The 110784-nt window shown below is 68.4% G+C and carries 110 protein-coding genes and 1 other RNA gene (1 of these 111 only partly in view); 59 read left to right on the top strand and 52 right to left on the bottom strand.

The window, feature by feature from the left end:
- Positions 1-188, top strand: the end of a protein-coding gene (locus tag P8934_RS00555) for an HAD family hydrolase (RefSeq protein WP_278032445.1). It extends 556 nt beyond the left edge of the window; 188 of the gene's 744 nt are visible here — the last part of the coding sequence; the start codon falls outside the window, past its left edge; it ends in the stop codon at positions 186-188.
- Positions 189-200: 12 nt separating this feature from the next.
- On the opposite strand, the gene yihA is transcribed toward P8934_RS00555, so the two are convergent.
- Positions 201-818, bottom strand: a complete 618-nt coding sequence (yihA, locus tag P8934_RS00550) for a ribosome biogenesis GTP-binding protein YihA/YsxC (protein ID WP_278032444.1) — start codon at positions 816-818, stop codon at positions 201-203.
- A 243-nt stretch (positions 819-1061) separates the two neighbouring features.
- Between yihA and P8934_RS00545 the strand changes: the two genes are divergently transcribed.
- The 6 genes from P8934_RS00545 to P8934_RS00520 all read left to right on the top strand — a co-directional run bounded on the left by P8934_RS00545 (position 1062) and on the right by P8934_RS00520 (position 6669).
- Positions 1062-1682 (top strand): c-type cytochrome, encoded by a 621-nt coding sequence (locus tag P8934_RS00545; protein ID WP_278032443.1) that lies wholly within the window; start codon positions 1062-1064, stop codon positions 1680-1682.
- A gap of 151 nt (positions 1683-1833) precedes the next feature.
- A complete protein-coding gene (locus tag P8934_RS00540) occupies positions 1834-2466 on the top strand; it encodes a thiol:disulfide interchange protein DsbA/DsbL (protein WP_278032442.1) in 633 nt (210 codons plus the stop codon).
- Between the two features lies 1 nt (position 2467).
- Positions 2468-3310 carry an endonuclease/exonuclease/phosphatase family protein gene (locus P8934_RS00535; protein WP_278032441.1) on the top strand — a complete coding sequence of 281 codons (843 nt, stop codon included), beginning with the start codon at positions 2468-2470 and terminating at the stop codon, positions 3308-3310.
- A gap of 118 nt (positions 3311-3428) precedes the next feature.
- A complete protein-coding gene (locus P8934_RS00530; RefSeq protein WP_278032440.1) occupies positions 3429-3989 on the top strand; it encodes a TRAP transporter small permease subunit in 561 nt (186 codons plus the stop codon).
- Positions 3989-5392, top strand: coding sequence for a TRAP transporter large permease subunit (locus P8934_RS00525; RefSeq protein WP_278032439.1), 1404 nt, complete (start codon positions 3989-3991; stop codon positions 5390-5392). Before P8934_RS00530 ends, P8934_RS00525 begins: the two co-directional genes overlap by 1 nt.
- Before the next feature lie 170 nt (positions 5393-5562).
- The gene (locus P8934_RS00520; RefSeq protein WP_278032438.1) at positions 5563-6669 is read left to right on the top strand and encodes a TRAP transporter substrate-binding protein; all 1107 of its coding nucleotides are present in this window, start codon (positions 5563-5565) and stop codon (positions 6667-6669) included.
- 82 nt (positions 6670-6751) lie between these two features.
- Here the strand turns inward: P8934_RS00520 and P8934_RS00515 are convergent, their stop codons facing one another.
- Positions 6752-7183 carry a YqaA family protein gene (locus P8934_RS00515; RefSeq protein ID WP_133636771.1) on the bottom strand — a complete coding sequence of 144 codons (432 nt, stop codon included), beginning with the start codon at positions 7181-7183 and terminating at the stop codon, positions 6752-6754.
- 63 nt (positions 7184-7246) lie between these two features.
- Here P8934_RS00515 and thiD point away from each other — a divergent pair, with 63 nt between their 5' ends.
- From thiD to dtd, 4 genes are all read left to right on the top strand, one after another.
- Positions 7247-8059: a bifunctional hydroxymethylpyrimidine kinase/phosphomethylpyrimidine kinase gene (gene thiD / locus P8934_RS00510; protein WP_278033976.1), complete on the top strand. Its 813-nt coding sequence runs from the start codon at positions 7247-7249 to the stop codon at positions 8057-8059.
- Between the two features lie 83 nt (positions 8060-8142).
- Positions 8143-8988, top strand: coding sequence for a universal stress protein (locus P8934_RS00505; protein ID WP_278032437.1), 846 nt, complete (start codon positions 8143-8145; stop codon positions 8986-8988).
- A gap of 80 nt (positions 8989-9068) precedes the next feature.
- Entirely contained in the window at positions 9069-9632 is a 564-nt protein-coding gene (locus P8934_RS00500; protein WP_278032436.1) for a chalcone isomerase family protein, read from the top strand.
- A 56-nt stretch (positions 9633-9688) separates the two neighbouring features.
- Positions 9689-10126 (top strand): D-aminoacyl-tRNA deacylase, encoded by a 438-nt coding sequence (gene dtd / locus P8934_RS00495; RefSeq protein WP_278032435.1) that lies wholly within the window; start codon positions 9689-9691, stop codon positions 10124-10126.
- Here the strand turns inward: dtd and P8934_RS00490 are convergent.
- Positions 10123-12066, bottom strand: coding sequence for an ATP-binding cassette domain-containing protein (locus tag P8934_RS00490; RefSeq protein WP_278032434.1), 1944 nt, complete (start codon positions 12064-12066; stop codon positions 10123-10125). The two genes, dtd and P8934_RS00490, sit on opposite strands and share 4 nt — an antisense overlap.
- Before the next feature lie 56 nt (positions 12067-12122).
- Here P8934_RS00490 and P8934_RS00485 point away from each other — a divergent pair, with 56 nt between their 5' ends.
- The 7 genes from P8934_RS00485 (at position 12123) to P8934_RS00455 (ending at position 18241) form a co-directional block, all read left to right on the top strand.
- Positions 12123-12638, top strand: a complete 516-nt coding sequence (locus P8934_RS00485) for a TIGR02444 family protein (protein ID WP_278032433.1) — start codon at positions 12123-12125, stop codon at positions 12636-12638.
- A gap of 104 nt (positions 12639-12742) precedes the next feature.
- Positions 12743-13765: a TRAP transporter substrate-binding protein DctP gene (gene dctP / locus P8934_RS00480; RefSeq protein ID WP_278032432.1), complete on the top strand. Its 1023-nt coding sequence runs from the start codon at positions 12743-12745 to the stop codon at positions 13763-13765.
- Positions 13766-13991: 226 nt separating this feature from the next.
- Positions 13992-14570 carry a TRAP transporter small permease gene (locus P8934_RS00475; protein WP_278032431.1) on the top strand — a complete coding sequence of 193 codons (579 nt, stop codon included), beginning with the start codon at positions 13992-13994 and terminating at the stop codon, positions 14568-14570.
- Between the two features lie 30 nt (positions 14571-14600).
- The gene (locus P8934_RS00470) at positions 14601-15884 is read left to right on the top strand and encodes a TRAP transporter large permease (protein ID WP_278032430.1); all 1284 of its coding nucleotides are present in this window, start codon (positions 14601-14603) and stop codon (positions 15882-15884) included.
- A gap of 17 nt (positions 15885-15901) precedes the next feature.
- Positions 15902-16345, top strand: coding sequence for a universal stress protein (locus P8934_RS00465; RefSeq protein WP_133636749.1), 444 nt, complete (start codon positions 15902-15904; stop codon positions 16343-16345).
- 146 nt (positions 16346-16491) lie between these two features.
- Entirely contained in the window at positions 16492-17181 is a 690-nt protein-coding gene (locus P8934_RS00460) for an FKBP-type peptidyl-prolyl cis-trans isomerase (RefSeq protein ID WP_133636747.1), read from the top strand.
- A gap of 10 nt (positions 17182-17191) precedes the next feature.
- On the top strand, positions 17192-18241 hold the full coding sequence (locus P8934_RS00455; RefSeq protein WP_278032429.1) for a prolyl oligopeptidase family serine peptidase: 1050 nt from the start codon (positions 17192-17194) through the stop codon (positions 18239-18241).
- Between the two features lie 13 nt (positions 18242-18254).
- Here the strand turns inward: P8934_RS00455 and P8934_RS00450 are convergent, their stop codons facing one another.
- Positions 18255-18851 carry an SCO family protein gene (locus tag P8934_RS00450; RefSeq protein ID WP_278032428.1) on the bottom strand — a complete coding sequence of 199 codons (597 nt, stop codon included), beginning with the start codon at positions 18849-18851 and terminating at the stop codon, positions 18255-18257.
- A 2-nt stretch (positions 18852-18853) separates the two neighbouring features.
- A complete protein-coding gene (locus P8934_RS00445) occupies positions 18854-19363 on the bottom strand; it encodes a hypothetical protein (protein WP_278032427.1) in 510 nt (169 codons plus the stop codon).
- 110 nt (positions 19364-19473) lie between these two features.
- Between P8934_RS00445 and P8934_RS00440 the strand changes: the two genes are divergently transcribed.
- Positions 19474-20388 (top strand): AEC family transporter, encoded by a 915-nt coding sequence (locus P8934_RS00440; RefSeq protein WP_278032426.1) that lies wholly within the window; start codon positions 19474-19476, stop codon positions 20386-20388.
- A 286-nt stretch (positions 20389-20674) separates the two neighbouring features.
- Here the strand turns inward: P8934_RS00440 and trmB are convergent, their stop codons facing one another.
- Positions 20675-21415 (bottom strand): tRNA (guanosine(46)-N7)-methyltransferase TrmB, encoded by a 741-nt coding sequence (trmB, locus tag P8934_RS00435; protein ID WP_278032425.1) that lies wholly within the window; start codon positions 21413-21415, stop codon positions 20675-20677.
- 111 nt (positions 21416-21526) lie between these two features.
- Here trmB and P8934_RS00430 point away from each other — a divergent pair, with 111 nt between their 5' ends.
- Complete coding sequence (locus tag P8934_RS00430; RefSeq protein WP_278032424.1) at positions 21527-21931, top strand: DUF423 domain-containing protein; 405 nt, start codon at positions 21527-21529, stop codon at positions 21929-21931.
- Here P8934_RS00430 and P8934_RS00425 read toward each other — a convergent pair.
- Together P8934_RS00425 and P8934_RS00420 are read right to left on the bottom strand one after the other, a co-directional pair.
- Complete coding sequence (locus P8934_RS00425; protein WP_040183775.1) at positions 21907-22320, bottom strand: PaaI family thioesterase; 414 nt, start codon at positions 22318-22320, stop codon at positions 21907-21909. The genes P8934_RS00430 and P8934_RS00425 overlap by 25 nt on opposite strands.
- Positions 22321-22509: 189 nt before the next feature.
- Entirely contained in the window at positions 22510-24684 is a 2175-nt protein-coding gene (locus tag P8934_RS00420) for a malate synthase G (RefSeq protein WP_278032423.1), read from the bottom strand.
- Positions 24685-24916: 232 nt separating this feature from the next.
- Between P8934_RS00420 and P8934_RS00415 the strand changes: the two genes are divergently transcribed.
- Both P8934_RS00415 and P8934_RS00410 read left to right on the top strand, forming a co-directional pair.
- Entirely contained in the window at positions 24917-25891 is a 975-nt protein-coding gene (locus P8934_RS00415; RefSeq protein WP_278032422.1) for an alpha/beta hydrolase, read from the top strand.
- Positions 25888-26370 carry a hypothetical protein gene (locus P8934_RS00410; RefSeq protein WP_278032421.1) on the top strand — a complete coding sequence of 161 codons (483 nt, stop codon included), beginning with the start codon at positions 25888-25890 and terminating at the stop codon, positions 26368-26370. The genes P8934_RS00415 and P8934_RS00410 overlap by 4 nt, the downstream gene beginning before the upstream one ends.
- Positions 26371-26382: 12 nt before the next feature.
- Here the strand turns inward: P8934_RS00410 and P8934_RS00405 are convergent, their stop codons facing one another.
- A complete protein-coding gene (locus P8934_RS00405) occupies positions 26383-27885 on the bottom strand; it encodes a YifB family Mg chelatase-like AAA ATPase (RefSeq protein ID WP_278032420.1) in 1503 nt (500 codons plus the stop codon).
- A gap of 74 nt (positions 27886-27959) precedes the next feature.
- Positions 27960-28301, bottom strand: coding sequence for an accessory factor UbiK family protein (locus tag P8934_RS00400; RefSeq protein ID WP_133636727.1), 342 nt, complete (start codon positions 28299-28301; stop codon positions 27960-27962).
- A gap of 291 nt (positions 28302-28592) precedes the next feature.
- Here P8934_RS00400 and P8934_RS00395 point away from each other — a divergent pair, with 291 nt between their 5' ends.
- The 3 genes from P8934_RS00395 (at position 28593) to glnK (ending at position 30714) form a co-directional block, all read left to right on the top strand.
- Positions 28593-28931 (top strand): P-II family nitrogen regulator, encoded by a 339-nt coding sequence (locus P8934_RS00395; RefSeq protein WP_106231078.1) that lies wholly within the window; start codon positions 28593-28595, stop codon positions 28929-28931.
- Positions 28932-28971: 40 nt separating this feature from the next.
- On the top strand, positions 28972-30222 hold the full coding sequence (locus tag P8934_RS00390) for an ammonium transporter (protein WP_133636725.1): 1251 nt from the start codon (positions 28972-28974) through the stop codon (positions 30220-30222).
- A 153-nt stretch (positions 30223-30375) separates the two neighbouring features.
- Complete coding sequence (gene glnK / locus P8934_RS00385) at positions 30376-30714, top strand: P-II family nitrogen regulator (protein ID WP_106231080.1); 339 nt, start codon at positions 30376-30378, stop codon at positions 30712-30714.
- A gap of 106 nt (positions 30715-30820) precedes the next feature.
- Here the strand turns inward: glnK and P8934_RS00380 are convergent, their stop codons facing one another.
- Complete coding sequence (locus P8934_RS00380) at positions 30821-31597, bottom strand: ferredoxin--NADP reductase (RefSeq protein WP_278032419.1); 777 nt, start codon at positions 31595-31597, stop codon at positions 30821-30823.
- A 157-nt stretch (positions 31598-31754) separates the two neighbouring features.
- Between P8934_RS00380 and P8934_RS00375 the strand changes: the two genes are divergently transcribed.
- On the top strand, positions 31755-32681 hold the full coding sequence (locus P8934_RS00375) for a LysR family transcriptional regulator (protein ID WP_106231082.1): 927 nt from the start codon (positions 31755-31757) through the stop codon (positions 32679-32681).
- 53 nt (positions 32682-32734) lie between these two features.
- On the opposite strand, the gene P8934_RS00370 is transcribed toward P8934_RS00375, so the two are convergent.
- Entirely contained in the window at positions 32735-33328 is a 594-nt protein-coding gene (locus tag P8934_RS00370) for a host attachment family protein (protein ID WP_278032418.1), read from the bottom strand.
- Positions 33329-33379: 51 nt separating this feature from the next.
- Between P8934_RS00370 and P8934_RS00365 the strand changes: the two genes are divergently transcribed.
- A complete protein-coding gene (locus P8934_RS00365; protein WP_278032417.1) occupies positions 33380-33883 on the top strand; it encodes a hypothetical protein in 504 nt (167 codons plus the stop codon).
- On the opposite strand, the gene P8934_RS00360 is transcribed toward P8934_RS00365, so the two are convergent.
- Both P8934_RS00360 and hemE read right to left on the bottom strand, forming a co-directional pair.
- Positions 33880-34287 carry a VanZ family protein gene (locus P8934_RS00360; RefSeq protein WP_278032416.1) on the bottom strand — a complete coding sequence of 136 codons (408 nt, stop codon included), beginning with the start codon at positions 34285-34287 and terminating at the stop codon, positions 33880-33882. The genes P8934_RS00365 and P8934_RS00360 overlap by 4 nt on opposite strands.
- Complete coding sequence (hemE, locus tag P8934_RS00355; protein WP_278032415.1) at positions 34280-35356, bottom strand: uroporphyrinogen decarboxylase; 1077 nt, start codon at positions 35354-35356, stop codon at positions 34280-34282. The genes P8934_RS00360 and hemE overlap by 8 nt, the downstream gene beginning before the upstream one ends.
- A 154-nt stretch (positions 35357-35510) precedes the next feature.
- Between hemE and ribA the strand changes: the two genes are divergently transcribed.
- Positions 35511-36146 carry a GTP cyclohydrolase II gene (ribA, locus tag P8934_RS00350; protein WP_278032414.1) on the top strand — a complete coding sequence of 212 codons (636 nt, stop codon included), beginning with the start codon at positions 35511-35513 and terminating at the stop codon, positions 36144-36146.
- A 48-nt stretch (positions 36147-36194) separates the two neighbouring features.
- The gene (locus tag P8934_RS00345) at positions 36195-36866 is read left to right on the top strand and encodes a hemolysin III family protein (protein WP_278032413.1); all 672 of its coding nucleotides are present in this window, start codon (positions 36195-36197) and stop codon (positions 36864-36866) included.
- 7 nt (positions 36867-36873) lie between these two features.
- Here P8934_RS00345 and P8934_RS00340 read toward each other — a convergent pair whose 3' ends face one another.
- The 5 genes from P8934_RS00340 to P8934_RS00320 all read right to left on the bottom strand — a co-directional run bounded on the left by P8934_RS00340 (position 36874) and on the right by P8934_RS00320 (position 41501).
- The gene (locus tag P8934_RS00340) at positions 36874-37503 is read right to left on the bottom strand and encodes a glutathione S-transferase family protein (RefSeq protein WP_278032412.1); all 630 of its coding nucleotides are present in this window, start codon (positions 37501-37503) and stop codon (positions 36874-36876) included.
- A 124-nt stretch (positions 37504-37627) separates the two neighbouring features.
- On the bottom strand, positions 37628-38386 hold the full coding sequence (gene djlA / locus P8934_RS00335; protein WP_278032411.1) for a co-chaperone DjlA: 759 nt from the start codon (positions 38384-38386) through the stop codon (positions 37628-37630).
- 30 nt (positions 38387-38416) lie between these two features.
- Positions 38417-40327 (bottom strand): 1-deoxy-D-xylulose-5-phosphate synthase, encoded by a 1911-nt coding sequence (gene dxs, locus P8934_RS00330; RefSeq protein ID WP_278032410.1) that lies wholly within the window; start codon positions 40325-40327, stop codon positions 38417-38419.
- A 15-nt stretch (positions 40328-40342) separates the two neighbouring features.
- Positions 40343-41233: a farnesyl diphosphate synthase gene (locus P8934_RS00325; protein ID WP_278032409.1), complete on the bottom strand. Its 891-nt coding sequence runs from the start codon at positions 41231-41233 to the stop codon at positions 40343-40345.
- A complete protein-coding gene (locus tag P8934_RS00320) occupies positions 41217-41501 on the bottom strand; it encodes an exodeoxyribonuclease VII small subunit (protein WP_278032408.1) in 285 nt (94 codons plus the stop codon). The genes P8934_RS00325 and P8934_RS00320 overlap by 17 nt, the downstream gene beginning before the upstream one ends.
- A 249-nt stretch (positions 41502-41750) precedes the next feature.
- Between P8934_RS00320 and serA the strand changes: the two genes are divergently transcribed.
- The 3 genes from serA to P8934_RS00305 all read left to right on the top strand — a co-directional run bounded on the left by serA (position 41751) and on the right by P8934_RS00305 (position 46115).
- The gene (gene serA, locus P8934_RS00315; protein WP_133636699.1) at positions 41751-43001 is read left to right on the top strand and encodes a phosphoglycerate dehydrogenase; all 1251 of its coding nucleotides are present in this window, start codon (positions 41751-41753) and stop codon (positions 42999-43001) included.
- Positions 43002-43356: 355 nt separating this feature from the next.
- A complete protein-coding gene (locus P8934_RS00310) occupies positions 43357-44712 on the top strand; it encodes an 8-oxoguanine deaminase (protein WP_278032407.1) in 1356 nt (451 codons plus the stop codon).
- Positions 44713-44771: 59 nt separating this feature from the next.
- Positions 44772-46115, top strand: coding sequence for a nucleobase:cation symporter-2 family protein (locus P8934_RS00305; RefSeq protein ID WP_278032406.1), 1344 nt, complete (start codon positions 44772-44774; stop codon positions 46113-46115).
- A 51-nt stretch (positions 46116-46166) separates the two neighbouring features.
- Here P8934_RS00305 and P8934_RS00300 read toward each other — a convergent pair whose 3' ends face one another.
- Positions 46167-47432 carry an amino acid deaminase gene (locus P8934_RS00300; protein WP_278032405.1) on the bottom strand — a complete coding sequence of 422 codons (1266 nt, stop codon included), beginning with the start codon at positions 47430-47432 and terminating at the stop codon, positions 46167-46169.
- 99 nt (positions 47433-47531) lie between these two features.
- Between P8934_RS00300 and P8934_RS00295 the strand changes: the two genes are divergently transcribed.
- Both P8934_RS00295 and bhcR read left to right on the top strand, forming a co-directional pair.
- On the top strand, positions 47532-48317 hold the full coding sequence (locus tag P8934_RS00295) for an enoyl-CoA hydratase (RefSeq protein ID WP_278032404.1): 786 nt from the start codon (positions 47532-47534) through the stop codon (positions 48315-48317).
- Between the two features lie 126 nt (positions 48318-48443).
- Positions 48444-49268 carry an HTH-type transcriptional regulator BhcR gene (gene bhcR, locus P8934_RS00290; RefSeq protein ID WP_278032403.1) on the top strand — a complete coding sequence of 275 codons (825 nt, stop codon included), beginning with the start codon at positions 48444-48446 and terminating at the stop codon, positions 49266-49268.
- Positions 49269-49356: 88 nt separating this feature from the next.
- Here bhcR and P8934_RS00285 read toward each other — a convergent pair whose 3' ends face one another.
- Genes P8934_RS00285 through P8934_RS00270 form a run of 4 tightly spaced genes read right to left on the bottom strand, consistent with a single transcriptional unit; the run spans position 49357 to position 52783 of the window.
- Complete coding sequence (locus tag P8934_RS00285; protein ID WP_278032402.1) at positions 49357-49851, bottom strand: MarR family winged helix-turn-helix transcriptional regulator; 495 nt, start codon at positions 49849-49851, stop codon at positions 49357-49359.
- Between the two features lie 30 nt (positions 49852-49881).
- Positions 49882-51177 (bottom strand): TRAP transporter large permease, encoded by a 1296-nt coding sequence (locus P8934_RS00280; RefSeq protein WP_278032401.1) that lies wholly within the window; start codon positions 51175-51177, stop codon positions 49882-49884.
- Complete coding sequence (locus tag P8934_RS00275; protein ID WP_278032400.1) at positions 51174-51713, bottom strand: TRAP transporter small permease; 540 nt, start codon at positions 51711-51713, stop codon at positions 51174-51176. The genes P8934_RS00280 and P8934_RS00275 overlap by 4 nt, the downstream gene beginning before the upstream one ends.
- Before the next feature lie 20 nt (positions 51714-51733).
- Positions 51734-52783, bottom strand: coding sequence for a TRAP transporter substrate-binding protein (locus tag P8934_RS00270; protein WP_278032399.1), 1050 nt, complete (start codon positions 52781-52783; stop codon positions 51734-51736).
- Positions 52784-53156: 373 nt separating this feature from the next.
- Here P8934_RS00270 and P8934_RS00265 point away from each other — a divergent pair, with 373 nt between their 5' ends.
- The 7 genes from P8934_RS00265 (at position 53157) to P8934_RS00235 (ending at position 60555) form a co-directional block, all read left to right on the top strand.
- Entirely contained in the window at positions 53157-54125 is a 969-nt protein-coding gene (locus tag P8934_RS00265; RefSeq protein WP_278032398.1) for an MBL fold metallo-hydrolase, read from the top strand.
- Between the two features lie 76 nt (positions 54126-54201).
- Positions 54202-55926 (top strand): FAD-dependent oxidoreductase, encoded by a 1725-nt coding sequence (locus P8934_RS00260; protein ID WP_278032397.1) that lies wholly within the window; start codon positions 54202-54204, stop codon positions 55924-55926.
- Complete coding sequence (locus P8934_RS00255) at positions 55913-56152, top strand: DUF2783 domain-containing protein (RefSeq protein WP_278032396.1); 240 nt, start codon at positions 55913-55915, stop codon at positions 56150-56152. The genes P8934_RS00260 and P8934_RS00255 overlap by 14 nt, the downstream gene beginning before the upstream one ends.
- 14 nt (positions 56153-56166) lie before the next feature.
- Positions 56167-57477 (top strand): homogentisate 1,2-dioxygenase, encoded by a 1311-nt coding sequence (gene hmgA / locus P8934_RS00250; RefSeq protein WP_278032395.1) that lies wholly within the window; start codon positions 56167-56169, stop codon positions 57475-57477.
- A gap of 73 nt (positions 57478-57550) precedes the next feature.
- Positions 57551-58570 (top strand): fumarylacetoacetate hydrolase family protein, encoded by a 1020-nt coding sequence (locus P8934_RS00245; protein WP_278032394.1) that lies wholly within the window; start codon positions 57551-57553, stop codon positions 58568-58570.
- 18 nt (positions 58571-58588) lie between these two features.
- On the top strand, positions 58589-59233 hold the full coding sequence (gene maiA, locus P8934_RS00240; RefSeq protein ID WP_278032393.1) for a maleylacetoacetate isomerase: 645 nt from the start codon (positions 58589-58591) through the stop codon (positions 59231-59233).
- 98 nt (positions 59234-59331) lie between these two features.
- Positions 59332-60555: a multidrug effflux MFS transporter gene (locus P8934_RS00235; RefSeq protein ID WP_278032392.1), complete on the top strand. Its 1224-nt coding sequence runs from the start codon at positions 59332-59334 to the stop codon at positions 60553-60555.
- Positions 60556-60706: 151 nt separating this feature from the next.
- Here P8934_RS00235 and P8934_RS00230 read toward each other — a convergent pair whose 3' ends face one another.
- Together P8934_RS00230 and P8934_RS00225 are read right to left on the bottom strand one after the other, a co-directional pair.
- A complete protein-coding gene (locus P8934_RS00230) occupies positions 60707-60916 on the bottom strand; it encodes a hypothetical protein (protein WP_278032391.1) in 210 nt (69 codons plus the stop codon).
- A gap of 2 nt (positions 60917-60918) precedes the next feature.
- Positions 60919-62610, bottom strand: a complete 1692-nt coding sequence (locus tag P8934_RS00225; RefSeq protein ID WP_278032390.1) for an FAD-dependent monooxygenase — start codon at positions 62608-62610, stop codon at positions 60919-60921.
- 127 nt (positions 62611-62737) lie between these two features.
- Here P8934_RS00225 and P8934_RS00220 point away from each other — a divergent pair, with 127 nt between their 5' ends.
- On the top strand, positions 62738-63520 hold the full coding sequence (locus P8934_RS00220; protein ID WP_278032389.1) for a LuxR C-terminal-related transcriptional regulator: 783 nt from the start codon (positions 62738-62740) through the stop codon (positions 63518-63520).
- A 62-nt stretch (positions 63521-63582) separates the two neighbouring features.
- On the opposite strand, the gene P8934_RS00215 is transcribed toward P8934_RS00220, so the two are convergent.
- The 3 genes from P8934_RS00215 to P8934_RS00205 all read right to left on the bottom strand — a co-directional run bounded on the left by P8934_RS00215 (position 63583) and on the right by P8934_RS00205 (position 67658).
- A complete protein-coding gene (locus P8934_RS00215; protein WP_278032388.1) occupies positions 63583-64014 on the bottom strand; it encodes a hypothetical protein in 432 nt (143 codons plus the stop codon).
- A gap of 175 nt (positions 64015-64189) precedes the next feature.
- Positions 64190-65245, bottom strand: coding sequence for a TRAP transporter substrate-binding protein (locus tag P8934_RS00210; protein WP_278032387.1), 1056 nt, complete (start codon positions 65243-65245; stop codon positions 64190-64192).
- A gap of 67 nt (positions 65246-65312) precedes the next feature.
- Positions 65313-67658 carry a cytochrome P450/oxidoreductase gene (locus P8934_RS00205; RefSeq protein ID WP_278032386.1) on the bottom strand — a complete coding sequence of 782 codons (2346 nt, stop codon included), beginning with the start codon at positions 67656-67658 and terminating at the stop codon, positions 65313-65315.
- Between the two features lie 184 nt (positions 67659-67842).
- On the opposite strand from P8934_RS00205, the gene P8934_RS00200 reads away from it, so the two are divergent.
- The 3 genes from P8934_RS00200 to P8934_RS00190 all read left to right on the top strand — a co-directional run bounded on the left by P8934_RS00200 (position 67843) and on the right by P8934_RS00190 (position 70371).
- A complete protein-coding gene (locus P8934_RS00200) occupies positions 67843-68520 on the top strand; it encodes a helix-turn-helix domain-containing protein (RefSeq protein WP_278032385.1) in 678 nt (225 codons plus the stop codon).
- A gap of 81 nt (positions 68521-68601) precedes the next feature.
- Positions 68602-69630, top strand: a complete 1029-nt coding sequence (pyrB, locus tag P8934_RS00195; RefSeq protein WP_278032384.1) for an aspartate carbamoyltransferase — start codon at positions 68602-68604, stop codon at positions 69628-69630.
- Between the two features lie 93 nt (positions 69631-69723).
- On the top strand, positions 69724-70371 hold the full coding sequence (locus tag P8934_RS00190; protein ID WP_278032383.1) for a hypothetical protein: 648 nt from the start codon (positions 69724-69726) through the stop codon (positions 70369-70371).
- Here the strand turns inward: P8934_RS00190 and ruvX are convergent, their stop codons facing one another.
- The 8 genes from ruvX to P8934_RS00150 all read right to left on the bottom strand — a co-directional run bounded on the left by ruvX (position 70372) and on the right by P8934_RS00150 (position 75970).
- Positions 70372-70815, bottom strand: a complete 444-nt coding sequence (ruvX, locus tag P8934_RS00185; protein WP_278032382.1) for a Holliday junction resolvase RuvX — start codon at positions 70813-70815, stop codon at positions 70372-70374.
- 34 nt (positions 70816-70849) lie between these two features.
- Complete coding sequence (locus P8934_RS00180; RefSeq protein WP_106231117.1) at positions 70850-71422, bottom strand: YqgE/AlgH family protein; 573 nt, start codon at positions 71420-71422, stop codon at positions 70850-70852.
- 17 nt (positions 71423-71439) lie between these two features.
- On the bottom strand, positions 71440-72366 hold the full coding sequence (locus P8934_RS00175) for a TonB family protein (RefSeq protein ID WP_278032381.1): 927 nt from the start codon (positions 72364-72366) through the stop codon (positions 71440-71442).
- A 19-nt stretch (positions 72367-72385) separates the two neighbouring features.
- Positions 72386-73351 carry a glutathione synthase gene (gene gshB, locus P8934_RS00170; RefSeq protein WP_278032380.1) on the bottom strand — a complete coding sequence of 322 codons (966 nt, stop codon included), beginning with the start codon at positions 73349-73351 and terminating at the stop codon, positions 72386-72388.
- Positions 73352-73440: 89 nt separating this feature from the next.
- Entirely contained in the window at positions 73441-74154 is a 714-nt protein-coding gene (locus tag P8934_RS00165) for a S1-like domain-containing RNA-binding protein (protein WP_278032379.1), read from the bottom strand.
- Positions 74155-74204: 50 nt separating this feature from the next.
- Positions 74205-74951 (bottom strand): 16S rRNA (uracil(1498)-N(3))-methyltransferase, encoded by a 747-nt coding sequence (locus tag P8934_RS00160; RefSeq protein ID WP_278032378.1) that lies wholly within the window; start codon positions 74949-74951, stop codon positions 74205-74207.
- A gap of 13 nt (positions 74952-74964) precedes the next feature.
- Positions 74965-75489, bottom strand: coding sequence for a protein-export chaperone SecB (secB, locus tag P8934_RS00155; protein ID WP_278032377.1), 525 nt, complete (start codon positions 75487-75489; stop codon positions 74965-74967).
- A 58-nt stretch (positions 75490-75547) separates the two neighbouring features.
- Entirely contained in the window at positions 75548-75970 is a 423-nt protein-coding gene (locus P8934_RS00150) for a rhodanese-like domain-containing protein (RefSeq protein ID WP_106231122.1), read from the bottom strand.
- A gap of 218 nt (positions 75971-76188) precedes the next feature.
- Here P8934_RS00150 and gpmI point away from each other — a divergent pair, with 218 nt between their 5' ends.
- The 3 genes from gpmI (at position 76189) to P8934_RS00135 (ending at position 80319) form a co-directional block, all read left to right on the top strand.
- Complete coding sequence (gpmI, locus tag P8934_RS00145) at positions 76189-77763, top strand: 2,3-bisphosphoglycerate-independent phosphoglycerate mutase (protein ID WP_278032376.1); 1575 nt, start codon at positions 76189-76191, stop codon at positions 77761-77763.
- A 21-nt stretch (positions 77764-77784) separates the two neighbouring features.
- Positions 77785-78942: a peptidoglycan DD-metalloendopeptidase family protein gene (locus P8934_RS00140; protein ID WP_278032375.1), complete on the top strand. Its 1158-nt coding sequence runs from the start codon at positions 77785-77787 to the stop codon at positions 78940-78942.
- A gap of 72 nt (positions 78943-79014) precedes the next feature.
- Entirely contained in the window at positions 79015-80319 is a 1305-nt protein-coding gene (locus P8934_RS00135; protein WP_133636661.1) for a S41 family peptidase, read from the top strand.
- Here P8934_RS00135 and P8934_RS00130 read toward each other — a convergent pair.
- The 4 genes from P8934_RS00130 to P8934_RS00115 all read right to left on the bottom strand — a co-directional run bounded on the left by P8934_RS00130 (position 80297) and on the right by P8934_RS00115 (position 84928).
- Complete coding sequence (locus tag P8934_RS00130; RefSeq protein WP_278032374.1) at positions 80297-81568, bottom strand: UbiH/UbiF/VisC/COQ6 family ubiquinone biosynthesis hydroxylase; 1272 nt, start codon at positions 81566-81568, stop codon at positions 80297-80299. The two genes, P8934_RS00135 and P8934_RS00130, sit on opposite strands and share 23 nt — an antisense overlap.
- A 130-nt stretch (positions 81569-81698) precedes the next feature.
- The gene (gene ubiH / locus P8934_RS00125) at positions 81699-82910 is read right to left on the bottom strand and encodes a 2-octaprenyl-6-methoxyphenyl hydroxylase (RefSeq protein WP_278032373.1); all 1212 of its coding nucleotides are present in this window, start codon (positions 82908-82910) and stop codon (positions 81699-81701) included.
- A gap of 64 nt (positions 82911-82974) precedes the next feature.
- Positions 82975-84312: a Xaa-Pro aminopeptidase gene (gene pepP / locus P8934_RS00120; RefSeq protein ID WP_278032372.1), complete on the bottom strand. Its 1338-nt coding sequence runs from the start codon at positions 84310-84312 to the stop codon at positions 82975-82977.
- Positions 84313-84349: 37 nt separating this feature from the next.
- On the bottom strand, positions 84350-84928 hold the full coding sequence (locus P8934_RS00115; protein ID WP_133636654.1) for a YecA family protein: 579 nt from the start codon (positions 84926-84928) through the stop codon (positions 84350-84352).
- A gap of 161 nt (positions 84929-85089) precedes the next feature.
- On the opposite strand from P8934_RS00115, the gene P8934_RS00110 reads away from it, so the two are divergent.
- The 3 genes from P8934_RS00110 to P8934_RS00100 all read left to right on the top strand — a co-directional run bounded on the left by P8934_RS00110 (position 85090) and on the right by P8934_RS00100 (position 86267).
- Positions 85090-85389 (top strand): cell division protein ZapA, encoded by a 300-nt coding sequence (locus P8934_RS00110; RefSeq protein ID WP_133636653.1) that lies wholly within the window; start codon positions 85090-85092, stop codon positions 85387-85389.
- Positions 85390-85440: 51 nt separating this feature from the next.
- A non-coding RNA gene (gene ssrS, locus P8934_RS00105) (6S RNA) lies at positions 85441-85625 on the top strand.
- A gap of 9 nt (positions 85626-85634) precedes the next feature.
- Positions 85635-86267, top strand: a complete 633-nt coding sequence (locus P8934_RS00100) for a 5-formyltetrahydrofolate cyclo-ligase (protein WP_278032371.1) — start codon at positions 85635-85637, stop codon at positions 86265-86267.
- Positions 86268-86670: 403 nt separating this feature from the next.
- Here the strand turns inward: P8934_RS00100 and ilvA are convergent, their stop codons facing one another.
- Positions 86671-88185: a threonine ammonia-lyase, biosynthetic gene (gene ilvA / locus P8934_RS00095; RefSeq protein WP_278032370.1), complete on the bottom strand. Its 1515-nt coding sequence runs from the start codon at positions 88183-88185 to the stop codon at positions 86671-86673.
- A gap of 153 nt (positions 88186-88338) precedes the next feature.
- Here ilvA and rpiA point away from each other — a divergent pair, with 153 nt between their 5' ends.
- Entirely contained in the window at positions 88339-89013 is a 675-nt protein-coding gene (gene rpiA / locus P8934_RS00090) for a ribose-5-phosphate isomerase RpiA (RefSeq protein ID WP_278032369.1), read from the top strand.
- A gap of 22 nt (positions 89014-89035) precedes the next feature.
- Here the strand turns inward: rpiA and waaA are convergent, their stop codons facing one another.
- Genes waaA through P8934_RS00075 form a run of 3 tightly spaced genes read right to left on the bottom strand, consistent with a single transcriptional unit; the run spans position 89036 to position 92854 of the window.
- A complete protein-coding gene (gene waaA, locus P8934_RS00085; protein ID WP_278032368.1) occupies positions 89036-90337 on the bottom strand; it encodes a lipid IV(A) 3-deoxy-D-manno-octulosonic acid transferase in 1302 nt (433 codons plus the stop codon).
- Positions 90337-91767, bottom strand: a complete 1431-nt coding sequence (gene hldE, locus P8934_RS00080; RefSeq protein ID WP_278032367.1) for a bifunctional D-glycero-beta-D-manno-heptose-7-phosphate kinase/D-glycero-beta-D-manno-heptose 1-phosphate adenylyltransferase HldE — start codon at positions 91765-91767, stop codon at positions 90337-90339. Before hldE ends, waaA begins: the two co-directional genes overlap by 1 nt.
- Positions 91757-92854, bottom strand: a complete 1098-nt coding sequence (locus P8934_RS00075) for a glycosyltransferase family 9 protein (protein WP_278032366.1) — start codon at positions 92852-92854, stop codon at positions 91757-91759. The genes hldE and P8934_RS00075 overlap by 11 nt, the downstream gene beginning before the upstream one ends.
- Here P8934_RS00075 and P8934_RS00070 point away from each other — a divergent pair.
- Positions 92853-93599 (top strand): 3-deoxy-D-manno-octulosonic acid kinase, encoded by a 747-nt coding sequence (locus P8934_RS00070; protein WP_278032365.1) that lies wholly within the window; start codon positions 92853-92855, stop codon positions 93597-93599. The two genes, P8934_RS00075 and P8934_RS00070, sit on opposite strands and share 2 nt — an antisense overlap.
- On the opposite strand, the gene P8934_RS00065 is transcribed toward P8934_RS00070, so the two are convergent.
- Positions 93569-94693 (bottom strand): glycosyltransferase family 4 protein, encoded by a 1125-nt coding sequence (locus P8934_RS00065; RefSeq protein ID WP_278034065.1) that lies wholly within the window; start codon positions 94691-94693, stop codon positions 93569-93571. The genes P8934_RS00070 and P8934_RS00065 overlap by 31 nt on opposite strands.
- A gap of 56 nt (positions 94694-94749) precedes the next feature.
- Between P8934_RS00065 and P8934_RS00060 the strand changes: the two genes are divergently transcribed.
- From P8934_RS00060 to P8934_RS00050, 3 genes are all read left to right on the top strand, one after another.
- Positions 94750-95850 (top strand): glycosyltransferase family 9 protein, encoded by a 1101-nt coding sequence (locus P8934_RS00060; protein WP_278032364.1) that lies wholly within the window; start codon positions 94750-94752, stop codon positions 95848-95850.
- Positions 95847-96617: a glycosyltransferase family 2 protein gene (locus P8934_RS00055; RefSeq protein ID WP_278032363.1), complete on the top strand. Its 771-nt coding sequence runs from the start codon at positions 95847-95849 to the stop codon at positions 96615-96617. The genes P8934_RS00060 and P8934_RS00055 overlap by 4 nt, the downstream gene beginning before the upstream one ends.
- Positions 96618-96916: 299 nt before the next feature.
- Entirely contained in the window at positions 96917-98593 is a 1677-nt protein-coding gene (locus P8934_RS00050; protein WP_278032362.1) for a sulfatase-like hydrolase/transferase, read from the top strand.
- On the opposite strand, the gene waaF is transcribed toward P8934_RS00050, so the two are convergent.
- The gene (gene waaF / locus P8934_RS00045; RefSeq protein WP_278032361.1) at positions 98590-99624 is read right to left on the bottom strand and encodes a lipopolysaccharide heptosyltransferase II; all 1035 of its coding nucleotides are present in this window, start codon (positions 99622-99624) and stop codon (positions 98590-98592) included. The genes P8934_RS00050 and waaF overlap by 4 nt on opposite strands.
- Positions 99617-100573, bottom strand: coding sequence for an ADP-glyceromanno-heptose 6-epimerase (rfaD, locus tag P8934_RS00040; protein WP_278032360.1), 957 nt, complete (start codon positions 100571-100573; stop codon positions 99617-99619). Before rfaD ends, waaF begins: the two co-directional genes overlap by 8 nt.
- A 94-nt stretch (positions 100574-100667) precedes the next feature.
- Between rfaD and glyQ the strand changes: the two genes are divergently transcribed.
- The 3 genes from glyQ (at position 100668) to gmhB (ending at position 104436) form a co-directional block, all read left to right on the top strand.
- Complete coding sequence (glyQ, locus tag P8934_RS00035) at positions 100668-101615, top strand: glycine--tRNA ligase subunit alpha (RefSeq protein ID WP_278032359.1); 948 nt, start codon at positions 100668-100670, stop codon at positions 101613-101615.
- Entirely contained in the window at positions 101615-103681 is a 2067-nt protein-coding gene (gene glyS, locus P8934_RS00030) for a glycine--tRNA ligase subunit beta (protein ID WP_278032358.1), read from the top strand. The genes glyQ and glyS overlap by 1 nt, the downstream gene beginning before the upstream one ends.
- 179 nt (positions 103682-103860) lie before the next feature.
- On the top strand, positions 103861-104436 hold the full coding sequence (gene gmhB / locus P8934_RS00025; RefSeq protein WP_278032357.1) for a D-glycero-beta-D-manno-heptose 1,7-bisphosphate 7-phosphatase: 576 nt from the start codon (positions 103861-103863) through the stop codon (positions 104434-104436).
- A 113-nt stretch (positions 104437-104549) separates the two neighbouring features.
- On the opposite strand, the gene gyrB is transcribed toward gmhB, so the two are convergent.
- The 4 genes from gyrB to dnaA all read right to left on the bottom strand — a co-directional run bounded on the left by gyrB (position 104550) and on the right by dnaA (position 110784).
- Entirely contained in the window at positions 104550-106970 is a 2421-nt protein-coding gene (gene gyrB, locus P8934_RS00020; RefSeq protein WP_133637129.1) for a DNA topoisomerase (ATP-hydrolyzing) subunit B, read from the bottom strand.
- A gap of 11 nt (positions 106971-106981) precedes the next feature.
- Positions 106982-108097, bottom strand: coding sequence for a DNA replication/repair protein RecF (gene recF / locus P8934_RS00015; RefSeq protein WP_278032356.1), 1116 nt, complete (start codon positions 108095-108097; stop codon positions 106982-106984).
- Positions 108098-108155: 58 nt separating this feature from the next.
- Positions 108156-109259: a DNA polymerase III subunit beta gene (gene dnaN / locus P8934_RS00010; RefSeq protein ID WP_133637131.1), complete on the bottom strand. Its 1104-nt coding sequence runs from the start codon at positions 109257-109259 to the stop codon at positions 108156-108158.
- Between the two features lie 61 nt (positions 109260-109320).
- Positions 109321-110784 carry a chromosomal replication initiator protein DnaA gene (dnaA, locus tag P8934_RS00005; protein ID WP_106231148.1) on the bottom strand — a complete coding sequence of 488 codons (1464 nt, stop codon included), beginning with the start codon at positions 110782-110784 and terminating at the stop codon, positions 109321-109323.

Genomic DNA, 110784 nt, shown 5'->3' with positions numbered 1-110784 from the left:
CCTCCCGGGCGCTGCATGTGGGGGATTCCTGGCAGGAGGATGTGCTCCCGGCCCTGCGCCTTGGCATGCGTGCGGCCTGGATCGCCCCCGACACGCCCCATGCCGGCGAGCTCCCCGCGGGGGCATACCGCCTTGGCCACGTGCGAGAGCTGCCGGCGTTGATCGAACGCCTGGAGCGCAAGGGCTAGCGCCCTACGGGGTCAACCCTGCTCGGGCTCCAGCAGCCAGGCGTCGAGGCGCTCGTGCACCTCCTCGATGCCCTGCTTCTTGAGAGCGGAGAAGAGCTGGATGCTCACCAGGTCCTCCCACTCGCGCAGCCGCGAGCGCACCTGCTGCAGGGCGCTCTTGGCCGCGCCGCTCTTGAGCTTGTCGGCCTTGGTCAGCAGGATGTGCACCGGCATGTTCGCCTCGTCGGCCCAGCCGAGCAGGGTCTGGTCGAACTCCGTCAGCGGGTGGCGCACGTCCATCACCAGCACCAGCCCGCGCAGCGAGCCGCGGCGGCGCAGGTAGTCGGAGAGGTGGCGCTGCCACTCCAGCTTGACCTGCTCGGGCACCTTGGCGTAGCCGTAGCCGGGCAGGTCGACCAGCCGGTGGCCGCTGTCCTCGCCCAGCGTGAAGAAGTTGATCAGCTGGGTGCGCCCCGGGGTCTTGGAGGTACGGGCCAGCGCCTTCTGCCGCGTCAAGGCATTGATGGCGCTGGACTTTCCGGCGTTGGAGCGACCGGCGAAGGCCACCTCGGCCCCGTCGTCGGGCGGGCACTTGGCCAGGGTCGGGGCACTGGTGAGGAAACGGGAGGCCTGGTAGTTGAGTCGCGACATGGCGGGAAAATCCTGACGTTGATCAAGGGCACCACGGCTTGCATTCCCGCGGCTCGGGTGTTCCGTTATAATGCAGTGTCTTTGTCTGCGACCCGGGGCGCGCCAGTATACCACCGTGCTCCGGCCGTCAGCGACCGACCTCAGGGCGTCGGCGACGACCGGCCAGAGGGCACCCGGCCTCGAGGATCGGGCGGCACCCGGGGTACGTACCGGCCAACAACGTAACGGGATAGTGGAACAGCGATGAGAAAGCTACTGGCAAGCCTGGCAATCACCGTGGGCGCCGTCGGCGTGGCCCATGCAGACCTTCAAGCGGATGCCGATGCCGCGGCGGGCAAGGAGAAGGCACAGGCCTGTGCCGCCTGCCATGGCCAGCAGGGCATCAGCCCGTCCGGCGCCTTTCCCAACCTGGCCGGCCAGCAGGCTTCCTACCTGGCCAAGCAGATCATGGACATCCGTGACGGCAACCGCGAGGTCGCCCAGATGGCCGGCCAGGTGGACAACTTCTCCGACCAGGATGCCTGGGACGTCGCCGTCTACTTCGCCGACATGGAGCCCGCGCTGGGCCAGGTTGAGGCCGACGAGGCGCTGATCGAACGTGGCCGCGAGCTCTATCGCGCCGGCGACATGGCCAAGGGTGTTCCCGCCTGTGCCGCCTGCCACACGCCCACCGGCGAAGGCATCGGCAGCGCCGTCTATCCGGCACTCTCCGGCCAGCACCCCGATTACACCCTGAGCACCCTGCAGGACTTCGCCTCCGGCGCGCGGAACAACGACCCGGCCAACATCATGGGCGACATCGCCTCCAAGATGAGCGATCGCGATATGGAAGCCGTGGCCAACTACGTGCTCGGCCTGCACTGAGGCCGACCCGGCGCACGTTGCGCTGACTCCCCGAGGGCGGCCATTGGCCGCCCTCGGCGTCTGCGAGGGAACCCCACTCCCGCTCGGGACTCAAAGCCAGCGTCATGCCACCCCTCGGCACCTGGATCACGACTCACTCAAGGAGACCCCCATGCTCAAGCCCCTGATGCTCGTCCTTGCCGGCCTCGCCCTGCCGGGCCTGGCCACCGCCCAGTCCCTCGTCGAGGGGGAGCACTATGAGGTGCTCGACAACCCGGTGGAGACCCAGGTCGAGGACGGGCGCATCGAGGTGACCGAGGCCTTCTGGTACGGCTGCCCGCACTGCTACAACCTGGAGGAGCCGCTCAACGCCTGGGTGGCCGAGCAGCCCGAGGATGTCGCCTTCCAGCGCATGCCGGCCACCATGGGCGGCGACTGGAACACCCATGCCTTCGCCTTCTATGCGGCCCAGGAGCTGGAGATCCTCGACGACCTGCATGACGACTTCTTCCACGCCATCCACGAGGAAGGGCGCAGCCTGACCGATCCCGATGCCATCGCCGAGTTCTTCAGCGACTACGGCGTCAGCGAGGAGGAGGCCAAGAAGGCGCTGGGCTCCTTTGCCGTCAAGGGCAAGGTGAACCAGGCCCATGCCCGCATGCGCCAGATGCAGCTGATGGGCGTGCCGGCGCTGATCGTCGATGGCCGCTACCTGGTCTCGCCGAGCTCGGCCGGCAGCCTCGACAACATGCCGCAGGTCGCTGGCGCGCTGGTCGAGCGGGTCCGCGAGGAACAGGCAGACTGAGATGTCCCACCTGGCCGAGGCAAGGACGCCGCTCCTCGAGGGCGGCCACCTCAAGTTGCTCACCTTCAACCTGCAGGTGGGCATCCAGACGTCGGCCTACCACCACTACCTGACGCGCAGCTGGCAGCACCTGCTGCCGCACCCGAACCGGCTGCGGCGCCTCGACATGATCGGCGAGGTGCTCGGCCGCTTCGACATCGTCGGCCTCCAGGAGGCCGACGGGGGAAGCTTCCGCTCGAGCCAGGTCAACCAGGTGGAGTACCTGGCCAGCCACGCCGGCTTTCCCCACCACTTCCAGCAGCTCAACCGCAACCTGGGCCGCATAGCCCAGCACAGCAACGGGCTGCTCTCGCGACTGCCCCCGGCCCGCATCGAGGAGTACCGCCTGCCCGGCACCCTGCCCGGGCGCGGCGCCATCCATGCCCGCTATGGCGAGGGGCCCGATGCCCTGCACCTGTTCGTCGCCCACCTGGCGCTGAGCCACCGTGGCCGGGTACGCCAGCTCGACTACCTCAGCGAGATCATCAAGCCGCTGCGTCACGTGGTGGTGATGGGGGATCTCAACTGCACCCCCGAACAGCTCCACGGTCACGCGCGCTTCTGTGCCTCGCTGCCGCTGCACCCGGTGCGCCCGCCGCTGAGCTATCCCTCCTGGCAGCCCCGCCGGGCGCTGGACCACATCCTGCTGTCGGAGTCCCTTCAGGCCGACGAGGTGCGGGTCCTCGACCACCTCTTCTCGGACCACCTGCCCATCGCCGTGGACGTGCGGCTGCCCGAGGCCTGCCTGGAAGCCTGCCTGGCCACCACCCGAGGCGAGGCCCGGCGGCGGCGGCGGCGGCGCTGACGGCCGCCGCGCGGGCACCGTATAGTCAACGTTGGACCGAATGGCTGCTGCCGGGGCGCCGGTGTGCGACCATGGTGGCCTGACCCGACGCGACGACCGAACAGCGAGACCCACACCCATGGCCCAATCCCGTGAGCTGCCAGGCGTCCTTGCCTGGCTCGACCGTGCCTCGGAATGGCTCGGCAGGAGCCTCTCCTGGCTTGTCCTGGCGATGATGCTCATCCAGTTCCTGATCGTGGTGCTGCGCTACGCCTTCAGCTTCAACAGCATTCCCATGCAGGAATCGGTGATGTACATGCACGCCGTGGTGTTCATGCTGGCCGCGGCCTGGACCCTCAAGCACGACGGCCATGTCCGCGTGGACATCTTCTATCGCGCCATGACGCCCAAGCGCAAGGCGCTGGTCGACCTCTGCGGCACCCTCTTCCTGCTGCTGCCGGTGATGGTCTTCGTGATCCTGTCGAGCACGGGCTATGTGAGCAAGTCGTGGCGCATCCTCGAGGGCTCGCCCGATTCCGGCGGCATCCCCGGGGTCTTCCTGCTCAAGACGCTGATCCCGCTCTTCGCCGGGCTGATGATCCTCCAGGCGCTGGTCGAGGCGAGCCGCCACTTCCTGGTCCTCACCGGGCGCATGGATCCCCCCGCCGATGACCCCGACCACGCCGAGGAGCGCCTGTGATGCTGGAGTTCATGCCCCTGGTGCTCTTCCTCGTCATCTGCCTGGTGCTGATGGCCGGCTATCCCGTCGCCCTGTCGCTGGCCGGCACCGCGCTGGCCTTCGCCGGCCTCGGCCTGGGCCTCGAGTCGCTGGGCATCGATGCCCACTTCGATGCCGGCTACCTGGGCGCCTTCCCCAACCGCCTCTACGGCATCATGACCAACCAGACGCTGCTGGCGGTGCCACTGTTCGTGCTGATGGGCGTGCTGCTGGAGAAATCGAAGGTCGCCGAGACCCTGCTCGAGGCCATGGCGCTGCTGTTCGGTTCCCTGCGCGGGGGCCTGGGCATCTCGGTGACCCTGGTGGGCATGCTGCTGGCGGCGTCCACCGGCATCGTCGGTGCCACTGTGGTCACCATGGGCCTGATGTCGCTGCCGACCATGCTCAAGCGCGGCTACAGCATGCCGCTGGCCACCGGCACCATCTGCGCCACGGGAACCCTGGGCCAGATCATCCCGCCCTCCATCGCCCTGGTGCTGCTGGGCGACGTGCTCTCCTCGGCCTACCAGCAGGCCCAGCTCTCCATGGGCATCTTCAGCCCCAAGACGGTCTCGGTGGGCGACCTGTTCATGGGCGCGCTGATCCCCGGCCTGGTGCTGGTGGTGTTCTACATCGTCTATGTCGCCCTGATCGCCTGGTGGAAGCCCAGCGCCGCGCCGGCCGTCGACCGCCGCGAGCTGATGGAGGAACTCGGCCACGAGGGCGGCCTCGGCCTGCTGCTGCTCAAGGGGCTGGTGCCACCCATCGTGCTGATCGTGGTGGTGCTGGGCTCGATCCTCGGCGGCTTCGCGACCCCCACCGAGGCCTCGGCCGTGGGCGCCTTCGGGGCGCTGATGCTGGCCCTGGCCTATCGCCGACTGGACCTGCAGACCCTCAAGGAGGTGCTGCGCTCGACGACCCATGTCACCACCATGGTGTTCATGATCCTGATCGGTGCCGCGCTCTTCTCGCTGGTATTCCGCGCCTATGGCGGCGAGGAGCTGGTCACCGACCTGTTCGAGAACATGCCCGGCGGCGTGGTGGGCGCGACGCTCATCGTGATGCTGGTGATCTTTCTGCTCGGCTTCATCCTCGACTTCATCGAGATCACCTTCGTGGTGGTGCCGATCGTCGGGCCGATCCTGCTGGCGATGGGGCTCGACCCCATCTGGCTGGGCATCATGATCGCCATCAACCTGCAGACCTCCTTCCTGACGCCGCCCTTCGGCTTCGCGCTCTTCTACCTGCGTGGCGTGGCCCCGGACTCGGTGCCCACTTCGGCGATCTACAAGGGGGTGATCCCGTTCATCGGGCTGCAGCTCTGCATGCTGCTGGCCCTGGCCTGGTTCCCGGAGCTGGCCACCTGGCTACCGGATCAGTTCTGACCAGCCGACAGAACAAGCGGAGGCACGGCCCGCCAGCAGGCGCCTCGGCACATAGCGATTCGCGGCACCGCTCGCGGTGCCGCCCGGGTGGCCCAGGTGGCCGCCGGACACACGCCAGCCCTCGCGAGGGCTTTCCACGACAATATCCACAATACCCAGAGGGAAAGCACATGAAACTCAGATCACTCGCCGTCGCCGTGGCCATGAGCGGTGCCGTCTCCGGCCTGATGCTGGTCTCCAGCGTCGACAACACCGCCCAGGCCCAGGAAACCTTCGAATGGAAGATGGTCACCTCCTGGCCGAAGAACTTCCCGGGGGTCGGCCAGGGGCCAGAGCGTCTGGCAGAAATCGTCGAGGAGATGTCCGACGGCCGCCTGACCATCGAGGTCTTCGGCGCCGGCCAGCTGGTGCCGGGCTTCGAAGTGTTCGATGCCGTCTCCGAGGGCACCGCGGAGCTCGGCCATTCCGCCTCCTACTACTGGAAGGGCAAGGCCCCGGCCGCCCAGTTCTTCGCCGCCGTGCCCTTCGGCATGAATGCCCAGGAGATGAACGCCTGGCTGCACTACGGCGGCGGCCTCGAGCTGTGGAACGAGCTCTATGACGACTTCGGCGTCGATGTGCTGGTCGCCGGCGCCTCCGGCGTGCAGATGGGCGGCTGGTACAACAAGGAGATCAACTCCGTCGACGACCTGGACGGCCTGAAGATGCGCATGCCGGGCCTGGGCGGCGAGGTCATGGAGCGCATGGGCGTGGCCATCGTCAACATGCCCGGCGGCGAGATCTTCACCTCGCTGCAGTCCGGCGCCATCGACGCCACCGAGTGGATCGGCCCCTATAACGACCTGGCATTCGGCCTGCACCAGGCAGCCGACTACTACTACTACCCGGGCTGGCACGAGCCGACCGTGATGTTCGAGGCGATCATCAACGAGGAGGCCTATGCCTCGCTGCCCGCCGACCTGCAGGCGATCCTGCGCACCGCGGTGCGCGACATCAATGCCGATGTGCTGGACGAGTACACCGCCCGCAACAACGACGCCCTGGAGACCCTGGTCAACGAGCACGGGGTGGAGCTGCGCCGCCTGCCGGACGACGTCCTCGCCCAGGCCAAGGAGCACTCCGCCGACGTGGTCGCCGAGCTCGCCGAGGACAGCGAGATGGCCCAGAAGATCCACGACTCCTACCGAGCCTTCCAGGACAAGGTGGTCAACTACCACACCATCTCCGAGCAGGCCTACTACAACGCCCGCAACCCGGACGAGAGCACCGGCAACTGAGGCCGTTGCCTGACCGGCACAAGGGGCCGCCTTCGGGCGGCCCCGTTGCGTTGTGCGGGCGCGGATATCGAGGACCTGGCGATCAGCGGCACAGCGGCGCCAGCCAGGCCTCGGCGAGCCACAGCACCAGGGCATAGCGCGCCGCCTTGGCCAGGGTGATCAGCAGGATGGCGCGCCACCACGGCAGGCGCAGGACGCCGGCCAGCACGGTGAGCGGGTCGCCGACCACCGGCGCCCAGGAGGCCAGCAGGCTCCACTCCCCGAAGCGCAGGTACCAGCGCTCGGCCCGCGCCAGCCCCTGCCGGGACACCGGGAACCAGCGGCGGTCCTGGAAGTGCCGCGCGTAGCGCCCCAGCCCGACATTGACCAGGCTGCCCAGGGTATTGCCGGCGCTGGCCACTGCCCACAGCAGCAGGGCCGGCTCGCCGCTGCACCATAGCCGGGCCAGCCACACCTCGGAGCCACCGGGGAGCAGGGTGGCGCTGGCCAGCGCCACCAGGAACAGGGTCAGCATGGCACCGCCCCCTCTCCCTGCAGTAGGCTGATGCTCCCCTTCGATCGCAATGACGTGACGCCGATGGCCGCCTCCCGCTCCCTACCCAACACCTTGACCATTGCCGGCTCCGACCCTAGTGGCGGTGCCGGCATCCAGGCCGACCTCAAGACCCTCTCGGCCCTGGGCACCTATGCTACCAGCGTGATCACCGCCCTGACCGCGCAGAACACCCGCGGCGTCACCGGGGTTCACCCGGTGCCGGCGGCGTTCATCGCCGCCCAGCTCGAGACGCTGCTCGATGACATCGCCATCGACGCCGTGAAGATCGGGATGGTGGCCAGCCGCGAGGTGGCCGAGGTGATCCGCGAGGCACTGGCCCTCCGGCGGCCGGGCTGGATCGTCCTCGACCCGGTGATGGTGGCCAAGAGCGGCGACATCCTGGTCGACGATGCCGGCATCGCGGCGGTGCGCGAGTGCCTGGTGCCCCTGGCCGACCTGATCACCCCCAACCTGCCGGAGGCCGCCGTGCTGCTGGACTGCCCGGTACCGCAGGACCGCGCCGGCATGGAGGCGCTGGCCCCCGGCCTGCGCGCCCTGGGCGCCGGCGCCGTGCTGCTCAAGGGCGGCCATCTGCGAGGCGAGGGCTGCCCCGACCTGCTGATCGAGGGCGACGCCCTGCACTGGCTGGAAGGGACACGCATCGCCACCGGCAACCTGCATGGCACCGGCTGTACCCTCTCCTCGGCGATCACCGCCCGCCTGGCCCTCGGCGACGCGCCTCGCGAGGCGGTGGCCGCCGCCAAGGCGTGGCTGTCGCGGGCGCTCGAGGAGAGCCACCGGCTTAACGTGGGCCAGGGCCACGGGCCGGTGCACCACTTCCACGCTGCGTGGTAGCCCGCCAGGCTTGCGCGCTCCCCCCCTGCCGCCCATGCTGAAGGCTGTGCCGTGGGGATCAACCTTCCCGGGAGGGAGCCATCATGAGCCAGACCCTGCTGTTCGCCAGCGACCTCTCCGCCGAGAACCGCGCCGCCTTCGCCCGCGCCATACGCCTGGCGGTGGAGAGCGGTGCCCGGCTCGATGTCATCCATGTGCTCGACCCCTACCTGCCGCGGCGGGTCCTGCATGACCTGGAAGAGGCCGTGGTGGAGGACATCCGCGCCACCCTCGTCGACATCCGCGAGGACTATGCCCTGCCCGAGCCCCAGTGCCTGATCCAGACCATGGCCGGCGCCCCCTATGCCGAGATCATCCGCGAGGCCCATGAGCGCGAGGCGGACATGATCATCCTCGGTGCCCATCGCAAGCGCGGCCAGCCCGACCTGGTCGCCGGCACCACCCTCGCCCGGGTGCTGCGCAGCGCCCCCTGCCCGGTGCTCTCGGTCAGCCACCTGGCCACCCAGGAGTGGCAGGATATCCTGGTGCCGGTGGACTTCTCGCTGACCTCGCGCCACACCCTGCGCGAGACCCTCAAGCGCTTCCCCGGCGCCCGGCTGACCCTGCTCCATGCCTGGGACATCCCCGGCGAGCGGGAACTGGGCTCCGACAGCGACTACGCCCGCTGGCGCGACCGCGAGGTGGAGCGCCTGCGTACCCAGCTCGAACGCGAGACCGAGCAGTTGATGAGCGAGCTCGACGACGTCCCGGAGCTCGAGCTGGTACTGGAGCAGGGTGAGCCCCTCGAGGTCCTAATGACCCGCCTGCGCCGCCAGCCGCCGGACCTGCTCGCCCTGGGCAGCCGCGGCCAGCTGGGCCGCCACAGCCAGATCACCGAGCGACTGCTCTCCGAGCCCCACTGCGACATCATGCTCTGCCGCGCCTGGTAGGGAACGCTCGATAGCTATACAGAACCTTTACGAATGGATATTGTCCGTACAGGATAATCCCCCGTCATGAGAGGTTCACCATGTCCCTGCCCTGCACCCGAAGCGCGCTCCTGCTGGCGACCCTGGCCCTTGCCACCACGGCAACGGCCGAGACGGTGGAGATCAAGGGCGCTCGCTTCCCGGCCGCCCTGGAGACCGAGGAGCGCCGCTACGAACGGATCGGCCACGGCCTCTTCCGCTATATGATCTGGGACGCCTATGCCGGGGCCTACTACCAGGCCCAGGGCTTCCCGCGCCCGGCCCCGCAGTCCGACGTGCCACGCCGCCTCGAGCTCGAGTACTTCCACGCCATCGAGGCCGAGGAGTTCGCCGAGGCGACGCTGAAGAGCGTGCGCAAGGCCCTCGACGAGGCCCGCTATGCCGAGCTGGCGTCGCCGCTGGAGGCCTTCAGCGAGCGTTACCGTGACGTCACGCCCGGCGACCGCTACGCACTGGGCTGGGACGGCGACCGGCTGACCCTGGCCCTCAACGGCGAGACCCTCTTCGAGGGCGACGACCCGGCGCTGGCCAACGCCCTGTTCGGCATCTGGCTGGGGGAGGAGCCCTTGGGCGAGGCGTTCCGCGACGACCTGCTGGGGCGCTGAGGTGGCACCATGCTAGGCTTGGCGGTCCGTGACGACAGCCAAGGAGACCCCGCCCGATGAAGGCCCTGATCCAGCGCGTGAAGCGCGCAAGCGTGGAGGTAGACACTCGCGAGGTGGGCGCCATCGGCACGGGCCTGCTGGCCCTGGTGGGCGTCGAGAAGGGCGATGACGAGGCGGCGGCCGACCGGCTGCTGCACAAGCTGCTGCACTATCGGGTCTTTCCCGACGCGGCGGGCAGGATGAACCGCAACCTGCAGCAGGCCGAGGGCGGCCTGCTGCTGGTCTCCCAGTTCACCCTGGCCGCCGACACCCGCAAGGGGCTGAGGCCCAGCTTCTCCAGCGCCGCGCCGCCCGCCGAGGGGGACCGCCTCTTCCACTACCTGCTGGAGCGCGCCCATGACGCCTGGCCGAGAGTCGCCAGCGGCGAGTTCGCCGCCGACATGCAGGTCTCGCTGGTCAACGACGGGCCAGTGACCTTCCTGCTGGAGAGCTAGCCGCTGAGCTCGGCCTCCATGGCCTCCAGCGCTTCCTCGGCCTCCAGCCAGGCCTGCTCCAGCTCCTCCAGGTGCGACTTGAGCTCGCCCTGGCGACCGAGGCGTTCGGTGAGCTCCGTCTTGCGCGAGGGGTCGGTGTAGAGCTCGGCGTCGCCCAGTGTCTCCTCCACCGCGGCGAGTTCCGCCTGGACCCTCTCCATGGCCTGCTCGGCGCGGTCGCGCTGCTTCTTCAGCGGCCGCAGCTTCTCGCGCAATTCGGCGGCGGCACGACGGGCGGACTTGCGATCCTCCCTGGGCACGTCAGCCTCGGCCTGGCGGTCGGCCTTGTCGGCCCGGGCCTCGCGGCGCTCGCCCTCCAGGCGCGCCTTGAGCCAGGCCCGGTAGTCCTCCAGGTCGCCGTCGAACGGCTCGACGCGATGGTCGGCCACCCGCCAGAACTCGTCCACGGTGGCGCGCAGCAGGTGGCGGTCGTGGGAGACGATGATTACCGTGCCCTCGAAGCTCGCCAGCGCCTCGGTGAGCGCCTCGCGCATCTCCAGGTCCAGGTGGTTGGTGGGCTCGTCGAGCAGCAACAGGTTGGGCTTCTGCCAGGCGACCAGCGCCAGGGCCAGGCGCGCCTTCTCGCCGCCGGAGAAGCGCCCCACCTCGGCGAAGACATCATCGCCGTGGAAACCGAAGCCGCCCAGGAACTTGCGGATGTCCAGGTCGGCGGCCGTGGGCGAGAGGCGCTGGACGTGCATGAAGGGGGTGGCGGCCAGGTCCAGCCCCTCCAGCTGGTGCTGGGCGAAGTAGCCGATCGCCAGGTGCTCGCCGGCCACCCGCCGGCCGGACAGCAGCGGCAGGTCGCCGGTCAGCGACTTGATCAGCGTCGACTTGCCGGCCCCGTTGGGGCCCAGCAGGCCGATGCGCTGGCCGGGCAGCAGGGTCAGCTTGACGCCGTCGAGCTGCACCGTCTCCCGGCCGGCATCGTCGCGGTAGCCCAGGCGTGCCTCGTCGAGCACCAGCAGCGGATGCGAGACCTTGTCGGCGGCGGGAATCGTGAAGTGGAAGGGCGAGTCGGCATGGGCCACGGCGATGTCTCCCATGCGCTCGAGGGTCTTGAGTCGGCTCTGGGCGGCGCGGGCCTTGGTCGCCTTGTAGCGGAAACGCGCCACGAAGCGCTCGATCTCCTCGCGGCGTGCCTGCTGCTTGGCGGCCTCGGCCTGCTGCAGGGCCAGCTTCTCGGCGCGGGTCCGCTCGAAGGTGGAGTAGTTGCCGCGATAGAGCACCAGGCTGCGGCGATCGAAGTGCACGATGTGGTCGCACACCGCGTCGAGGAAGTCACGGTCGTGGGAGATCAGCAGCAGGGTGCCGGGGTAGCGGGTGAGCCACTGCTCGAGCCACAGCAGGGCATCCAGGTCCAGGTGGTTGGTGGGCTCGTCCAGCAGCAGCAGGTCGGAGGGCTTGAACAGCGTGCGCGCCAGGTTGACGCGCATCCGCCAGCCACCGGAGAACGCGGCCAGGGGCCGGTCCAGGTCGGCCTGGACGAAGCCCAGCCCCACCAGCAGCTGTGCCGCCCGGGCCGGGGCGCTGTAGCCGTCCAGCGCCTCGATGGCGCCATGCAGCTCCGCCTCGCGATGGGCGTCGCCCCGGTCGCGGGCGGCCTCGAGGGCCGCCTCGGTCTGGCGCAGTTCGCGGTCGCCGTCCAGTACGTAGTCGACGATGGAGCGCTCCAGCGCTTCCACCTCCTGGTCCATGTGGGCGATACGCTGCCCACCGCTCATCTCCACCTCCCCCCTGTCCGGGGAGAGCTCGCCGAGCAGCAGCTTGAACAGGCTCGACTTGCCCGCCCCGTTGGGCCCGACGATGCCCGCCTTGTGGCCGGCGTGCAGGGTCAGGTCGGCCCCCTCGAGCAGGGTCTGGGTGCCGCGTTGCAGGGAAACTTGGCGCAGTGCGATCATGCAGGCTCCACTCGGCAGTCCGTGAGGCTGCCGCCCATCGGGACGACAGCCGTGTCATGACTCGCGATTCTACCCAATTGCCGTCCGCTCTGCGGGCTCGGCTGCGCGATGCCCCGCTGTGGGAGTTCGCCCTCACCCTCTACGGGCGCGAGGGCGTCGAGGCGGCCTGCCTGATGCTCCAGGACGAGGCCGGCATCGATGTCTGCGAGCTGCTCTGGTACTGCTGGCTGCATCATCACGGCCTGGCGTGCGATGCGAGCCTCGAGCCGGCCCACCGCTGGCAGCGCCGTGTCACGGTCCCCCTTCGCCGGCTGCGCCGGGACCTGAAGCCGGAGGCCCAGGAGAGCGAGTCCGTGGCCGCGCTGCGCCGGACGCTCCAGCAGGCCGAGCTCCAGGCGGAGCGCGAGACACTGTCGTGCCTGGAGCGGCTGGCACTGGAGAGCGACCGGCTCACTGTCCTGCCGAGCCCAGCTCCCTGCCTGGCAGAACACCTCGCCACGCGCCTGCAAGTGCAGAAAAAACCTCATCTTAGCGCCCTTCGAACCCTGGAAAGCCAGCTTGACCCCCCATGACGGCCACGCTAGCCTGAAATCAGCCGAGTGAATGTCACGTTCACCTGAACCTGCTGATGGCCGCATCCTCCATCACGGGACAAACCTGCAGAGGGACCACAAGAATGAAGTCACACAAGCTGTTGACCGGTGCCGGTATCGGCGCGCTGATGTTCGGCATGTCCACCGCTGCGTTCGCCGACAACTGGCGCTATGCCCACGAGGAGTACGAAGGTGACGTCCAGGACGTCTTCGCCCAGGAGTTCAAGCGCTACGTCGAGGAAAACTCCGACCACAGCGTCCAGGTCTACCGCTTCGGTGAGCTCGGCGAGTCCGACGACATCATGGAGCAGACCCGCAGCGGCATCCTGCAGTTCGTCAACCAGTCTCCCGGCTTCACCGGCTCCCTGATCCCGTCGGCGCAGATCTTCTTCATCCCCTACCTGCTGCCCACCGACATGGAACATGTGCTCGAGTTCTTCGACGAGAGCAAGGCCATCAACGAGATGTTCCCGGAGATCTATGCGCAGCACGGGCTCGAGCTGCTCAAGATGTATCCGGAAGGCGAGATGGTGGTCACCGCCGACGAGCCGATCACCTCGCCGGAGGACTTCAACAACAAGAAGATCCGCACCATGACCAACCCGCTGCTGGCGGAGACCTACAACGCCTTCGGCGCGACCCCCACGCCGCTGCCCTGGGGCGAGGTCTATGGTGGCCTGCAGACCGGCATCATCGACGGCCAGGAGAACCCGATCTTCTGGATCGAGTCCGGCGGCCTCTACGAGGTCTCCCCGCACCTGACCTTCACCAGCCATGGCTGGTTCACCACCGCCATGATGGCCAACCAGGACTTCTTCGAGGGCCTCTCCGACGAGGACAAGGAGCTGGTGCGTGAGGCGTCGAATGCGGCCTACGATCACACCATCGAGCACATCCAGGGGCTGGCCGGCGAATCCCTCGACAAGATCCAGGAAGCCTGCGACGAGTGCACCGTGACGCGCCTGAACGACGAACAGATCCAGGCCTTCAAGGAGCGCGCACCCCAGGTCGAGGAGGAGTTCCTCGAGATGACCGGCGAGACCGGCGAGGAACTGCTGAACCAGTTCAAGGCCGACCTTGAGGCCGTCACCGAAGACGCGGAGTAACCCCCGCCGGCTTCGACCTTGAAGGGGGGTGGCCTGCCCGGGCCACCCCCCCGTTGTTTCTGGACACGAGGTTTCCGGACACGGGATTTCCGGGCATCGGGCTTCCGGTCATGGCAGCGTGCACCCAGCGTTGATGTCGGCGGCCACGGGGCCAGGCATCCATGGGTATGCTTACCATAAGGGAATCCTGATTTTTCCCGCATCGCAGCCGAAGGGGAGTACGGACATGAGCGACGAAGAGTCCGAAAAGCACTATCGCTCGGGCCTGCCCGGTCCGCTGGGGGTCATCGACACCCTGTTAAGCAAGCTGGAAGCGGTATTGCTGGCCATGGGCGTGCTGCTGATGGCCTTCAACACCATCGCCAACGTCATCGCCCGCTTCGTGTTCGGCAATAGCATCTTCTTCTCCGGCGAGATCAACCGCATCCTGATCATCATGATCACCTTCGCCGGCATCGGCTATGCCGCCCGCCACGGTCGCCATATCCGCATGTCGGCGATCTATGACGCCCTGCCGGTGGGAGGGCGCCGGGCGCTGATGATCATCATCTCACTGTTCACCTCGCTGGTGATGTTCTTCCTCTGCTACTACGCGGTCATCTACATCCTGGAGCAGCAGGCCAGCGGACGAGTCCTGCCGGCCCTGGGCTTCGAGATCTGGTGGATCTATGTCTGGGCACCGCTGGGTTTCCTGATCACCGGCATCCAGTACCTGCTCACCGCGATCAAGAACCTGACGTCGAAAGACGTCTACCTGTCGACCGGCGTGCTCGACGGCTACAAGGACACGGAAACGGAAGTCTGACGCAGGGCAGAACGCCCGGGGGAACGCACGATGACGACAATAATGGTTACCACCATGATCGCCCTGCTGCTGCTGGGCTTTCCCATGATGATCCCGCTGCTGACTGCCGCGGTGATCGGTTTTTTCATGATGTTCAACGGGCTGGGGCAGATGGACACCCTGATCCAGCAGATGTTCGCCGGCATCCGGCCTGCCTCGCTGATCGCGGTGCCGATGTTCATCCTCGCCGCCGACATCATGACGCGAGGCCAGTCGGCGGACCGCCTGATTGCCATGGTGATGTCCTTCATCGGCCACATGAAGGGGGGCCTGGCGGTCTCCACCGCCGCCTCCTGCACCCTGTTCGGGGCCGTCTCGGGCTCCACCCAGGCCACGGTGGTGGCCGTCGGCTCCCCGCTGCGCCCCAAGATGCTCAAGGCCGGCTACTCGGACTCCTTCACCCTGGCGCTGATCATCAACGCCAGCGACATCGCCTTCCTGATCCCGCCCAGCATCGGCATGATCATCTACGGGGTCATCTCCGAGACCTCCATCGCCGAGCTGTTCATCGCCGGCATCGGGCCGGGCCTGATGATCCTGCTGATGTTCTCCGTCTACTGCATCGCCTATGCCGTGATACGCGACGTGCCCACCGAGGCCAGGGCGAACTGGCGTGAACGCTTGATCGCGGTACGCCAGGCACTGTGGCCGCTGGGCTTCCCGGTGATCATCGTCGGCGGCATCTATGGGGGGGTGTTCAGCCCTACCGAGGCGGCGGCGGCCTGCGTGCTCTACGCCATCTTCCTGGAATTCATGGTCTTCCGCTCGCTGAAGCTGGCGGACATCTACGCCATCGCCAAGTCCACCGGTCTGATCACCGCCGTGGTGTTCATCCTGGTGGCGGCCGGCAACGGCTTCTCCTGGATCATCTCCTTCGCCCAGATCCCCCAGGCCATCCTGGAGGCCGTGGGCATCAACGAGGCCGGCCCCACCGGCGTGCTGATCGCCATCTGCATCGCCTTCTTCGTGGCCTGCATGTTCGTCGACCCCATCGTGGTAATCCTGGTGCTGACGCCGATCTTCGCCCCTGCCGTGGCGTCCACCGGGCTCGACCCGGTGCTGGTGGGCATCCTGATCACCCTGCAGGTGGCCATCGGCTCGGCGACGCCACCCTTCGGGTGTGACATCTTCACCGCCATCGCCATCTTCAAGCGCCCCTACTGGGACGTGATCAAGGGCACGCCGCCCTTCGTCTTCATGCTGATCCTGGCCGCGGCCCTGCTGATCATGTTCCCGCAGATCGCCCTGTTCCTGCGTGACCTGGCGTTCCGTTGACCCAAGGAGTAACGACCATGTTCAATCGGATACTGGTCCCGGTGGATGGCTCCAAGGGCGCCCTCAAGGCGCTCGAGAAAGGCGCCGGCCTGCAGCTGCTGACCGGGGCCGAGCTCTACATCCTGTGCGTCTTCAAGCACCACAGCCTGCTCGAGGCCTCGCTCTCCATGGTGCGGCCCGACCGTCTCGACCTGCCCGATGACGCCCTCAAGGAGTACGCCACCGAGATCGCGGTCCACGCCAAGTCCCATGCCGTGGAGCTCGGGGTGCCGGCCGAGCGGGTACGCGCCTTCGTCAAGGGGGGCCGGCCGTCGCGCACCATCGTGCGCTTCGCCCGCAAGCGCGAGTGCGACCTGATCGTGATCGGCTCCCAGGGCACCAACGGCGACAAGAGCCTGCTGCTGGGCAGCGTTGCCCAGCGGGTGGCCGGCTCCGCTCACTGTCCGACCCTGATCGTCTGAGCCTCGTGAACGCCCCTCGCCGGGCCGGTTTCCCCCGCATGCCATGCGGGTGCGGAACCGGCCCGGCCCTGTTAGAGTCCCATGCATTCCATGCATTTCGTGACACCCACCCGAGGCGCCTGCGCGCCAACGTACAAGGTTCCTTCATGAAGACACTGCTGACCTCCGCTTCCCTGGCGGCCCTGCTGGCCGCCGCCCCCCTGGCACTGGCTGCGGCCCCTGAGACCGACGACGAGAAGCTGGGCTACAGCCTCGGCGTGACCCTGGGTCAGAGCATCCAGCAGGACGTCGAGGACCTGGACATCGATGCCTTCACCCAGGCCATCCGTGACGTATTCGACGGCGGCGAGCTGGAGATGAGCGACGAGGAGATGGCCGAGGCCCTGACGACATTCCAGCAGGAGGCCATGGCCGCCCGCGAGGCCGAGGCCGAACAACGGTCCGCGGCCAACCGCGCCGAGGGCGAGGCCTACCTGGAAGAGAACGCCGAACAGGACGGGGTGACGGTCACCGACTCCGGCCTGCAGTATCGCGAGCTGGAGTCCGGTGACGGCGCGACCCCCGGCGCCGATGACACCGTCGAGGTTCACTACGAGGGCACCCTGATCGACGGCACCGTCTTCGACAGCTCCTACGAGCGTGGCGAGCCGGTGAGCTTCCAGGTCGGCCAGGTGATCGAGGGCTGGCAGGAAGCCCTCCAGCTGATGAGCGTGGGCGACACCTGGGAGGTGGTGATTCCCTCCGACCTCGCCTACGGCGCCCAGGGACAGGGTCCGATCGGCCCTCACGAGACGCTGATCTTCAAGGTCGAGCTGCTCGACGTGGCCGGTGAATGATCCGGCCCCGATGAACGCCCTCCGCCGCCTGGCCGTCGCCGGCCTCTGCCTGGGGCTGGCCGCTCCGCTGGCCGCCCAGGAGCCGCCGGCAGAGCTGCCAAGCCTGGGGGCTGATCGGGACGAGGTCAGCGTGCTCGGCGTCTCCTCGGGAGGCTACATGGCCACCCAGCTGGCGGTGGCCTGGCCCGAGCGGTTCGCCGGGCTGGGGGTCGCGGCCGCCGGCCCCTGGGCCTGCGCCCGGGGCTCCCTGGGCCTGGCCCTGGGCCAGTGCATGACGACCCGGCGGGGCATGCCGGAACCGGCGGAGCTTGAGGACCGCTACCAGGGATACCGACGGCGCGAACTGGTCGGCGACCCCGCGGCCCTGGCCGAGCTGCGGGTCTTCGTCTGGCATGGCGCCAGTGACGAGACCGTGGTCCCGGCACTGGGCCGTGCCCTGGCAGAGCAGTTTCGCGACTGGCTGGCGTCTCCCGATGACCAGCTGAGGTTCATGGAGAGCGAGGAGGCCGGCCACGGCTGGCCGGTGGCAGCGGGCCCGGGTACGCCCGTGGATGCCCTGGCGGACTGCCGCGGCGGGGGCGGCACCCACCTGCTGGCCTGCGACTTGGATATCGCCGGGGAGATGCTGGAGTGGGTGCACGGCGACCTGGTGTCCCCCGAGCCGGGCGAGCCCCGAGGTGAGCTGGTGCGCTTCGACCAGTCGGATTTCGACGCTCGCGGACTGGGTGACACCGGCTACCTGTTCATTCCGGCGGACTGCGAGAAGGGCGGCTGTGAGCTGACCGTGGCGCTGCATGGCTGTGCCATGGATGTCGAGCAGATCGATGAGGCCTTCGTGCGACACAGTGGCCTCAACGAGTGGGCCGCGGCCAATCGACGGCTGGTGCTCTACCCCCAGGCGGAAACCAGTCTGCCCAATCCCCAGGGCTGCTGGGACTGGTGGGGCTTTTCCGAGAGCACCTGGCAGCTCGACCCCCTGCATGACAGCCGCCAGGGGTCCCAGACAGGCGCGCTGATGGCCATGATCGAGCGCCTGCAGCAGGCACCCGACGCAAACTGAGCCGGCCGGGGCCTCACCCCTCGGCCAGCGCCTTTTCCAGGGCAGCCTGCAGCGGCCCGGAGGTGGGAGAGTGCAGCACACGGCGGCGAATCTCGCCGTCGCGGTCGACCAGGAACAGCGAGGCGCTGTGGTCGATGGTGTAGGCCATGGCCGAGTCCGGTGTCTCCACCTTGCGCCAGATCACGCCGTAGCGCCCGGCCAGTTCCTCGAGGGCCTCCTGGCTGCCGGTGGCGCCGATGAACTCCTCTCCGAAGAAGGCCAGGTACTCCTCCAGCCGTGCCAGGGTGTCGCGCTCCGGGTCCACCGAGACCATCAGCGGGACCACCCGCCGCCGCTGCTCGGGGTCGAGGCGCCCCATGACCTGACGCACCACGGCGAGGCTCATCGGGCAGACATCCGGGCACCAGGTGTAGCCGAAGAAGACCACCGCCAACTGGTCATCGTCGAGCTGGCTCAACGAGAACTCGCCCTCGGTCGACGGCAGCTCGATGGGTCCCCCCTGGGGTTCGCCGCTCGCCTGCCCCCTCAGCTGCTGCTGGTAGAGGCCGAGGCCGACCGCCACCACCACCAGTACCGCGCCCAGTCCCAGCCAGATGCTTCGCCGCTTCATGGTCACCGCCTCGCCACGTCGAAATCGAACCAGCTTCCCAGACGCCCCTGCGGGGTGTCCACCACCACCTTCGCGCGCCAGGGCATGACCGCCTCGGTGCAGATCGCCACCTGCCCTTCCCCGCGGAAGACGCCGCCACCCACGGCCTCGAGGGGAAAACGGTGCAGCCCCATGTCCATGTCGCGGCCGACGAAGTCGACGCGGGCGGACTCGGCGGCAACACCCGCCAGGCGCACCTCCAGCGGCAGACGCTCCAGGGCCCGGATGGGACCCTCGGACTCGACCGCCAGGCGCAGCGTGATGCCCTGCCCCAGGCGCGCCGTGCAGGGGGCCGCATGCAGGTCGCAGGGGGCCTCCACCGGCGGAGACCACTGCACGCCGGCCTCGTCGCGCAGGCTGTAGCGGGTCAGGTACCAGAGCGCCACGGCGAGGGTCAGCAGGGTGAGGATGATCAGCAGGCGCAGCAGCGGGGGGCGGGCCGCGCCGGTCGACGACAGGATGCGCTGTGGCATGGCGGAGAACGGGGCCTCCATCGGTGGCAGGATGGAGGTAAGCTTATCAGCATTTGCCTGCGGCGAAGTGCGCAAGGATGTCGCAGGGGGAACATGGTGAGGGAGGTGTCATGGAAGGCGTGGGCAATGCACTGGGACCGCTGTTCCTGCTGATCCTGCTGGGCGCCGGGCTCGGCTGGTGGCGTCAGCCGGGCGGCGACTTCTGGCCCCGCATGGAACGGCTGATCTACTTCCTGCTGTTTCCCGCCATGCTGGTCTCGACCCTGGCCACCGCGGACGTCGCCCAGGTGCCGGTGGCCCGGCTGGCCCTTGCCCTGCTCGGCGCCATGGGCCTGTTCGGCCTGCTGCTGTGGGGGCTTCGGGACCGGCTGCGACTCGATGCGCCCGCCTTCACCTCGGCCTTCCAGGGCTCGCTGCGCTTCAACACCTATGTCGGCGTAGCCGGGGCCGCCGCCCTGCACGGCGGCGCCGGGGCCACGGCGGCCGCGGTCGCGGTGGCGCTGATGGTGCCCGTCGTCAACGTGCTCTGCGTGGCAAGCTTCATCGCGGCCGGCACCCTGGGCTCGGCGAGCCTGGGCAAGAGCCTCGCCGCCCTGACCCGCAACCCGCTGATCCTGGCCTGCGTGGCCGGCATCGTCCTCAACCTCAGCGGCATCGGGCTGCCCGGCTGGAGCCAGCCCGGCCTGGAGCTGCTGGGGCGTGCCGCCCTGCCGCTGGGTCTGGTGGCGGTGGGCGTGGCGCTGCGTCCCGCCGCCCTGCTGAGGCTGGACCGCGGGGTCTGGGCCGCCAACCTGGTCAAGCTGGGCCTGATGCCGGCCCTGGTACTCGCCCTGGCCCTGCTGCTGGGCCTGGACCCGGTGACCCGCGACGTGGCACTGCTCTTCGCCGCCCTGCCCACCGCCACCTCGGCCTATATCCTGGCTCGCCAGCTGGGCGGCGACGCCGAGCTGATGGCGGCCCTGATCACCGGCCAGACGCTGCTGGCCATGGTGACCCTGCCGCTCTGGCTGCGTCTCGCCGGTTGAGGACACGCCGATAACGAAAAGCGTTCGCATTTGCATTGACAGCGCAAACAGGAATGGTTACGCTTGAATCGTGGCGTTGATGAGGCGCCACGCCGGGCAGGAACCCGCCAGTTTCCTGCCCTGGTTTCTCCCTCTCATTGCTAGTCACGGTCCCTTTGCCGCCCCGCCCGGGGCGGCTTTCTTTTGGCTCATCGCATTACCCGGACAACGACCTGCTCCCGTACGACGGCGCCCCCGGCACCTGTGAGATGCCGGGGGCGCGAACAGGAACCGGCCCTGGCGGGTGTCAGTCGACCCGCCTGAAGATCAGGTCCCAGACGCCGTGCCCCAGCTTCTCGCCGCGCGCCTCGAACTTGGTCAACGGGCGAAACTCGGGGCGCGGCACATAGGGGGCCGTCTCGGGGCCGGCGGTGTTGGCAAAGCCCGGGGCGGCGTCCATCACCTCGGCCATCCACTCGGCATAGGCCTCCCAGTCGGTGGCCATGTGCAGGGTGCCACCGGGCTTGAGGCGGGTGCGCACCAGTTCGACGAAGGCCGGCTGCACGATACGCCGCTTGTGGTGCTTCTTCTTCGGCCAGGGATCGGGGAAGAACAGCTGCAGGGTGTCGAGGCTCGCCTCGGGCAGGCACTGCTCGAGCACCGCCAGGGCGTCCTCGCGGTAGACGCGCAGGTTGGTCAGGCCGCGCTTGTCGGCCTCGTCGAGCAGCTTGCCAACGCCGGGCGCATGCACCTCGATGCCGATGAAGTCGGTATCCGGATGACGCTCGGCCTGCTCGACCAGGGAGGCCCCCATGCCGAAGCCCACCTCCAGCACCCGGGGCGCCTCTCGCCCGAACAGGGCGTCGAGGTCCTGGCGGCCATCGGCGAGGGAGAGCCCCAGTCGCGGCCAGACCGCCTCGAGCCCCCGGGTCTGGGCCTGGGTCATGCGGCCGGCACGCAGCACATAGCTCTTGATGCCGCGGCGGTGCAGCGGAGCGTCCGGGCCCTCGGGGCCAGTGGTCTTGTCGTCGTGTCGCGGGTCGGTCATGGCGCAGGGCAACTCTTCTTGGCGTGAATCAACCGGGGGCGCGTATTGTAGCGGCTAAGACCCGCCCGGGGTACGGTGGCGACCGATTCCCGCAGACAGAAGGAGATCGATATGCAGGACAGGGGATGGTGGCTGGTCGCGGCGCTCTCCGGCGCCCTGGTGGTGATGGCCGGCGCCTTCGGCGCCCATGCGCTGGAGGGGCAGCTGGCCCCGCGGCTGGCGGCGGCCTTCGAGACCGGGGTGCGCTACCAGGCGTGGCATACCCTGGCGCTGCTGGCGGTGCTGGCCTGGCGCGCCGGAACATCGCTCGCCGGCCAGCGGCTGGCCATGGGGCTCTGGGCGGCCGGCATGGCGCTCTTCTCGGGCTCGCTCTACGCCATGGCGCTCACCGGCGCGACCAGCCTGGGAATGATCACGCCCATCGGCGGGGTGCTGTTGATCGGCGGCTGGCTGGCCCTGGCGGTGGCGGTGCTGCGCGCCCGGCCTCCGGGTCAGTCGCCGTCCGGCAGCGCATAGGTGGCGGTGACCAGGGCCACCGGCCGCTCGTCGCCGTCGGAGAAGAGCTGTACCTCGCCCACCGCCAGGCGGCGCCCCAGCTTGAGGATCCGCGCGTTGGCGATGATATCGCGATCGCCCCGGGGCCGACGCAGGAAGCGGCAATGCAGGTCGCTGGTCACGGCCATGGGCTCGGGGCCGATCTGGGCGAGTATCGCCACATAGAGGCAGACGTCGGCCAGCCCCATCAGGGTGGGGCCCGAGACGCTGGCCCCGGGCCGCAGGTGCTCGTCCTCGATGGCCAGGCTCATGGTCGCGCGCATCTCGTCGACGCCCTCGATGGTCCCCGTCCGCTGGGGGAAGATCTCGTCGAGAAAGTCCTCGATGGCGGCGGCGGTCATGACGGTCATCGGCAGGCTCCTTGCGGTGATGGTGATGGCGAGGCAGGCCCCACGATAGCCGAGCCGGCCCCTGGCCGACAGTCACCGAACGTCGAGCGCTTCAACGACGGCCCCCTCATGGAAACGCCCCCGCGGCGATACCGCGGGGGCGTGCTGTCTGGGGCCCGGCTCAGCTCGGTGCCCCCTCCGGCGATGGCCTTACTTGGCCTTGTGCACGGCTCTCCAGTGGTGCAGCAGCGGCTCGGTGTAGCCGGCGGGCTGCTCGCGGCCCTTGAAGATCAGGTCGCTGGCGGCCTGGAAGGCGGTCGAGGCGGCGAAGTCGGCACTCATCGGCGTGTACTCCGGATCGCCGGCGTTCTGCTGGTCGACCACCTTGGCCATGCGCTCCAGGGTCTCCCGGACCCGGGCGGCATCGACCACGCCATGGTGCAGCCAGTTGGCGATGTGCTGGCTGGAGATCCGCAGGGTGGCGCGGTCCTCCATCAGCCCCACGTCATGGATGTCAGGCACCTTGGAGCAGCCCACGCCGTGCTCGACCCAGCGCACCACGTAGCCGAGGATGCCCTGGCAGTTGTTGTCCAGCTCCTGCTGGAGCTCCTCGTCGCTCCACTGCGGCGACTCGGCCACCGGCACGGTGAGCAGGTCATTCAGGAAGTCCACATCGCCCTGGCCTTCCATCTCGCGCTGCAGGGCTGCCACGTCCACCTGGTGGTAGTGCAGGGCGTGCAGGGTGGCGGCGGTGGGCGACGGCACCCAGGCGGTGTTGGCGCCGGCCTTGGGATGGCCGATCTTCTGCTCGAGCATGGCGGCCATCAGGTCCGGCATGGCCCACATGCCCTTGCCGATCTGGGCGCGGCCGCGCAGGCCGCAGGCCAGGCCGACCTGGACGTTGTTCTTCTCGTAGGCCTGGATCCAGGCGGAGCCCTTCATGTCGCCCTTGCGGATCATCGGGCCCGCCTCCATGGCGGTGTGCATCTCGTCGCCGGTGCGGTCGAGGAAGCCGGTGTTGATGAACACCACCCGCGAGCTGGCTTCCGCGATGCAGGCCTTGAGGTTGACCGAGGTGCGACGCTCCTCGTCCATGATGCCCATCTTCAGGGTATCGCGGGCCATGCCGAGGATGTCCTCGATGCGCCCGAACAGCGCATTGGAGAAGGCGACCTCCTTGGGGCCGTGCATCTTCGGCTTGACGATGTACATGGAACCGGTGCGCGAGTTGCGCGGCTCGTTATCGCCCTTCTTGAGGTCGTGCAGGGCGACCAGGCCGGTGACGATGCCGTCGAGGATGCCCTCGGGCAGCTCGTTGCCATCGGCATCCAGCACCGCCGGGGTGGTCATCAGGTGGCCCACGTTGCGCACGAACATCAGCGAGCGGCCCGGCAGGGTCACGCTGCCGCCGTCGGTGTTCTGCCAGGTGCGGTCGGCATTGAGGCGGCGGGTGATGGTCTTGCCGCCCTTCTCGACCTGCTCTTCCAGGTCACCCTTCATCAGGCCCAGCCAGCTGGCATAGACCCCGACCTTGTCCTCGGCGTCCACCGCGGCCACGGAGTCCTCGCAGTCCATGATGGTGGTCAGCGCCGCCTCGACCACCACGTCCTTGACGCCGGCCGGGTCGGTCTTGCCGATCGGGTGGCTCGGGTCGATCTGGATCTCCAGGTGCAGGCCATGGTTGACCAGCAGCACGGACTCCGGGCGCTCGGCCGGGCCGTTGAAGCCCACCAGCTTACCCGGGTCCTTGAGGCCGGTCTCGCGACCGCCGTCCAGCGAGACCACCAGGTGGCCGTCACGCAGCGCGTACTTGACGGCATCGTGGTGGGAGCCGGTGGCCAGCGGGGCGGCGCGATCGAGCACGCCGCGGGCATAGCCGATGACCTTCTCGCCGCGCTTGGGGTTGAAGCTTTCGCCCTTCTCGGCCCCGCCCTCCTCGGAGATGGCGTCAGTGCCGTAGAGGGCGTCGTAGAGGCTGCCCCAGCGGGCGTTGCCGGCGTTCAGCGCATAGCGCGGGTTGTTGACCGGCACCACCAGCTGCGGGCCGGCCTGGACGGCGATCTCGCGGTCGACGTTGGCGGTGGTCACGCTGACGCTGGCCGGGGCCTCGACCAGGTAGCCGATCTCCTCGAGGAAGGCGCGGTAGGCGGCCATGTCGCGGATCGGGCCGGGGTGCTCGCGATGCCAGGCATCGAGCTGCTCCTGCAGGCGGTCGCGCTCGGTGAGCAGTTCGCGGTTCTGCGGGGTCAGATCATGAAAGAGGGCGTCGACGCCGGCCCAGAAAGCCTCGGGGTCGACACCGGTGCCCGGCAGGGCCTGTTCGTTGATGAAACGGTCCAGCTCGGCGGCCACCTGAAGGCGATGGCGAGTGATGCGTTGGGTCATGGGTCGTGCTCCTCATGCTTGGCTGCTCGGTGCCCCCTGGCACCGACCGGCCGGACAGGGAATGGTGACTGCGTAGCGCCAATTTTGTGGAAAATGCTTCCATATGTAAACCCGTCGCGGGCGTCTGCTGCCCGTCGCTAGACCAAATGATGAGGCCGGGGCCGGCCGCCGAGGCATTGCTGGCCGGGCCGGCGGCTTGGCGCTAGCATGAACGGGCATTGCGGAGGAACCGATGAGCGATTTCACCCCCCTGCAGGCCCTGGGGCCCCTGGCCCCGGCAGACCTGTCCGGCCAGGACCTCGAGCGCTACCTGGGCCACTACGGCCTGGCTCCCCTGCTGGCCGAACACGTGGGACTCTACGTGGGGTACCTGGAGGCCGGTGACTTCCGCCTCTGGACCCAGGTCTGGAGTCCCGCGGCGCCCATCGGCACGGCCTTCGTGGTCCATGGCTACTTCGACCACCTCGGTCTCTACCGCCACCTGCTGGAGTGCCTGCTCGCGCGGGGCTGGCGGGTCGTGCTCTGGGACCTGCCCGGCCATGGACTCTCCAGCGGCCGCCGTGCCTCCATCGACGACTTCAATGACTATGGCAGCTGCCTGCACCACCTGCAGCAACATCTCCAGGAGGAGGGGCTGGCCCCGCGGCCCTGGCTGGGCGTCGGCCAGAGTACCGGGGCGGCGATTCTCGCCACCGACGCCCTGACCCGCGGTGACGACGGCGCCTGGTCGGGCCTGGCATTGCTGGCCCCGCTGGTGCGCCCCTGGGGGTGGAATCAGTCGAGCTGGCTGCACCGCCTGGTGGGCCCCTTCGTGGAGTCGATCCCGCGCAAGTTCCGCGCCAACTCCACGGATGCCGACTTCGCCGACTTCCTGCGCGAGGGCGACCCCCTCCAGGCCGACCGCCTGGCGATGGACTGGGTGGGGGCCATGCGTCGCTGGATGCCGCAGTTGCTGGCGCTGCCGCCGAGCCCGGTTCCCACCCTGATCCTGCAGGGCGAGCAGGACCTGACGGTGGACTGGGAGTGGAACCTCGAGGTGCTGGCGCGCAAGTTCCCCGGCGCCGAGATCCATCGCCACCCCGAGGCCCGTCACCACCTGGTCAACGAGGCCGAGCCGATTCGTCGTGAGCTGTTCACGGTCCTCGACCGCTTCATTGCCGGACTGGAACCGGCCGATACCCCGCCCCGGGAGGCGACCTCACCATGAAACCCCACCTGTCACTGCTGCTGGCGACCCTGCTGCTCGCCGGCTGTGCCGCTGCGCCGGAGCAGCCGACCACGCTGCGCCAGGCCCTGTTCGGGCTGGGCGAGCGCGCCGCCGAGCGGCTCACGGCGACGCCGCCCCTGCCCAGTCCGGCGGTCGACCAGGTGCTGCTGCTGGCCAGGCCGGAGGTCGACCCGCGGCTGGGGCTCGGCGACGAGCGCGTGCTCGAGAGCCTGACCCGCGCCCTGCTGGCGGTCAGCGACGGCCCCCAGGTACTGGAATGGCGGGACGCCATGGCCGAGGGGGGCGGCGGCAACCAGTGGCGCCTGGACAGCCGACTCGAGGCCGACGGCCCCCGGCTGCAGCTCTCGGACCGCGAGCTGCTGCCCTATCGCCTGAGCCTGGAGCTGCGGCGCGCAGGGAGTGACGCACCGGAGTGGCGCAACGAGATCAGCGGGGCCCTGGACGCCACCGCCCTCTGAGCGGGCAGGCCATCAGCCCTTGAGCAGGCGATCGAGCTGTCGGTAGCCGATCGCCTCGATCAGCTGGTCACGCCCGGGACGCGATTCACCGGCCAGGTCGGCGAGGGTCAGGGCCACCCGCAGGACCCGGTGGTAGGCCCGGGCCGAGAGCTTGAGACGCTCCAGCACGCTGGCCAGCCAGGCACGATCGGCCGCCTGCAGGGCGCAAGCCTCCTCCAGGGCCCGCCCGGACAGCCGCGCGTTCAGCGCACCGCGGGACGACTGGCGAGCCCGAGCCGCCAGCACCCGCTCGCGCACCACCGCCGAGGACTCCCCCGGTTCACGGGAAGTGAGTTGCTCCGGCGCCAGCGCCGGCACCTCCACCTGCAGGTCGATGCGGTCGAGCAACGGTCCCGAGAGGCGCGCCTGGTAGCGCTGGATCTGGGCCGCCGTGCAATGGCAGGCCTGGCGCGGGTCGCCCAGATGCCCGCAGGGACAGGGGTTCATGGCCGCCACCAGCTGGAACCCCGCCGGGTAGCGCCGCTCGTGGCTGGCCCGGGCGATATGGATCTGCCCCGACTCCATGGGCTCGCGCATCACCTCCAGCACGTGTCGCGAGAACTCCGGCAGCTCGTCGAGGAACAGCACCCCGCGGTGGGCCAGGGAGATCTCGCCGGGCCGCGGCCGGGAGCCGCCGCCCACCAGGGCCACGGCACTGGCGGTATGGTGCGGGGCACGGAAGGGACGCACGCCCCACTGCTCGGCATGCGACAGCCCGCTGACCGAGCGGATGGCCGCCACCTCGAGGGCCTCCTCCTCGGAGAGCGGCGGCAGGATCCCCGGAAGGCGGCTGGCCAGCATGGTCTTGCCGGTCCCGGGCGGGCCGGCGAACAGCAGGTTATGCCCGCCGGCGGCGGCCACTTCCAGGGCGCGACGGGCCTGGTGCTGGCCACGCACCTCCGCCAGGTCAGGGCCCGCCTCGGGGGCCAGCACGGCAGTCGGGGCGCGGTGGGGCGAGATGGGCGACTGGCCCAGCAGGTGGGCCACCACCTCCAGCAGGTGATCCGCCGGCAGTACCTCGAGGTCGCCGGCCAGGGCCGCCTCGTCGGCGTTGGCCCGCGGCACGATCAGGCGCCGGCCAGCGCGGTGTGTCGCCATGGCCAGCGGCAGGACGCCGGACACCGGGCGCAGGCGGCCATCCAGGGCCAGCTCGCCCGCGCACTCGACGCCCGCCAGGGCCTCGGCCGGCACCTGGCCGGAGGCCACCAGCAGGCCCAGGGCGATGGGCAGGTCGAAGCGGCCCCCCTCCTTGGGCAGGTCGGCGGGCGCCAGGTTGAGAGTGATGCGCCGCAACGGGAAGTCGAAGCCGGCGTTCACCAGGGCACTGCGCACCCGCTCGCGGCTCTCCTTGACGGCGGCCTCCGGCAGGCCCACCAGGGTCATGCCGGGCAGTCCATTGGCCAGGTGCACCTCGACAAGCACCTCGGGCGCCTCGAGGCCGAGGCCGGCCCGGGTGTGGATGATTGCCAGCGTCATGCGCGATCCCTCGCAGCCTGTCTGCCCTCAGGCTAGCCCAGCCCGACGGGATGCGCCCGGCACCGGCCGGGGGATCAGCGGTCGGTCTCGCCGGCGCCGGCATCCTCCTCGGGGCTCGGTGCCTCCGGCAGCGCGGCGGGCGGCTCGCTCGGCGTCGCCTCCCGCGAGGCGTTGTCGTCCAGCGCCGCCTCGAGGGCCGCCACCTGCGTCTCCAGCGCCTCGACCCGCGCCCGGGTGCGCTGCAAGACGTCCATCAGGATGTCGAAATCCTCCCGCGAGACCAGCTCCAGGCGATCGAAGGCGCCCTTCACCACCTGCTGGATGCCCTTCTGTACCTCCTCCGGGGCCTGGGAGGCGCCCTGCAGGCGGTCGCCGATCTGCTGGGCCAGGCGGCTGATGCGATCATGGCTCACCATGGTGTCTCTCCTGAATCGTGATGGGATGCCTGCCCACAGGATACGCAAGGCCCTCGTCCGACGCATTCTTCACCGCCGCCCCCTTGTGGAGCATGCGCACCACGACAACGCACCACAACAGGGCAGCCGCGGCGACACCGCGCCTCCCCCTGCCGGACACCTGCCCCGACATCCATTTCATCACGCTGATATCAAAGCCATATTCCGGGAGTTGGCACGCTTTGCGCTTGGGCAGAACAGCCACTCATGGCGCGGCATCACGCCGCCGACATCCAGCAGGGGAGATCCGGGATGAAGCTGATCACTGCCATCATCAAGCCATTCAAGCTCGACGACGTGCGCGAGGCACTCGCCGACAACGGCGTCCAGGGCATCACCGTCACCGAGGTCAAGGGCTTCGGTCGCCAGAAGGGCCACACCGAGCTCTATCGCGGTGCAGAGTACGTCGTCGACTTCCTGCCCAAGGTGAAGGTCGAGGTCGCGGTAGACGACTCGCGGCTGGAGACGGTGCTCGATGCCATCTGCAGCGCGGCCAACAGCGGCAAGATCGGCGACGGCAAGGTCTTCGTCACGCCGCTGGAGGACGTCATCCGCATCCGCACCGGTGAGCGCGGCGCCGATGCCGTCTGACCGACGCCCCACTTCCCATTCCTGACGTGGAGAGACCCTCATGGTCGAATTACCGGAGCTGAGCTACGCGCTCGATACCTTCTACTTCCTGATCTGCGGCGTCCTGGTGATGTGGATGGCGGCCGGCTTCTCGATGCTCGAGGCGGGCCTGGTGCGCTCCAAGAACACCGCCGAGATCCTGACCAAGAACATCGCCCTGTTCGCCATCGCCTGCACCATGTACCTGCTGGTGGGCTACTACCTGATGTACTCCAGCGGCGCGGGCGGCGTCCTGCCGAGCCTGGGCGCACTGATCGGCAGCGAGAACGGCGTCGACGCGGTACTGGCCGGCGGTGACGACGCCCCCTACTACTCGATGCGCTCGGACTTCTTCTTCCAGGTGGTGTTCGTGGCCACCGCCATGTCCATCGTCTCGGGTGCCGTGGCCGAGCGCATGAAGCTGTGGGCCTTCCTGGCCTTCGCGGTAGTCATGACCGGCTTCATCTACCCGGTGTCGGGCTACTGGACCTGGGGTGGCGGCTGGCTGGCCGAGGTCGGCTACTCCGACTATGCCGGTTCCGGCATCGTGCACCTGGCCGGTGCCGCCGCGGCCCTGGCCGGCGTGCTGGTGCTCGGTCCGCGCAAGGGCAAGTACGGCAAGGACGGCAGCATCTACGCCATTCCCGGTGCCAACCTGCCGCTGGCCACCCTGGGTACCTTCATCCTGTGGATGGGCTGGTTTGGCTTCAACGGCGGTTCCGAGCTGAAGATGTCCGACGTCGCCTCCGCCAACAACGTGGCCCAGGTGTTCGTCAACACCAACGCGGCCGCTGCCGGGGGCGTGATCGCCGCCCTGGTCCTGGCCAAGCTGTGGTTCCGCAAGGCCGACCTGACCATGGCCCTGAACGGTGCCATCGCCGGCCTGGTGGCCATCACCGCCGACCCGCTGTCGCCCAGCGCCCTGGGGGCCGTGCTGATCGGTGCCGTGGGTGGCCTGCTGGTCGTCACCTCCATCGTGGTGCTCGACAAGCTCAAGCTCGATGACCCGGTAGGCGCCATCTCCGCCCACGGCGTGGTGGGCATCTGGGGCGTGCTGGCGGTCCCCTTCACCAACGCCGAGGCCGGCTTTGGCCCCCAGATCATCGGCATCCTCGGCATCTTCGTCTGGGTGTTCGTGGCCAGCCTGGTCGTCTGGCTGATCCTCAAGGCCGTGATGGGCATCCGGGTCACCGAGGAGGAAGAGTACGAGGGCGTCGACCTGACCGAATGCGGGCTGGAAGCCTACCCCGAGTTCAGCGCCTCCAAGAAGTGAGCCGGGCCCCGGGATGCACGGGCACGCTCAACCGGGCCCCCTTCGGGGGGCCTTTTTTATTCCTCCCGCACCGGGTGTATGCTCTGGCACAATGAACCCAGCAGGGGTGGCGGCCAGCGCCACCGACCAACGGACAGGACGAGGATCAAGACCATGAAACTGGTGACCGCCATCATCAAGCCGTTCAAGCTCGACGACGTACGGGAGTCGCTCTCCGAGATCGGTGTCCAGGGCATTACCGTCACTGAGGTCAAGGGCTTCGGGCGCCAGAAGGGCCACACCGAGCTCTATCGCGGCGCCGAGTACGTGGTCGACTTCCTGCCCAAGGTGAAGCTCGAGGTGGCCGTGGACGACGAGATGGCCGAGAAGGTGATCGACGCCATCACCCAGGTCGCTAATACGGGCAAGATCGGCGACGGCAAGATCTTCGTCACCGCCCTGGAGCAGGTCATCCGCATCCGCACCGGCGAGACCGGCAAGGACGCCGTCTGACAGCTGCAAGCTGCAAGCTGCAAGACTGATACGACACCGCCTCCGTGATCAGAGCACGGAGGCGGTTTTCTTTTTTACTTTCTACTTGCTGCTTGCCGCTCGGCGCTTACTTTTCGACGAAGGCCCGCTCGATGACATAGTCGCCGGGCTCGCCCATGCGCGGCGAGATGGTGAACCCGAGCTCGTCCAGCAGGTGGCTGGTGTCATCGAGCATCGCCGGGCTGCCACAGATCATGGCGCGATCCTGCTTGGGATCGATGGCCGGCAGGCCGGTGTCCTCGGCCAGCTTGCCGCTGCGGATATGGTCGGTGAGGCGCCCCATGGTATGGAAGGTCTCGCGGGTCACGGTGGGGTAGTAGACCAGCTTCTCGCTGATCTCCTCGCCCAGGTACTCGTGGGCGGGCAGGTCCTTCTGGATGAAGTCGGCATAGGCCAGCTCGCTGACGTTGCGCACACCGTGCACCAGCACCACCTTCTCGAAGCGCTCGTAGACCTCCGGGTCCTGGATCAGGCTCATGAACGGGGCCAGGCCGGTGCCGGTGGAGAGCAGGTAGAGGTTGCGCCCCGGCAGCAGGTCGTCGGTGACCAGGGTCCCGGTGGGCTTGCGGCTGACCATGATCTGGTCCCCGACCTTGAGGTGCTGCAGCCGTGAGGTCAGGGGGCCGTCGGGCACCTTGATGCTGAAGAACTCCAGGTGGTCCTCGTAGTTGGGGCTGGCGATGGAGTAGGCCCGCATCAGCGGCTTGCCGTTCACCTCGAGGCCGATCATCACGAACTGGCCGTTCTTGAAGCGCAGGCTGCGCTCGCGGGTGGTCCGGAAACTGAACAGGGTATCGTTCCAGTGGTGCACACTCAGAACGTCCTCAAGCGCAAACTTGCTCATGCCGACTCCTTGATATTCCAGAATAGAATAGACCGGACAGCCAATCTTTGATTGCAATTCTAAGAGCCGGGGCAATATCTGTTAAATGGATTGTATGGATAACACTTATCTATACTGTGGATATCAGTTCTAGGTATCAAATCCGCCGAGGAACGTCATGCGTTACACCCTGCGCCAGCTGGAAGTCTTCGTCGCCGTGGCCCAGCACGAGAGCGTCTCCCGGGCGGCCCGCGCCCTGGCGCTCTCCCAGTCGGCGACCAGTACCGCCCTCGCCGAGCTGGAGCGGCAGTTCGACTGCCGGTTGCTCGACCGCATCGGCAAGCGCCTCAAGCTCAATGCCCTGGGCTTCCAGCTGCTGCCCAAGGCGGTGGCCCTGCTCGACCGGGCCGAGGAGGTTGAGGAGCTGCTGCGTGGCCAGCAGGGCATCGGCACCCTGGACGTGGGCGCCACCCTGACCATCGGCAACTACCTGGCGACCCTGCTGATCAGCGACTTCATGCAGCGCCACCCCGGCAGCCGGGTGCGCCTCTCGGTGCGCAATACCCGGACCATCATCGACAGCGTTCGCCAGCACGGGCTCGACCTGGGGCTGATCGAGGGGCAGTGCGAGGAGGAGGACGTGATCACCCAGCCCTGGGTGGAGGACGAGCTGGCGGTGTTCTGCTCGCCCCGCCACCCGCTCGCCACGGCCGGCCCGGTGGAGCTGGACCGCCTGCTGCGCGAGGCCTGGATCATGCGCGAGCAGGGCTCCGGCACCCGGCTGACCCTGGAGCAGGCGGCCCGTCACCGGCGCGGGCGCTTCAACATCCTGCTGGAGCTGGAACATACCGAGGGCATCAAGCGGGCGGTGGAATCGGGGCTCGGCATCGGCTGCGTCTCGAAGCTGGCCCTGCGCGACGCCTTCCGCCGCGGCAGCCTGGTGCCCATCGCCACCCCGGAGCTGGACCTGAGCCGCCAGTTCACCTTCATCTGGCACCGCCACAAGTACCTGGCCACCGGCATGCGCGAGTTCCTCAAGCTGTGCCGGCAGATGACCGAGGGCATCCGCCGCAGCGACCAGATCGACCTGCCCCAGGTGCCCTGACGCAGCGCGGCCCGGCGAAAGGGCCGGGCCGCGGGGAGAGGACCAGCGCGTGGCTAGCGCAGGTCGCTGACCGCCTCCTGGATATCGGCGAGGGAGGCCTTGGTGAGGTCCTTGGCCAGGGTGTGGATCACCAGCTTGGCGGTGGGGCCATCGACCTTGTCCCGCAGCTGGCCGAGGAAGCGCGGCGGTGCCACCAGGATCAGCTTCTCCATGGTGTTGTCGACGCGGGCGCGATAGAGCCGCTCGGCGACCTCGCGGGCGAAGATCTCCTCGTGGTGCTGGGTCGCGACATTCTCCCCGCCGGCGCTGCGCGCCGTCGTCGAGGTCGACTCGTGGACGTCGCCACCGCGGTCCGTCACCAGGTCCCCCTCGTGCATGCGCCCCTCGGCATGGACGAGGCTGTCCTGCTCGCTGACCTTGAGTCCATTGCGGGTGAACAGCCGAGCCCGCGCCGCATCAGCCACCACGATATAGGTTGTCATAGCCGCTCCTTGATGCTGGGTGAGTTGACGGAAGTCCTCCCGACGGGACACCCCACTTCCGCCTCTCGTTCCACATTGGCAAGCCCGCCCCTGTTGGTCAACATGGCGATACGCGAGGACTGCAGGGCGACGGGATCTGGGGTAGCATCCTGCCCTGGCCGGCATGGACGTCGGCCCGACTCATCACCACGATGTGCATCCCCCGGGAGGACCCCGATGCGACAGTTCCTGTTTCCCCGTCGGCCGCTGGCCCGCACCACCCTGCTGACCTGCCATCTGCTGCTGCAGCTCGGCCTGCTGGCCGGCGCGGCCCTGTGGCTGGCCCCACGCACGCCCTGGCTCGCCCCCGTCGACTGGGCCTCCGCCTGGCCGGCGCTGGCCCAGGCCGGGGGCGGCTGGCTGCTGGCCGCTGTGGCCCTGCGCCTGCTCGCCGAGCTCTGGCTGCTGCCCCACCACCTGGGCGCCCAGCGCCCCGGCTTCGCCCCCGGCGCCGTGGTCACCCGCTCCTGGGAGCGGCGGCCGGCGGTGCATGACCGCGAAGCCGCCTGGACCAGCGCGGCGAGCAGCGTCGCGCCCGAGGAAGAGAGCGTGCTGGGCAGCGCCCGGGTGCTGCGCCCCGCCGAGCGCCACCGCCCTGAGCGCAGCGCCAGCGAACCGACCCTGGACCTTGCGACCGGCGGCCAGGCAGAGCCCGACGCCAGCGCCGAGCCGCGCCCCTAGGGGCGCGACACGCGGCGGGGCGGACGACCCAGGCAGACCCGACGGAAACCATGCAGCCCCAGTGCCGCCGAGGCGGCACCCAGGCCGTTGGCCAGGATATCGGCCCAGTCGCCACCGAGGCGGCCGGGCACGGGGAGCTGGGCAACCTCGATGACGATGCCCAGCAGCAGCGCGGCCAGGAAGGCCAGCGACAGGCGGACCCCGGCGAGACCGACCAGGCCCGCCAGGCCGGCATAGCCGATGAAGTGGCTGGCCTTGTCCCAGGGCAGCGTCTCGGGCAGCTCGCTGCCGGGCGTCAGGCTGCCCCAGGCGATCACCAGGGCTGCCAGGCCGGCCAGCACCGCCCAGCGGCGGCGCCACTGCCGGTCCTCCCCGGCCGCCACCCGGTAGAGCCAGTCAGCCATGGGCGATGTTGCGGTGGTAGGCGGGGCTGAGGTCGTGGAGGGCCTCCATGAAGGCCGTCACATGGTCCGGGTCGGTGAACTGATTGATGCCGTGCCCCAGGTTGAAGACATGGCCGGGCCCATGGCCGAAGCTGTCCAGGGTGCGCGCCACCTCGGCACGGATCGCCGAGGGGCGGGCAAACAGCACGTGGGGGTCGAGGTTGCCCTGCAGGGCGACGCGATGGCCGACTCGCGCCCGCGCATCGGAGAGCTCGGTGGTCCAGTCCAGGCCGACGGCATCGGAGCCAGCCGCCGCGATATCCTCGAGCCACTGGCCGCCGTTCTTGGTGAAGAGGATCACCGGCACCCGGCGTCCCTCGTGCTCACGGATCAGCCCGGCAACGATCTGCTCCATGTAGCGCAGCGAGAACTCCAGGTAGGCCGGCGTGGAGAGCGCGCCGCCCCAGGTATCGAAGATCTGTACCGCCTGGGCGCCGGCGCGGATCTGGGCGTTCAGGTAGTCGGTGACCGCATGGGCCAGGGTATCGAGCAGCCGATGCATGGTGTCCGGCGCGTCGTAGAGCATCGTCTTGACGTGGCGGAAGTCCTTGCTGGAGGCCCCCTCCACCATGTAGGTGGCCAGGGTCCAGGGGCTGCCGGAGAAGCCGATCAGCGGCACCCGGCCGTTCAGCTCGCGGCGGATGGTCGAGACCGCCCGCATCACGTAGTCCAGGTCACGCTCGGCGTCCGGCGCCTGCAGGGCCTCCACCTCGGTTGATGTGCGCACCGGCTTGCGGAATTTCGGCCCCTCGCCGGTCTCGAAGTAGAGCCCCAGCCCCATGGCATCGGGGATGGTCAGGATGTCCGAAAAGAGGATGGCCGCATCCAGGGGGTAGCGCTCCAGCGGCTGCAGGGTGACCTCACAGGCCAGCTCCTGGTTGCGGCACAGGTCCATGAAGCTGCCGGCATGGCCACGCACCTCTCGATACTCCGGCAGGTAGCGGCCGGCCTGGCGCATCATCCATACCGGGGTACGGTCGACGGGTTGACGCGCCAGGGCGCGCAGAAAGCGGTCGTTCTTGAGTTCCATGCGGGCGCTCGTCCACGGAAAATGTGGGCGTCATTGTACCCCATCGAACGGCCCGGGGATGAGCCCCGTGACACAACGGTGAGCCGGCCCGGCCTTCCTGATAGAATGGCCCTCCACCCGTCGGCAACGCCGTGGTCTTCCACCGAGGTACATCGTGACGATTCGATTCATCGCCGCCTCCCGGCTGCCCACCCCCTGGGCCACCTTCACCATGCATGGCTTCGAGGACGATGCCACCGGCAAGGACCATATCGCCCTGACCCTGGGCGACGTGGCCGATGGCGCACCGGTGCTGGGACGGGTCCACTCCGAGTGTCTGACCGGCGATGCGCTCTTCTCCATGCGCTGCGATTGCGGCTTCCAGCTGCAGGAGGCGCTCAAGCGCATCGCCGAGGAGGGGCGTGGCGTGCTGCTCTACCTGCGGCAGGAAGGCCGCGGCATCGGCCTGCTCAACAAGATCCGCGCCTATCACCTCCAGGATGCCGGCGCCGACACCGTGGAAGCCAACGAGCAGCTGGGCTTCGCCGCCGACCTGCGCCGCTACGACCTCTGCGTGCCGATGCTCGACCACCTGGGGATCAAGGCGCTGCGCCTGATGACCAACAACCCCCGCAAGGTCGACGCCCTGACCCAGGCCGGCGTGGTGGTCATGGAACGCGTCCCGCTGACCACCGGTCTAAATCCGCACAACGAGCAATACCTCACCACCAAGGCCGGCAAGCTGGGCCACATGATGGCGCTGGGCGACTTCACCCAGGCCAGCGACGTGGATATCGAACGCAAGCCCTGAGCCACCGGGTCCCGGCATCGGGCTGGCTCCTCGGCAGGAGGCTCTCCGATGACCCACCCCGCCCGCGACGACGAGACGCCCTTCAGTGGCCTCGAGGAGCTGCTGCACAGCATCAGCCATGGCATCGGCGCGGCGCTGAGCCTCGTGGGAGTCGTGGTGCTGCTGGTGCTGGCCAGCCTGGCCGCCCGGGTCGACCCCTGGAAGCTCGTCGGCATCGGCTTCTACGGCGTCAGCCTGGTGCTGCTCTACACCGCCTCCACCCTCTACCATGGGGTCCGCCACCCGCGCCTGAAGGGCCTGTTCCAGTCGCTCGACCACTGCGCGATCTACCTGCTGATCGCCGGCACCTACACCCCCTTCCTGCTGGTCAACCTGCGCGGCCCCACGGGCTGGACGCTGTTCGCCACCGTCTGGTCCCTGGCCCTGGCCGGCATCGCCTGCAAGCTGGCCTGGCCCCACCGCTTCGCCGCGCTGCGGGTCGCCATCTACCTGGTGATGGGCTGGCTGATCGTCTTCGCCGGCGACGAGCTGGCGGCCCGCCTCTCCGATACCGGCCTCGCCCTGCTGGTCGCCGGTGGCGTCACCTACACCCTGGGCGTGGCCTTCTATGCCATCAGCGCCATCCCCTTCAATCACGCGATCTGGCACCTGTTCGTGATGGGCGGCAGCGCCTGCCACTACTTCGCGGTCTACACCGCGGTGCTGCCCTTCACGGCCTGAGCGCGCCTCACGCCGGCTCGGCCGCGGCACGTTCACGCGCCACCGCCCTGGCCAGGGCCGGGCGGGAAGCGCAGCGCTCGCGGTAGGCCTCCAGCGCCACCGGCAGGCGGGTCTTGAACTGCACCGCCCAGCTCAGGGTATGCCCCAGCAGCAGGTCCGCCAGAGTGAAGTGGTCGCCCACCAGCCAGCCCTCGCCCTCGAAGCGCCGCGCCAGCGCCTCGAGTGCCTGCTGGAACTCCCAGGCCGCGGTAGGCAGCACCGCCGGCACCCGCCGCTCCCGGGGCAGGGCGAACTTGTGCTTGGCCTGGGTCCAGAGCGCCTGCTCCAGCTCGCCCGTGGTGAAGAACAGCCACTGGTCGACCCGGGCGCGCTCCTCGAGGGAGGCCGGCAGCAGGCCACCTGGCTCGCCATAGCGCTCCGCCAGGTAGCGGCAGATCGCCGCCGACTCGAACAGCGTCAGGTCGCCATCCACCAGCACCGGCACCTTGCCATCGGGATGGCGGACGAGATGGGCGCCTTCCCGGCCCGCGCCGGCCGCCAGGTCCACGTGCTGGCAGGCATAGTCGAGCCCCAGCTCCTCCAGGGTCCAGGCGACCCGCAGCGAGCGGGAGGCGGGAAAGCTGTACAGGGTTATCATCGCGCGACTCCGTGGGTAGTGCATCGGTCCCGCTACGCTAGCGCAGGGCGTGGCCGGTGGCGAGGCGCGGTGAAAGGCGGGCGGGCAGCACGGCGGGGAGACGAGCGCGGCCGCCCGGCCGGTGTCAGGCAGCGCGCGCCTTGCGGATGCGCTCGTAGGCGCTGCCGATCTCGCTGGTGCGCTCCTTGGCGACCTCGCGCATGCTCTCGGGCAGGCCCTTGGCGGCGAGCTTGTCGGGGTGGTTCTCGCTCATCAGGCGACGGTAGGCCTTCTTGATCTCGGCGTCGCTGGCGTCCTGGTCGACCCCCAGCACCCGGTAGGCATCCTCCAGCGAGGGGCCCTGTTCGCCCGCCCCTCGGGGGCCACCGCGCAGCATGGCCTCGACCTGGGCGATCTCGGCCTCGCTGCACCCCAGGCCCCGCACCACCCGCATCAGCATCTCGTGCTCGGCGGGGTGCAGCTGGCCATCGGCGGCGACCGCGGCCAACTGCACCTGCAGGAAGACCTGGCGCAGCGCGGGCTGGTGTGCCGCGATGCGGCGAACCCGGGCGAGCTCGGCGTCCAGGTCGAAGTCGTCGCCCTTGCCGCGGGTAAAGTCGGCGCGGGCCTGGGCGCGCTGGGCCTCGCTGAGCCGCAGCCGATCCCACAGCTGGCGGGAGGCTTCCAGCTCGTCCTCGGAGACCTGGCCATCGGCCTTGCACAGGCACCCCATGACGGCGAAGGTCGATTCCAGGAACTGGGACTGGAGGCCGACCAGCTTGTTCAGCAGGCGCTTGCGCAGGCCTCTACCCAGCCAGTAACCCAGGGCGCCGCCCACCAGCAGGCCGATGGGGCCGCCGATGGCCAGCCCCAGCAGGGCACCGATCAGTATCAGGAACAGCATCGTAACCTCGTGAGCGAAAGATGACGGGGGTCAGGGCAGCCGAGTGCGGATCGAGGCCTCGATGCCGTCCGCGTCCAGGCCGCACTCGACGAGCAGTTCGGCAGGCTTGCCGTGCTCGACGAAGGCATCGGGCAGCCCGAGGTTGAGCACTTCCACCTGCACCCCCTCGGCCATCAGCAGCTCGTTGACCGCACTGCCGGCCCCGCCGGCGACCACGTTCTCCTCCAGGGTCACCAGCAGGTCGTGCTCATCGGCCGCGGCCAGCACGGCGTCACGGTCCAGCGGCTTGATCGAGCGCATGTTGAGGTGGCTGGCGTCGAGGCGCTCGGCCACCTCTGCCGCCGGGCCATTGAGGCTGCCGAAGGCCAGCAGGGCCACCCGCGTCGCCTCGCCGCTGCCACGACGCCGCCACTCGGCACGGCCGATCTCGATCGGCTCGAGGTGGTCGGGCGTGGCGACGCCCGGGCCGGTGCCGCGGGGGTAGCGCACGGCGGCGGGGCCGGGATGGTGGTAGGCGGCACTGAGCATCGCCCGGCACTCGGCCTCGTCGGCGGGGGCCAGCACCACCAGCCCCGGCACGCAGCGCAGGTAGGAGAGGTCCAGGCTGCCGTGGTGGGTGGGGCCGTCCTCGCCTACCAGGCCGGCGCGGTCGATGGCGAAGGTGACATCGAGCTCCTGCACCGCCACGTCGTGGATCAGCTGGTCGTAGCCACGTTGCAGGAAGGTGGAGTAGATCGCCACCACCGGCTTCATGGCCTCGCAGGCCAGCCCCGCGGCCAGGGTCACCGCATGCTGCTCGGCGATGGCCACGTCGAAGTAGCGCTCGGGGTACTCCTTCGAGAAGCGCACCAGGTCGGAGCCCTCGCGCATGGCCGGCGTGATGCCGACCAGGCGCTCGTCCACCGCCGCCATGTCGCACAGCCAGTCGCCGAAGACACGGCAGTACTTCTGCTTGCGGCTGGTTGATGGGCTGGCCGGCTTGAGCGGCGGCGGCGTCTCGCCGTTCTTCTCCAGCTTGGTGATGGCGTGGTAGCCGATGGGGTCGGCCTCGGCGGGCAGGAAGCCCTTGCCCTTGCAGGTCTTGACGTGGAGGAATTGAGGCCCCTCCAGGTCACGCATGTTGCGCAGCGTCTGCACCAGCAGCGGCAGGTCATGGCCGTCGATGGGCCCGATGTAGTTGAAGCCCAGCTCCTCGAAGAGCGTGGCCGGGCTGATCATGCCCTTCATGTGCTCCTCGGTGCGCCGCGCCAGCTCCAGGGCCCCGGGCAGGTGGGAGAGCACCCGCTTGCCGCCCTCTCGCATGCTGGTATAGGGCTTGCTGGTGAGGATGCGCGCCAGGTAGCTTGCCATGCCGCCGACGTTCTCGGAGATCGACATCTCGTTGTCGTTGAGCACCACCAGCAGGTTGGCATCCACATGGCCGGCATGGGCCAGGGCCTCGAAGGCCATCCCGGCGGTCAGGGCGCCGTCGCCGATCACCGCGCAGACCCGCCGCTGCTCGCCCCGGGTGCGGGCGGCCAGGGCCATGCCCAGGGCCGCCGAGATCGAGGTGCTCGAATGGCCCACGCCGAAGGTGTCGTACTCCGACTCGGCGCGCCGCGGGAAGGCGGCAAGGCCGCCGTACTGGCGGATGCCGGTCATCGCCTCGCGGCGCCCGGTGAGGATCTTGTGGGGATAGGCCTGGTGGCCCACGTCCCAGACCAGGCGGTCGTAGGGGGTCTCCAGCGCCTGGTGCAGGGCCACGGTGAGCTCCACCACGCCCAGGCCGGCGCCGAAGTGGCCGCCGGAGACGCCCACGCTGTAGAGCAGGTAGGCGCGCAGCTCGTCGGCCACCTGGGCCAGCTGGCCGGCGTTCATGGCGCGCAGTGCGGCCGGGGTATCCAGGGTATCGAGCAGCGGCGTGGCCGGACGCTCGACGGGGATGTCATCGAACAGCTTCATGAGGGCCCTGTAGTGTCAATGGTCACGCTCGATCATGTAGCGGGCCAGGTCGGCCAGGGGGCTGGCGGCCTCGCCCAGCGGCACCAGGGCCGCCACCGCCGTCTCGACCAGCTCGTCGGCCCGTCGACGGGCACCCTCGAGCCCCAGCAGGCTCGGGTAGGTGGGCTTGGCCCGGGCAGCGTCGGCCCCGGAGGTCTTGCCCAGGGTGGCGGTGTCGCCGGTCACGTCGAGGATGTCGTCGTGGATCTGGAAGGCCAGGCCGATGGCGTCGGCGTAGGCGTCCAGGGCGGCCAGCCGGGGGTCGGCCTCGTCCGCGGCGACCAGGCCGCCGAGGCGCACCGCGGCGCGGATCAGCGCACCGGTCTTGTGGCCATGCATGGCCGCCAGGGCCGCCGCATCGGGATGCCCGCCGACAGCGGCGAGGTCCAGCGCCTGGCCGGCCACCATGCCGTCGCGCCCGGCGGCGCCGGCCAGGCCGGCGACCAGTGCCGGCAGCCGGGGGTGGGCGGCCCGCGCCAGCACCTCGAAGGCCAGCGCCTGAAGGGCGTCACCGGCGAGGATCGCGGTGGCCTCGTCATAGGCCCGGTGCACCGTGGGCTGGCCGCGGCGCAGGTCATCGTCGTCCATGGCCGGCAGGTCGTCGTGGACCAGCGAATAGGCGTGGACCAGCTCCAGCGCCATGGCCGGGGCGTCCAGGTCGTCCTCCGCCGCCCCCAGGGCGCGGCCGGCCGCATAGACCAGCACCGGCCTCAGTCGCTTACCCCCCACCAGCAGGCCATGGCGCATGGCCGCCTCGAGGCGCGGCGAGGGAGCCGAGCGTGCCGCGAAGAGCGCCTCGAGACGGGCATCGACCCGAGCCCGGTCCGCGGCCAGCCGGTCGGCCAGGGCATCAGCGCTCACCATCATCCTCCGCGGCGGGCGCATCGAAGGGTTGCAGGTCGACGCCGCCGGCCTCGCCCTCGGTCAGGGTGCGCACCCGCAGCTCCGCCTCGTCGAGCCGGCGCTGGGCGTCGCGGGTCAGGCGCACGCCCTGCTCGAAGGCGGCCAGCGACCCCTCCAGCGACAGCTCGCCGGACTCCAGTCGCTCGACGAGCTGCTCGAGCCGCTCGACGGTGGCGGCGAAGTCGGCCGGTGCCGGCTCGGCGCCGCTGCCTTGGCTGTGCTGTTCCGCCATCGCCTCTCTCGCTGGTGGCTGGTTCATGGGCGGACAGTATACACGCTCTCCCCGGGGGGTCGTCTGCCCCGGCCGGCCCCCGCGCAACTTGCATGCCATTCATCCATGGCGCTCAGCATTTTCATCCTCGCTCATGCCGGCTGTGGTAAGCTATCGGCCCTGTTTCGAGCCTGCCCTTGGGCCCCAGGCTCTTCAGCATCTTCATGACACATGCATGCGGCGCGCGCCGAAGAAGGGGTTGAATCGACCATGGCCAAAACGTCCCTGGACAAGAGCAAGATCAAGATCCTGCTGCTCGAGGGCGTCCACCAGAGCGCGGTGGACAACCTACTCAATGCCGGTTACACCAACATCGAGCACCTGCCGACCTCGCTGGACGAGGCGACACTGATCGAGAAGATCCGTGACGTCCACTTCATCGGCATCCGCTCGCGCACCCAGCTCAACGAGCGCGTCTTCGACGCGGCCGAGAAGCTGGTGGCGGTGGGTTGCTTCTGCATCGGGACCAACCAGGTGGACCTCGATGCCGCCCTGGTGCGCGGCATTCCGGTCTTCAACGCCCCCTTCTCCAATACCCGCTCGGTGGCCGAGCTGGTGCTGGCCGAGGCGATCATGCTGCTGCGCGGCATCCCCGAGAAGAGCGCCCGCGCCCACGAGGGCGGCTGGCTGAAGTCGGCCAAGAATGCCCATGAGGCGCGCGGCAAGACGCTGGGCATCATCGGCTACGGCAGCATCGGCTCGCAGCTCTCGGTGCTCGCCGAGTCGCTGGGCTTCGACGTCATCTACTACGACGTGGTGACCAAGCTGGCGATGGGCAATGCCCGCCAGGTGGCCAGCCTCGAGGAGCTGCTGGCCCGTGCCGACGTGGTGAGCCTGCACGTGCCGGACCTGCCCTCCACCCGCTGGATGATCGGCGAGCCCGAGATCGCCCTGATGAAGCCGGGCAGCATCCTGATCAACGCCTCGCGCGGCAGCGTGGTGGTGATTGAGGCCCTGGCCGAGGCGCTGAAGGCCGGCCGCCTCAACGGCGCCGCCATCGACGTCTTCCCGGTGGAGCCCAAGGGCAACGAGGAGGAGTTCGAGAGCCCGCTGCGCGGCCTGGCCAACGTCATCCTCACCCCGCACATCGGCGGCTCCACCCTCGAAGCCCAGGAGAACATCGGCATCGAGGTTTCCGAGAAGCTGGTCACCTACTCCGACAACGGCACCACCGTCAGCTCGGTCAACTTCCCCGAGGTGGCCCTGCCGGCCCACCCGGGCAAGCACCGCCTGCTGCACATCCACGACAACGTGCCCGGGGTCCTCTCCGAGATCAACCGCGTGCTCTCCGAGAACGACATCAACATCCTCGGCCAGTACCTGCAGACCAACGAGCGTATCGGCTACGTGGTCATCGACGTGGACAAGGCCTACGGCTCGCGAGCCCTGGAAGCCCTGCGCCAGGTGAAGCACACCCTGCGCGTGCGGGTACTCTACTCCGAGAGCAGCTACGCCGACTGACCCCCGTTGCCTCCCGTCAGACCGGAGCCGTCGCGTCGATGACGCGGCGGCTCTTTTCATGAACGGCACCCATGCCGCAGGGTTTCCAGCCGGCTCGCTCCCGGTCCCCAGGCACGCCCCTGCCGGTCGCTCTCGAGCGGCATGCCGGGAGCCGACGAGCGTTGAGCACCACACGCTTGACAGTTGACCCGACGCCTTCCATTTTGTACACAATCCATGCCAAATAATGGATGACAGTTAGAGTACACACATCATGTCGAAGGCACCTGAACCAAGACTCCTGCCCAGCACGAGACTTGGGTAACCCTTTGTCCACGACAGGGGGTTGCCGTCGAGGGAGCCCCGGGAGGCCACCATGACCCCGACTTCACAGACCCTATGGATCCGGGCCCCCCGTGCCTGCAGCGATGCGCATGCCGCCGGTGGCGTGGTGATTCAGGGCGGACGTATCGTGGAGGCGATGCCTTCAGGCGCCACACCGACAACACCGGTGGATGAGGTCTTCGACGCCTCGGCGCATGTGCTGCTGCCCGGGCTGGTGAATACCCACCATCACTTCTACCAGACCCTGACCCGGGCCTACTCGCCGGCCCTGAACAAGGAACTCTTCCCCTGGCTGACGACCCTCTACGACGTCTGGGCCAAGCTCACCGAGCGCCAGCTCGCCCTCGCCAGCGAGCTCGCCATGGTCGAGCTGCTGATGTCCGGCTGCACCACCGTGGCCGACCACCACTATGTCTTCTCCGGCGCGCTGGAGAATGCCATCGACGTCCAGGTGGAGACCGCCCGCCGCCTCGGCGTGCGGGCCGCCCTCACCCGGGGCTCGATGAGCGTGGGCCGCGACGACGGCGGCCTGCCGCCCCAGTCCGTGGTGCAGGACGAGGCCACCATCCTCGACGAGAGCGCTCGGCTCATCGACGCCCACCACCAGCGCGGCGACGGCGCCATGACCACCATCGCCCTGGCGCCCTGCTCGCCCTTCTCGGTGAGCCGCGAGCTGATGCAGGAGAGTGCCCGCCTGGCCGAGGAGAAGGACGTGCGCCTGCACACCCACCTGGCCGAGACCGAGGACGAGACGGCCTACTGCCAACGGCTCTTCGGCATGCGCCCGCTGGACTACCTGGAGGCCACCGGCTGGCTGGGGCCGCGCACCTGGCTGGCCCATGGCATCCATTTCGACGATGACGAAGTGGCGCGGCTCGGTGCTGCGGGTACCGGCATCGCCCACTGCCCGTCGTCGAACATGGTGCTGGGCTCCGGGATGTGCCGCACCCTGGAGCTCGAGGCCGCCGGCTGCCCGGTGGGGCTGGCGGTGGACGGCTCGGCCTCCAACGATCACTCCAACCTGGCCGAGGAGATGCGCCAGGCCCTGCTGCTGGGCCGGCTGCGCTACTCGCCGAGCCGGGTGACCCACGACGACGTGATCCGCTGGGCCACCCGCGGCTCGGCGGCCTGCCTGGGGCGCAGCGACATCGGCGGGCTGGCACCCGGCCAGCAGGCCGACCTGGCACTGTTCCGGCTGGACGAGGCCCGCTTCTCCGGCGCCGAGAACCCGGTCGCGGCTCTGCTGCTGTGCGGGGCCCACCGCGCCGATCGGGTGATGGTCGCCGGGCGCTGGCGCCTGATCGATGGCCGGCCACGGGACCTCGACCTCGACGCCCTGCTGGCCCGGCATGACCAGGCCGCCCGCGAGCTGCGCGGGTCGGCCTGATTCCCCTCCCGTTTCCCTCTGTTCTCACCACGTCCAACAACGACAACAGGAGACACCCCATGACCACCGAGTCCCCCGCCGACGCGACGGCGCGCCGGGTGCGCAGCACCCACGACGTCGATGCCATGCCCCCCCTGGGCCGTGCCATTCCCCTGGGGCTGCAGCACGTGCTGGCGATGTTCGTCGGCAACGTCACCGTGCCCATCATCATCGCCGGTGCCGCGGACCTCTCCGCCGAGCAGACCACCTTCATGATCCAGGCCGCCATGTTCGTGGCCGGGGTCGCCACCCTGGTGCAGTCGCTGGGGCTCGGACCCATCGGGGCCCGCCTGCCCATCGTCATGGGCACCAGCTTCGGCTTCGTGCCGGTGCTGATCCCCATCGCCGTGGGCATGGGGCTGCCGGCGGCCCTGGGCGCGGCGCTCTGCGGCGGGGTCGCCATGGCCCTGGTGGGGCTCTTCCTGCCGTGGTTCCGCTTCCTCTTCCCGCCGGTGGTCACCGGCACCTTCGTGATCATGCTCGGCACCCTGCTGATGCCGGTGGGCCTGGCCTATGTCGGCGGCGGCTTCGGCGCCGAGGACTTCGGGGCCTCACACCACCTGCTGCTGGCGGGGCTGGTGCTGGTCATCACCCTGGGCCTGCACCAGTTCGGTCGTGGCATCTGGTCGGAGGCGGCCCCGCTGATCGGCCTGCTGGCCGGCTATGCCACGGCCACCGCCTTCGGCCTGGTGGACTTCTCCGCCATCGGTAGCGCCGCCTGGATCTCGCTGCCTACCCCGCTGGCCATCGGCCTGGAGTTCCACTGGGCCGCCGTGCTGCCGGTGGTACTGCTGGCCGTGGTGACCTGCGCCGAGTCGATCGGCGACATCGCCGGGACCACCGCCGGGGGGCTGGATCGCGCGCCCACCCCCAAGGAGCTCTCCGGCGGGGTGATGGCCGACGGCCTGGCCAGCGTCTTCGCCGCCATCTTCAACGCCTTCCCCCAGATCAGCTTCAGCCAGAACGTCGGCATGGTGGCGCTGACCGGCGTGGTCAGCCGCTTCGTGGTCGCCATCGGGGGCGCCTTCCTGGTCATCGCCGGACTGCTGCCCAAGCTCGGCGCCATCGTCTCCAGCATTCCCAATGCGGTGCTCGGCGGGGCGGTGGTGATCATGTTCGGCATGATCGCCAGCGCCGGGATCAAGATGCTCTCCCACATCAGCTTCAACAAGCGCAACATGGTGATCATCGGCGTCTCGCTGTCGGCGGCCATCGGCCTGCCGGCCCAGGAGGGGCTCTACGCCGACCTCTCCGACAACCTCCAGGCGATCATCGAGTCGGGGCTGATCCCCGGTGCGCTCTGCGCCATCGTCCTCAACCTGATCCTGCCCCGCGAGGAGCGCCCCTTCCGCAGCGACGTCTGAGCTCGCCGACCCCCGCCCCGCCGCCTCCTCGAGGCGGCGGGGCGTCGGCGGTCAGAAGCAGGTCTCGAGGACCTCGACCACCGCCAGAGACTCGTCGACCCGACACAGGCGTCGCCACTTGTCGAAGGTCAGGCAGGGATGGGAGATGCCGAAGGCGACGATGTCGCCCACGCGCACCTCGTCCACAGGCCGGTGGCCCGCCACCTCGGGCAGGCGCAGGAAGGCGTGCTGGTCCATGAGCTTCTCCACCTGCCAACCTTCGACCGGCAAGGTCCGGTCCACCGTCCCGCCTTCGCGATAGCGGCGCAGCGCCCGCGGCAGGCGGTCGCCGCCGACATCGCGACGCCCCATGGCGACGATGGCCAGGCCCGGCTCCGGCAGCGACTGCACCTGGGCGAACACCTCCAGGGCCGGGCGCAGCCCCTCGCCGAGGGCCGGCCGACGCCCCAGCACCCGTGCCTGGGCCTCGCCGTAGAGCCCGTGGTCGTGGGTGACGTAGCAGCCGGGCCGCATCACCCGGCGGACCCGCTCGTCCAGCCCGGCATCGCGGAAGGCCTCGGCGACGATGTCGTGCCAGGCGGAGCCGGAGGCGGTGACCAGCGGACGTGCCACCGCCAGCCGGCCGGCGCGCTGCAGGGCAATGAGGGTGTCGACCAGTTCGGCCGCATAGGCCGCCACCGCCGCCTCCGGGGAGGCCCCAGCCTCGGCCTGGACCAGGCCCTCGTAGCCCTCCACGCCGGCGAGCTCGAGGCCGGCCGCCGCGTCGACCACGACGGCCAGCGCCAGCACCTCCTCGCGGCTGCGACAGCCGCAGCGCCCGCCCGGCACCCCCCGCTCGATCAGCACCGGCAGGCGCAGGCCACGCCCGGCGAAGAAGGCGTCCAGCTCGCGGGCATTGTCGGCGGAGTCCACCAGGCACCAGAGCTCGGCGCCGGCCTCGAGCAGCTCCGCCACGATGGCCATGTTGGCCCGCCCCACCAGCTGGTTGGCCAGCAGCAGGCGCGTCACGCCATGGGCGAAGGCGGCCCGGCACTGGGGGGCGGTGGCCAGGGTGATCGCCCAGGCGCCGCCTTCCAGCTGGCGGCGAAAGAGCGCCGGGGCCATGGTGGTCTTGCCGTGGGGCGCCAGCAGGGCGCCATGGGCATCGCAGAATGCCTGCATCCAGCCCAGGTTGTGGGCCAGCGATGCCTCGTGCAGCACCGCCGCCGGCAGGCTAACGTCCGCCAGCAGGCGGGGACCGGTCTCGGGCAGCCCCTTGTGCTCGGCGCGGGCGGGCGCCGCCAGGCAGGCGGTGGACTCGGGGGACACGTCGCTCATGGGCATTCCTCGCCAGGGACCATCTTTGGTCGCAAGCCTAACGAAAGCGCTGCCCGGGGCGCTAGGCTGGGAGCCCTTCCTTCCACCGGAGTCCCCACGATGCAGGATGACAGTCCCCTGGTCCGCCGCCATGAAGGCGATGGCGTGACCACCCTGACGCTGAACCGGCCGAAGCAGTTCAACGCCCTCTCCGAGGAGATGCTCGAGGCGCTGGGTGGCGAGCTCGACCGCCTGGCCGACGACGCGCACGTGCGCTGCGTGGTGATCGCCGCCGAGGGCCGCGCCTTCTGTGCCGGTCACGACCTCAAGCAGATGCGTGCCAACCCCGACGAGGCCTACTACCAGCAGCTCTTCGCGCGCTGCGGGGCCGTGATGCAGGCCATCGTCGACCTGCCGGTGCCGGTGGTCGCCCGGGTGCAGGGCATCGCCACGGCGGCGGGCTGCCAGCTGGTGGCCAGCTGTGACCTGGCCGTGGCGGCGCGCTCGGCGCGCTTCGCCGTCTCGGGCATCAATGCCGGGCTGTTCTGCTCCACCCCGGCGGTGGCGCTGTCGCGCAATGTCACCCGCAAGCGGGCCATGGAGATGCTCTTCACCGGCGAGTTCATCGACGCCGACCAGGCCCGCGACTGGGGGCTGGTCAACCGGGTCGCCGACGACGAGGCTCTCGACGAGGCGCTGGGCGCACTCACCTCTAGCATCTGCGCCAAGAGCGCGGTCGCGGTGCGTACCGGCAAGGCGATGTTCCACCGCCAGCTCGCCATGCCGCTGGACGAGGCCTACGCCTACGCCGGGGAGGTGATGGCCTGCAACATGATGGCCGAGGACGCCGGCGAGGGGATCGACGCCTTCATCGAGAAGCGCCCGCCCCAATGGCGACATCGCTGAGACCGCGGCGACACCGTTGAGACCACGGCGGCATCGCGGGATGGAAGCCATTTCCGTAACCGCGACAGCGCCCGGGCGACAAGGTATCCTGTGGCCTCGAGAGAACGCGGCAGGAGGACGATCCGGGTGAGTGAAGGCAAGCGCAGGACAGCGGGACGGCCCGCGGGGTCGGGCAAGAGCACCAGCGGCCACAGCCAGTCGCTGGTTCGCGGGCTCAACCTGCTCGAGCGCCTGGCGGCCAGTCCCGGCGGCCTGGCCCTCTCCGAGGTGGCCGAACAGGCGGAGCTCGCCCCTTCCACCACCCACCGGCTGCTGCAGGCCCTGCAGAGCCAGGGCTTCGTCACCCAGGACAGCGAACTCGGCGTGTGGAAGATCGACGTCAAGACCTTCCGCATCGGCAACAGCTTCCTCGAGGCCCGCGACTTCGTGGGTACCAGCCGCCCCTTCCTGCGCCGCCTCACCGCCCAGACCGGCGAGACGGCCAACCTCGGTGTGCGCGACGACGGCACGGCGGTGTTCCTGGCCCAGAGCGAGTCGCCGCAGATGATGCGCATGATCACCCGGCTCGGCTCCCGGGCCCCCCTGCACGCCTCGGGCGTCGGCAAGGCGCTGATGGCCTGGCTACCGGACGAGGAGCTCGAGCGCATCCTCGACGAACGGGGCCTGGCACGCGTCACCGAGAATACCCTGCACACCCCTGCATCGCTGCGGGAAGGGCTGGCCGAGATACGCCGCCAGGGCTTTGCCTGCGACCGGGAGGAGCACGCCATCGGCCTGCAGTGCGTCGCCGCCTGCATCCACGACGAGCATGGCACCCCGCTGGCCGCCATCTCGGTCTCCGGCCCCAAGGCGCGCATCCCCGAGGGGCGGCTGGGCGAGCTGGGCGCGCTGGTGCGCGACACCGCCGCCGAGATCACCGCGCGGCTGGGGGGCAAGGTCCCGACGGCCTGACCGCGTCGCCTGCCCCTGCCCCTCACACGACAGCGCCCGGCCATGGCCGGGCGCTGTCGTGTGGGGATGGTGCGCTTCAGAGACAGGCCTAGCCGATCCGCTCCAACTGCCGCTCCAGCTTGCCCATGGCATTGAGCAGGTCACGGTACTCGCCCGCACTGAGGGTCGCCACGAGCTCCGCCTCCCAGTCCTGGGCCTCCGGGATCAGCCGCGAGAGCAGCTCAGCCCCTTCGCGGGTCAGGTGCAGGTCATGCACCCGCTGGTCCCTGGCGGAGGGCGTCCGGGTCACCAGGCCACGGTCGACCAGCGCCTGCACCGCCCGGGAGACCCGCGCCTTGTCCATGTTGGTGTAGGTGCAGACCTTCTTGGCGGTGAGATCATCGCAGTGGCTGAGCCAGGCCAGTACACGCCACTGGGCCACGTTGAGGTCGTAGCGCTGTGCGTACATGCGCTCCAGCTCGTCGCTGATGCGGTCGGCCAGCCGGTTGAGCCGATAGGGGAGGAACTGGTTGAGGTCCAGCTCCGGTTTGGGGGGAAGGTCCGCCCCACCCCCTACCGCAGCACCCGCCGGCCCTTGAGGCATCTTCGGTCGCCCATCCATCTCCATCTTCCCCTAGTAGAGCAGTTGTGGCAGGAACAGCACGATGCCCGGGAACACCAGTACCAGCAAGGCACGCAGCGTACCGGCCACCCAGAACGGCGTCACCCCGCGGAAGATGGTTCCCGTGGAGACGTCCGGCAACACCGCCCGCAGCACGAAGACATTCATCCCCACCGGCGGCGTGATCAGGCTGATCTCGATCACGATCACCACCAGGATGCCGAACCACACCAAATCGTAGCCCAGCCCCGCCACCACCGGGAAGAACACCGGCACGGTGAGCAGCAGCATCGACATGCTCTCGAACACGCAGCCCAGCACCACATAGATGGCGATGATCACCAGGATCACCACGAAGGGGGCGACATCCAGCCCGTTGACCAGCGCCAGCAGGTCATCGGGCAACCCTGCGCGGTTGATGAAGTTGGCGAAGATCAGCGCGGTGAGCACCACGGCGAAGAGCATGGCGGTGGTGCGCACGGTGTCCATCAGCACGTTCATGAGCACCTGCGGGGTCAGCGCCCGCTTCAGCAGGGCAATGATGAAGGCTCCCATGGCGCCGATACCGGCCGCCTCGGTTGGCGTGAACACGCCCAGGTAGATGCCGCCGATCACCAGCACGAACAACGCCAGTGTGCTGCCGACATCCTTGAGGGCGGCAAGGCGCTCCGCCCAGGGCACCTTCACGCCGGCCGGGCCGGCATCCGGGTCGCGCCACAGCACCCACTTCACCGCCACCAGGTAGAACAGGATGCCGACCATCCCTGGAATGAAGCCCGCGGCAAACAGCTCGCGAATGCTGGTCTCGGTGAGGATGCCATAGATCACCAGCATCACGCTGGGCGGGATCAGGATACCCAGGGTGCCGCCGGCGGCAATGGAAGCCGCAGCCAGCGAGTCCGTGTAGCCGTACTTGCGCATCTGGGGCATGGCTACCCGACCCATGGTGGCACAGGTCGCCAGGCTGGAGCCGCAGATGGCACTGAAGCCGCCGCAGGCGACGATGGTCGCCATGGCCTGGCCCCCCTTGCGGTGCCCCAGAAAGCCGTTGGAGGCGCGAAACAGGGCATCCGAGAGCCCGGCATGGGAGACGAGGTTGCCCATCAGGATGAACAGCGGGATCACCGACAGGCCGTAATCCATGCCGGTGTCCACGACGCGGCGAGCGGCCATGGCCTCGGCCGCTGTCCAGTTGCCGGTCAAGTAGTAGAACCCCACGAAGCCGACGATACCCATGGCGAAGGCCAGCGGCACGCGCAGGAATGCCAGGACCAGCAGGGCGGCGAAACCGAAGAGCGACTCGATCATGGAGTGCCTCCCGGGCTGAGCGGCCCTCCCCGCTCGAGGACACCGATGCCCTCCAGCAGGTAGGCGCCAGCGCGCATCAGGGTGAGCAGCGCCGAAAGGGCCAGCATGATGGCCATCAGGTAGATCAGGTAGCCGACGGGAATGCGCAGGAATTCGGTGACATCCCCCCAGTCGAAGGCCCGAGCGCCCAGCGCCCAGACGCGCCCGGCCATGACCCAGAGTGCCGCTGTCACGATCAGGTTGACGATCACCTGGCGCAGCCAGATCCAGCGCGGCGGGAAGACCGCATCGAGCAGGTCGACGCTGACGTGCTCCTCCCGCCAGCAGACCACCGGCAGTGACAGGAAGACCACTGCCGCCAGCATCAGCTGGGTCAGCTCCACGCTGCCGAGGATCGGGGAGTTGAAGAAGAAACGACCGGTCACGTCGGCCGTGGTCAGCAGCATCATGCCGAAGAGGGTGGCACCCGCCACCCCTTCCAGCCCCAGCTGCAGGCCCCGGCCGACGCGATGCCAGCGGGTCGGCATGCTAGTCATGGTCAATACTCCAGACGGGCTTATTCCTGCACCACACGGGATTCGATGCTCTCGGCATCGGCCGCCTCGGAGAGCCGGTCACGGAAGAACGCCAGCGCCTCCCGGGCATCCAGGTCGCCGCTGCTGACCTTGTCGGCCCACTGGTCGATCAGCTCATCACTGACCTCCCGGAGCATGGCGATATCCTCCTCGGAGGCCTCGGTGAAGGTATTGCCCAGCTCCTCGGCAAACTCGACACCTCGACGGTCCGAGACATCCATCATGTAGCCGAACAGGCGCGACAGCGACTCGCCCGATACCGCCTCGATGGCCTCGCGATCCTCGGCGGAGACCCGGTCCCAGACCATCGGGTTCATGATGATGGCGAAGCTGCCGCGATAGAAGCCGCCATCGACCTGAAGGGTGTTGGGCAGTACCTCTGCGACGCGGAAGCTGCGCAGGCCTTCCAAGGTCAGCATGGCACCATCGATGACCCCCTGGGAGGCCGCCTCGTAGACCCCGGTGGGCGGCAATGCGACACCGGTCACGCCCATGGCATCCGCCAGATCGCTCATCACGCCGCCACCCGTCCGCAGCCGCTTGCCCTCCAGCTCGTCGAAGGTCTCTACCTTTTCAGCGGTATAGATCTGCCCTGGGCCGTGGACCCCGACCGCCATGACCTCCAGACCGCGATGCTCATTGCCCTGGGCGAGATGCGTCTTGAAGGTTTCCCAGTAGGCGGAGGAGGCAACCTCGGAGGAGAAGCTCTCGAAGGTGGGGAATTCCGGCAACTTGGTCAGTTCGAAACGGCCCGGCATGTGGCCATGGAAGATCCAGCTGGCGTCGGCGACGCCATCGGCCACCAGAGCCATCTGGGCCGCGGGCGGACCCAGGTCCTCGGTGACCTGAAGCGTCACGCGCCCTTCGGTGGCCTCCTCGATCCAGGCCTTCCAGGTCGGCCAGACGATGGTGTTGATGCCGTGATTGGGTCCCCCCCAGCTGCTGACGTTGATGGTGGTCTGCGCCAGGGCCGTTGAGCTAAGGGTGGCTGCCGCCAGGGCACTCAGGATCAGTCCGGTGGCCTTGTTCATCTTGTACTCCTCCGTCGTCACGGGAAAGGCGGCCAGGTCACCGCCCGTTGTTGTAGGGATCTTCTTGAGCCGGGCAGAGGCAGGAAAATGCTTACCGGTTGCACGGGGAACGATGTTCCTCTCGGCGACACCTTGCCCGTTGATTAGTCTCCTGCGCAACTAAAATAGCTAGAACTTAGGTCTAACAAAGGAGCGCTACATTCGCTGATAGGCCCGTAGGACGGCTTCCTGCGGGACCTTCACAGCGACAGCGAAGTGTGTTCGACTGGACATACAGTTTCAAAGGAAACTATTATCGCCTCACTGCCGAGTCCCGACGGCATGGCCCGACGATGACCGGGGCTACCGGCGCCCTGACGACACTGGAGGAATCATGAGCAAGAAGTTCGCGTCCCACGCCGATACCGAAGAGAAGCAGATCAGCTTCGACAAGCTGGCCGAGGGCCTCTACGCCTACACTGCCGAGGGCGACCCCAACACCGGCATCGTCATCGGCGACGACAGCGTGATGGTCATCGACACCCAGGCCACCCCGATCATGGCCCAGGACGTGATCCGCCGGATCCGCGAGGTCACCGACAAGCCGATCAAGCATGTGGTGCTGACCCACTACCATGCCGTGCGCGTGCTCGGCGCCTCCGCCTACGAGGCCGAGAACATCATCGCCAGCCAGCACACCCATGATCTGATCGTGGAACGCGGCCAGCAGGACTACGAGTCCGAGGTCGGCCGCTTCCCGCGACTGTTCAAGGGCGTCGACTCGGTGCCCGGCCTGACCTGGCCGAACATCGTCTTCCAGCAGGAACTGACCGTGTTCATGGGCAAGCGCGAGGTGCGCATCATCCACCTGGGGCGTGGCCACACCAAGGGCGACACCATCGTCTGGCTGCCCGAGGAGAAGGTGATGTTCTCCGGTGACCTAGTGGAGTATGGCGCCACCCCCTACACCGGTGACGCCTATCACGAATACTGGCCCGCCACCCTGGACCGCCTGCAGGCCATGCAACCCGAGAAGCTGGTGCCGGGACGCGGCGAGGCGCTGCAGACCCCTGAGCAGTGCCAGGAGGCGATCCAGGGCACCCGCGACTTCCTCGCCGACATGTACGAGAGCGTCAAGGCCGGCAAGGCCGCCGGCAAATCGCTCTCCGAGTGCTACGCCGAGACCTACGCCAAGCTCAAGCCCAAGTACGGCCACTGGGTGATCTTCGATCACTGCCTGCCCTTCGACATCACGCGCTGCTTTGACGAGGCAGGTGGCGAGTACCCGGACCCGCGCATCTGGACTGCCGAGCGAGACAACGACATGTGGCACTCGCTGCAGGACGTCGTCGAGAACCAGTAACTGCCATCCGGACCCGGTCCGGATCACGACAAGCTCGCGCCGGGGTGCTGGCCCGGCGAAGCCGTGGGAGCCACTCATGCCCAAGACCTACAAGAATCCCGTCTATCCCTATCGACGCCCGCCCGAACTGGACCGAAGCGAGATCCGCCACTGCCCGGTGGTGATCGTCGGGGCGGGCCCCTCGGGGCTGACCGCCGCCATCGACCTGGCCCTTCAGGGCATCGACAGCATCGTGCTGGACGACAACAACACCGTGAGCGTCGGTTCGCGAGCGATCTGCTTCGCCAAGCGCACCCTCGAGATCATGGATCGGCTGGGCGCCGCCCAGCCGATGCTGGACAAGGGCGTGACCTGGCAACATGGTCGCGTCTTCTTCCAGGAGCGCGAGGTCTACGACTTCAACCTGCTGCCCGAAAAGGGCCATCGCGTACCGGCCTTCATCAACCTGCAGCAGTACTACCTCGAGGAGTACCTGGTCGACCGCGCCCGGGAACTCACTGAGCACATCGACCTGCGCTGGATGAACAGGGTCACCGCAGTGGACAGCCAGCCGGAACATAGCGTGGTGACAATCACCACCCAGGACGGTGACTACCGGCTCAGTTGCGACTACCTGCTGGTGGCCGATGGCGCCAACAGCAAGGTCCGCGACATGCTGGGCCTGGAGTGCAAGGGTCAGGTGTTCCAGGACCGCTTCCTGATCGCCGACGTGGTGATGAAGGCCGACTTCCCCACCGAACGCTGGTTCTGGTTCGACCCACCCTTCCATCCGGGCCAGTCGGTGCTGCTGCACAAGCAGCCGGACAACGTCTGGCGCATCGACTTCCAGCTAGGCTGGGACGCCGACCCCGAGGAAGAGAAGAAGGAGGAAAACATCCGGCCCCGCGTGCAGCAGATGCTCGGCGAGGAGGTGGAGTTCGAGCTGGAGTGGGCCAGCGTCTATACCTTCCGCTGCCGCAAGATGGACAACTTCATCCATAACAGGGTCTTCTTCATGGGCGACGCCGCTCACCAGGTCTCGCCCTTCGGTGCACGCGGCGCAAACGGGGGGGCCCAAGGCATCGACAACCTGGCCTGGAAACTGGCCCGCGTGCTGAAAAGCGAGGCGCCTAAAGCATTGCTCGAGACCTACAACACCGAACGCCAGCACGGAGCAGAGGAGAACATCCTCAACTCCACCCGTGCCACCGACTTCATCACCCCAAAGAGCCGCGTCAGCCGGCTGTTCCGCGACACTACCCTGGAACTGGCGGAGCAGTATCCCTTCGCCCGCAGCCTGGTCAACAGTGGTCGCCTGTCGATGCCCTGCCGCTACGAGGACTCGCCGCTCAATGGCCCCGATGCCGAGGGGATGCCGGCCGACCTGCGCCCCGGCAGTCCGGCCAAGGATGCCCCCATCCGCCTGGACGATCAGAGTGCCTGGCTGCTCAACCGGATCGGCAACCGCTTCGTGCTGCTGATCGATGGCCGCCTGGGCACGGCGACGGCCGAGGACCTGAAGCCCCGCCTGGACGACCTGCTTCAGGAGCGGCCCGATCTTGACCTGCTGTTGCTGGGGCCCGTCTCCCAGGCCCTGGCGAGCCTGCCGCGCACCACCCTGATCGCGGATGCCGTGGGCCTGGTGGTCGAGCGCTATGGGCTGGTCCCCGGCGCAGGCTACCTGTTCCGCCCCGACCAGCATGTGACGGCCCGCTGGGCCGAGGTGTCGGTCGAGGCCGTCGGCGCGGAACTGGAACGCGCCCTGGGCATCCACCTTGTCCCGCTTTCCCAATCCCAGGGAGGTCGCCATGCCACGGCTTGAGCTGAACCCCAACTTCACCGACCCGGATGCCTTCTACGCCGCGCTGACCGATACCCATCGCGAACGCAGCGAGGCGGAGAGCGAACGCATCAATACGCGGCTCATTCTGCTGCTAGCCAACCATGTCGGTGACCAGCAGGTGCTCGAGGAAGCCCTGGCCATCGCTGGCCAGGCCACCGAACCGGCCAAGGCTCAAGGCCAGTCGGCCCAACAAGAAGAGCGCTGAACGAGGATTTCCCCATGACCACCGATACGCTTGAGTACCAGAGCGGTTTCCGTAACCATTTTGCCACCGAGGCGCTTCCCGGCGCCCTGCCTCAGGGCCAGAACTCTCCGCAGAAGTGTGCCTACGGCCTCTATGCCGAGCAGCTGACCGGATCCGCCTTCACGGCGCCCCGCCATCAGAACCTGCGAAGCTGGCTCTATCGCATCCGCCCCTCCGTGGTGCAGAGCGCCTACCAGCCGCTTGAGAACCGCCGTGTTCACACCTCGCCGCTGGACAAGCCCGCCGCCGACCCCAACCAGATGCGCTGGGATCCGGCCCCGCTGCCCTCGGAGCCCACCGACTTCATCGATGGCCTGCTGACCATCGCCGTCAACGGGGATGCCGGGGCCCAGAGCGGCGTGGGCGTTCACGTCTACGCCGTCAACCGGGACATGACCGACCGCTTCTTCTACACGGCGGATGGCGAGATGCTCTTCGTCCCGCAGCTGGGCGCGCTGCGGCTGCGCACCGAGTTCGGCGAGATCGACGTCGACAACGGTGAGATCGCCGTGATCCCGCGCGGCGTCAAGTTCCAGGTACGCCGTGCCGATGGCGTCGATGCCGCTCGCGGCTATATCTGCGAGAACTACGGCAACCCCATGGAGCTCCCCGGTCTCGGACCCATCGGGGCCAATGGCCTGGCCAACCCGCGTGACTTCCAGAGCCCCGTCGCCGCCTATGAGCAGCTCGAGGGAGACTTTTCACTCGTCGCCAAGTTCTCCGGCCGCTTCTGGGAGACGCGCCTCGGCCACTCGCCGCTGGACGTGGTGGCCTGGCACGGCAACTACGCCCCCTACAAGTACGACCTTTCCAACTTCAACACCATCAACACGGTGAGCTTCGACCATCCCGACCCGTCAATCTTCACCGTGCTGACCTCCGCCTCCGATACTCCCGGGATGGCCAACCTGGACTTCGTGATCTTCCCGCCGCGCTGGATGGTGGCCGAGGATACCTTCCGTCCGCCCTGGTTCCATCGCAACCTGATGAGCGAGTTCATGGGCCTGATCCATGGTGAGTACGACGCCAAGGCGGAGGGCTTCCTGCCGGGTGGTGCCAGCCTGCACAATTGCATGTCGCCCCACGGCCCGGACGCCGAAACCTTCGAGAAGGCCTCCACGGCCGAACTCACGCCCCAGTACCAGGGCAACACCCTGGCCTTCATGTTCGAGAGCCGCTACGTCTACCACCCCACCGCGGCGGCCCTGGAGGCGGACTTCCGCCAGCGCGACTATGTGGACGTGTGGTCGACCCTGCGCGCGCACTTCGACCCGAACCGGGCCTGATCCGGCTTCCCTCGACACATGACGAGCGAGGCCCTGGGTGGCCTCGCCCCCCGACGAAAAGGATCGAGACAAGATGAAGCTCGCCACTCTTAAGAACGGCCGCGACGGCGAACTGATCGTGGTTTCCCGCGACCTGACCCGCGCCGTGCGGGCCACCGACATTGCGTCCACCCTGCAGCAGGCCATCGAGGCCTGGGACGCCGTGAGCACCCAGCTCGAGGCACGCTACGCCGAGCTCAACAAGGGCAAGGCCGAGGGCGCCTTCGATCTCGACCAGAGCGCTCTGCACTCACCGCTGCCGCGTACCTACCACTGGGCCGATGGCTCCGCCTACCTCAACCACGTCCAGCTGGTGCGCCAGGCGCGTAACGCCGAGATGCCCGAGACCTTCTGGCACGACCCGCTGATGTACCAGGGCGGCGGCGACAGGTTTCTCGCCCCAACCGAGGATATCGAGGCGATCAGCGAGGAGCACGGCATCGACTTCGAGGGCGAGATCGCCGTGGTCACCGACGATGTGCCCATGGCCGTCACGCCTGAACAGGCGGCCAAGCACATCAAGCTCGTGATGCTGGTCAATGACGTCAGCCTGCGCGGCCTGATACCCGGCGAGCTCGCCAAGGGGTTCGGCTTCTTCCAGGCCAAGCCGTCATCGAGCTTCTCGCCCATCGCGGTGACGCCGGACGAGCTGGGTGACGCCTGGCAGGAGGGCAAGGTACACCTGCCGCTGACCGTGCACCTCAACGGAGAGAAGTTCGGTGAGCCCGAGGCCGGTCCCGACATGATCTTCAGCTTCCCGCAGCTCATCGCCCACGCCGCCCGCACCCGCTATCTGGGTGCCGGCGCCATCGTCGGGTCCGGCACCGTCTCCAACCCGGATCCCGACGGCGGCCCCGGAAAGCCAATCAGCGAGGGCGGCGTGGGCTACAGCTGCCTGGCCGAGGTACGCATGGTGGAGAAGATCCTGCACGGCGACAGCAAGACGCCGTTCATGCGCTTCGGCGACCGGGTCCGCATCGAGATGTTCGACCGTGAAGGCAGGAGCATCTTCGGTGCCATCGACCAGCAGGTCGTCAAGTACCAGCCCAAGTAAGCGAGCGGAGATGCGACGATGACCACGCTCTACGGCTACTTTCGCTCGTCGGCCGCCTACCGGGTACGGATCGCCCTGAACCTCAAGGGGGTCGACTATGACCAGTCGCCCGTCAACCTGGTCAAGGGAGAGCAGCGGGAAGCCGCTAACCTGGGGCGTAACCCCCAGGGTATGGTGCCCTCGCTGGGCACCGATGAGGGCGTCACCCTGACCCAGTCGATGGCCATTTGCGAGTACCTCGACGAGCGCTACCCGGAACCGCCGCTGCTGCCGGCGGACGTCACCGAGCGCGCCCGGGTGCGTGCCCTGGCCCAGGTCGTGGCCTGCGAGATCCATCCCCTCAACAACCTGAGGGTGCTCAAGCACCTGGTAGGCGAGCTCGGGGTGGATGACGAGGCCAAGCTCGCCTGGTACCGCCACTGGATCGCCGAAGGCTTCCAGGCGCTGGAGTCCATGCTCACCGCCGAAGCGGGAACCGGTGACTTCTGTCATGGCGACACGCCGACTCTGGCGGATATCTGCCTGGTGCCTCAGGTATATAACGCCGAACGCTTCGAGTGCGACCTCTCGGCCTACCCGAGGATCCAGCGCATCACCGACAACTGCCGGGAGCTACCTGCCTTCCGGCAGGCGGCACCGGAGGCGCAGCCGGACGCTCGCTGATAGTCTGAGCGAGCCAATGAAGCGGGCACGGCTCACGGCAACATGCCGATGCCATGCCCGCTTTTGTGTATCGGGACAATACGCTCAAGGAGAATCGGGTGCTGAGGCTGACCTCCCCCGCCACCGTGGCGGTACTGGCGGCACTGACCGCGCTGGGTCCACTGGCCACCGACATGTACCTGCCGGCCATGCCGGCCATGGCCGAAGCCCTCGCCACAGGGCCCGACCAGGTTCAGCTGACCCTGAGCCTCTACATGGCGGGCTTCGCCCTGGCCCAGCTGTTCTGCGGCCCCATCTCCGATCGCTTCGGGCGGCGCCCGGTGATGATCGCCGGCATTATCCTCTTCCTGGCCGCCAGCCTGCTGTGCGCCTTCGCCCCCAGCATCGAATGGCTGCTGGCCGGCCGCTTCCTGCAGGCCTTCGGGGGTGCCGCTGGTCCGGTCCTGGGGCGCGCCGCGGTGCGCGATATCTACGGCCCGGTGGAAGCCGGACGAGTGCTCTCCTACATGGCCAGTACCATGGCCCTGGCGCCGGCGCTCGCGCCGGTGGTGGGGGCGGGGTTATTGCTGTTCTTCGGCTGGCAGTCGCTCTTCCTGCTGCTGGCCGTCTATGCGGTGATCATGCTGCTTATTCTCGTCCTGATGATGCCCGAACCGCTGCCCGCCGATCGCCGCCAGTCGGTGGCCCCCAGGGTGATCCTCGCCAACTACCGCATGCTGCTGACCCAGCGCAGCTTCATCGGCTACACGCTGATCAACGCCAGCGGTTTCGCCGGCCTCTTCGCGTTTCTTTCAGGCTCCTCCTTCGTGCTCATCGAATACATGGGCATGACGCCCTTCGAGTACGGGATCGGCTTCACGCTGATCGTCGCCGGGTTCTTCTCCGGCACGCTGTTCAGTGGCCGCTATAGCCACCGCCTGGGCCGCGACCGCCTGCTGCTGCTGGCCACCCTGCTGTGTGCCCTGGCCGGCACCACCATGGCGGGACTGGCGATCGCCGGCCTTCATGAGCCCTGGGCCGTGATCGGGCCGCACATCCTGTTCCTGTTCGGCTTCGGGATCGTGATGCCGCAGAGCATGGCCGGCGCACTGGCACCGAACCCCCAGTGCGCCGGGTCGGCCTCGTCGCTGTTCGGCTTCCTGCAGATGACCATCGCCGCCCTGGGTGGCACCCTGGTCGGCCAGTTCCACGACGGCACCTCGCGCACCATGGCCATCGCCATCGCTCTGGGGGGAATCGTTGCGCTTGTGGCCTATCTTGGGCTGATCCAGCAGGGCAGCAGGGCCACGGGCAATTCTCGAGAAAGTTGCCGTCAGGGATGACCTGGCGGTATGGAACAGCGGCTGACCAACAGCCGCTGACGGTTACGGGGTAGGCCGCTGGCTGAAATGGGCTGGATGAGGGTGCTCTTGGGCAGAGAGCCAACACGGTACGCGGGCTGGCACCTGCGTCCAGCCCTGCTCCTGTGATCGCTCAGGCACTGCTCTGATCGATGAGTGTTCCCTCCTGCGCCTCCTCGATGGCCGCCATCACCTGATCGACATCCGGAACGCGATGGGACAGCGCCAGCGCCAGCTGCGCCAGGAAGTGACTCTTCTCGCCTTCCGGCAGCTTGTCCAGGGTGTTCGCCAGACATTCATAGACCTGCTCGAGATCGGCGAAGGGCAGTGTGGTATCGGTCATGGTCATTCTCCTTCCAGGGCCCGACCTTGGGCAATGTTCAGGGCCGCGTTCAGCTCGGCCGGATCGAGTGCCATCCAGCGGGCCGCCACGTGGCGGTCGGGGCGAACCAGGTAGGCACTGCCGGGCCTGGCCCCATAGCCGGCGAACAGGCTGCCATCCACGTCGACCAGGGTCTTCTCGTCACCCGGAGTTCGTGACGCGCGCAGCAGCGTGATATCGAGGCCGCGAGAGCGAAGTTTATCGAGCTCCTGTTCCAGCCTCGCATCGATACGCCCATCCTCGCTGAAGTGCAGCAGGTTGAAGCCGCTTCCGAGATGGTCGAGCAGGAAGTCATCGTCACCCAGGCGGCGATTGATCAGCGGTGCCCCCGGAATGGGGCCGGCCTCGAAGGCGGGATCATCGGCCAGGGTCAGCGGGCTCTCTGCATAGGTATAGGGGGTCACCTGGCGCGGGTTGGCAAAGCCGCTGGCGTAGTCGTTATGGTAGGCCAGCGCCAGGGCAGCATCGCGCATCAGCGCATGGCCCCGGGTCGGCGGGGTCATGAAGCGCGTGCTCTTGCCGGCGTTGGCGAAGACATCCAGGGTGGCACCTCGCCGCTCCGGGCTGTAGCTGTCCAGGAGCCGATCCGGCGCCTGACCTTTGAGGACACAGGCCAGCTTCCAGCCGGCATTGGCGGCATCCGCCAGGCCGTTGTTCAGGCCGCGAACGCCGAAGATCGGTACCAGGTGGGCGCTGTCGCCGATGAACAGCACGCGGTCATGACGATAGTCATCCAGGGCCAGGGTGTAGGCCTTGTAGAGGCTCCACCACTCCAGCTCCCAGTCCCCCTCCTCGTGCATCACGTCTCGCACGATCAGCTCGACCTTCGCGCGAATACTGCCCTCCCCGACCGCCTGCTCGGGATCCTCGCCGGGGCCGAGCTGGTAGTCGATGCGCCAGATATCATCAGGCTGCTTGTGGACCAGGATGGTGGTGTCGGGCATCGCCTGGGAATGGAAGAAGGCACGACGCTCGGTGGGAAAGTCGGACTTGAGGCGGACGTCGGCGATCACGTAGCGCCCCTCGTAGGCCTCCCCATGCAGGGAGAGATCGAAGGCCTTGCGTACCACGCTGCGCGCGCCGTCGGCGGCCAGCAGGTAGTCGGCCTCGAGTCGATATTCGCCTTCGGGGGTGCTGACCTGCAGGGTGGCGCCTGCATCGTCCTGACTCACACCGGTCACGACGCTCTGCCAGCGTATCTCGATCAGGTCACTGGCGTGGGCCTTGTCGATCAGGAACTGCTCGATGTACTGCTGCTGCAGGTTGACCATCGGGTAGTAGCGCTCCTGGTCGGAGTGCGGCATGCGAAAGCGGTAGATCTCACGGTCTCGGAAGTAGGTGCGTCCCTGGATCCAGCCCAGTCCCTTCTCCTCGAAGGGCGCATCGACGCCGAGCTGCTGCAGGATCTCGAGGCTGTGGCGGGAAATGCAGATGGCACGGGAGCCGTCGTTGACGGTGTCCTTGTCGTCCAGCACCACGGAGGCGATACCGTGGCGCGCCAGCTCCAGGGCGGCCGTCACCCCCACGGGGCCGGCACCGACGATGGCCACCGGGTGGCGCGCGGTCTCGCCCTCCAGCTCGGGTGGGCGAACGAAAGGGAAATGCGGGTAATCGAAGTAGAGCGAATCGGTTTCCGAGCGTCCGGCGGGTCGCATGGACACCTCCTGCAGGGGGTTCTTGTGGTCTGACGTGGACGCAGCGTATCCCCGTGATACCCTCCCCTCATGTCCCTGAAAAAAGGGGACAACCCACCCTTTCCCCCCGACCAAGGTAGAAGCCGACGTGTCCACTGGCGTACCCGAAAACCGGGAACCCGACTGGCCGCCGCTCATGGCCATCCTGGCCGACTGCGTGGCCGAGCTTGGCGACGAGGCATTCGCTGACCATCTGACCGCTCTACTCCGCCACAGCCTGGGGGTCGAGCAGTGCATCCTCTTCACCTATACCAGCGGCGACGTCATGTCGTACCTGCTGGTGGATAACAGCCGCTATCCCAAGGTGGCCGGGCGGCTCGCTCGCCTGTATGCCGGCGGGCTGTTTCGTCAGGACCCCAACTATCCACGGCTGCGCCAGCTGCTTCAGGCAGACGATGGGCGAGCGGATCCCGAGCTGATCACCATGCCCGAGGACATGTCACCGGCCTACCGCAGCCACCTGTTCGCCTTCCCGGACCTGGCCGACAAGGCCTCCGTCGTGATACCGGCCCCCGGTGCCATCTACTACCTGAACCTCTACCGGGACCTGGCTCGCGGCCCTTTCAGCCGCCAGGATCTGGAAAGGTTACAGGCCCTTATGCCGCTGATCGCCAGCCTGATCCGGCGCCACTACCGCAAGGCACGCCCGCCCACCCTGCCCGCCCGACACGAGGACGCGAAAGCTCTCCAGGCACTCTCCCGGCGCGAGCGAGAGCTCTGTCTCCTCCTGCTTCACGGCCATACCCTCAAGACCGCCGCCGCCGAGCTTGATATTGCCCTCTCCACCGCCGAAACCTTCCGCAAACGCGCCTATGCCAAGCTCGGCGTGCGCTCCAAGGCACGGCTGGTGGCGCTTTGCCAGAAAGGCTGATTCCAGAAACAAGAAGCCCCGGCGCATGGCCAGGGCCCGATGACACGTTTCGCCGGATGACCTCAGCCAGCGGCGAGGCTGTCGAACGCCCTGGCGTTGGGACAGAAGCCGCGACACGCCTCGACCTCGGCACCGGCGCGCATGGCCTTCCAGCATTGGCCAACGGCCGGGCAGCCATTGCAGGTCTTGCGCATCGCGTTGTAGCCCGGCTCCGCAGCCACCTCGGCCTCCTGCAGGCCGAAGCGCTGCATCATCACCGGCATCAGGGTCCTGGCCGGGACGAAGTCACTCGGTTGCCCCGCCGCCAGCTGTCGCACCATCTCGCGTTCGAAGCCAGGCTCAAGGGGGCTCTCCAGGTCATTCAGAAGGGCATGATAGGTAGCGCCCGCTTCGTGCTGGACGTCACGTACCAGCTGGGCCGTGGAGGTGGCATAGCAGCGTTCGGTCAGGCGTTCCCACCAGGAAGCAGTGCGAGTGGTCTGTGCAGTGGCCATGGGGGTTCTCCCGTCAGGTGATCTTGATGTCGGTATCAGTATCGACCCGGGGGAGTCGGGATGCCTTGACGGAGATCAAAATGGTTTCAAATGAAACAAAGCTGCGGTTTCGGCCCTGATGAACGCGAACACGGCCATAGCCGTGCTCGCGGATCGAGCCAATGACTGCCAGGTATCAGACGCCCGGGTCGATCACTTCATCGGCGGAGAGGCCTTCTTCCTCGCCGACAGCATCGAGCTGTTCGAGGAAATAGCCGCGGGCGGCTTCGCCGTCCACCCCCTTGGCGCCGGCCGTTTCGAACCAGGCACCCGGCAGCTCCGAGGCCATCTGCTGGAAGCGCTCGACCTCCTCGTCCGGCAGTTCGATGAAGGTGTTGCCCTGTTGCTCGGCGAATTCGATGCCGCGCACGTCCACGACATCCATCATGTAGCCGAACAGCCGGGAGAGCCGCTCACCCGAGACCTCCTCGATCGCCGCACGATCCTCGTCGGAGAGAGACGCCCAAGTATCCGGGTTGATGACCAGCGAGAAACTGCCGCGATAGAAACCGCCGGGCATCTGCACCGTGTAGGGCAGAACCTCAGCGAGGCGAAAGCTCTTGAGGCCCTCCAAGGTGAGCATGGCGCCGTCGATCACGCCCTGCGTCGCGGCCTCGTAGGTGCTGGCCGGCGGCAGGGCGACCCCGGTCAGCTCCAGCGCGTAGGAGATGTCGGCCATGATCCCGCCGCCGATGCGTACGCGCTTGCCGTCGAGGTCATCGAGGCTGTCGATCGATTCATCGAGGAACAGCGACCCGGGGCCATGCACACCCACGCCGATCACCTCGACGCCGCGATGCTCGCCGGCCTGGGCCAGATATTCATTGTGGGTGCGCCAGTAGGCCACCGAGGCGGCTTCGGAGGAGAAGTCCTCGAAGGTGGGCAGCTCGGGCAGCTTGGTCAGCTCGAACCGCCCCGGCATCAGGCCGTGGAAGAGCCAGGTGACGTCAGCCACGCCGTCTGCTATCAGTTCCATCTGGGCATCAGGCGGGCCCATGTCGTGGACCACGTTAACAGTGACCCGCCCCTCGGTGGCCTCCTCCACCCAGCTGGCCCAGGTCGGCCAGACGATGGTGTTGACGCCGTGGTTGGGGCCTGCCCAGGTGCTGACTTGCAGCTCGGTGGCGGCAGCGCTCTGGAAGGCACCGAGGGAGAGGGCAGTGATTGTCGTCAATGTCGCGAGCTTATACATTTTCATTGTCGTTCCTCGTGAGTCACGGTTGGCGTACGTGAGTTGTAATGATTGTTTTTGTCGGTGATCAAAGCGCGAGGGTCAGCTTCTTGCCGCGTGCTCGCGAACAGCAGCTCATCAGCCGGTCCTGGCCGGCTTGCTCAGCGGCGGTGAGGACCTTGTCACGATGGTCAATCTCGCCTTCTAGTACCGTGACCTGGCAGGAACCGCACAGGCCTTCCTCGCAGTCGCTGGGCACATCGACGCCGGCAGCGCGCAGCGTCTGCAGCAGAGTGCGATCTGCTGCCACCTCGACAACGAGCTCGGAATCGGCAAGCTCGACCTCGAAGGCGTGCTCGTTCTCCGGGTCCAGCAGGGCGCCCTCAGCCGTGAAATGTTCCACATGCAGGCTGCCTTCCGGCCAGTGGGCACTGTCGAAGTCGAGGGCCGTCAACAGACGCTCCGGGCCGCAGGCGTAGATCAACGCATCCTCCAGAGGCTCGGCGAGCAGGGCAGCGAGATCGAGGCGTTTTCCCTCGTCCTTGGGGTAACACCGCAACACCTCGCCGTGATCGCGTTCGAGCCGCTCGATAAACGCCATGCTACTGCGTGATCGGCCGGCATAGTGCACCTCATAGCGCTTGCCCAATTGCTTGAGGCGCTCGGCCATGGCCATGATCGGCGTGATGCCGATCCCACCTGCGATCAGCACATAGCGGCCTGCCGATTCATCCAGACGGAAATGGTTCTTGGGCCCGCGCACGCGTAGCTCGATGCCTTCGCGGACCGCGTCATGCATCCAGCGCGAGCCGCCCCGGCCCGCCTCTTCGAGCAGTACCGCGATACGCCAGTCGCCGGCATCCGCCGGGCCACACAGCGAGTACTTGCGTGATTCTCCATCGGGCAGCACCACATCGAGATGCGAACCCGGCGACCAGGCCGGCAGCTCATGTCCGACGGGGTCAACCAGGGTCACGCCGAGCACGCCTTCGGCCTCGGACTGGGCGCTGGCCACCTTGACGCGGCGCACAATAGTGCGGGCCTCCGGCGCACCCACCGGGAAGTCGCGCTGTGTGCTGCGCACCGCCGGATCGTGATGCTCGGGATTGCACGCCGGGTCCCAGCGCACCCACAGCGCCTCGGGGCCGCGGAAGGAGGTATTGGGCAGGAAGGTAAATTCCTGCTCCTCAAGTTCCAGCTGCGGCAGGCGCCTAGTGAATTCCTCGAGGAAGATGCGCATCTCCATGCGCCCCAGGTTCTTGCCCATGCACTGGTGGCTTCCGTAGCCGAAGGTGAGGTGATCGACGGCATTGTCGCGATAGATATCGAGTTCGTCGGGATTCTCGAAATGGCCTGGGTCATGGTTGCCCGATGCCGTCACCATCAGGATCCTGCCGCCCTCGGGAATGGTTACGCCACCCACCGAAGCGTTGCGCGTGGCGATGCGTCGCCATGCCACTACCGAGCCGGAGTGGCGCAGGCACTCCTCGGCCGCCGCAGGGATCAGCTCAGGGTTGTCACACAGCTCGGCCCATACGGCGGGACGAGAGAGCAGCTGTCGGAAAGCGTTGGCGGTGGCCAGCGCCGTGGTCTCGTGGGCAGCGACGATGATCGCCATCATCATCGAGTGCAGATAGTTGTCGGTCACGACATCCGGCTTCTGCCGATTTTTCTCGATCATGTCGTACATCCAGCCGTGACCACGGGGCTGGTCCTGCATCTTCTTGAGCACCTGGCCGGAGTACTGCCAGAACTTGCCGACCCCCTCGGCTACCTCGACCTGTTGCTCGGGCGACGGGCGTCCCCAGGTATTGAGGGTGTGGGCTACCGAGAAGCGGCGCAGTTGCTCCATGTCTTCTTCGGGCACGCCGAGGAAGTGCAGCGCCACGGTCAGCGGCACCTCCCAGAACATCTCGGCCACCAGGTCGGCACGGCCACGGTGGATGATCGCATCGAGCTTCTCCCGCACCAGCCGGCGCACCATCGGCGCATGAGCCTCCAGCCCCTCGGGAGAGAACGCCTCGAGCAACTCGCGCCGCCGCGCCATGTGGGCGGGCTCGTCCTCGTTCACGAGGGTGCGGTTCATGCCGTAATCGTAACGTTCGAGGACCGCCTGAGCCTCGTCGTTCGCCGGCGTGATCTTCTCCAACGCGATCGACGGCGAGAAGGTGAGGTTGTCGCGGAAGATCGCCTTGATGTCGTCGTAGCGACTCACCACCCAATAACCCAGCTTGGGGCTATAGAACACCGGTTCCTGCTCTCGCGACCAGCGCAGCGCCTCGGCGGGGTCGAGCTGATAGGGTCGATCGAAGGGATCGAAGGCTGCGGCCCGGGGTGATACGGGGCAGCCGGTGGGCGCGATCGGCCCCTCGTTGGAGGCAGGTAAGGGGCAGCCGCCCGTGCCAGCAGCGGTCCGGTGAGTGGTTGGATTCATGAAGCCTCCCGCAGGCTATCGTCCGGAATCATGGCGGTCATGGGAGATCATCTTTGTTGTTACTTTTATCGCACACATGGTATCGTTTAATGAAATCATGGCTGAACATAGGCAGTTTCGACGTGGACGTCAATCCTGCACCGCCCTACCCAGCCACTAGCACCGACTCGAGGAAGGTCGTTCGATGGCCACTACCCTGCAAACCCTGGATCGCGGCCTGTGCGCACTTGAAATCATCGCCGAGCATGCCGAGGGCATCAGCGTGGCCGAACTGGCTGAGCAGCTGGATGTGCATCGCGCCATCGCCTACCGCATCGTCACGACCCTCGAGGTGCATGGTCTGATCACGCGGACCACTGAGGGCCCGGTGCGCCTGGGCGCGGGTATGTCGCTGCTGGCCTCGCGCTTTGAGCCGCAACTGCGTGCCGTGGCGCAGCCCCTGCTGCGCAAGCTGGCCAGGGCCACACGGGCCACGGCCTTCATCTCGGTCACCCAGGGCGACGAGTGCGTGGTGATCATGGAAGCCGAGCCCGAGGAGGGACTGCTGCGGGTCGGCTACCGGGTGGGCAGCCGCCATCCGTTGACCCGCGGCGCGGCTGGCATCGCCATCCTGGCCGCTCGCCCCCCGCAGCCGGACGATGACGAGGCCGTACGCCAGGCGCGAGCCGAGGGCTTCAGCCTGACCCATGGCCAGCTGCAGCGCGGTGCCGTCGGCGTGGCCAGTGCCATCGCCTCGCCCCAGGCTCGCCCTGGCGTGGAGGCCTGCGTCGGCGTGGTTGCCATGGAGGACCTGGATACCGACACGGCCATCCGCGAGGTGATGGCCCATGCCGGCCAGCTCGCCGAGCTGGTCGGCCAATAGCCTGAAGCGGGTCGCCCGTGAAGCCATCCCCCCGGAGGGTTACACTAGCGCCCGTCCCCTAGCCATCAGCCGAGGCCTGTGATGAGTTCCCACCTGCTCTCCATCGACTCCCTGTCCCGCGACGATATCGACCACCTGATGCGCGTCGCCGCACGGATGGAGCCCATCGCAAGCCGCCGTAAGATCACCCGGGTGCTGGAAGGGGCCGTGCTCGGCAACCTCTTCTTCGAGGCCAGCACCCGCACCCGGGTCAGCTTCCATGCCGCCTTCTCGCGGCTCGGCGGCAGCGTCTGCGACACCACCGGCTTCACCTTCTCCTCCATGGCCAAGGGCGAGTCGCTCTACGACACCAGCCGGGTGATGAGCGGCTACTGCGACGCCATCGTCATGCGCCACCCCGACCAGGGCTCGGTGGCGGAGTTCGCCGCCGCGACGAAGGTGCCGGTGATCAACGCCGGCGACGGCCCCGGCGAGCATCCCAGCCAGGCGCTGCTGGACTTCTATACCATCGACAAGGAGTTCACCCTCCAGGGCAAGGCGCTCAGGGACGCCCACGTGCTGATGACCGGCGACCTGAAGTACGGCCGCACCGTGCACTCCCTGATCAAGCTGCTGTCCCGCTACGCCCCGATGCGCGTCACCCTGGTGGCGCCGCCCGGCCTCGAGATGCCGAGCCACCTGATCGAGCGGGTCAGCCGCCAGGGGCTCAGCGTGGAGGTCCGCGAGAGCCTGGCCGGCGACTTCTCCGACGTCGACGTGGTCTACACCACCCGCATCCAGAAGGAGCGCTTCACCGCCGAAATGAGCGAGGGCTTCAACCTCTCCCGGGACTTCACCGTGGATCGCGCCTTCCTGGACAGCCGCTGCGGCCCCGCCACCATCGTCATGCACCCGCTGCCCCGCGACAGCCGTCCCGAGGCCAACGACCTGGACGTGGACCTCAACGGCGACCCGCGCCTGGCGATCTTCCGCCAGACCGACAACGGCATCCCGGTGCGCATGGCGATCTTCGCCACCCTGCTCGGGGTCGAGGAACTCATCGACAAGGACCTGCGCGACGTGCCCTGGTTCGTCCCCGACCGCCTGGGCGTTGACGACGCTACCTTCTGAGTGGCCTGCAGGTCGCGACCGATCGCCTATGCTGGTGGGGAACGACAAACCGCGTCGCCGCACATGGCGACCAGGCCTGGAGGCGCAACACCGATGAACCTGAAGCGTGCGTATCTGCTGCTGTGTGGCTTCTATACCCTGCTGATCCTGATCGGCGCCATCGCCCTGCTGATGGGCGGCGGGTCGCTTACCGCCATGCTCCAGCTGGGCGTGGGGGCGGTCGTGGTGATCGGGCTGTGGGGCTATTTCCTGGACCGGGGCTTCATGAACCCGCGGATGTGGCGCCCCCTGGCGGGGCTGCTGGCGCTGGGCATCGTCGTGCAGCTGGTCGCGGTGTTCACGGCGCACCTCTCCGGCGCGGCGATGACCTGGACCCTCACGACGGCCATCTTCTCGGTGCTGCCGATGATCTTCCTCTACCGCTACGGCGACCGTGACCAGCCCCTCTGGGCCTCGCCCGAGGAGCGCGAGGGGGGCAAGGTGCTGGGGGAGCTGCTCGAGGAGCAGCAAGAGCTGCTGGTCGAGAAACAGGCCGAGGACAGCCAGGCGACCGTCAGGGTACGCAAGGCCGGTGACGCCTACCTGGCGAGCGTCGAGCGGGAGCGGGAAGGAGAGGTGGAGGCCTTCGAGGAGCGCTTCCGCTGCCCGGCGACCCTGGCGTTCTTCATCGAGAAGTTCACCTGCATCTCGGTGGGCGACTTCGCCCGGAAATACCGCGACGGCGGCGCCAGCCCGGCCTGATCAGCGCGGCGGCAGGCCCTCGCCCCGGGCGAACCAGCTCTCCAGGATCAGCACCGCGGCGATGCCGTCGACGCCCTGTTCACGGAAGTTGCCGCGGTGGCCGGCTTCCCGGGCGATCGACTTGGCCTCGCGGGTGGAGCCGCGCTCGTCGACCATCTCGCAGGGGATGCCGTAGCGGCCGTAGAGGCGCTTGCCGAACTTGCGCGCTCGAGTGCTCATGACCGACTCGCTGCCGTCCATGTTGAGCGGCAGCCCCACCACGAAGAGGTCCGGGCGCCACTCGTCCACCAGCCGCGCCACCTGCGCCCAGTCGGGGATGCCGTCCCGGGCCGGCAAGGGCGCGAGCTCCCGGGCGCTGGCGAGCAGCTCATTGCCCACCGCCACGCCGATGCGCCGGGTGCCGAAGTCGAAGGCCAGGATCAGTCGCGAGCCGGCATCGGCCATCACGCCGGCTCCGTCATCACGCGCAGGCCCCTCATCAGGAGTGGCCCGCCTCGCGGGTCATCAGGTTCAGGTCGATGCCCAGGATGCCCGCGGCGGCGCCCAGGCGCTGCTCGGGCGGCACCGTGAAGAGGATGTCGGCGCGCCCCTCCACCGTGAGCCAGGCGTTCTCCTTGAGCTCTGCCTCCAGCTGGCCCGACTCCCAGCCGGCACAGCCCAGGCAGACCAGGAACTGCTCGGGCCCCTTGCCGTCCGCCAGTGCCTGGAGGATGTCCATGGAGGTGGTCAGGGCGATGTCATCGGCGACCTGGATGCTGGAATCCCAGGCGTCGCTGGCCCCGCGATGCAGGATGAAGCCGCGATCCTTGTGGGTCGGGCCGCCATAGTAGACCGGCGCATCGCGATGGGGGCTCTCGTCGCCGCCCAGCTCGAGCTGCTCGAAGAGGGCGTCCAGGGTCAGCTCCAGGGGCCGGTTGACGATCACGCCCATGGTGCCGTTCTCGTCATGGTCGCAGAGGTAGCTGAGGCTGCCGGCGAAATTGGGGTCTTCCAGGTGCGGCATCGCCAGCAGGAAGTGGTTTTTCAAGCCGAAGTGTTGCACGGATTGCATGAGACTCCCCGGCGGACCTATTGCACGCCGTGATGATTGCCTTGGCCGAACCGCCAGACCCGGGTGATGGACAGGCTGTCCAGGTTGCCCATGCCCCGGTCGAAGGGGCGATAGGGCGCGGCACCGTGCACCGTGTCCAGGGCCGCCTGGTCGAGTTCGGCATGTCCCGAGGATTGTATCACCTCTGCCCGGCGAACCTGACCGTCGCGGCCGATCACCACCCGGATGCGCAGCTGCCCCTCGAGGTGACGCGGCGCCGGGTGCACCCGGTTGCCGTAATCCTCGACGCGGCGGGTCCAGTCGTCGATGTAGCGCGCCTCGGCGGCCTGCTGGGCGGCCTGGCGCCCCTCCCCGGGCTGCTCGCCGGCGAACTCCGACGAGAGCCCCTGCTCGCGGATGCTGGTGGTGGCCTGGGCGAGCAGGTCGCGTCCCGAGGCGGAGGGGGCCGAGGCGGTGGGCGGCGCCGAGGTCTCGGCCGACTGGGGGGCACTGTCGCGAGGCTCGGGGGTCGCCTGGGCCTCGCGGGGGCGCTCGGCCGCCGGGGGCTCGGGTGCCTCGCTGTCGCGGTCGGGCTCCGGGCGGGCGGCACTCTCCGGCTCGGCCGGGGTAGCCGGGTCCACCTCGGGCTCGGCCGCCTGCAGCTCCGGCAGCTCGTCCATGGGCGCGGCCCGGGCCTCCGCCGGGGCCTGCTCCTGGGGCGTGCCGGCGGCGCGCTGGTCGGCCTCGGCGATGGCCGCGGCCTCCACGGCCTCCGGGGACGGCCGGCTCACCAGCACCACGTCGATGCTGGAGCGTTCGACGGGCGCCGGCGCGAACTGGCGGCTGGCCACCACGCCGATGACCACCAGGTGAAGCAGCAGCGCCAGCGACCAGGCCAGCCAGTGCCGGTACGGCCGGGTGACCGGGGCATACTGGATGGGGTCGCTGAGGGGGCTGCTCGTCATGGGCCGTCGGCCTCCCGGGTCAGCGCCGCTCGCCGAGACGACGCTGGATGGCGTCCATCAGCTGGCCGGCGATATCGGTGCCGCGCTGGTCGTCGATCTCGCGCACGCAGGTGGGGCTCGTGACGTTGATCTCGGTGATGTAGTCGCCGATCACGTCGAGGCCGACGAACATCAGTCCCTTCTCGCGGATCGTCGGCTGGACCTGCTCGATGAGCCAGTGGTCGCGGGCGGTGAGCTCGCGACTGACCCCGGTGCCGCCGGCGGCCAGGTTGCCGCGGGTCTCCCCGGCCATGGGCACGCGGGCCAGGCCGAAGGGGATCGGCTCGCCGTCCACCAGCAGGATGCGGGTATCGCCCTCGCTGATCTCGGGGATGTAGCGCTGGGCCATGATCTGGCGCCTGCCGCGCTCGCTGAGCATCTCGATGATGGCGCCCAGGTTGCGGCCCTCGGGGCGCACATGGAAGATCCCGGTGCCGCCCATGCCGTCCAGCGGCTTGAAGATCACGTCGCCGTGCTCGGCGTGGAAGTCGCGCAGCACGCCCTCGTTGCAGGAGACCAGGGTCGGAGTGCAGCACTCCGGGAACTGCTGGGCGAAGAGCTTCTCGTTGCACTCCAGCAGCGCCTGGGTGGGATTGACCACCAGCACGCCCTCGCGCTCGGCGAAGCCCAGCAGGTAGACGGCGTTGAGGAAGTAGCCGTCGACCGGCGGGTCCTTGCGCATCAGGATCACGTCGAGCTCGGCCAGGGGCACCACCTCGGGCTCCCCCAGGTCGAACCAGTGACCGGGGTCGCGGTGCACCTCCAGCGCGCGCATCCGGCCGAAGGCGCGCCCCTCGCGCAGGAAGAGGTCCTCCTGCTCCAGGTAGTGCAGCGACCAGCCACGGTCCCTGGCGGCCCACAGCATGGCCAGGCTGGTGTCCTTCTTGTAGGTGAGATCGGCGATGGGATCCATCACCACGCCGATCTTCAGCGCGCGTTCGCTCATGGCGTCGGGTTTCCGGTCTGAGGAGTGAATGCGGTCAGTATGCCGCAGGGCCGGCGGGGGCACCAAGTTGCCAGGCCCGCATCAACCCGCTACTCCCCGCCCGGCACCAGGCGGATCCCACCGGGCTCCAGGGTGATCAACTGGCGCTTGAAGAGCCGGCCGATGGCCTGCTTGAAGGCGTTCTTGCTCACCCCCAGCCGCGCCTTGATCTCCGCCGGGTCGCTCCTGTCACCCAGGGGCAGGTAGCCGCCGCTCTCGCGCAGGGCCTTGAGCACCCGCTCGCCGACCACGTCGAGCCGCGCTTCGCCCGGCGGCAGCAGCGAGAGGTCCAGCCGGCCATCGTCACGCAGGCGCTTCACGTAGCCGGTGAGGCGCTGGCCGCGGCGCAGCGGCCGACTCAGGTCGTCCCGGTAGAGCAGGCCCCAGAAGCGCTGGTTCACCACCGCCTTGAGCCCCAGGTCGGTCTGGTCAGCGATCACCAGCGACACCGCGTCGCCTGCTTGCAGGCCCGCGGCCTCGTCGGCGATGAAGCGCTCGAGCTTCTGGGAGGCCACCGGCCGGCCCTGCTGGTCCTCGTAGATCATCACCAGCACCCGCTTGCCCACGCTGGGACGGAAGCGCTGCTCGCCGTAGGGCAGCAGCAGGTCACGGGGGTGGCCCCAGTCGAGGAAGGCGCCGGTGTCGTTGACGGTCACCACCTCGAGGTAGGCCACGTCGCCGACGGCCGCCCTGGGGGCACGATAGTTGCGCGTGCCGGCGGGGCGAGACGAGGGGGATGGGCGGCGGTCTCGGGAGTCGGGCATGGGGGAGCTCCGGTGAGGGGAGGCACAAGGCGCCGGGGATGCATCGGCGTTCACAGGTCCCCGAAGCGGGATTGCAGCAGCGACAGCGCCACCACCGGCGCGGTCTCGGTGCGCAGGATGCGCGGGCCGAGGGACAGGGGGACGAAGCCGCCGGCCAGGGCCGTCTCGACCTCGGCCTCGGACAGCCCGCCTTCCGGGCCGATCAGCAGGGCGGCGGTGGCGGGCGCCTCCCGCTGTTCCAGGGCTCCTGCGGTACCGGGATGCAGCACCAGGCGCAGCGCCTCGTGGCGGCCCGCCAGCCAGTCGGCCAGGCCGGCAGGGGGGTGCACGGATGGCAGGGTGGCGCGACCGCACTGCTCGCAGGCGCTGGCGGCCACGGCCTGCCAGTGGGCGAGCTTCTTCGCCTCGCGCTCGCCCTTGAGGCGCACGTCACCATGCTCGGTATAGAGCGGGGTGATCGCCGCCACGCCGAGCTCGACCGCCTTCTGGATGGCGTAGTCCATGCGGTCGCCCTTGGAGATCGCCTGCCCCAGGTGCACCGCGAGCGGCGACTCGCCGGTGCCGGGAGCCACGGCCTCGATGCGCGCCACCAGCCGCTTGCGGGAGGCCTCGGTGATCACCGCCCAGGCCTCCCGGCCGGCGCCGTCGAAGAGCCGCAACGATGCGCCCTCGGCCAGGCGCAGCACCCGGGCCACGTGGCGGGCCGGCCCCTCGGGCAGAACGACGTCGCCGCCGACGACAAGGTCGGCGGCGACGTGGATGCGCGGGGCCCTCACGTGCAGGACGTTCACTGACACGGGCCGCTCACCCTTACTGGGTCGCCTGCTCGCCCGACGGCTGGGCCTGTTCGGCCTCGCGCTTCTTCTTCTGGGCGTAGATCGCCTCGAAGTTGACCGGCGCCAGCATCAGCGGCGGGAAGCCGCCCCGGTTGACCAGGTTGTCGATGCACTCGCGGGCATAGGGGAAGAGCATGTTGGGGCAGAAGGCGCCCAGGGTGTGGTCGAGCTGCTGCCCCTCGATGCCGCTGATGCGGAACAGGCCAGCCTGCTCGATCTCGGCCAGGAAGGAGGTGGTACCTTCCTCGCTGTGGGTGACCTGAGCGGTGACCTTGACGACCACCTCGTAGAGGCCTTCCCCGACCTGGCGGCTGGTGGTGTTCAGGTCCAGGCCGACCTTGGGCTTGAACGGCTGCTGGAAGACCGTCGGCGAGTTGGGGGCCTCGAAGGAGATGTCCTTGACGTAGATGCGCTGCAGGGCGAACTGCAGCTGGGGCTTGTCCTGCTGGCCGGCCGCCTGGCCGTTGGCGCCGGCGTTCTGGTTGTTCTCTTCCGCCATGGGAAAGGTCCTTTGATTCGGTGAATGCGTGTCGATGATGCGTCGCGGCCTGGTGGCACTACTTCTTGACGACCGGCAGGCCATCGGCCTGCCACTGGGCCATGCCGCCCTTGAGCTTGAGCACCCGCTCGAAGCCGGCCTTGGTCAGCTTGGCCTGGGCGACGCCGGCGCTCTGGCCATGCTTGCAGGCCACGATGATCGGCTTGCCCTTGAACTTGTCGAGCTCGCGCATGCGCTCGTCGAGCTTGCTCTGGGGGATATTGCGCGCCCCGGCGATGTGGCCCGCCTTGAACTCGCCGGCCTCTCGGAGGTCCAGCACCACGGCGTCCTCGCGATTGACCAGCTGGGTCGCCTCGCCGGAGGTCACGCCTCCACTGCTGCTGTTGCGGACCTCGTAGGCGATCCAGGCGGTCAACACCAGCAGGAAGGCCCCCACCAGCAGCGGGTGATTCTGCACGAATTCGAACAGCTGATCGATCATGGGTTCGGCTAACTCTTGTCTCGGGTGCACGGTGAATGAGGCCGGCCAGTCGCGGCGGCGCCCAGTATACACAAAGCCACGGCGAGCCGCGGTCCGTGGGCCGCTCAAATGACGTCCGGCGGTGCCCTGCGATATGATGCCGCAAGCAGATGCAAGTCGCGACCCCGGTGACCGCCCGCGTGCCTGCCGGGGCTGACAAGGACAAAGAGGCCCTCCCCATGACCGAATCCCGCACCCCCACCCCGCGTCCGGTGGCGCTGATCATCCTCGACGGCTATGGCTACAACGAGGACGCCAGGGACAACGCCGTGCTCGCCGCCCGCACCCCGGTGATGGATCGCCTGTGGCAGGAGCAGCCGCACACCCTGATCCATACCGACGGCCGCCACGTGGGCCTGCCGGATGGCCAGATGGGCAACTCCGAGGTCGGCCACATGAACCTGGGCGCCGGGCGCATCGTCTACCAGGACTTCACGCGCATCACCAAGGCCGTCGAGGATGGCGACCTGGACACCATCGCGGCCCTGACCGCGCCGATCGATGCCGCCGTGGCAGAGGGCAAGGCGGTGCACCTGCTGGGCCTGCTCTCGCCGGGCGGCGTGCACAGCCATGAGGAGCACTTCCTGGCAATGGCCGAGCTGGCCGCCCGCCGCGGCGCGCGGCGGATCTACGTCCACGCCTTCCTCGACGGCCGCGACATGCCGCCGAAGAGTGCCATGGCCTCGCTGGAGCGCACCAACGCCCGCCTCGCCGAACTGGTCGGCCCCGAGAACGGCTTCGTGGCCTCGATCATCGGCCGCTACTACGCCATGGACCGCGACAACCGCTGGGACCGCGTCGAGAAGGCCTACCGCCTGATCACCGAGGGCGAGGGCGAGTTCGAGGCGATCGGGGCCGAGGAGGGGCTGCGCCGGGCCTACGAGCGCGACGAGACCGACGAGTTCGTCACCGCCACCAGCATCCGCCCGAGCGGCGCGCCGGTGGCCATGGTCGACGGCGATGCCGCCATCTTCATGAACTTCCGCGCCGACCGCGCCCGGGAGCTGACCCGCGCCTTCGTCGAGGAGGGCTTCAGCGGCTTCGAGCGCCGCGTGCGGCCCAGGCTCGCCGCCGACGGCCTGGTGATGCTGACCCAGTATGCCGCCGATATCCCGGCGCCGGCGGCCTTCCCGCCGGCGGAGCTCGTCAACACCCTGGGCGAGGTGATGGAGAAACGCGGCCTCACCCAGCTGCGCATCGCCGAGACCGAGAAGTATGCCCACGTCACCTTCTTCTTCTCCGGCGGCCGCGAGGCGGAGTACCGGGGCGAGACCCGGGTGCTGGTACCCTCCCCCCAGGAGGTGAAGACCTACGACGAGAAGCCCGAGATGAGCGCCGAGGAGGTCACCGACCGGCTGGTGGAGGCGATCGATGGCGGCACGTTCGACCTGATCGTCTGCAACTACGCCAACGGCGACATGGTGGGCCACACCGGCGACTTCGAGGCGGCGGTGAAGGCCATCGAGGCGGTGGACGCCTGCGTCGGCCGGGTGGTGGAGGCGATCCAGCGCGTCGGTGGTGCCTGCCTGGTCACCGCCGACCACGGCAACGCCGAGCAGATGGTCCACCCCGAGACCGGGGCGCCCCAGACCGCCCACACCACCTTCGAGGTGCCGCTGATCTATGTCGGCGAGCACCCGGCGCGACTGCTGGACGACGGCAGCCTGTGCGACATCGCCCCGACCCTGCTGACGATGATGGACCAGCCGATCCCCGAGGAGATGACCGGCCGGGTGCTGATCGAGCGCGACTGAGACGGTCGGGGAGGCCAGGGAATGGCGAGAGGCGTGGCGGCGCTCGGCGCATGGCTACCGGGGCTGGTCCTGCTGCTGGGCCTGGCATCGCCGCTTGCCGCCCAGCCCTCCGAGCGGGAGGCGCAGGCGCGCCTCGATGCCCTCGGCGAGGAACTCAAGGCGGTCTCCGCGCAGCTCTCCACCACCCGGGAGGCCCGGGACGAGGCCAGCGAGGCCCTGCGCGAGGTGGAGACGTCACTCGCCGAGACTCACCGCCGCCTCGACGCCCTGCAGGCCGAGCGACGCGCGCTCGGCGACGAGATCGCCAGCCTCGAGTCGCGCCGCGACCAGCTGGCCGCCGAGCGCACCGAGCAGGTCGAGGCCCTCTCGGCCCAGCTCGATGCCCTCTACCGCCTCGGCCGCACCCCCCAGCTCAAGCTGCTGCTCAACCAGGACGACCCGGCGCGGCTCGACCGCCTGCAGACCTACCTCAACCGCCTGGCCCGGGCGCGCAACGCGCGCCTCGACGCGCTGGCGAGGCTCGATGCCGAGCTGGCGGACACTCGCCGGGCGCTGTCGCAGCGCGTCGAACGCCTCGAGGCCGTGGCCGAGGAGCTCGCCGCGCGCAGCACTACCCTGGCCGAGCAGATGTCGGAACGTGCCACCCTGGTGGCCCGGCTCGACGAGCGCTTCGCCAGCGAACAGGCCCGCCTGGCGACGCTCGCCCAGGACCGGGCCCATGCCGAGCGCACCCTGCGCGAGGTGCAGGAGAAGCTGGCCCGCCTGGAGCGGCCGCCCCCCTCTACCGCCATCGAGCAGACCCGCGGCGAGCTGCCGTGGCCGGTGCAGGGCAGCATCGCCTCCACCTTCCACGAGGGGGCCGGCGTGCATCGCAACGGCCTGCTGATCCGGGCCGCCGCGGGCACCCCAGTCAAGGCCGTGCACGCTGGTCGGGTGGTGTTCGCCGACTGGATGCGCGGTTTCGGCAACCTGCTGATCGTCGATCACGGCGACCGGGTCATGACCCTGCATGCCCACCTGCAGCACTTCACCGCCGGGGTCGGGGCTGCCGTCTCCCGCGGCGACACCCTGGGCGCGGTGGGCGACAGCGGTGGCCAGCAGCGTCCGGGGCTCTACTTCGAGGTACGCCGTGGCGGCGACCCCATCGACCCGCGGCGCTGGATCGCCCGCCAGCCCTGAGGCCCGGCTATTCCATAGACGCCCGGCCACGGGCTATGCTGGGCTGCCACCTCCGGAACCGCGAGAATCTGCATGCCCCTACGTCCCGCCGCTCTGCCCACCGTGACGCGCCGCCTGGTGTCGGCACTGCTGCCGGCCGCCCTGCTGGCGCTCGCCCCCCTGCCCGTCGCTGCCCAGGGCCAGGGCCCGGAGGATGAGCTGCCCGTGGCCGAGATCCAGGCCTTCGCCGAGGTGTTCGAACGCATCAAGCGCGCCTATGTGGAGGAGGTCGAGGATGCCGACCTGCTGCGCAACGCCATGCGCGGCATGCTCAGCGAGCTCGATCCCCACTCCGCCTACCTGGACAGCGAGGAGTTCGAGAGCCTGCGCGAATCCACCCAGGGTGAGTTCGGCGGCGTGGGCATCGAGGTGGGCATGGAGGATGGCCAGCTGACGGTGATCACGCCCATCGACGATACCCCGGCCTCCCGGGCCGGCCTGCAGTCCCGGGACAAGATCCTGCGCATCGACGATACGCCCACCGATCGGCTCTCGCTGCAGGAGGCGGTCAACCTGATGCGCGGCGACCCGGGTACCGAGATCCGCCTGACCATCCTGCGCCAAGGCGAGAACGCCCCCCGGGAGGTCACCCTGACCCGCGAGATCATCCGCACCGAGAGCGTCAAGAGCGAGCTGCTGGAGGCGGGCTACGGCTACCTGCGGGTCAGCCAGTTCCAGACCCGCACCGGTGAGCAGGTCGGCAGCGCCATCCGCCGCCTGGAACGCGACGGGCCGCTCAAGGGCCTGGTACTCGACCTGCGCAACAACCCCGGCGGGGTGCTGCAGGCCGCGGTGGACGTGGCGGATGCCTTCCTCGACGAGGGACTGATCGTCTATACCGAGGGGCGCCTGCCGGACAGCGAGATGCGCTTCTCGGCCGGTCGCGAGACCGCGGCCGCCGACGTGCCGCTGGTGGTGCTGATCAACGGCGGCAGCGCTTCGGCGGCAGAGATCGTCGCCGGCGCCCTGCAGGACCAGCGCCGCGGCGTAGTGATGGGAACCGAGAGCTTCGGCAAGGGCTCGGTGCAGCAGATCATGCCGCTGGGCAACGGCGAGGGGCTCAAGCTGACCACCGCGCTCTACTTCACCCCCGACGGGCGCTCGATCCAGGCCCAGGGCATCGAGCCCGACGTGGAGGTGATCCGCGGCCGCCTGGAAGTGGCCGAGGGCAGTGGCCTGGACGTGCGCGAATCGGACCTGGAGGGCCACCTGGGCTCCCGTGAGGAAGAGCGCACCCGCAGCGAGATGAGCGAGCGCCTGCGTGAGGACTACCAGCTCGGCGAGGCCCTCAACCTGCTCAAGGCCCTCAACGTGCTCAGCCAGCGGCGCGGCGGCTGAGCGGCCGGCAGGCGCGAGGCAGGCGACCGCGATGCCCCGTCGCCTGCTGCATCAGCAGGCGCTTGAGCGGCCCCAGCCGGTCGACGCCCGAGAGCCCCAGGTTGCGCGCCAGGGTGAGCGCCGGGTGGCGCGCCCCGAAGAGCAGCCGGAAGCCGTCCATCAGCGCCAGCATGGCGGCATTGTCGCCGCGCCGCCGCCGGGCGTAGCGGCCCAGCAGCGCCGCATCCCCCGGGGAGAGCCCCCGCCGCCGGCCCGTGACCAGCTCCTCGGCGAGCACCGCCGCATCCATCAGCCCCAGGTTCACTCCCTGGCCCGCCAGGGGATGGATGCTGTGTGCCGCATCCCCCACCAGGGCGAAGCCCGGCAGCACGTAGCGCTCGGCGTGGCGCTGGGTGAGCGGCACCGCCAGCGCCCGGTCCGTCACCGTCACCTCGCCCAGCCGGTGCTCGATGGCCGCCGCCAGCTCCAGGCCCAGTGCCTCGCCGGGCAGGGCCACCAGGCGCTCGGCCTCCTCCGGGGAGGTGGACCAGACGATGGAACAGTGGCGGTCGCCACCCTCGACATGCAGCGGCAGGAAGGCCAGCGGCCCCGTGGGGAGGAAGACCTGGCGCGCGACGCCGCCATGGGCGAGGCGGGTACGCACCGTGGTGACCACGGCCACCTGGCCGGTGTCGCGGGAGCGGACGTCGATGCCGGCCATCTTGCGCAGCGGTGAGCGGGCGCCGTCGGCGGCCACCACCAGGGGGGCCGTCAGCCGGCTGCCATCCTCCAGCCGAACCGTCCGCCCGTCGTCGCCGGACTCGAGCGCGGCCACCCGGGCACCGAAGCGCGCCTGCACGCTCGGAAGCTCCGCCAGACATGCCTCCAGCGCCGCCAGGGTGACGTCGTTCTCGACGATATGCCCCAGCACCGGCACCCCGGCCTGCTCCGCGGAGAAGTTCACCTCGCCGCTGCCCTCGCCATCCCAGACCTGCATGAAGCGGTAGGGGCTCACCCGGCGCGAGGCCATCCACGCCCAGGCCCCCAGCCCCTCCAGCAACTGCCGCGATACCGGGGTCAGGGCACTGACCCGCATGGAGGGCGGCCCCTTTCCCGCGACGTCGGGGTCGAGCGGTGCCTCGCGGGCATCCAGCAATGCCACCTCCAGACCGGCCCGCCCCAGCAGGCAGGCCAGCGCCGTGCCCACCATGCCGCCGCCGACGACGATCACCTCGAACGACGCCGGCGCGCCTTCCTGTTCTGCACTCATGACCTCTGCTCCCCGTGATGGCCCCGATGGCCATGCTCTCTGTCCAGCGTGTCGATGCCCCATCCTCCCTCCGGGGTTCCTGTCCCTGTCGTTCCGGCGACCGTTGCCCCAGCCGCTTTCCCATCAGCCGCTATCTTTCCAATCCCATGGCCCGGCGGGCCAGGCCGCGGCGCAGTGGTCCCGTCAGGTTCAGGCCCACAAGGCCGGCTGCTCGGGCATGGGAAAGCAGGGGAAGATCAAGCCCGAACAGGCGGATCAGGCCGTCGCTGAAGCGGATGACGTTGCCACGGTCGGCGTCCCGGCGCGCCTCGAAATCCTGCAGGACCGCCGAACTCCCCGGGCGCTGGTCCCGCTCGATGCCGGTCTCGATGGCAGCCACCAGGTCCATGACCCCGCGCAGTGCCAGGTTGAACCCCTGGCCGGCCACCGGGTGCAGGGCATGGGCGGCATTGCCCAGCACCGCCAGCCCGGGGCGAGCGGTCTCGCGGGCGGTGATCAACGAGAGCGGATAGGCATGGCGTCGACCCACCCGCCGGAAATGCCCGGCCCGATCACCGAAGGCCTGCTGCAGCTCTGCCAGGAAGTCCCCATCGGACAGGGCCAGGCGACGCTCCTCCTGGCCGCGCTCATGGGTCCAGACCAGCTCCATGGCCTGACCCTGGAGGGGCAGCAGGGCGATGGGCCCCGCCGGGGTGAAGCGCTCGTAGGCGACGCCCTCGTGGGGACGGCTGACCTCGACGCTGGCGATCAGCGCCACCTGGTCGTAGGGCCGCTCATGGCTCTCGATCCCCAGCCGCTCCTTGAGCCCCGAGCGACCGCCGTCGGCGAGCACCGTCAGCCCGGCCTCCAGCTCGCTGCCATCCGATAGCTGCAGCCGATGCCCCTCGGCGACGGGGTGGATCGCCTCGACCCTGGCCGGACAGTGCCAGGCCAGCGGCAGCTCGCTCAGCCGGCCATGCAGCACCCGCCCCATCCAGGCATTGGGGATCACGTGGCCCAGCGCCTCGACGCCCAGTTCCGCGGCGCGCAGCCGGGTCACGCCCAGCCGGCCCCGCTCGCTGACGTGGATGGTGCGGATCGGGGCCGCCATCTCGGCCATGCGCTCCCAGACGCCCAGGCTCGCGAAGTGTCGCGCGGAACCGCCGGCGATGGCACTCGCCCGGGCATCGAAGCTGGGTTGCCAGGGCTCGGCCCGCTGCGGCAGCAGCGGTGCGGCCTCGATCACCGCCACCCTGAGCCCCGCCCCTTCGACGAGCGCGGCCAGGGCACAGCCCAGGCTGGCGCCCACCAGGCCGCCACCGATGATGGCGATATCCACCTTCTCGTCATGCTTCGGCGTCATGATCGCCGCCTATCATTTCATAACGTACATTACATAAAGGCATTGCCAACGACTCCTCGACTGGTCACTTCCTGTCCATCAGGGCCTCGATTTCCGCCACCCGCTTGGGCACATCCGCGGTCAGCACCTCGTGGCCGTCGGGCGTCACCGCCACGTCATCCTCGATGCGGATACCGATGCCGCGGAAAGCCTGCGGCAGGTCGTCGTCGGCGGGCACGTAGAGGCCGGGCTCCACGGTGAGCACCATACCGGGCAGCAGGGCGCGGGGCTGGCCCTCGTGGCGATAGGCCCCCACGTCATGCACGTCGAGTCCCAGCCAGTGGGAGGTCGAGTGCAGGTAGAAGCGCTTGTAGCTGCCATCGTCGATGCGCGCCTGGACGTCGCCCTCCAGCAGCCCGAGATCGATGAGACCGGCGGTGAGGTCGTGCACCACGCCCTCGTGGATCGTCGCCAGGGTGACGCCGGGGCGGACCGCGGCAACGGCGCGCTCCTGGGCAGCCAGCACCACCTCGTAGAGGGCCCGCTGGGCCTCGGAGAAGCGGCCGTTGACCGGGAAGGTGCGGGTGATGTCGCCGGCATAGAGATCGAACTCGGCGCCGGCATCGATCAGCACCAGCGCGCCATCCTCCAGGGGGGCATGGTTCTCGATGTAGTGCAGCACACAGGCATTGATGCCGCCACCGACGATGCTGGCGTAGGCGGGGCCGCTACCGCCCTGCCAGCGGAACTCGTGCTCGAGCTCGGCTTGCAGCTGTCGCTCCATGAGCCCCGGGCGAGACGCGCGCATGGCCCGCACATGGGCCCGGGCGGAGATCGCCCCGGCATGGCGCATCAGGGCCAGCTCCGCCTCGCTCTTGCGAAGGCGCTGCTCGTGGATCAGGTCGCTGACGTCGGCAAAGGCCGATGGCGCCACCGCCCCTCGGCGTGCACGGCCGGCCAGCTCACCGCGCACCTCCTCGGCGAGCGCCAGGGCCTCGGCATCGCCCAGCGGCAGGTAGAGGGCATGACGACCGTCGAGCAGTTCGGCCAGGCGCTCCTCGCGCTCGGCATTCTCGAAGGCCTGGTCGATGCCATGCTCGCGCACGGCGCCATCGGCGCCCAGGCGGATGCCCGTCCAGGCTTCCAGCGTCGGATCGCGGTCCTGGCAGAACAGCACGCTCTCGCCGGCCTCGCGGCCCGGCAGCAGCAGCAGCAGGGCCTCGGGTTCGGGAAAGCCGGTCAGGTAGTGGAAGTCGCTGTCCTGTCGGAAGGGGAACTCGCTGTCCCGCGAGCGGGTGACCAGTGCCGCACCGGGCAGCAGCACGGCGCTGCCGACGGGCAGCCGATCCATCAAGGCCCGACGACGGGCGCTGTACTCGTCATTGGTGATGGGGGCGGGGCGGGGCAGGATCTCGGGGTGCATCACGGCTCCTGGGTGGGTGGGGATTGTGTGGCCGGCCTCAGTGGCGGGTGGGCTCGTCGACCTGCTCGACCTGGGGCTTGCCAGGATGCTGCTCGGTGTAAAGCAGCATCGCGGCCATGCGTGCATGCTCGGTGAGGGCGAAGAGGTCGTTCTCGTTCTCCGGACTGTCCTCGATATCGGTCTCGATGCTCGTCAGGCCCTCGAGGTCTTCCAGGGCCTCGCGCAGGGCCGGCGACCAGGCACCGCGCGGCGCCTCGCCGGCATCGGCCACCACCTCGAGGAAGCCGAGAGTCCACTCCTGCAGGCCCAGGGCACGCTCGGCCAGGGAGAAGAGCTCGTCCGGGAGCAGGGGCTCGAAGTTGAGCTCGGCGGCGGAGAGGGCCTCGAGGGTCTGGCGGCGCCAGCCCAGCAACCGCTCGGCACTGGGCTCGTCACGGGGCTGGTCGACCCCGAGGCTCAGGCAGACCTCTTCCAGCCAGGCCTCGGGCGTCAGGTCATGCAGCGCGAGCTCGGCACAGAGGCGTCCGTCGAGGAAGGCCGGCGACTGCATGCTCCCGTGGAGCAGGAAGGTGTCGGCAATGGTCGAGAAGTCCTGGCGTTCGTTGATCAATGACATGGCAAGATCCGCTGGTGGGAGCCGCCGGGCGCGTTGACCGCCCGCAAACGGCTCTCTTATAGTGACTGGCATTCATCCTGTGGCCTCGATGTTAACGCATCGGCTCCTTGTGACGCGCACCCGGCGTGCGATCCCTTCCCTGGCCCTTTCCGGAGCCTGCCATGACCGAGCCCAAGCGGCCCACCACCGAGATCACCCTCCTGGAGCGCAGCTATGCCATCGCCTGCCCACCGGAGGAGCAGGACAAGCTCGAGCGGGCTGCCCGCTACCTCGACCGCGCCATGCAGGGCATCCACTCCCGAGGGCGGGTGATCGACCGCGAGAAGATCGCCATCATGGCGGCCCTCAACATCGCCCACGAGCTGCTCGAGGCCCTGGACGACCAGCGGGCCGGCGAGCAGAGCCTCAACGAGCTCAATGCCCGCCTCGAGAAGGCGCTGGATGCCATGCCCGAGCGTTGAGACGGCGCAATCATCCCTTTGGCCCCGCCCGTGCCTCTGGTAGGATGAAGGTGTTCCCTGGGGTGTTTGCCAGTCGTTATCGTCCCTCGAGCCTATGCGCAGTACCCAGGGGGCCAAATGCTAGCCGGACCCGTGTGCATGTCCGTGCGTCGGAAAGCCTGACGGTTCGGCTGCGGCCACCCACCTTGAACCACTGGGTTCAAGGGCCAGAACGACAGCGGCACTCTGGGGAACCCTTATCCGACATGACCCACATGCAGGATACCGCCGCCACCCCCCCGACCGACGACGCTCGTCGCCGGGTGAGACGCGAATTGCGCCTTCGCCGTCGCCAACTGAGCGCCGAGGCCCGCCGTGATGCCGCCGAACGCCTCTGCCGACGCCTTCGACAGCTGCCCGAGATCCAGCGCGCCCGCCGCCTGGCCCTCTACCTGCCCAATGACGGCGAGATCGATCCCACCCCGTTGATTCCCTGGCTCGAGCGCCGTGGCGCCCGTGTGCACTTGCCGGTCCTCAAGCCGCTCTCCCGCAACCAGCTGTGGTTCGTGCACTACCACTCGGGAACGCCCATGGTGGCCAACCGCTTCGGCATCCCGGAGCCCGAGACCCGCCACGGGGCGCACCGCGCCCGGCGAACGCCGGCCTGGGCCCTCGATGTGATCCTGCTGCCGCTGGTGGGCTTCGATGACGAGGGGCAGCGCATGGGCATGGGCGGCGGCTTCTACGACCGGACTCTGGCCTTCACCCGCCGCCCGGGCCCGCGCCCTCGCCTGATCGGCCTGGCCCATGACTGCCAGCGAGTCGAGCGACTCCCCGCCGCCCCCTGGGACGTGCCGCTGGATGCCATCATCAGCGATGCCCGGGTGATACGCCCCTGAGGGACCCTGCGGCACGAACGACGAAGGCCGATGCATCTGCATCGGCCTTCGTCATCAGGCGGTTCCGGTCGTGGCGATCTTCACCCGGCTTGCGGGGGAGTCAGCCGCCCGCCAGCGCCTGGGCATAGCCGGTCGCCACGACCCCGATGCCGAACACCAGCACCAGTGCCATGACCAGATCGGGCTTGCGCTTCATTGTCGACTCCGTGGGAGGCAGGACCGCGAGGGTCATTGTGGATGTTGTTGTCGGGTCACCGCAAGGGCGCGGTGACGACGAAACTATAGGGCCTGATGCCTGCGTATGACAACCGGCATACTTAGGGTGTTACATTTTTAAACACTCGGCACCCCGAGGCTCTGCGGTGAGTCAGCGCTCACTCGGCGCCTCGAGGATTGCACGTCGTCAGGCCATGAAGAGCCGGTAGGCCGGATTGTCGCTCTCCTTCCAGTAGCGATAGCCGATGTCGTCGAAGTACTCCTCGACGTGGGTACGGTCGCCATTGGGCACCTGCATGCCCACCAGCACCCGGCCATAGGCGGCCCCGTGGTTGCGGTAGTGGAACAGCGAGATGTTCCAGTCGTGGGGCAGGTGGGTGAGGAAGTTCATCAGTGCCCCGGGGCGCTCCGGGAACTCGAAGCGGTAGACCTCCTCATCGAAGCGCTCCTTCGGCCGGCCACCCCCCAGGTGGCGGATGTGCAGCTTGGCCAGCTCGTTGTCGGTGAGGTCTTCCACGGGATAGCCGGCACCACGGAGCTTGTCGATCACCGCCTGGCGGTCCTCGCCACCGGGCTTCACCTGGACGCCGACGAAGATGTGCGCCCTCTCGGGGTCCGCGTAGCGATAGTTGAACTCGGTGACCATCCGCTTGCCGATGGTGCGGCAGAACTTCTTGAAGCTGCCGGGCCTCTCGGGGATGGTCACGGCGAGGATCGCCTCGCGCTGCTCGCCGAGTTCGGTGCGCTCGGCGATGTGCTGCAGGCGATCGAAGTTGGTGTTGGCCCCGGAGTTGATGCAGACCAGCGTCTGGTGCTCGGCACCGGTCTGCTGGATGTACTTCTTGAGGCCCGCCAGCGAGAGCGCCCCGGAGGTCTCGGAGACCGCCCGGGTATCCTCGAAGATGTCCTTGACCGCGGCACACATCTCGTCGGTGTTGACGGTGATGACGTCGTCGATCAGGTCGCGCAGGATCGAGAAGGGCACCTCGCCGACCTGGGCCACGGCCACGCCCTCGGCGAAGACCCCGACCTGGTCCAGCACCACGCGCTCCCCGGCGGCCAGCGCGGCCTTGAGGCAGGCGCTGTCCTCGGACTCCACCCCGATCACCTTGATCTCGGGCCGCAGGTACTTGATGTAGGCGGCCATGCCGGCGATCAGCCCACCGCCCCCCACCGGCACGAAGATGGCGTCGATCGGCCCGCCATGCTGGCGCAGGATCTCCACGGCAATGGTGCCCTGGCCGGCGATGACATCGATGTCGTCGAAGGGCGGGATGTAGGTGTAGCCATGCTCGGTAATCAGCTCCTGGGCATGGGCCGCCGCCTCGGCGAAGGCATCGCCCTTGAGCACCACCTTGGCGCCCCGCGCCCGCACCGCCTGGACCTTGATCTCCGGCGTGATGCGAGGCATCACGATCACCGCCTTGACGCCCATCAGCTTGGCCGCCATCGCCAGTCCCTGGGCATGGTTGCCCGCCGAGGCGGCAATCACGCCCTGGGCCTTCTGCGCCTCGCTGAGCTGGGCCATCTTGTTGTAGGCGCCACGGATCTTGAAGGAATAGACCGGCTGCAGGTCCTCGCGCTTGATCAGGATCTGGTTGTTGAAACGGCGGGAGAGGAAGGGGGCCGGGGAGATGGGGGTTTCCCGGGCGGCCTCGTAGACCCGGGCCTGGAGAATCTTCTTGACGGTAGCTTCGAGCATCCTGATATCCCAGAAGTGACGCGAGGGGCACCGTGAGCGGCGCCGCGAGGAACCCTTATTGGTAGCATTGCGGTGGCCATGGCGTCCAGCACCCGCCATCGGCATCGCCTATAATGGCGCGGCATTCGCCATCCACCCGACAGCGAGCACGACATGACCCAGGACGAACTCAAGGACGCCGTGGCCGCCGCCGCCATCGACGAGATCCGCCCCCGCCTCGAGCGCGACACCATCCTTGGCATCGGCACCGGCTCCACCGCGAACCGCTTCATCGACCGGCTGGCGGCGCTGCGCCATGACTTCCGCGGTGCCGTGGCGAGTTCCGAGGCCAGCGCCGAGCGCCTGCGCGGCCACGGCATCGAGGTCTTCGAGCTCAACGAGGCCGGCACCGTCCCCTTCTATATCGACGGTGCCGACGAAGTGAACACTCACTTGCACATGATCAAGGGGGGCGGGGCGGCCCTGACCCGGGAGAAGGTCGTCGCCGCCTGCGCCGAGCGCTTCATCTGCATCGCCGATGCCTCCAAGAGGGTCGAGCGGCTGGGCGCCTTCCCGCTGCCGGTGGAGGTGATCCCCATGGCCCGCTCCTACGTGGCCCGGGAGCTGGTCAAGCTGGGGGCCGATCCGGTCTATCGCCAGGGGGTGGTCACCGACAACGGCAACCAGATCATCGACTGCTTCGAATTCATGATCGACGACCCGGTGGCCATGGAGGCACGGCTCAATGCCATCGTCGGCGTGGTCACCAACGGTCTGTTCGCGGCCCGCGGTGCCGATGTGCTGCTGCTGGGCACCGAACAGGGCGTGGAGCGTCTGCTGCCCGCCTGACCCGACATGCAGAAGCGAGCACTCACTCCGCCGGCATCAGGCCTTCCAGCCCCGCCAGGGTGCGCGCCAGGGCGCCCCGGTTGGCCGCGACCACCTCGCGGCCGACCTCGGCGAGGCGCTGTCGCTCCTTCCGGTCGCCGAACAGGCGCAGCAGCTCGGCGGCCAGCGCCCCGGCATCGTCGACCTCCACCAGGGCCCCGGCCCCGCGCATCACCTCGGCCACGTCCTCGAAGTTGGCCAGCGCCGGCCCGGTGAGCACCGGGATGCCCTGGGCGGCCGGCTCCAGCAGGTTGTGCCCGCCGATCGGCACCAGGCTGCCACCGACGAAGGCCAGGTCGGCCGCGCCATAGAGCGCCAGCAGCTCCCCCATGGTGTCGCCCAGGTAGACCGCCGTGTCGTCCCCGGGCCACTCGTCACGCGAGCGGCGCGCCAGCGTCAGGCCCGCCTGGCGGCACAGCGCGGCCACGTCGTCGAAGCGGCGGGGGTGGCGGGGCACCAGGACCAGCAAGGCATCGGGAAGCCGCTCGAGCAGGCGGGCATGGGCTCCTAGCACCTGTTCGTCCTCGCCGGGGTGGGTGGAGCCGGCCACCCAGACCGGCCGGCTGCCCAGCCGGGTGCGCAAGCGCTCACTCACCTCACGGGCCTCGCCGCCGGTGCCGATATCGAACTTCAGCGAGCCCACCACCGTGGTGCGGGCCGGTGCCATGCCCAGATCGGCGTAGCGTCGGGCATCGGCCTCGGACTTGGCCGCCAGCCAGGCCACATGGCTCAGGGCCTCCGCCATCAGGGGGCGCAGTCGACGGTAGCCCTGGAAGGCGCGGGACGAGAGACGACCGTTGACCACCGCCACGGGCACCCCCGCCCGGTCACAGGCCGCCAGCAGGTTGGGCCACAGCTCGGTCTCGAAGAAGATGGCGAGGTCGGGCTGCAGCCGGGCGACGAAGCGGCGAGCCGCCCCGGGGAAGTCCAGCGGCACGAAGTGATGGCTCACTTCGCCCTCACTCCCCGAATCATGGCGATTCCCTGCCAGCGCCAGCACCCGCTCCGCCCCGGTGGCAGTCATGGTGGTGATGACCAGGCGGTGACTGGGCCAGCGCTCCCCGAGCGCCTCGATCAGGGGCCGGGCGGCCTGCACCTCGCCCACCGAGGCGCAGTGCAGCCAGAGGGTGCGTGCCCCCTTGGCGGAGGGCGGGATGAGGCCCAGCCGCTCGCGACGCGGCCGGCCGGGCAGCTGCTCGCGCCAGACGCGTCGCCAGATCAGCGGCGCGAGGAGGTAGAGGAGCGTCGCATAGCCCCGACAGATCCAGGGTCGTGGCGCCGGCATCAGGTCTCGCGGTCGAGGATGGTGGAGATCATCGCCGTGGTGGAGACGCCATCCTCGAAGCCCAGCACCCTGACCTCGCCCCCCGCCTCGCGGACGGCCGCGCCGCCGGCGATCTCCTCGGGACGATAGTCACCACCCTTGACCAGTACGTCGGGCAGCACCGCCTCGATCAGCCGCTGGGGGGTGTCCTCGCCGAAGGGCACCACCCAGTCGACGGCGCCCAGGCCGGCCAGCACCTGCATGCGCCGCGCCAGGGGATTGATGGGCCGCTTGGGGCCCTTGAGGCGGCCGATGGAGGCATCGTCGTTGACCGCCACCACCAGCCGGTCGCCGAGGCGCCGGGCCTGTTCCAGGTAAGCGACGTGGCCGGCATGCAGGATGTCGAAGCAGCCATTGGTCATCACCACCCGCTCGCCACGTGCCTGGGCGGCACGCACCGCCTCGATCAGCGCGGGCTCCTCGATCACCCCGAACTCCGCCAGCTTGTCGCCGTGCAGGGCGGTATAGAGCTCGGCAATGGAGAGGGTCGCGGTACCGGGCTTGGCCACCACCAGACCAGCGGCCAGGTTGGCCAGGGTCATCGCCTCGGCGAAGCCGTGCCCGGCCGCCAGCGCCAGGCCGAGCACGCCGATCACGGTATCGCCCGCCCCGGTGACGTCGAAGACCTCGCGGGCCCGGGTGGGCAGGTTCAGGGGCTCGTGCCCCTCGCGAATCAGCGTCATCCCCTTCTCGCTGCGGGTGATCAGCAGCGCCTCCAGCTCCAGCTCGGCACGCAGCGCCTCGCCCCTGGCGGCGAGCTCGGCGTCGTCCCGGCAGTGGCCCACCACGGTCTCGAACTCGCCCAGGTTGGGAGTGATCACGCTGGCCCCGCGGTAGCGGCTGAAGTCGCTGCCCTTGGGGTCCACCAGCACCCGCTTGCCGGCGGCCTTGACCAGCCGGATCAGCGCCTCGACCTGGTTCAGGGTTCCCTTGCCGTAGTCGGAGAGAATCACCAGGTCACAATCGGGCAGGGCCGCCTCGACTCGCGCCAGCAGCCCGGTGGTGTCGACGTCACCAAGGCCCTCCTCGAAGTCCAGGCGGATCAGCTGCTGGTTGCGGCTCATCACCCGCAGCTTGGTGATAGTGGGAATACCAGGGCTGCGATCGAAGTGAGTGCTCACTCCGGCATCCTCCAGCCGGGAGGCCAACCGGTCGGCATTGTCATCGTCGCCCACCAGGCCCGCCAGGGCGGCATGGGCGCCCAGGGAGGCGATGTTGAGGGCCACGTTGGCGGCCCCCCCGGGGCGGTCCTCGGACTCGTCGACCCGGACCACCGGCACCGGCGCCTCCGGGGAGATGCGCGAGGTGCCGCCATGCCAGTAGCGGTCGAGCATGACATCGCCCACCACCAGCAGGCGGGAGCGCTCCAGGGCGGTCAGGTCAAGCTTCATCGGGGGACTCCGTGTCCTGTGGGGTCTCGGGTAGGGCCAGCACCGCCTCGAGGCGCTCGATCACGTCTTCGGCACGAATCAGCGACATGGCATCCGGATGACGGACTCGCTGACCCCAAGAGAGTTCCGCGGGCTCCTTGTGCAGGAAGGTACGCGCGGCATCCGCATAGCGGTCGACCACGAAGTCACGCCACCGGTAGGGGCCGGATCGGTCAGGGTTGGTGGTGGCGAAGAGCCCGACCACCGGGGCGTCCAGGGCATTGGCCATGTGTACCGGGCCCGAGTCCGGGGCGATCACCGCCCGGCTCCCCCGGATCAGTGCCAGCAGCCCCTTGAGCGAGGTCTCGCCGATGACATCGATCACCACCCCGTCGGGGCAGAGGGCCTGGATGCGCTCGCCGAGCTGGCGCTCCTGGGTGCTGCCACCGCCGGTGAGCACCGTCCTCAGGCCATGCTGGCGCCACGTATGCTCGATCACCGCCGCATAGCCCTCGGCGGACCAGTTGCGGAAGTTGCGCAGGCGCGGGTTGGCACAGGGACTGATCAGCAGGTAGGGCGACTCTCCGGTAACCTGCCTCGCCTCCTCGACGGCCGCTCCGGGCACCGGCAGGTCCCAGGCCAGCGAGAGGTCCTCGACGTCCAGCAGGCGGGCGAAGTCCAGGAAGGACTCCAGCACATGGGCCCGGGGATGTGGCGTCAGGTGGCGCTGGGTGAACCAGTGCTGGGCATCCTTGGCACGGGCCTTGTCGTAGCCCACCCGCACATCGGCCTTGAGCCCCAGGGAGAGCACGCTGGCCCGCAGCGCCTGCTGCATGTGCAGCAGCACGTCGAAGCGGGTATCGGCCAGCTCGCGCCACAGGGCGCGCATGCCGGCAAGCCCCGTCGCCTTGTCGTAGACGATGAACTCGACCCCGGATAGGCCCGCCAGTAGACTGTGCTCGCCCTTGCCGATGATCCAGGTGATCCTCGCCTCGGGCCACTGGCGCTGCAGGGCACGCACCGTCGGCACCAGGTTACAGACATCGCCCAGGGCGGAGAGCCGCAGTACGCAGATATGCTGGGGTTGGGCGGGCAGAGGATGCTTCATGCGGTTGGCAACGTATCGAGCGGGAAAGATTTTCATTCTATATGATGCGGACAGTTTATGTGACGCCGACCGGGCGTCACAAACGGCGCCGCCCCTCCCCCTTCACGGCTTCGATCCCGACTACTGGCGCGACGCCGGCCGGGTCATCGGCGAGGCCCCGGGGCGCGGGGCCAGCCTCTTCCTGGATGCCAGCCCCTTCGAGGCAGGCGCCCAGTGGGTGCTCAGGCCCTATCGTCGCGGCGGCCTTATCGCCCGGCTCAGCGACGACCGCTACCTGTGGACCGGCCTGGAGCGGACCCGCGCCTTTCGCGAGTGCCGCCTGACCGCCGACCTGCATGCGCGCGGCCTGCCCGTGCCTCGGCCGGTCGCCGCTCGGGTGACCCGCCATGGCCTCACCTACCAGGCGTCGCTGATCACCGAGCGCATCCCCGACGCCCGCGCCCTGGCAGACCTCCTGCAGCAAGATGAGGCCGGCGCCGCGCTGCTGGCGCGCGTCGGTACCACCATCCGGCGCTTCCACGATGTCGGCCTGGATCACGTGGACCTCAATGCCCGCAACCTGCTGGTCGACCCAAAGGGCGAGGTGTGGCTGATCGACCTCGACCGCTGCCGGCTGCGCCCCAAGGGCGCCTGGCAGGCGGGCAACCTGGCGCGTCTCGAACGCTCGCTGGTGAAGTTCAGTGCCCCCGGCGCCATGGTGGCCATCCGCGAGGCCTATGAGCTGCCCACGCAGGTGTCGGCATAAGCCTCCACCAGGCCCTGCACGTGGGCCGCCAGGGTGAAGTGAGCATTCACTTTCTCTCGGGCCGCCTCCCCCAGGCACTGCCTCAGTGTGGCGTCCCCGGCCAGCTCCCCCATGGCGTCACGCCAGGCCAGGGAATCATCGGGCGCGGCAAGGCGGCCCGTCTCGCCATCGATGAGCTCGGGAATGGCCCCGCTGTCGGCGCCGACCACGGCCTTGCCGGCGGCCATGGCCTCGATCACAGTCAGGCCGAAGGCCTCGTTGCGCGACGGCACACAGACAATGTCGAGGGCCTCGAACAGCCTCGGCAGGTCCGCCCGGAAGCCGGCGAAGGTCAGCCGCTCGCCCAGGCCGAGTTCGGCCACGCGGTCGCGCAGCTCGGCCACGAAGGCCTCGCTGCTGCCCTCTGCGGCGGTCAGCCCGCCGATCAGCACCCCGTGCCAGGCCAGCGCCGGATAGCGCTCGGAGAGCCCGGCCAGCGCCTCGATCCAGATGCCCTGGCCCTTGCCCGGGGTCAGCCGGCCTGCCAGGCCGATTGCCACCGCCCCCGACGGGATACCGAGCGCGTCGCGCAGCGCCTGCCGCTCTGAACCGGTGAGGCGCGGCACATAGGGTGCCGGGTCGATGCCCAGGTAGAGCCGGCGGATGCGTCCGGGCGGCAACGGGAAGGCCACCAGGTTACGTTGCCGCGTCGCCTCGCTGATGGAAAAGATGCGCGTCACCTTGCCGTAGGCCCAGCGGTGGTAGGGATCCTTCTTGGGACGCGTGACGCCCATGTGGTCGGTGAAGAAGAGCCGCAGCGAGGGACGCAGGGTCACCAGCAGGGCCCCCAGGCGCAGGTCGCTGGACTTGTGGCAGTGGAGGATCCGGATATCGTGGGCCTTCAGGTATCGGAGCAGGCGCCCCACCCTCAGCAGGGCCTGGCCACGGGAGGCCACGGTCAGCGGTGTGATGCCGGCATCAACAAGGCTGGCGGCGACCCGTGAGCCCGACAGCGCCAGGCCATGGGCCGCCCACCCCTGCCGCCTCAGCTCGGGTATAATCCGCGATGAATACATTTCCAGTCCGCCCCAGCCGTTCGAGAGGCAGATATGCATGACCTTGCGGGACAAGGGGGTCTCCTTTACGGTGACGGGGCTCGGGAGCCCGGATGATGACACTTCGCCCTGCCTGCGGGGACGGCGACCGCCCTCGCCTGCTGGTGGTTCGCAACGACAAGCTCGGGGATTTCATGCTCGCCTGGCCGGCACTTGCCTGCCTCAAGGCCGTCGATCCGGCGCCCCGTGTCAGCGTCCTGGTTCCCGCCTACACTGCGCCGCTGGCCAGGCAATGCCCCTGGATCGACGAGGTGCTGATCGACCCCGGTGACGCCGGCGGCCGAGCGGGGCACCGGACGCTGCTCAAGCGCCTGCACGAGGCGCGCTTCGATGCCCTGCTGACACTCTTCTCCACCCCGCGCATCGGCTGGCTGGGCTGGCGGGCCGGCATTCCCCTGCGCCTCGCCCCGGCCACCAAGTGGGCCCAGCTATTCTACAACCGACGCATCGTGCAGCGCAGGTCGCGCTCCGAGAAACCGGAGTACCTCTACAACCTGGAGCTGGCCGAGGCCTTGCTGGCAGAACTCGGGCTTGCGGTGCCGGCACGCCCCGATCCGCCCTACTGGCCGCTTCCCGAGGGGACCCGCGCGGCGCAGCGGGCGCGCATTGCCGATGAGCTGGGCCTGGACGACTCACGCCCCTGGCTCTTCCTGCATCCCGGCAGCGGCGGCTCGGCCGTGAACCTCACCCTCGAGCGCTATGCCACCCTGGTGCTGGGCGTGGAGGCGCGACTGGCCGCGGCGAGTCGCCCCGCCCCGGCCTGGGTGCTCACTGCCGGCCCGGGCGAGGAGGCCGCGGCCGACAGGCTCCGCGAGCGCCTGGTCGGCGAAGGAGTGACGGCAGACCTGCTGCCACCCCGCCACGGGCTCGATGACTTCGCCCTCAGCCTGTCGGCCGCCGACCTGTTCATCGCCGGCTCCACCGGCCCCCTGCACATCGCCGGCTGCCTGGACCGCCCCACCGCGGGCTTCTATCCGTCCCGCCGCTCTGCCACCCCGCTGCGCTGGCAGACCTGCAACGCCGAGGCCCACCGGCTCGCCTTCTGTCCGCCCCCGGGGGCCGGTGAGCGCGACATGGAGAGCATCGACCTGGAGGCCGCGGCGAGCCGGATCGCCGGCCACCTGGGCCACTTCCCGACCCGCGAGACGACACCATGACGCCGATCACCGGAATCATCATCACCCTCGATGAGGCGGAGAATATCGCCGACTGCATCGCCTCGCTGCGCCCCGTCTGCGACGAGATCATCGTCGTGGACTCGGGGAGCCGCGACGATACCGTGGCGATCGCCGAGCGCGAGGGTGCCAACGTCATTCATCAGCCCTACCTGGGAGACGGTCCCCAGAAGGCCTTCGCCGTGCCCCGGGCGCGCAACGACTGGATCCTGGCCCTCGATGCCGACGAGCGCCTCGAGGAGGATGCCGTTGCGGCCATCCGGGCACTGGCGCTGGAGGATCCCGACAAGGCCTATCGCTTCAAGCGACGCAACTTTGCCGGCCACCACTGGATCAGGGCGGCCGGCTTCTACCCGGATCCCGTGACACGGCTCTACAACCGTACCACCTCGGGTTACCTGCCGAAGAAGGCCCACTCCTCCGTGCAGGCACCGAAGGTCCTGGACACGGGGGGCCATATCCGGCACTTCACCTACCGCGACCTCTCCCACTGGATCATCCGCATCGATCAGCTCTCGAGCCGCGATGCCTGGGCGATGAAGCAGCGGGGGAAGGGACCCTCCCGCTACCGGCCAACCTGGCATGCACTCAGTGCCCTGTTGAGGAAGCTGATCCTCAAGGGGGGCCTGTTCCAGGGCGCGGACGGGATGACGGTGGCCGTGACCACCGCGTTTCATGCCTACATGAAGTACGCCAAGCTCAACGAGCTCCACGAGAGGGAGCGCTCCGACCATTCTGAGTCGGCCTGACTCCCTGATCATGCGAACCCGGGAAGGCGTCCTGAAACGGGGGAAACAGAAGCTTCAGCAGGTTGGCCACCAGCTTGATGATACGACTCGTCAGCAGGGTGAGGGCAGCTTTCATCAGGACACCGCCAGGCCAGCGGTCACGGTGAGGACATGGCAGGATCACGATATCCACGCGACAGAATATCCGAATAATCTTGCAGGAATCGGGAGTAACCTGAAGTGCCTCAAGCGCCCATCAGTGCATTCGTTTCCTGTCCCTTGGTAAGCTGGTGCCGAACTCACCTCAGTGTCCCTCCCCCATGATCCGCCGTTTCCTGCCGCCCCCGCTTCGCCAGCCGCGCTGGTGGGCCCTGCTCGTCATCGGGCTGTGGCTCGGTTTCACCGTGGCGACCCTGACGCGCCTCCCCACCTGGGGCCTGGTGGCAGTCGCCGGGGGATGGCTGCTGCTGGCCCGCCGGTGGCGCTGGGGGGCACCGCCGCATCCCCACCCCGTACGCAGGGTCTGGCCCTGGTCGCTGCTGCCGATCGTCCTGTGGGGGCTCTACGTCTACCTCGCCGACAGCTTCGGCATGGTCGATCTCGGCGCAGTGTTCTTCCACCTCCAGGCCGGCATGGAGGAGCATGGCGGCGGGGAGCGCATCGGCGCCGCCATCTTCTATACCCTGAGCATGCTGCTGCTGCTGGTCTCCTTCACCTGGCTGGTGCGGGTCGACCATCGCTGGCGACTGGCGGAGCGGCTGCTCGCCCTGGCCCTGCTGGCGGGCAACCCCATGCTCTATGGCATCGGTCAGCGCGGCGCCGCCATCGTCACCGAGGATGGCGCCTGGCTGGAGCGCCAGTATGTCGAGCCAGTCATCCTCGAGGCCCCGCGCGACCCGCCCAACCTGCTGCTGCTCTACCTGGAGAGCCTCGAGCGCACCTATGCCGACCGGGAGCGCTTCGGTGATGCCTATGCCCATCTGGAGGCCCTGGGCGAGAAGGCCGTGGTCTTCGAGGGGGTCCGCCAGGTCGACAACACCGGCTGGACCATGGCCGGCATGATCGCAAGCCAGTGCGGCACGCCGCTGATGCCCGCCGGGCTGCTGCATGACAGCCAGTTCGAACCCCTCGGCAAGGTGGTGCCGGGCGTCGACTGCCTGGGTGACCTGCTCGACGCCCGGGGCTACTCCCTCACCTACATGGGCGGCGCCAGTACCCGGTTCGCCGGCAAGGGTGTCTTCTACCGGGACCACGGCTTCGACAGGGTCCTGGGACGGGAAGAACTGGAGCCAGGGCTCGAGGACCCCGACTACGTGAACAGCTGGGGCCTCTACGACGATACCCTGTACGACCTCACCGTCGAGGAGATGCGCCGGCTGGAGCGCCAGGACGGCCCCTGGGGCCTGGTCAACCTGAGTATCACCGGGCATGCCCCCAACGGCTACCCGGCCCGCGACTGTCGGGAGAGGCAGGGCGAGTTCGACGGCGTGGACATCCTCTATTCGGTGGAGTGCTCGGCCTGGCTGGCCCGCCGGCTGGTGGAGCGGCTCGAGGAGGAGGGCCTGCTGGAGAACACCCTGGTGGTGGTCGCCAGCGACCACCTGACCATGCGCGTCTCCGCCTGGGAGCAACTGGTCGCCGGGGAGCGGGACAATACCTTCATGCTACTGGGGGAACAGTTGGAGCCGCGCCGGCTCGAGGTCGAGGCATCGACCATGGATCTCCTGCCCACGGTGCTCGAGGCCATGGGTTTCGTCATCGACTGGCATCGCGCGGGGCTGGGAGTGTCGCTGCTCTCCACCGAGCCGACCCTGGTCGAGGAGCACGGGCTGGATACCCTGAATGCCCGCCTGAGGGAAGAAACGGCCCTCCAGGAGCGCCTGTGGGAAGGCCTGGAGCCGCCGCAGGGCCCACCGCCGCCCCCGGAGCCGGTCGTCGAGCAGGTCGTCGAGACCCCCAAGGACCAGGCGCCCGAGGCGCCCGAGGAGTTGCCCTAGCTTGCCAGCATTGCCTGCAGGATTCGCTCGGGCATGAGCTGATTCAGGCAGTTGGTATGGCCCAGCGGGCAGGTGCGCTGGAAGCAAGGCGAGCAGTCGAGGGCGAGATAGTGCACCTCGGCGTTCTCGGTCAACGGCGGTGTATAGGCCGGCGAGGATGACCCGTAGATGGCCTGTACCCGGGTCCCTACCGCGGCCGCCACGTGCATCAGCCCGGAGTCGTTGGTCACTACCTGCTGGCAGTCACCGAGCAGGTCGACGGCATCCGCCAGTCGCGTCCTGCCGCACAGGTTGTGGGTGTGGGGAAGCGCATCGGCGATCACCTCGCCGGCCTCCACGTCCTTGGGACCTCCCAGCACGCGGACCTCGAACCCCTCTATCACCAGCGATCTCGCCAGTTCCCGGAAATAGGCGAGCGGCCACTGCTTGGCGGGACCATATTCGGCCCCCGGCATCATGCCGATAGCCGGCCGCGACGACAGCCCCAGTTCGACACGGCGCTCGACCAGGTTCTCGGTGTCCAGACGCAGCCGGGGCCGGGGTATCGGGAAGTCGCCCCGGGAGGCCTCCTCCGCCGGAAGCCCCAGGGCCACGAAGCGCTTGACGGTCTGGTCCAGTACCGTCTTGTCGAGCCGCCTGCGGTCATTGAGCAGCCACAGGCGCTGCTCCCCGGTGAAGCCGGTCCGCCGGGGGATCCGTGCCAGGAAGGGCACCAGCGCCGACTTCCAGGAACGCGGCAGCACGATGGCATGGTCGAAGCGCCCCTGCAGGGAGCGGGCGAGGTGCCGCCGGGTGGCCAGGCCGAACTGGCCATGCCCCACCTCGAGGCTGGCCACCTCGTCGACCTCGTCCATCCGCTCGAGGATCGGCCGCGACCAGGCGGGGGCCACCACGGTGATCCGGCTGCCCGGCTGCCTCGTCTTCAGGGTCTTGAAGAGGCTCTGCGCCATGACCATGTCGCCGACCCAGGAAGGCCCGACCACCAGGATGCGAGGCTCTCGAGAGGCCGGCACCTGCGGGCCCTCAGCCATTCAGCCACTCCAGGTACTCGCGCACGCCCTGGGCCACGGTACGGAACTCGCCATCGTAGCCGGCCTCGCGCAGGCGGCTGATGTCGGCGCGCGTATAGCTCTGGTAGCGCCCCTTCAGTTCCTCGGGAAAGTCGATGTACTCGATCCTGCCGCGCCCATAGTAGTCGACCACCGTCTCGCCGATGGCCTTGAAGGGCTCGGCGCGGCCGGTGCCCAGGTTGAAGATGCCGGAGGCCTCGGGGTGATCCAGGAACCAGAGGTTGACGTCCACCACGTCGCCCACATAGACGAAGTCGCGGCTCTGCATGCCGGCCTCATAGCCCTCCCAGGCACCGAACAGCTTCACGTTCTGGCCGGCGCTGATCTGGGTATGGTGATGGTAGGCGACGCTGGCCATCTTGCCCTTGTGCTGCTCCCGGGGCCCGTAGACATTGAAGTAGCGAAAGCCCACCACCTGGCTGGTGAAGTCGTCGTGGCGGGCACGCACGTACTGGTCGAACAGCAGCTTGGAGTAGCCGTAGACGTTGAGCGGCTTCTCGTGCTCCGGGGCCTCGAAGAACACCTCGCTGCCCCCGTAGGTGGCCGCCGAGGAAGCGTAGAGGAAGGGAATGCCCTCGCGCTGGCAGAAGTGCAGCAGCACCTTGGAGTACTCGAAGTTGTTCTCGAGCATGAAGCGCCCGTCCCACTCGGTGGTGTCCGAGCAGGCGCCCTCGTGGAAGATGGCCTCGATGGGCGGCAGGTGCGACACCTCGCCATTCATCGCCGCCTTAACCCGGGCGAGGAAGTCATCCTTGTCCAGGTAGTCGCCGAGGGTGCAGTCGGCGAGGTTCACGAACTTGGTACCGTCGCTGAGGTCGTCGACCACCAGCACATCGTCCCGGCCACGGGCATTGAGTGCCTTGACCAGATTCGAGCCGATGAAGCCGGCCCCGCCTGTCACTACGATCATGGGAATCCTCTCGTCTCCGGGCCTGCGCCTATAACCGATCTTCCGGTGATTGTATACTTGACGGCTCGTGAATTCATGGCCAACGGTGCTTCCAATGACACAGTCGACGCCAGACGTGACAACCTTCCAGGGCCTGATCCTCGCCCTGCAGCAGTACTGGGCCGATCAGGGCTGCGTGATCCTCCAGCCCCTGGACATGGAGGTGGGCGCCGGCACCTTCCACACCGCCACCTTCCTGCGCTCCATCGGCCCCGAGACCTGGAACGCGGCCTACGTGCAGCCTTCCCGCCGCCCTACCGATGGCCGCTACGGCGAGAACCCCAACCGTCTCCAGCATTACTACCAGTTCCAGGTGGTAATGAAACCCTCCCCCGCCGACCTGCAGGATCTCTACCTGGGCTCCCTCAAGCACCTGGGGCTCGACCCGCTGATCCATGACATCCGCTTCGTCGAGGACAACTGGGAGTCTCCCACCCTCGGCGCCTGGGGCCTGGGCTGGGAGGTCTGGCTCAACGGCATGGAAGTGACCCAGTTCACCTACTTCCAACAGGCCGGGGGCCTGGAGTGCTATCCGGTCACCGGCGAGCTTACCTACGGCCTCGAGCGCATCGCCATGTACCTGCAGGATGTCGACAGCGTCTACGACCTGGTCTGGACGGTGGCACCGGATGGCAGCCGCGTCACCTACGGCGACGTCTACCTGCAGAACGAGCGCGAGCAGTCGGCCTACAATTTCGAGCACGCCGACGTCGACTTCCTCTTCGCCTCCTTCGACCACCAGGAGCGCGAGTGCACCAAGCTGCTGGACGCCAGCCTGCCGCTGCCCGCCTACGAACAGGTGCTCAAGGCCTCGCACACTTTCAACCTGCTGGATGCCCGCCACGCCATCTCGGTGACCGAACGCCAGCGCTACATCCTGCGCGTGCGCACCATGGCCCGTGACGTGGCTCAGGCCTACTTTGACTCGCGCAAGGCCGCCGGCTTCCCGCTGGCCCCCGAGGCCTTGCGCCACGAACTGCTTGCCGAACAGGGAGACGCTTGATGGCTGCCAATACCCTACTGGTCGAACTGGGCGTCGAGGAGCTGCCACCGGGCGCCATCGATGATCTCTCCGACGCCCTCGCCGAGGGCATCCGCCGGGGTCTCGTCGAGGCCGACATCGACTTCGGCGAGGTCCTCGCCCATGGCGGCCCGCGCCGCCTGGCCGTCCAGGTGCGCGAGCTGGCCGACAAGCAGCCCGACCGCGAGGTCGAGCGTCGTGGCCCGGCCCTGGCCGCTGCCTTCAAGGAGGGCCAGCCGACACGCGCCGCCGAGGGTTTCGCCCGCTCCTGCGGCGTCGGCGTCGACGACCTGATCCATCTGGAGACCGACAAGGGCACCTGGCTCGGTTACCGTGAGCAGCAGCAGGGCGAGGCCACCACGACCCTGCTGCCCGCCATCGTCGAGAAGGCCATCGGCGCCCTGCCGGTGCCCAAGAACATGCGCTGGGGAGCCTCCCGGGTGGAGTTCTCCCGTCCCGTCCACTGGCTGGTCATGCTCTACGGTGACGAGGTGGTCGAGGCCAGCGCCCTAGGCCTGCAGGCAGGACGCACCACCCGCGGCCACCGCTTCCACGCGCCGGCACCCATCGAGCTGGCCCACGCCGAGGACTACCTCGGCGCCCTGGAAAAGGCCTGGGTGCTGGCCGACCGCGACAGGCGACGCGAGCGTATCCGCGAGCAGGTACTGGCCGAGGCCGAGGTCCAGGAGGCCACGGCCGTGATCGACGAGGAATTGCTCGTCGAGGTCAGCGGCCTGGTGGAGTGGCCCGTGGCCCTGACCGGCAGCTTCGACGAGCGCTTCCTCGAGGTCCCCGCCGAGTGCCTGATCTCGTCCATGAAGGCCAACCAGAAGTACTTCCACCTGCTCGACCACGAGGGTCGCCTCAAGCCGCTGTTCATCACCATCGCCAACATCGACAGCCACGAGCCGGAGCAGGTCATCCAGGGCAACGAGAAGGTGATCCGTCCGCGCCTGGCCGATGCCGCCTTCTTCTACGACACCGACCGCCGCCGCCCGCTGGCGGAGCGGGCCCCGGAACTGGCCGGTGTTGTCTTCCAGAAGGCCCTGGGCACCCTGGCCGACAAGGCGCATCGCAGCGCCGCCGTGGCGGCCTTCATCGCCGGTCGCATCGACGGTGACGTGGCTCAGGCACGGCGCGCCGCTGAGCTCGGCAAGTGCGACCTGGTCACCGAGATGGTCCTCGAGTTCCCGGAACTCCAGGGCATCATGGGACGCTACTATGCCGCCAACGACGGCGAGGCCGCCGAGGTGGCCCAGGCCCTCGAGGAGCAATACCTGCCGCGCTTCGCCAGCGACGCGATCCCCCGGACTCGCACCGGCCTGGCGCTGGCACTGGCCGATCGCCTCGACACCCTCACCGGTATCTTCGGCATCGGTCAGCGCCCCAGCGGCACCAAGGACCCCTTCGCCCTGCGCCGGGCCGCCATCGGCGTGATCAACATCCTGGTCAAGGGCAAGCTGGCCCTCGACCTGCGTGAGTTGCTGGAACTGGCCGCGGCGCAACACCAGGAGCTTCCTTATGCCGAAGGGCTCGTAGACGAGGTGCTCACCTACATGCTCGACCGCTTCCGCGCCTGGGCTCGCGATGAGGGCATCGACACCGAGGTCTATCTCGCCGTGCGTGCCCGCCCGGTGACCCAGCCCCTCGACTTCGCGCGTCGCCTGCGCGCCGTCCAGGGCTTCTCTCGTCGCGAGGAGGCCGCTGCACTGGCCGCCGCCAACAAGCGGGTCTCCAACATCCTCGCCAAGCAGCAGCACGACGGCAGCACCGAGGTGAAAGCCGACCTGCTCCAGGAGCCCGCCGAGCAGGCGCTCTACGAGGCCCTGGCGTCTCGCCGCCAGGCGGTGATGCCTCTCTTCGCCGAGGCGCGCTACAGCGAGGCGCTGGATGCCCTGGCGGGCCTGCGCGAGCCGGTGGACACCTTCTTCGACCAGGTCATGGTCATGGCCGAGGACCCGGCGGTTCGCCGCAACCGGTTGGCCCTGCTCGCCGGCCTCCAAGGCCTCTTCCTGGAGGTGGCGGATATCGCCCTGCTCCAGCAGTAAGCAATCCTCGTGGTGAGAACCGAGGGCCGGCGAGCGATCGCCGGCCTTTTTCATGCCCGACACCGCCTGTTCCACGTGAAACATCCAGGCATCCGGCATGCCGATTACCGGCTTGGCAGGAGATGTTCCACGTGAAACACTCCTGCACAACGGACAATCTGCCCTAGGAGATCACCACCATGCCCGCAGCCGACAGGCTCGTGATCCTCGACCGAGATGGGGTCATCAACCGGGACTCCGACGACTACGTGAAGTCCCTCGAGGAATGGATCCCCTACCCTGACGCTGTCGAGGCTATCGCCCGGCTCCACCGTGCCGGCTGGACAGTGGCCGTCGCTACCAACCAGTCCGGCATTGCCCGCGGCTACTATGGCGTGGAGGTGCTGGAGGCCATGCATGGTCGGCTCCGCGACCTGGTTCGCGAGGCCGGCGGAGAAATTGCCCATATCGCACACTGCCCCCATGGCCCGGGTGACGACTGTGATTGCCGAAAGCCATTGCCTGGCTTGCTGGAAGAGATTCGGCAGGTCTTGTCGCTGGACAACCTGGAAGGCAGCTGGATGGTCGGCGACAGTCTGCGCGACCTGCAGGCCGGCGAACCCATGGGTTGTCGACCGGTGCTGGTCCGCACCGGCAAGGGCCGTCGTACGGAGGAAAAGGGGGAAGGGCTCCAAGGCGCGATGGTCTTCGATGATCTCGCGGCCTTCGTGGACTGGCTGCTGGCACGGGAGGAGAAGGGACAGGCAGCCCAGTAGCCCCGGGAAGACAGTACGCTGAACGCGACAAGGCCGGCTTCAAGAGCCGGCCTTGTCGTTCTGTTACCTGTCAGACAACGCGATGTTTCACGTGGAACACCGCGCCTCGGCCATCAGATATCCAGGTTGGCCACCAGGGCATAGCGTTCGATGAAGTCGCGGCGAGGCTCGACCTCGTCCCCCATCAGGGTATTGAACATCATGTCGGCGGCGACCGCATCCTCGATGGAAACCCGCAGCATGCGACGGGTATCGGGGTTCATGGTCGTCTCCCAGAGCTGGTCCGGGTTCATCTCGCCCAGCCCCTTGTAGCGCTGGATGGAAAGGCCACGCTGTGCCTCGGCCATCAGCCACTCCAGGGCATCATAGAAGGTCGCCACGGGCTTCTGTCGCTCACCACGAGCCACATAGCTGCCCTCCTCCAGCAGGCCGTCCAGCGTCTCGCCGAGGCCTGCCATGGCGCGATAGTCGGCACTGGTGAAGAACTCGATGCCCCAGACATAGTCGGTGGTGACACCATGCGCCGTCAGTGTCACCGCGGGCAGGAAGACGCCACGCTCACCTTCCTCCTCGAGGCGGAAGGTGTATCGCGGCCCCCCCTCGTAGGAGACCAGGGCATCCATCTCGGCCTGCAGGTACTCGATCCAGTTCTGCATGGTGACGCGGTCGCGCAGGCTCTGCTCCCCGTCGAGATGCGCCGCATGGACGATCTTGCGCAGCACGACATTGGGATAGACGCGTGAGAGGCGATCGATGCGCTTCATCACATCGCGATACTGGTTGACGAGGGCTTCCAGCTGGGCACCGCCGATACCAGGCGCATCCGCGTTGACATGCAGCCGAGCACCGTCGAGCGCCGTGGTCGTCAGGTAATCGATCATCGCCTGCTCATCCTTGAGATAGAGCTCCTGCTTGCCACGCTTGATCTTGTAGAGCGGCGGCTGGGCGATGAAGACATGGCCGCGCTCGATCAGCTGCGACATCTGGCGGAAGAAGAAGGTCAGCAGCAGGGTACGGATGTGCGAGCCGTCCACGTCGGCATCGGTCATGATGATGATGGAGTGATAGCGCAGCTTGTCGGGATCGAACTCCTCGCGGCCGATACCGCAGCCCAGGGCCGTGATCAGGGTGCCGACCTCGGCCGAGGAGAGCATCTTGTCGAAGCGTGCCTTCTCGACGTTGAGGATCTTGCCCTTGAGCGGCAGGATCGCCTGGGTGCGACGATCCCTCCCCTGCTTGGCGCTGCCGCCGGCCGAGTCACCCTCGACGAGGAATAGCTCGGAGAGGCTGGGGTCCTTCTCCTGGCAATCGGCCAGCTTCCCGGGCAGGCCCGCGATGTCCAGGGCCCCCTTGCGGCGAGTCATGTCGCGCGCCTTGCGCGCCGCCTCGCGAGCCCGGGCCGCGTCCAGCATCTTGTTGACGATGGCCTTCGCCTCGTTGGGCTTCTCGATCAGGTATTCCGAGAACAGCCGCCCCATCTCCTGCTCCACCGCGGTCTTGACCTCGGAGGAAACCAGCTTGTCCTTGGTCTGGGCAGAGAATTTCGGGTCCGGAACCTTGACGGAGATGATCGCGGTCAGTCCCTCGCGGGCATCGTCGCCGGAGGTATTGACCTTGGCCTTCTTGAGCAGCCCCTCGGCCTCGATATAGTGGTTCAGCGAGCGGGTGAGGGCCGCACGGAAGCCGGCCAGGTGGGTGCCGCCATCCCGCTGGGGAATGTTGTTCGTGTAGCAGAAGATGTTCTCGGAGAAGGTATCGTTCCACTGCATCGCCACTTCCACGCCGACGCCATCCTCGCGCTCGGCATTGAAGTGGAACACCGGGTTGAGCACGGTCTTGTTGGTATTCAGATGGTTGACGAAGGCCTTGAGGCCACCTTCGTAGTGGAACAGCTCCTCCTTGCCGCTGCGCTCGTCCATCAGGCGGATGGCCACGCCGGAGTTGAGGAAGGAGAGCTCACGGAGGCGCTTGGCCAGGATGTCGTAGTGGAACTCGATGTTATGGAAAGTCTCGGAAGAGGGACGGAAATGCACGCGGGTCCCGCTCTTCTCCGTCTTGCCTACCACCGACAGCGGGGCGTCGGGGACCCCATGGTGATAGACCTGCTCGTGCACCTGGCCCGCACGCCAGATGGTCAGCCTCAGCTCCTCGGACAGGGCATTGACGACGGAGACCCCCACGCCGTGCAGGCCACCGGACACCTTGTAGGAGTTGTCGTCAAACTTGCCGCCGGCATGCAGCACCGTCATGATCACCTCGGCTGCCGACACGCCCTCTCCCTCGTGGATGTCGGTCGGCACGCCGCGACCGTTGTCGGTGACGGTCACCGACTCGTCGGGATGGATGATGACCCGGATCTCGCTGCAGTGCCCGGCCAGGGCTTCATCGATGGAGTTGTCCACCAGCTCGAACACCATATGGTGCAGGCCGGTGCCGTCGTCGGTGTCGCCGATATACATGCCCGGCCGCTTGCGTACGGCATCCAGGCCCTTGAGGACCTTGATGCTCGATGAGTCGTAAGCCTGTTCGCTCATTGACTACTCCGTCATGAAGTCTGTCTGTCCAGTGGCAGCAGCTGTCCCTGCCCCGATTCGGAATGTTTCACGTGGAACATCGCCACCTGGGTGTCCGGCTGCCAGAGCCCTGCCAGGGCATCGGGGTCGACACTGGTGATGAATACCTGGCAGCGCATGCGTTCCAGCCAGCCGCAGAAGACCCGGCGATGCTCGAGATCCAGCTCGGCAGGCAGGTCGTCGATCAGGTAGATGCAGGTGCGGCCTGTGACCTGCTCGAGCAGGCGCCCCTGGGCCAGCTTGAGGGCACTCACCACCAGCTTCTGCTGGCCGCGGGAGAGAACTTCCACCGCCGGACGCTTGCCGAGACGAATACCCAGCTCTGCCCGCTGTGGACCCTGCTGGGTAAAGCCCATCTGGCAATCCGTGGCACGGGCATCGCGAAGGATATCCGCCAGTTCACGCCTGCGGTCCCAGCCACGCGAGTAGCGCAGCGTCAGCCCGGGCAGCGCGATCAGCTCGGCCAGCGTGTCCTCGAATACCGGCACGAACCTCTCGATCCAGTCGCGACGCATGCCATCCAGTCGGTCGCCCCAGTGCACCAGCTCCTGTTCCCACGCATCCAGGGAAGCATCTGTCATTCTACCATGCCGGAGAAGGGCATTCCGATGTTTCAGCGCGCGTCGGAAGCGTCGCCAGACATCGAGAAAACCATGTTCCACGTGAAACACGCCCCAATCGAGAAACTCGCGCCGCCCGGCCGGCGGGCCCTCCAGGAGACGGAAGGCGTCAGGATTGATCAGCTGCAGCGGCAGGGTCTCCACCAGGCGCGAGACGCGCTCCAGACGTTCTCCCGCCAGGCGCATCTCAAGCTCACCACCCTCGCGGTGCCGGCGTATGCCGATGGCCATCGCCGGCTCGCCGGCCACGCGGCCGTGCAGCGTCATGGCGTCGGCTTCGTGAGCAATGGCATGACGCAGCTGGCGGGCGCGAAAGGAACGTCCCATGCCCAGGACATGGATGCCCTCCAGCAGGCTGGTCTTGCCGCTGCCGTTGGCGCCGGTGAAGAGGTTGATGCGTGGACCCGGGGTCAGGTCCACGGCCTGCAGGTTGCGCAGGCCATGGAAGGCAAGGCGTTCGAGAGGCATCAGGCGAGATCGACCGCGGCGATGGCGGCACCCGAGACAGGTACCGCCTGCCGGCGCCTCAGAGGCGCATCGGCATGACGACGTACATGGCGTCGCCGCCGCCGGGCTCTTCCATCAGCGCACTGCTGTTGGGATCGGCCAGGGTCATCTGTACGCGATCCTCGTCCAGCACGCTGAGCACGTCGACGAGATAGCCGACATTGAAGCCGATCTCCATGGCCGGCCCGCTGTACTCGATGGCGACGTTCTCCTCGGCCTCTTCCTGCTCGGGGTTGTTGGCCATCACCCGCAGGTTGCCCTCCTCGAGATTCAGGCGCACGCCACGGTACTTCTCGTTGGAGAGGATGGCCGTGCGCGACAGCACCTGACGCAGCTCGGCACGGTCGGCGATGAAGACCTTGTCACCGCCGCGCGGGACGACCCGCTCGTAATCGGGGAACTTGCCGTCGACCAGCTTGGACGTGAAGGTGAAGTCGCCGGTGTGGGCACGCACATGACTGGCGCCGAGGGTCAGACTGACCGGCTCCTCGCCATCATCGAGCAGCCGCACCAGTTCCAGGACCCCCTTGCGCGGCACGATCAGCTTCTGGGAGGGTTCCACCTGAATCTCGGCCGGACGCGAGCAGACGGCAAGCCGATGGCCGTCGGTAGCCACGGTACGCACCAGATTGTTGCCCAATTCGAGCAGCATCCCGTTGAGATAATAGCGGACGTCCTGCTGGGCCATCGCGAAGGAGGTCGCATCGATCAGGTGCTTCAGGATGCCCCGCGGCAGGCTGAGCTCCACGTTACCCGGATCATCCTCGATATTGGGAAATTCGGCCACCGGCAGGGTCGAAAGGGTGAAGCGCGAGCGACCGCTGCGCAGCACCGCCCTCCCCTCCTCGAGGGAAAGCTGTATCTCGGACTGGTCCGGCAGCGACTTGCAGATGTCCATGAGCTTGCGCGCAGGCACCGTCGCCGAGCCAGGCTCCTCCACCAGGCTGGCGGCGGTGCGGCCGATCAGCTCGACCTCGAGGTCGGTGCCGGTAAGGGAGACCTGGTCCTGGTCGACCTGAATCAGCACGTTGGAGAGTACCGGCAGGGTCTGGCGTCGCTCCACCACGCCGGCAACCAGCGTCAGCGGGCGCAGCAGCGCTTCTCGGGAGATGGAAAATTTCATGTCTGCTCCACTACTTGTCCTGGAGGGGTTGAGGCCGGCGACCCGACCGCTGGTGTTCCGTTCAGCTGGTCAACAGCCGCAGCAGATTCTTGTAGTCCTCGCGGATGTCCGCGCTCTCCTCCTGCAACGCCTTCACCTTGCGGCAGGCATGCAGCACCGTGGTGTGATCTCGGCCACCGAAGGCATCCCCGATCTCCGGCAGGCTATGGTTGGTCAACTCCTTGGCCAGAGCCATGGCGACCTGGCGGGGCCGGGCCACCGAGCGGGAACGACGCTTGGAGAGCAGGTCGGCAAGCTTGATCTTGTAGTACTCGGCCACGGTGCGCTGGATGTTGTCCACACCGACCTGCTTGTCCTGGAGCGCCAGCAGGTCCTTGAGGGATTCGCGGATGAAATCCTGCGTGATCGTCTTGCCCATGAAGTGGGAGTCGGCGATCACCTTCTTGAGGGCCCCTTCCAGCTCACGCACGTTGGAGCGGATCTTCTGGGCGATGAAGAAGGCGGCGTCGTGTGGCAGGTCGACCTTGGCCTGGTCGGCCTTCTTCATCAGGATCGCTACCCGGGTCTCCAGCTCCGGCGGCTCGATGGCCACCGTCAGCCCCCACCCGAAACGCGACTTCAGGCGTTCCTCTACCCCACTGATTTCCTTGGGGTATCGATCAGATGTCAGGATCATCTGCTGGCCGCCCTCGAGAAGGGCATTGAAGGTATGGAAGAACTCCTCCTGGGAGCGCTCCTTGCCCGCGAAGAACTGGATATCGTCGATCAGCAGGGCATCGACGCTGCGATAGAAACGCTTGAAGTCATTGATGGCGTTGAGCTGCAGCGCCTTGACCATGTCGGCCACGAAGCGCTCGGAATGCAGGTAGACGACGCGGGCATTCTCGCGACGCGTTGCCAGGGCGTTACCCACGGCATGCATCAGGTGGGTCTTGCCGAGGCCGACCCCGCCATAGAGGAACAGTGGGTTGTAGGCGCCGCCGGGATTCTCGGACACCTGGCGAGAAGCGGCCCTGGCCAGCTGGTTCGACTTGCCCTCGACGAAGGTCTCGAAGGTGAAGTTGGGGTTCAGGCCGCTGCTGTGCTTGAGGCTCCCCTCCACCTGCACCTGGCGCTCGCCGCCGCGCCGCTGGCCGGCGCCCTCCTCGCGCAGCTGATCGATCTCGCGCTCATCCCCCACATCACCACGCGGGGGCACCTGGACTGCCGGTGCGGCTGGCGCTCGTGTCGCCGAGACGGGATTGCCCAGCTCGCGAGGTTGAGGGCTCGGCGCCGCGCGGCGACTGCCGACGGTCAGCACCACCTTCGGCGGCTTGGCGGGCGAGAGCTCACGCATCAGCTCGCTGATCCGCTTGGCATACTTGTCGCTGACCCAGTCACGCACGAAGCGGTTCGGCGCCAGTAGGCGCAACTGGTTGGACTCCCCTTCCTCCGCCTGCAGCGGGCGGATCCAGGTATTGAACTGCTGCGAATTCAGTTCATCCTGCAGGGTATCCAGACATTGTTGCCAGAGAGCCAGTGACAC

This window comes from Halomonas sp. CKK8 (assembly GCF_029625235.1).
GTDB lineage: Bacteria > Pseudomonadota > Gammaproteobacteria > Pseudomonadales > Halomonadaceae > Halomonas > Halomonas ventosae.
This window is presented reverse-complemented; position numbering and strand designations above follow the sequence as displayed.

Coding starts and splice junctions, on each gene's coding strand:
- yihA (WP_278032444.1), bottom strand. CDS start 818: ATGTCGCGACTCAACTACCAGGCCTCCCGTTTCCTCACCAGTGCCCCG.
- P8934_RS00545 (WP_278032443.1), top strand. CDS start 1,062: ATGAGAAAGCTACTGGCAAGCCTGGCAATCACCGTGGGCGCCGTCGGC.
- P8934_RS00540 (WP_278032442.1), top strand. CDS start 1,834: ATGCTCAAGCCCCTGATGCTCGTCCTTGCCGGCCTCGCCCTGCCGGGC.
- P8934_RS00535 (WP_278032441.1), top strand. CDS start 2,468: ATGTCCCACCTGGCCGAGGCAAGGACGCCGCTCCTCGAGGGCGGCCAC.
- P8934_RS00530 (WP_278032440.1), top strand. CDS start 3,429: ATGGCCCAATCCCGTGAGCTGCCAGGCGTCCTTGCCTGGCTCGACCGT.
- P8934_RS00525 (WP_278032439.1), top strand. CDS start 3,989: ATGCTGGAGTTCATGCCCCTGGTGCTCTTCCTCGTCATCTGCCTGGTG.
- P8934_RS00520 (WP_278032438.1), top strand. CDS start 5,563: ATGAAACTCAGATCACTCGCCGTCGCCGTGGCCATGAGCGGTGCCGTC.
- P8934_RS00515 (WP_133636771.1), bottom strand. CDS start 7,183: ATGCTGACCCTGTTCCTGGTGGCGCTGGCCAGCGCCACCCTGCTCCCC.
- thiD (WP_278033976.1), top strand. CDS start 7,247: ATGGCCGCCTCCCGCTCCCTACCCAACACCTTGACCATTGCCGGCTCC.
- P8934_RS00505 (WP_278032437.1), top strand. CDS start 8,143: ATGAGCCAGACCCTGCTGTTCGCCAGCGACCTCTCCGCCGAGAACCGC.
- P8934_RS00500 (WP_278032436.1), top strand. CDS start 9,069: ATGTCCCTGCCCTGCACCCGAAGCGCGCTCCTGCTGGCGACCCTGGCC.
- dtd (WP_278032435.1), top strand. CDS start 9,689: ATGAAGGCCCTGATCCAGCGCGTGAAGCGCGCAAGCGTGGAGGTAGAC.
- P8934_RS00490 (WP_278032434.1), bottom strand. CDS start 12,066: ATGATCGCACTGCGCCAAGTTTCCCTGCAACGCGGCACCCAGACCCTG.
- P8934_RS00485 (WP_278032433.1), top strand. CDS start 12,123: ATGACTCGCGATTCTACCCAATTGCCGTCCGCTCTGCGGGCTCGGCTG.
- dctP (WP_278032432.1), top strand. CDS start 12,743: ATGAAGTCACACAAGCTGTTGACCGGTGCCGGTATCGGCGCGCTGATG.
- P8934_RS00475 (WP_278032431.1), top strand. CDS start 13,992: ATGAGCGACGAAGAGTCCGAAAAGCACTATCGCTCGGGCCTGCCCGGT.
- P8934_RS00470 (WP_278032430.1), top strand. CDS start 14,601: ATGACGACAATAATGGTTACCACCATGATCGCCCTGCTGCTGCTGGGC.
- P8934_RS00465 (WP_133636749.1), top strand. CDS start 15,902: ATGTTCAATCGGATACTGGTCCCGGTGGATGGCTCCAAGGGCGCCCTC.
- P8934_RS00460 (WP_133636747.1), top strand. CDS start 16,492: ATGAAGACACTGCTGACCTCCGCTTCCCTGGCGGCCCTGCTGGCCGCC.
- P8934_RS00455 (WP_278032429.1), top strand. CDS start 17,192: ATGAACGCCCTCCGCCGCCTGGCCGTCGCCGGCCTCTGCCTGGGGCTG.
- P8934_RS00450 (WP_278032428.1), bottom strand. CDS start 18,851: ATGAAGCGGCGAAGCATCTGGCTGGGACTGGGCGCGGTACTGGTGGTG.
- P8934_RS00445 (WP_278032427.1), bottom strand. CDS start 19,363: ATGCCACAGCGCATCCTGTCGTCGACCGGCGCGGCCCGCCCCCCGCTG.
- P8934_RS00440 (WP_278032426.1), top strand. CDS start 19,474: ATGGAAGGCGTGGGCAATGCACTGGGACCGCTGTTCCTGCTGATCCTG.
- trmB (WP_278032425.1), bottom strand. CDS start 21,415: ATGACCGACCCGCGACACGACGACAAGACCACTGGCCCCGAGGGCCCG.
- P8934_RS00430 (WP_278032424.1), top strand. CDS start 21,527: ATGCAGGACAGGGGATGGTGGCTGGTCGCGGCGCTCTCCGGCGCCCTG.
- P8934_RS00425 (WP_040183775.1), bottom strand. CDS start 22,320: ATGACCGTCATGACCGCCGCCGCCATCGAGGACTTTCTCGACGAGATC.
- P8934_RS00420 (WP_278032423.1), bottom strand. CDS start 24,684: ATGACCCAACGCATCACTCGCCATCGCCTTCAGGTGGCCGCCGAGCTG.
- P8934_RS00415 (WP_278032422.1), top strand. CDS start 24,917: ATGAGCGATTTCACCCCCCTGCAGGCCCTGGGGCCCCTGGCCCCGGCA.
- P8934_RS00410 (WP_278032421.1), top strand. CDS start 25,888: ATGAAACCCCACCTGTCACTGCTGCTGGCGACCCTGCTGCTCGCCGGC.
- P8934_RS00405 (WP_278032420.1), bottom strand. CDS start 27,885: ATGACGCTGGCAATCATCCACACCCGGGCCGGCCTCGGCCTCGAGGCG.
- P8934_RS00400 (WP_133636727.1), bottom strand. CDS start 28,301: ATGGTGAGCCATGATCGCATCAGCCGCCTGGCCCAGCAGATCGGCGAC.
- P8934_RS00395 (WP_106231078.1), top strand. CDS start 28,593: ATGAAGCTGATCACTGCCATCATCAAGCCATTCAAGCTCGACGACGTG.
- P8934_RS00390 (WP_133636725.1), top strand. CDS start 28,972: ATGGTCGAATTACCGGAGCTGAGCTACGCGCTCGATACCTTCTACTTC.
- glnK (WP_106231080.1), top strand. CDS start 30,376: ATGAAACTGGTGACCGCCATCATCAAGCCGTTCAAGCTCGACGACGTA.
- P8934_RS00380 (WP_278032419.1), bottom strand. CDS start 31,597: ATGAGCAAGTTTGCGCTTGAGGACGTTCTGAGTGTGCACCACTGGAAC.
- P8934_RS00375 (WP_106231082.1), top strand. CDS start 31,755: ATGCGTTACACCCTGCGCCAGCTGGAAGTCTTCGTCGCCGTGGCCCAG.
- P8934_RS00370 (WP_278032418.1), bottom strand. CDS start 33,328: ATGCCGGCCAGGGCAGGATGCTACCCCAGATCCCGTCGCCCTGCAGTC.
- P8934_RS00365 (WP_278032417.1), top strand. CDS start 33,380: ATGCGACAGTTCCTGTTTCCCCGTCGGCCGCTGGCCCGCACCACCCTG.
- P8934_RS00360 (WP_278032416.1), bottom strand. CDS start 34,287: ATGGCTGACTGGCTCTACCGGGTGGCGGCCGGGGAGGACCGGCAGTGG.
- hemE (WP_278032415.1), bottom strand. CDS start 35,356: ATGGAACTCAAGAACGACCGCTTTCTGCGCGCCCTGGCGCGTCAACCC.
- P8934_RS00345 (WP_278032413.1), top strand. CDS start 36,195: ATGACCCACCCCGCCCGCGACGACGAGACGCCCTTCAGTGGCCTCGAG.
- P8934_RS00340 (WP_278032412.1), bottom strand. CDS start 37,503: ATGATAACCCTGTACAGCTTTCCCGCCTCCCGCTCGCTGCGGGTCGCC.
- djlA (WP_278032411.1), bottom strand. CDS start 38,386: ATGCTGTTCCTGATACTGATCGGTGCCCTGCTGGGGCTGGCCATCGGC.
- dxs (WP_278032410.1), bottom strand. CDS start 40,327: ATGAAGCTGTTCGATGACATCCCCGTCGAGCGTCCGGCCACGCCGCTG.
- P8934_RS00325 (WP_278032409.1), bottom strand. CDS start 41,233: ATGATGGTGAGCGCTGATGCCCTGGCCGACCGGCTGGCCGCGGACCGG.
- P8934_RS00320 (WP_278032408.1), bottom strand. CDS start 41,501: ATGGCGGAACAGCACAGCCAAGGCAGCGGCGCCGAGCCGGCACCGGCC.
- serA (WP_133636699.1), top strand. CDS start 41,751: ATGGCCAAAACGTCCCTGGACAAGAGCAAGATCAAGATCCTGCTGCTC.
- P8934_RS00310 (WP_278032407.1), top strand. CDS start 43,357: ATGACCCCGACTTCACAGACCCTATGGATCCGGGCCCCCCGTGCCTGC.
- P8934_RS00305 (WP_278032406.1), top strand. CDS start 44,772: ATGACCACCGAGTCCCCCGCCGACGCGACGGCGCGCCGGGTGCGCAGC.
- P8934_RS00300 (WP_278032405.1), bottom strand. CDS start 47,432: ATGAGCGACGTGTCCCCCGAGTCCACCGCCTGCCTGGCGGCGCCCGCC.
- P8934_RS00295 (WP_278032404.1), top strand. CDS start 47,532: ATGCAGGATGACAGTCCCCTGGTCCGCCGCCATGAAGGCGATGGCGTG.
- P8934_RS00285 (WP_278032402.1), bottom strand. CDS start 49,851: ATGCCTCAAGGGCCGGCGGGTGCTGCGGTAGGGGGTGGGGCGGACCTT.
- P8934_RS00280 (WP_278032401.1), bottom strand. CDS start 51,177: ATGATCGAGTCGCTCTTCGGTTTCGCCGCCCTGCTGGTCCTGGCATTC.
- P8934_RS00275 (WP_278032400.1), bottom strand. CDS start 51,713: ATGACTAGCATGCCGACCCGCTGGCATCGCGTCGGCCGGGGCCTGCAG.
- P8934_RS00270 (WP_278032399.1), bottom strand. CDS start 52,783: ATGAACAAGGCCACCGGACTGATCCTGAGTGCCCTGGCGGCAGCCACC.
- P8934_RS00265 (WP_278032398.1), top strand. CDS start 53,157: ATGAGCAAGAAGTTCGCGTCCCACGCCGATACCGAAGAGAAGCAGATC.
- P8934_RS00260 (WP_278032397.1), top strand. CDS start 54,202: ATGCCCAAGACCTACAAGAATCCCGTCTATCCCTATCGACGCCCGCCC.
- P8934_RS00255 (WP_278032396.1), top strand. CDS start 55,913: ATGCCACGGCTTGAGCTGAACCCCAACTTCACCGACCCGGATGCCTTC.
- hmgA (WP_278032395.1), top strand. CDS start 56,167: ATGACCACCGATACGCTTGAGTACCAGAGCGGTTTCCGTAACCATTTT.
- P8934_RS00245 (WP_278032394.1), top strand. CDS start 57,551: ATGAAGCTCGCCACTCTTAAGAACGGCCGCGACGGCGAACTGATCGTG.
- maiA (WP_278032393.1), top strand. CDS start 58,589: ATGACCACGCTCTACGGCTACTTTCGCTCGTCGGCCGCCTACCGGGTA.
- P8934_RS00230 (WP_278032391.1), bottom strand. CDS start 60,916: ATGACCGATACCACACTGCCCTTCGCCGATCTCGAGCAGGTCTATGAA.
- P8934_RS00225 (WP_278032390.1), bottom strand. CDS start 62,610: ATGCGACCCGCCGGACGCTCGGAAACCGATTCGCTCTACTTCGATTAC.
- P8934_RS00215 (WP_278032388.1), bottom strand. CDS start 64,014: ATGGCCACTGCACAGACCACTCGCACTGCTTCCTGGTGGGAACGCCTG.
- P8934_RS00210 (WP_278032387.1), bottom strand. CDS start 65,245: ATGTATAAGCTCGCGACATTGACGACAATCACTGCCCTCTCCCTCGGT.
- P8934_RS00205 (WP_278032386.1), bottom strand. CDS start 67,658: ATGAATCCAACCACTCACCGGACCGCTGCTGGCACGGGCGGCTGCCCC.
- P8934_RS00200 (WP_278032385.1), top strand. CDS start 67,843: ATGGCCACTACCCTGCAAACCCTGGATCGCGGCCTGTGCGCACTTGAA.
- pyrB (WP_278032384.1), top strand. CDS start 68,602: ATGAGTTCCCACCTGCTCTCCATCGACTCCCTGTCCCGCGACGATATC.
- P8934_RS00190 (WP_278032383.1), top strand. CDS start 69,724: ATGAACCTGAAGCGTGCGTATCTGCTGCTGTGTGGCTTCTATACCCTG.
- ruvX (WP_278032382.1), bottom strand. CDS start 70,815: ATGGCCGATGCCGGCTCGCGACTGATCCTGGCCTTCGACTTCGGCACC.
- P8934_RS00180 (WP_106231117.1), bottom strand. CDS start 71,422: ATGCAATCCGTGCAACACTTCGGCTTGAAAAACCACTTCCTGCTGGCG.
- P8934_RS00175 (WP_278032381.1), bottom strand. CDS start 72,366: ATGACGAGCAGCCCCCTCAGCGACCCCATCCAGTATGCCCCGGTCACC.
- gshB (WP_278032380.1), bottom strand. CDS start 73,351: ATGAGCGAACGCGCGCTGAAGATCGGCGTGGTGATGGATCCCATCGCC.
- P8934_RS00165 (WP_278032379.1), bottom strand. CDS start 74,154: ATGCCCGACTCCCGAGACCGCCGCCCATCCCCCTCGTCTCGCCCCGCC.
- secB (WP_278032377.1), bottom strand. CDS start 75,489: ATGGCGGAAGAGAACAACCAGAACGCCGGCGCCAACGGCCAGGCGGCC.
- P8934_RS00150 (WP_106231122.1), bottom strand. CDS start 75,970: ATGATCGATCAGCTGTTCGAATTCGTGCAGAATCACCCGCTGCTGGTG.
- gpmI (WP_278032376.1), top strand. CDS start 76,189: ATGACCGAATCCCGCACCCCCACCCCGCGTCCGGTGGCGCTGATCATC.
- P8934_RS00140 (WP_278032375.1), top strand. CDS start 77,785: ATGGCGAGAGGCGTGGCGGCGCTCGGCGCATGGCTACCGGGGCTGGTC.
- P8934_RS00135 (WP_133636661.1), top strand. CDS start 79,015: ATGCCCCTACGTCCCGCCGCTCTGCCCACCGTGACGCGCCGCCTGGTG.
- P8934_RS00130 (WP_278032374.1), bottom strand. CDS start 81,568: ATGAGTGCAGAACAGGAAGGCGCGCCGGCGTCGTTCGAGGTGATCGTC.
- ubiH (WP_278032373.1), bottom strand. CDS start 82,910: ATGACGCCGAAGCATGACGAGAAGGTGGATATCGCCATCATCGGTGGC.
- pepP (WP_278032372.1), bottom strand. CDS start 84,312: ATGCACCCCGAGATCCTGCCCCGCCCCGCCCCCATCACCAATGACGAG.
- P8934_RS00115 (WP_133636654.1), bottom strand. CDS start 84,928: ATGTCATTGATCAACGAACGCCAGGACTTCTCGACCATTGCCGACACC.
- P8934_RS00110 (WP_133636653.1), top strand. CDS start 85,090: ATGACCGAGCCCAAGCGGCCCACCACCGAGATCACCCTCCTGGAGCGC.
- P8934_RS00100 (WP_278032371.1), top strand. CDS start 85,635: ATGACCCACATGCAGGATACCGCCGCCACCCCCCCGACCGACGACGCT.
- ilvA (WP_278032370.1), bottom strand. CDS start 88,185: ATGCTCGAAGCTACCGTCAAGAAGATTCTCCAGGCCCGGGTCTACGAG.
- rpiA (WP_278032369.1), top strand. CDS start 88,339: ATGACCCAGGACGAACTCAAGGACGCCGTGGCCGCCGCCGCCATCGAC.
- waaA (WP_278032368.1), bottom strand. CDS start 90,337: ATGCCGGCGCCACGACCCTGGATCTGTCGGGGCTATGCGACGCTCCTC.
- hldE (WP_278032367.1), bottom strand. CDS start 91,767: ATGAAGCTTGACCTGACCGCCCTGGAGCGCTCCCGCCTGCTGGTGGTG.
- P8934_RS00070 (WP_278032365.1), top strand. CDS start 92,853: ATGCGGTTGGCAACGTATCGAGCGGGAAAGATTTTCATTCTATATGAT.
- P8934_RS00075 (WP_278032366.1), bottom strand. CDS start 92,854: ATGAAGCATCCTCTGCCCGCCCAACCCCAGCATATCTGCGTACTGCGG.
- P8934_RS00065 (WP_278034065.1), bottom strand. CDS start 94,693: ATGCATATCTGCCTCTCGAACGGCTGGGGCGGACTGGAAATGTATTCA.
- P8934_RS00060 (WP_278032364.1), top strand. CDS start 94,750: ATGACACTTCGCCCTGCCTGCGGGGACGGCGACCGCCCTCGCCTGCTG.
- P8934_RS00055 (WP_278032363.1), top strand. CDS start 95,847: ATGACGCCGATCACCGGAATCATCATCACCCTCGATGAGGCGGAGAAT.
- P8934_RS00050 (WP_278032362.1), top strand. CDS start 96,917: ATGATCCGCCGTTTCCTGCCGCCCCCGCTTCGCCAGCCGCGCTGGTGG.
- waaF (WP_278032361.1), bottom strand. CDS start 99,624: ATGGCTGAGGGCCCGCAGGTGCCGGCCTCTCGAGAGCCTCGCATCCTG.
- rfaD (WP_278032360.1), bottom strand. CDS start 100,573: ATGATCGTAGTGACAGGCGGGGCCGGCTTCATCGGCTCGAATCTGGTC.
- glyQ (WP_278032359.1), top strand. CDS start 100,668: ATGACACAGTCGACGCCAGACGTGACAACCTTCCAGGGCCTGATCCTC.
- glyS (WP_278032358.1), top strand. CDS start 101,615: ATGGCTGCCAATACCCTACTGGTCGAACTGGGCGTCGAGGAGCTGCCA.
- gmhB (WP_278032357.1), top strand. CDS start 103,861: ATGCCCGCAGCCGACAGGCTCGTGATCCTCGACCGAGATGGGGTCATC.
- gyrB (WP_133637129.1), bottom strand. CDS start 106,970: ATGAGCGAACAGGCTTACGACTCATCGAGCATCAAGGTCCTCAAGGGC.
- recF (WP_278032356.1), bottom strand. CDS start 108,097: ATGCCTCTCGAACGCCTTGCCTTCCATGGCCTGCGCAACCTGCAGGCC.
- dnaN (WP_133637131.1), bottom strand. CDS start 109,259: ATGAAATTTTCCATCTCCCGAGAAGCGCTGCTGCGCCCGCTGACGCTG.